Source organism: Bradyrhizobium sp. McL0615, assembly GCF_049993905.1.
Classification (GTDB): Bacteria; Pseudomonadota; Alphaproteobacteria; order Rhizobiales; family Xanthobacteraceae; genus Bradyrhizobium.
The window spans coordinates 5,462,754-5,571,376 of record NZ_CP188254.1; the positions used below are offsets into that span (position 1 = coordinate 5,462,754).

The 108,623-nt window shown below is 62.8% G+C and carries 115 protein-coding genes, 1 tRNA gene and 2 pseudogenes (2 of these 118 cut by a window edge); 42 read left to right on the forward strand and 76 right to left on the reverse strand.

Going from position 1 to position 108,623, the window contains the following annotated elements; all coding sequences use genetic code 11:
• The 4 genes from ACPPVP_RS26030 to ACPPVP_RS26045 all read right to left on the reverse strand — a co-directional run.
• Positions 1 to 396: the 5' end (the start) of a beta-ketoacyl-ACP synthase III gene (locus ACPPVP_RS26030; RefSeq protein WP_426525785.1), read on the reverse strand. Its footprint begins 582 nt before the window's first position; 396 of the gene's 978 nt are visible here — the first part of the coding sequence; its start codon is at positions 394 to 396; the stop codon falls past the left edge of the window.
• The gene (gene plsX / locus ACPPVP_RS26035; RefSeq protein ID WP_426525787.1) at positions 393 to 1,430 is read right to left on the reverse strand and encodes a phosphate acyltransferase PlsX; all 1,038 of its coding nucleotides are present in this window, start codon (positions 1,428 to 1,430) and stop codon (positions 393 to 395) included. Before plsX ends, ACPPVP_RS26030 begins: the two co-directional genes overlap by 4 nt.
• Positions 1,431 to 1,732: 302 nt before the next feature.
• Positions 1,733 to 2,335 (reverse strand): YceD family protein, encoded by a 603-nt coding sequence (locus tag ACPPVP_RS26040; RefSeq protein WP_426525789.1) that lies wholly within the window; start codon positions 2,333 to 2,335, stop codon positions 1,733 to 1,735.
• A complete protein-coding gene (locus ACPPVP_RS26045; RefSeq protein ID WP_426538056.1) occupies positions 2,332 to 2,883 on the reverse strand; it encodes a ubiquinol-cytochrome C chaperone family protein in 552 nt (183 codons plus the stop codon). The genes ACPPVP_RS26040 and ACPPVP_RS26045 overlap by 4 nt, the downstream gene beginning before the upstream one ends.
• Positions 2,884 to 3,013: 130 nt before the next feature.
• Between ACPPVP_RS26045 and ACPPVP_RS26050 the strand changes: the two genes are divergently transcribed.
• Positions 3,014 to 3,490, forward strand: coding sequence for an outer membrane protein assembly factor BamE (locus ACPPVP_RS26050; RefSeq protein WP_426525791.1), 477 nt, complete (start codon positions 3,014 to 3,016; stop codon positions 3,488 to 3,490).
• 79 nt (positions 3,491 to 3,569) lie between these two features.
• On the opposite strand, the gene ACPPVP_RS26055 is transcribed toward ACPPVP_RS26050, so the two are convergent.
• Positions 3,570 to 4,208 (reverse strand): Isoquinoline 1-oxidoreductase subunit, encoded by a 639-nt coding sequence (locus ACPPVP_RS26055; RefSeq protein ID WP_426525793.1) that lies wholly within the window; start codon positions 4,206 to 4,208, stop codon positions 3,570 to 3,572.
• Between the two features lie 360 nt (positions 4,209 to 4,568).
• On the opposite strand from ACPPVP_RS26055, the gene ACPPVP_RS26060 reads away from it, so the two are divergent.
• Positions 4,569 to 5,573: a Bug family tripartite tricarboxylate transporter substrate binding protein gene (locus tag ACPPVP_RS26060; RefSeq protein WP_426525795.1), complete on the forward strand. Its 1,005-nt coding sequence runs from the start codon at positions 4,569 to 4,571 to the stop codon at positions 5,571 to 5,573.
• A 133-nt stretch (positions 5,574 to 5,706) separates the two neighbouring features.
• Here ACPPVP_RS26060 and ACPPVP_RS26065 read toward each other — a convergent pair whose 3' ends face one another.
• Together ACPPVP_RS26065 and ACPPVP_RS26070 are read right to left on the reverse strand one after the other, a co-directional pair.
• A complete protein-coding gene (locus tag ACPPVP_RS26065) occupies positions 5,707 to 5,862 on the reverse strand; it encodes a hypothetical protein (protein ID WP_187399163.1) in 156 nt (51 codons plus the stop codon).
• 101 nt (positions 5,863 to 5,963) lie between these two features.
• Entirely contained in the window at positions 5,964 to 6,842 is an 879-nt protein-coding gene (locus tag ACPPVP_RS26070) for a LysR family transcriptional regulator (protein ID WP_426525797.1), read from the reverse strand.
• A gap of 263 nt (positions 6,843 to 7,105) precedes the next feature.
• On the opposite strand from ACPPVP_RS26070, the gene ACPPVP_RS26075 reads away from it, so the two are divergent.
• Positions 7,106 to 7,780, forward strand: coding sequence for a peroxiredoxin-like family protein (locus ACPPVP_RS26075; RefSeq protein WP_426525799.1), 675 nt, complete (start codon positions 7,106 to 7,108; stop codon positions 7,778 to 7,780).
• 206 nt (positions 7,781 to 7,986) lie between these two features.
• On the opposite strand, the gene ACPPVP_RS26080 is transcribed toward ACPPVP_RS26075, so the two are convergent.
• The 10 genes from ACPPVP_RS26080 to ACPPVP_RS26125 all read right to left on the reverse strand — a co-directional run bounded on the left by ACPPVP_RS26080 (position 7,987) and on the right by ACPPVP_RS26125 (position 17,492).
• Positions 7,987 to 10,107, reverse strand: coding sequence for a sodium-translocating pyrophosphatase (locus ACPPVP_RS26080; protein ID WP_426525801.1), 2,121 nt, complete (start codon positions 10,105 to 10,107; stop codon positions 7,987 to 7,989).
• A 322-nt stretch (positions 10,108 to 10,429) separates the two neighbouring features.
• The gene (locus ACPPVP_RS26085; RefSeq protein WP_028345703.1) at positions 10,430 to 10,639 is read right to left on the reverse strand and encodes a cold-shock protein; all 210 of its coding nucleotides are present in this window, start codon (positions 10,637 to 10,639) and stop codon (positions 10,430 to 10,432) included.
• A 210-nt stretch (positions 10,640 to 10,849) separates the two neighbouring features.
• Complete coding sequence (thiL, locus tag ACPPVP_RS26090) at positions 10,850 to 11,845, reverse strand: thiamine-phosphate kinase (protein ID WP_426525804.1); 996 nt, start codon at positions 11,843 to 11,845, stop codon at positions 10,850 to 10,852.
• The gene (gene nusB, locus ACPPVP_RS26095) at positions 11,838 to 12,332 is read right to left on the reverse strand and encodes a transcription antitermination factor NusB (protein WP_214492969.1); all 495 of its coding nucleotides are present in this window, start codon (positions 12,330 to 12,332) and stop codon (positions 11,838 to 11,840) included. The genes thiL and nusB overlap by 8 nt, the downstream gene beginning before the upstream one ends.
• 2 nt (positions 12,333 to 12,334) lie before the next feature.
• Positions 12,335 to 12,826 (reverse strand): 6,7-dimethyl-8-ribityllumazine synthase, encoded by a 492-nt coding sequence (gene ribH / locus ACPPVP_RS26100; RefSeq protein WP_426525806.1) that lies wholly within the window; start codon positions 12,824 to 12,826, stop codon positions 12,335 to 12,337.
• Positions 12,827 to 12,997: 171 nt separating this feature from the next.
• Complete coding sequence (locus ACPPVP_RS26105; RefSeq protein ID WP_426525808.1) at positions 12,998 to 13,606, reverse strand: riboflavin synthase; 609 nt, start codon at positions 13,604 to 13,606, stop codon at positions 12,998 to 13,000.
• Positions 13,606 to 14,757, reverse strand: a complete 1,152-nt coding sequence (gene ribD, locus ACPPVP_RS26110) for a bifunctional diaminohydroxyphosphoribosylaminopyrimidine deaminase/5-amino-6-(5-phosphoribosylamino)uracil reductase RibD (RefSeq protein WP_426525810.1) — start codon at positions 14,755 to 14,757, stop codon at positions 13,606 to 13,608. The genes ACPPVP_RS26105 and ribD overlap by 1 nt, the downstream gene beginning before the upstream one ends.
• The gene (gene nrdR / locus ACPPVP_RS26115) at positions 14,754 to 15,236 is read right to left on the reverse strand and encodes a transcriptional regulator NrdR (protein WP_108513565.1); all 483 of its coding nucleotides are present in this window, start codon (positions 15,234 to 15,236) and stop codon (positions 14,754 to 14,756) included. Before nrdR ends, ribD begins: the two co-directional genes overlap by 4 nt.
• 12 nt (positions 15,237 to 15,248) lie before the next feature.
• Entirely contained in the window at positions 15,249 to 16,559 is a 1,311-nt protein-coding gene (gene glyA / locus ACPPVP_RS26120) for a serine hydroxymethyltransferase (protein WP_426525812.1), read from the reverse strand.
• A 309-nt stretch (positions 16,560 to 16,868) separates the two neighbouring features.
• The gene (locus ACPPVP_RS26125) at positions 16,869 to 17,492 is read right to left on the reverse strand and encodes a glutathione S-transferase family protein (RefSeq protein WP_426525814.1); all 624 of its coding nucleotides are present in this window, start codon (positions 17,490 to 17,492) and stop codon (positions 16,869 to 16,871) included.
• Between the two features lie 913 nt (positions 17,493 to 18,405).
• Here ACPPVP_RS26125 and ACPPVP_RS26130 point away from each other — a divergent pair.
• Together ACPPVP_RS26130 and ACPPVP_RS26135 are read left to right on the forward strand one after the other, a co-directional pair.
• On the forward strand, positions 18,406 to 18,618 hold the full coding sequence (locus ACPPVP_RS26130; RefSeq protein ID WP_426525816.1) for a hypothetical protein: 213 nt from the start codon (positions 18,406 to 18,408) through the stop codon (positions 18,616 to 18,618).
• A gap of 119 nt (positions 18,619 to 18,737) precedes the next feature.
• Entirely contained in the window at positions 18,738 to 18,983 is a 246-nt protein-coding gene (locus ACPPVP_RS26135) for a hypothetical protein (RefSeq protein ID WP_426525818.1), read from the forward strand.
• 16 nt (positions 18,984 to 18,999) lie between these two features.
• On the opposite strand, the gene ACPPVP_RS26140 is transcribed toward ACPPVP_RS26135, so the two are convergent.
• The 9 genes from ACPPVP_RS26140 to ACPPVP_RS26180 all read right to left on the reverse strand — a co-directional run bounded on the left by ACPPVP_RS26140 (position 19,000) and on the right by ACPPVP_RS26180 (position 26,485).
• Positions 19,000 to 19,581 (reverse strand): histidine phosphatase family protein, encoded by a 582-nt coding sequence (locus ACPPVP_RS26140; RefSeq protein ID WP_426525820.1) that lies wholly within the window; start codon positions 19,579 to 19,581, stop codon positions 19,000 to 19,002.
• Positions 19,582 to 19,677: 96 nt separating this feature from the next.
• The gene (locus ACPPVP_RS26145) at positions 19,678 to 19,899 is read right to left on the reverse strand and encodes a hypothetical protein (RefSeq protein ID WP_426525822.1); all 222 of its coding nucleotides are present in this window, start codon (positions 19,897 to 19,899) and stop codon (positions 19,678 to 19,680) included.
• A 36-nt stretch (positions 19,900 to 19,935) separates the two neighbouring features.
• The gene (locus tag ACPPVP_RS26150) at positions 19,936 to 20,160 is read right to left on the reverse strand and encodes a hypothetical protein (RefSeq protein WP_426525824.1); all 225 of its coding nucleotides are present in this window, start codon (positions 20,158 to 20,160) and stop codon (positions 19,936 to 19,938) included.
• 119 nt (positions 20,161 to 20,279) lie between these two features.
• Entirely contained in the window at positions 20,280 to 21,377 is a 1,098-nt protein-coding gene (locus ACPPVP_RS26155; protein WP_426525826.1) for an ABC transporter ATP-binding protein, read from the reverse strand.
• A 79-nt stretch (positions 21,378 to 21,456) separates the two neighbouring features.
• The gene (locus ACPPVP_RS26160) at positions 21,457 to 22,743 is read right to left on the reverse strand and encodes an extracellular solute-binding protein (RefSeq protein ID WP_426525828.1); all 1,287 of its coding nucleotides are present in this window, start codon (positions 22,741 to 22,743) and stop codon (positions 21,457 to 21,459) included.
• A 54-nt stretch (positions 22,744 to 22,797) separates the two neighbouring features.
• Positions 22,798 to 23,634, reverse strand: coding sequence for a carbohydrate ABC transporter permease (locus ACPPVP_RS26165; RefSeq protein ID WP_426525829.1), 837 nt, complete (start codon positions 23,632 to 23,634; stop codon positions 22,798 to 22,800).
• A 4-nt stretch (positions 23,635 to 23,638) separates the two neighbouring features.
• Positions 23,639 to 24,532 (reverse strand): carbohydrate ABC transporter permease, encoded by an 894-nt coding sequence (locus ACPPVP_RS26170; RefSeq protein ID WP_426525831.1) that lies wholly within the window; start codon positions 24,530 to 24,532, stop codon positions 23,639 to 23,641.
• Positions 24,533 to 24,914: 382 nt separating this feature from the next.
• Positions 24,915 to 25,430 (reverse strand): transcriptional regulator LdtR, encoded by a 516-nt coding sequence (ldtR, locus tag ACPPVP_RS26175; protein WP_074276258.1) that lies wholly within the window; start codon positions 25,428 to 25,430, stop codon positions 24,915 to 24,917.
• Positions 25,431 to 26,014: 584 nt separating this feature from the next.
• On the reverse strand, positions 26,015 to 26,485 hold the full coding sequence (locus ACPPVP_RS26180) for a DUF6163 family protein (RefSeq protein WP_426525833.1): 471 nt from the start codon (positions 26,483 to 26,485) through the stop codon (positions 26,015 to 26,017).
• Positions 26,486 to 26,700: 215 nt separating this feature from the next.
• On the opposite strand from ACPPVP_RS26180, the gene hemB reads away from it, so the two are divergent.
• The 4 genes from hemB (at position 26,701) to ACPPVP_RS26200 (ending at position 32,253) form a co-directional block, all read left to right on the forward strand.
• A complete protein-coding gene (gene hemB / locus ACPPVP_RS26185; RefSeq protein WP_426525835.1) occupies positions 26,701 to 27,762 on the forward strand; it encodes a porphobilinogen synthase in 1,062 nt (353 codons plus the stop codon).
• Positions 27,763 to 28,003: 241 nt separating this feature from the next.
• The gene (locus ACPPVP_RS26190; RefSeq protein WP_426525837.1) at positions 28,004 to 28,576 is read left to right on the forward strand and encodes an RDD family protein; all 573 of its coding nucleotides are present in this window, start codon (positions 28,004 to 28,006) and stop codon (positions 28,574 to 28,576) included.
• 187 nt (positions 28,577 to 28,763) lie between these two features.
• Positions 28,764 to 29,540, forward strand: a complete 777-nt coding sequence (locus ACPPVP_RS26195; protein ID WP_426525839.1) for an arginyltransferase — start codon at positions 28,764 to 28,766, stop codon at positions 29,538 to 29,540.
• A gap of 184 nt (positions 29,541 to 29,724) precedes the next feature.
• On the forward strand, positions 29,725 to 32,253 hold the full coding sequence (locus ACPPVP_RS26200) for an ATP-binding protein (RefSeq protein WP_426525841.1): 2,529 nt from the start codon (positions 29,725 to 29,727) through the stop codon (positions 32,251 to 32,253).
• A gap of 12 nt (positions 32,254 to 32,265) precedes the next feature.
• On the opposite strand, the gene ACPPVP_RS26205 is transcribed toward ACPPVP_RS26200, so the two are convergent.
• Positions 32,266 to 33,660, reverse strand: coding sequence for an Nramp family divalent metal transporter (locus tag ACPPVP_RS26205; RefSeq protein ID WP_426525843.1), 1,395 nt, complete (start codon positions 33,658 to 33,660; stop codon positions 32,266 to 32,268).
• A gap of 119 nt (positions 33,661 to 33,779) precedes the next feature.
• Between ACPPVP_RS26205 and ACPPVP_RS26210 the strand changes: the two genes are divergently transcribed.
• The 6 genes from ACPPVP_RS26210 to ACPPVP_RS26235 all read left to right on the forward strand — a co-directional run bounded on the left by ACPPVP_RS26210 (position 33,780) and on the right by ACPPVP_RS26235 (position 40,375).
• Positions 33,780 to 34,910 (forward strand): PspA/IM30 family protein, encoded by a 1,131-nt coding sequence (locus tag ACPPVP_RS26210; RefSeq protein WP_426525845.1) that lies wholly within the window; start codon positions 33,780 to 33,782, stop codon positions 34,908 to 34,910.
• Complete coding sequence (locus ACPPVP_RS26215) at positions 34,907 to 35,569, forward strand: OB-fold-containig protein (protein ID WP_426525847.1); 663 nt, start codon at positions 34,907 to 34,909, stop codon at positions 35,567 to 35,569. The genes ACPPVP_RS26210 and ACPPVP_RS26215 overlap by 4 nt, the downstream gene beginning before the upstream one ends.
• A 2-nt stretch (positions 35,570 to 35,571) precedes the next feature.
• The gene (locus tag ACPPVP_RS26220) at positions 35,572 to 37,335 is read left to right on the forward strand and encodes a flotillin family protein (RefSeq protein WP_426525849.1); all 1,764 of its coding nucleotides are present in this window, start codon (positions 35,572 to 35,574) and stop codon (positions 37,333 to 37,335) included.
• Between the two features lie 164 nt (positions 37,336 to 37,499).
• Complete coding sequence (locus tag ACPPVP_RS26225) at positions 37,500 to 38,045, forward strand: hypothetical protein (protein ID WP_426525851.1); 546 nt, start codon at positions 37,500 to 37,502, stop codon at positions 38,043 to 38,045.
• Complete coding sequence (locus tag ACPPVP_RS26230) at positions 38,045 to 38,974, forward strand: PrsW family glutamic-type intramembrane protease (RefSeq protein ID WP_426525853.1); 930 nt, start codon at positions 38,045 to 38,047, stop codon at positions 38,972 to 38,974. Before ACPPVP_RS26225 ends, ACPPVP_RS26230 begins: the two co-directional genes overlap by 1 nt.
• 156 nt (positions 38,975 to 39,130) lie before the next feature.
• Entirely contained in the window at positions 39,131 to 40,375 is a 1,245-nt protein-coding gene (locus ACPPVP_RS26235) for an MFS transporter (protein WP_426525855.1), read from the forward strand.
• Between the two features lie 137 nt (positions 40,376 to 40,512).
• Here ACPPVP_RS26235 and ACPPVP_RS26240 read toward each other — a convergent pair whose 3' ends face one another.
• The 3 genes from ACPPVP_RS26240 to ACPPVP_RS26250 are packed head-to-tail and all read right to left on the reverse strand — an operon-like array spanning position 40,513 to position 42,696.
• A complete protein-coding gene (locus ACPPVP_RS26240; protein ID WP_426525857.1) occupies positions 40,513 to 41,145 on the reverse strand; it encodes a glutathione S-transferase family protein in 633 nt (210 codons plus the stop codon).
• A gap of 20 nt (positions 41,146 to 41,165) precedes the next feature.
• Positions 41,166 to 41,912, reverse strand: a complete 747-nt coding sequence (locus ACPPVP_RS26245; protein WP_426525859.1) for an SDR family NAD(P)-dependent oxidoreductase — start codon at positions 41,910 to 41,912, stop codon at positions 41,166 to 41,168.
• 37 nt (positions 41,913 to 41,949) lie between these two features.
• The gene (locus tag ACPPVP_RS26250; protein WP_426525861.1) at positions 41,950 to 42,696 is read right to left on the reverse strand and encodes an SDR family NAD(P)-dependent oxidoreductase; all 747 of its coding nucleotides are present in this window, start codon (positions 42,694 to 42,696) and stop codon (positions 41,950 to 41,952) included.
• Positions 42,697 to 42,874: 178 nt separating this feature from the next.
• Between ACPPVP_RS26250 and ACPPVP_RS26255 the strand changes: the two genes are divergently transcribed.
• Both ACPPVP_RS26255 and ACPPVP_RS26260 read left to right on the forward strand, forming a co-directional pair.
• The gene (locus tag ACPPVP_RS26255; protein ID WP_426525863.1) at positions 42,875 to 43,204 is read left to right on the forward strand and encodes a LysR family transcriptional regulator; all 330 of its coding nucleotides are present in this window, start codon (positions 42,875 to 42,877) and stop codon (positions 43,202 to 43,204) included.
• Complete coding sequence (locus ACPPVP_RS26260) at positions 43,183 to 43,782, forward strand: LysR substrate-binding domain-containing protein (protein WP_426525865.1); 600 nt, start codon at positions 43,183 to 43,185, stop codon at positions 43,780 to 43,782. Before ACPPVP_RS26255 ends, ACPPVP_RS26260 begins: the two co-directional genes overlap by 22 nt.
• A 169-nt stretch (positions 43,783 to 43,951) precedes the next feature.
• On the opposite strand, the gene ACPPVP_RS26265 is transcribed toward ACPPVP_RS26260, so the two are convergent.
• From ACPPVP_RS26265 to ACPPVP_RS26275, 3 genes are all read right to left on the reverse strand, one after another.
• Complete coding sequence (locus ACPPVP_RS26265; RefSeq protein ID WP_426525867.1) at positions 43,952 to 44,812, reverse strand: DMT family transporter; 861 nt, start codon at positions 44,810 to 44,812, stop codon at positions 43,952 to 43,954.
• 68 nt (positions 44,813 to 44,880) lie between these two features.
• Positions 44,881 to 45,441: a TetR/AcrR family transcriptional regulator gene (locus ACPPVP_RS26270; protein WP_426525869.1), complete on the reverse strand. Its 561-nt coding sequence runs from the start codon at positions 45,439 to 45,441 to the stop codon at positions 44,881 to 44,883.
• Between the two features lie 131 nt (positions 45,442 to 45,572).
• Complete coding sequence (locus ACPPVP_RS26275; protein WP_426525871.1) at positions 45,573 to 45,995, reverse strand: GFA family protein; 423 nt, start codon at positions 45,993 to 45,995, stop codon at positions 45,573 to 45,575.
• Between the two features lie 383 nt (positions 45,996 to 46,378).
• Between ACPPVP_RS26275 and ACPPVP_RS26280 the strand changes: the two genes are divergently transcribed.
• On the forward strand, positions 46,379 to 47,593 hold the full coding sequence (locus ACPPVP_RS26280) for a multidrug effflux MFS transporter (RefSeq protein ID WP_426525873.1): 1,215 nt from the start codon (positions 46,379 to 46,381) through the stop codon (positions 47,591 to 47,593).
• Here the strand turns inward: ACPPVP_RS26280 and ACPPVP_RS26285 are convergent.
• From ACPPVP_RS26285 to ACPPVP_RS26310, 6 genes are all read right to left on the reverse strand, one after another.
• A complete protein-coding gene (locus tag ACPPVP_RS26285; RefSeq protein ID WP_426525875.1) occupies positions 47,590 to 47,796 on the reverse strand; it encodes a hypothetical protein in 207 nt (68 codons plus the stop codon). The two genes, ACPPVP_RS26280 and ACPPVP_RS26285, sit on opposite strands and share 4 nt — an antisense overlap.
• Before the next feature lie 103 nt (positions 47,797 to 47,899).
• Positions 47,900 to 49,159: an adenylate/guanylate cyclase domain-containing protein gene (locus ACPPVP_RS26290; RefSeq protein WP_426525877.1), complete on the reverse strand. Its 1,260-nt coding sequence runs from the start codon at positions 49,157 to 49,159 to the stop codon at positions 47,900 to 47,902.
• A 46-nt stretch (positions 49,160 to 49,205) separates the two neighbouring features.
• The gene (arsC, locus tag ACPPVP_RS26295) at positions 49,206 to 49,613 is read right to left on the reverse strand and encodes an arsenate reductase (glutaredoxin) (protein WP_426525879.1); all 408 of its coding nucleotides are present in this window, start codon (positions 49,611 to 49,613) and stop codon (positions 49,206 to 49,208) included.
• A complete protein-coding gene (locus ACPPVP_RS26300) occupies positions 49,610 to 50,305 on the reverse strand; it encodes an aquaporin (protein ID WP_426525881.1) in 696 nt (231 codons plus the stop codon). The genes arsC and ACPPVP_RS26300 overlap by 4 nt, the downstream gene beginning before the upstream one ends.
• Positions 50,305 to 50,832 (reverse strand): arsenate reductase ArsC, encoded by a 528-nt coding sequence (locus ACPPVP_RS26305; RefSeq protein ID WP_426525883.1) that lies wholly within the window; start codon positions 50,830 to 50,832, stop codon positions 50,305 to 50,307. The genes ACPPVP_RS26300 and ACPPVP_RS26305 overlap by 1 nt, the downstream gene beginning before the upstream one ends.
• Entirely contained in the window at positions 50,825 to 51,187 is a 363-nt protein-coding gene (locus ACPPVP_RS26310; RefSeq protein WP_426525885.1) for an ArsR/SmtB family transcription factor, read from the reverse strand. The genes ACPPVP_RS26305 and ACPPVP_RS26310 overlap by 8 nt, the downstream gene beginning before the upstream one ends.
• A gap of 104 nt (positions 51,188 to 51,291) precedes the next feature.
• Here ACPPVP_RS26310 and ACPPVP_RS26315 point away from each other — a divergent pair, with 104 nt between their 5' ends.
• From ACPPVP_RS26315 to ACPPVP_RS26345, 7 genes are all read left to right on the forward strand, one after another.
• Complete coding sequence (locus ACPPVP_RS26315; RefSeq protein WP_426525887.1) at positions 51,292 to 51,501, forward strand: GDCCVxC domain-containing (seleno)protein; 210 nt, start codon at positions 51,292 to 51,294, stop codon at positions 51,499 to 51,501.
• Positions 51,502 to 51,668: 167 nt separating this feature from the next.
• Entirely contained in the window at positions 51,669 to 51,986 is a 318-nt protein-coding gene (locus ACPPVP_RS26320) for an ArsR/SmtB family transcription factor (protein WP_426525889.1), read from the forward strand.
• A 55-nt stretch (positions 51,987 to 52,041) separates the two neighbouring features.
• Complete coding sequence (locus tag ACPPVP_RS26325; protein WP_426525891.1) at positions 52,042 to 53,403, forward strand: NAD(P)-binding domain-containing protein; 1,362 nt, start codon at positions 52,042 to 52,044, stop codon at positions 53,401 to 53,403.
• Between the two features lie 52 nt (positions 53,404 to 53,455).
• Complete coding sequence (locus tag ACPPVP_RS26330; RefSeq protein WP_426538058.1) at positions 53,456 to 54,625, forward strand: MFS transporter; 1,170 nt, start codon at positions 53,456 to 53,458, stop codon at positions 54,623 to 54,625.
• Positions 54,622 to 55,785 (forward strand): MFS transporter, encoded by a 1,164-nt coding sequence (locus ACPPVP_RS26335; RefSeq protein WP_426525893.1) that lies wholly within the window; start codon positions 54,622 to 54,624, stop codon positions 55,783 to 55,785. The genes ACPPVP_RS26330 and ACPPVP_RS26335 overlap by 4 nt, the downstream gene beginning before the upstream one ends.
• Positions 55,786 to 55,840: 55 nt before the next feature.
• Entirely contained in the window at positions 55,841 to 56,032 is a 192-nt protein-coding gene (locus ACPPVP_RS26340) for a hypothetical protein (RefSeq protein ID WP_426525895.1), read from the forward strand.
• A 15-nt stretch (positions 56,033 to 56,047) separates the two neighbouring features.
• Entirely contained in the window at positions 56,048 to 56,317 is a 270-nt protein-coding gene (locus tag ACPPVP_RS26345) for a hypothetical protein (RefSeq protein ID WP_426525897.1), read from the forward strand.
• On the opposite strand, the gene ACPPVP_RS26350 is transcribed toward ACPPVP_RS26345, so the two are convergent.
• Together ACPPVP_RS26350 and ACPPVP_RS26355 are read right to left on the reverse strand one after the other, a co-directional pair.
• Positions 56,259 to 57,077, reverse strand: a complete 819-nt coding sequence (locus tag ACPPVP_RS26350; RefSeq protein WP_426538060.1) for an N-acyl homoserine lactonase family protein — start codon at positions 57,075 to 57,077, stop codon at positions 56,259 to 56,261. The two genes, ACPPVP_RS26345 and ACPPVP_RS26350, sit on opposite strands and share 59 nt — an antisense overlap.
• Positions 57,078 to 57,153: 76 nt before the next feature.
• Positions 57,154 to 58,032 (reverse strand): DMT family transporter, encoded by an 879-nt coding sequence (locus ACPPVP_RS26355; RefSeq protein ID WP_426525899.1) that lies wholly within the window; start codon positions 58,030 to 58,032, stop codon positions 57,154 to 57,156.
• A gap of 94 nt (positions 58,033 to 58,126) precedes the next feature.
• On the opposite strand from ACPPVP_RS26355, the gene ACPPVP_RS26360 reads away from it, so the two are divergent.
• The 3 genes from ACPPVP_RS26360 (at position 58,127) to ACPPVP_RS26370 (ending at position 60,315) form a co-directional block, all read left to right on the forward strand.
• Positions 58,127 to 58,954, forward strand: coding sequence for a helix-turn-helix domain-containing protein (locus tag ACPPVP_RS26360; RefSeq protein WP_426525901.1), 828 nt, complete (start codon positions 58,127 to 58,129; stop codon positions 58,952 to 58,954).
• Between the two features lie 174 nt (positions 58,955 to 59,128).
• A complete protein-coding gene (locus ACPPVP_RS26365) occupies positions 59,129 to 59,860 on the forward strand; it encodes a sulfite exporter TauE/SafE family protein (RefSeq protein WP_426525903.1) in 732 nt (243 codons plus the stop codon).
• A 200-nt stretch (positions 59,861 to 60,060) separates the two neighbouring features.
• A complete protein-coding gene (locus tag ACPPVP_RS26370; protein ID WP_426525905.1) occupies positions 60,061 to 60,315 on the forward strand; it encodes a hypothetical protein in 255 nt (84 codons plus the stop codon).
• 18 nt (positions 60,316 to 60,333) lie between these two features.
• Here ACPPVP_RS26370 and ACPPVP_RS26375 read toward each other — a convergent pair whose 3' ends face one another.
• Both ACPPVP_RS26375 and ACPPVP_RS26380 read right to left on the reverse strand, forming a co-directional pair.
• Positions 60,334 to 61,563 carry an MFS transporter gene (locus ACPPVP_RS26375; protein ID WP_426525907.1) on the reverse strand — a complete coding sequence of 410 codons (1,230 nt, stop codon included), beginning with the start codon at positions 61,561 to 61,563 and terminating at the stop codon, positions 60,334 to 60,336.
• Positions 61,564 to 61,576: 13 nt separating this feature from the next.
• On the reverse strand, positions 61,577 to 62,059 hold the full coding sequence (locus tag ACPPVP_RS26380; protein ID WP_426525909.1) for a hypothetical protein: 483 nt from the start codon (positions 62,057 to 62,059) through the stop codon (positions 61,577 to 61,579).
• Between the two features lie 467 nt (positions 62,060 to 62,526).
• Here ACPPVP_RS26380 and ACPPVP_RS26385 point away from each other — a divergent pair, with 467 nt between their 5' ends.
• Complete coding sequence (locus ACPPVP_RS26385; RefSeq protein WP_426525911.1) at positions 62,527 to 63,345, forward strand: chromate resistance protein ChrB domain-containing protein; 819 nt, start codon at positions 62,527 to 62,529, stop codon at positions 63,343 to 63,345.
• A gap of 8 nt (positions 63,346 to 63,353) precedes the next feature.
• Positions 63,354 to 64,748: a chromate efflux transporter gene (gene chrA / locus ACPPVP_RS26390; protein WP_426538062.1), complete on the forward strand. Its 1,395-nt coding sequence runs from the start codon at positions 63,354 to 63,356 to the stop codon at positions 64,746 to 64,748.
• A gap of 112 nt (positions 64,749 to 64,860) precedes the next feature.
• Here chrA and ACPPVP_RS26395 read toward each other — a convergent pair whose 3' ends face one another.
• The 7 genes from ACPPVP_RS26395 to lepB form a co-directional block, all read right to left on the reverse strand.
• On the reverse strand, positions 64,861 to 65,808 hold the full coding sequence (locus ACPPVP_RS26395; RefSeq protein WP_426525913.1) for a cation diffusion facilitator family transporter: 948 nt from the start codon (positions 65,806 to 65,808) through the stop codon (positions 64,861 to 64,863).
• A 182-nt stretch (positions 65,809 to 65,990) separates the two neighbouring features.
• Positions 65,991 to 68,246: a DNA topoisomerase IV subunit A gene (parC, locus tag ACPPVP_RS26400; protein ID WP_426525915.1), complete on the reverse strand. Its 2,256-nt coding sequence runs from the start codon at positions 68,244 to 68,246 to the stop codon at positions 65,991 to 65,993.
• Positions 68,247 to 68,450: 204 nt separating this feature from the next.
• The gene (gene recO / locus ACPPVP_RS26405; RefSeq protein ID WP_426525917.1) at positions 68,451 to 69,203 is read right to left on the reverse strand and encodes a DNA repair protein RecO; all 753 of its coding nucleotides are present in this window, start codon (positions 69,201 to 69,203) and stop codon (positions 68,451 to 68,453) included.
• Between the two features lie 125 nt (positions 69,204 to 69,328).
• The gene (locus ACPPVP_RS26410; RefSeq protein ID WP_426525919.1) at positions 69,329 to 69,709 is read right to left on the reverse strand and encodes a hypothetical protein; all 381 of its coding nucleotides are present in this window, start codon (positions 69,707 to 69,709) and stop codon (positions 69,329 to 69,331) included.
• Positions 69,710 to 69,850: 141 nt separating this feature from the next.
• On the reverse strand, positions 69,851 to 70,777 hold the full coding sequence (era, locus tag ACPPVP_RS26415; RefSeq protein WP_426525921.1) for a GTPase Era: 927 nt from the start codon (positions 70,775 to 70,777) through the stop codon (positions 69,851 to 69,853).
• On the reverse strand, positions 70,767 to 71,585 hold the full coding sequence (gene rnc, locus ACPPVP_RS26420) for a ribonuclease III (protein WP_426525923.1): 819 nt from the start codon (positions 71,583 to 71,585) through the stop codon (positions 70,767 to 70,769). Before rnc ends, era begins: the two co-directional genes overlap by 11 nt.
• Positions 71,582 to 72,340 (reverse strand): signal peptidase I, encoded by a 759-nt coding sequence (gene lepB, locus ACPPVP_RS26425; RefSeq protein ID WP_426525925.1) that lies wholly within the window; start codon positions 72,338 to 72,340, stop codon positions 71,582 to 71,584. The genes rnc and lepB overlap by 4 nt, the downstream gene beginning before the upstream one ends.
• Between lepB and ACPPVP_RS26430 the strand changes: the two genes are divergently transcribed.
• Positions 72,279 to 72,596, forward strand: a complete 318-nt coding sequence (locus tag ACPPVP_RS26430) for a hypothetical protein (RefSeq protein ID WP_426538429.1) — start codon at positions 72,279 to 72,281, stop codon at positions 72,594 to 72,596. The two genes, lepB and ACPPVP_RS26430, sit on opposite strands and share 62 nt — an antisense overlap.
• Before the next feature lie 26 nt (positions 72,597 to 72,622).
• Here ACPPVP_RS26430 and acpS read toward each other — a convergent pair whose 3' ends face one another.
• From acpS to rpoZ, 4 genes are all read right to left on the reverse strand, one after another.
• Positions 72,623 to 73,042, reverse strand: coding sequence for a holo-ACP synthase (acpS, locus tag ACPPVP_RS26435; RefSeq protein WP_426525927.1), 420 nt, complete (start codon positions 73,040 to 73,042; stop codon positions 72,623 to 72,625).
• A complete protein-coding gene (locus ACPPVP_RS26440) occupies positions 73,039 to 73,803 on the reverse strand; it encodes a pyridoxine 5'-phosphate synthase (RefSeq protein ID WP_426525929.1) in 765 nt (254 codons plus the stop codon). Before ACPPVP_RS26440 ends, acpS begins: the two co-directional genes overlap by 4 nt.
• Before the next feature lie 125 nt (positions 73,804 to 73,928).
• Positions 73,929 to 76,220: a RelA/SpoT family protein gene (locus ACPPVP_RS26445; protein ID WP_426525931.1), complete on the reverse strand. Its 2,292-nt coding sequence runs from the start codon at positions 76,218 to 76,220 to the stop codon at positions 73,929 to 73,931.
• Between the two features lie 294 nt (positions 76,221 to 76,514).
• Positions 76,515 to 76,907: a DNA-directed RNA polymerase subunit omega gene (rpoZ, locus tag ACPPVP_RS26450; protein ID WP_024512695.1), complete on the reverse strand. Its 393-nt coding sequence runs from the start codon at positions 76,905 to 76,907 to the stop codon at positions 76,515 to 76,517.
• Positions 76,908 to 77,262: 355 nt separating this feature from the next.
• Here rpoZ and ACPPVP_RS26455 point away from each other — a divergent pair, with 355 nt between their 5' ends.
• Together ACPPVP_RS26455 and ACPPVP_RS26460 are read left to right on the forward strand one after the other, a co-directional pair.
• The gene (locus ACPPVP_RS26455) at positions 77,263 to 77,901 is read left to right on the forward strand and encodes an NYN domain-containing protein (RefSeq protein ID WP_426525934.1); all 639 of its coding nucleotides are present in this window, start codon (positions 77,263 to 77,265) and stop codon (positions 77,899 to 77,901) included.
• Between the two features lie 144 nt (positions 77,902 to 78,045).
• Positions 78,046 to 78,699 carry a uracil-DNA glycosylase gene (locus ACPPVP_RS26460; RefSeq protein ID WP_426525936.1) on the forward strand — a complete coding sequence of 218 codons (654 nt, stop codon included), beginning with the start codon at positions 78,046 to 78,048 and terminating at the stop codon, positions 78,697 to 78,699.
• A 94-nt stretch (positions 78,700 to 78,793) separates the two neighbouring features.
• Here the strand turns inward: ACPPVP_RS26460 and ACPPVP_RS26465 are convergent, their stop codons facing one another.
• The 4 genes from ACPPVP_RS26465 to dapA all read right to left on the reverse strand — a co-directional run bounded on the left by ACPPVP_RS26465 (position 78,794) and on the right by dapA (position 81,300).
• Positions 78,794 to 79,369, reverse strand: coding sequence for a peroxiredoxin (locus tag ACPPVP_RS26465; RefSeq protein ID WP_426525938.1), 576 nt, complete (start codon positions 79,367 to 79,369; stop codon positions 78,794 to 78,796).
• 107 nt (positions 79,370 to 79,476) lie between these two features.
• Positions 79,477 to 79,950, reverse strand: a complete 474-nt coding sequence (smpB, locus tag ACPPVP_RS26470) for an SsrA-binding protein SmpB (RefSeq protein ID WP_426525939.1) — start codon at positions 79,948 to 79,950, stop codon at positions 79,477 to 79,479.
• 1 nt (position 79,951) lies between these two features.
• Entirely contained in the window at positions 79,952 to 80,368 is a 417-nt protein-coding gene (mscL, locus tag ACPPVP_RS26475; protein WP_426525941.1) for a large conductance mechanosensitive channel protein MscL, read from the reverse strand.
• Positions 80,369 to 80,409: 41 nt separating this feature from the next.
• Positions 80,410 to 81,300: a 4-hydroxy-tetrahydrodipicolinate synthase gene (gene dapA / locus ACPPVP_RS26480; protein WP_426525943.1), complete on the reverse strand. Its 891-nt coding sequence runs from the start codon at positions 81,298 to 81,300 to the stop codon at positions 80,410 to 80,412.
• A gap of 285 nt (positions 81,301 to 81,585) precedes the next feature.
• Between dapA and ACPPVP_RS26485 the strand changes: the two genes are divergently transcribed.
• Entirely contained in the window at positions 81,586 to 83,826 is a 2,241-nt protein-coding gene (locus tag ACPPVP_RS26485) for a lytic transglycosylase domain-containing protein (protein ID WP_426538064.1), read from the forward strand.
• Positions 83,827 to 83,875: 49 nt separating this feature from the next.
• Here the strand turns inward: ACPPVP_RS26485 and ACPPVP_RS26490 are convergent, their stop codons facing one another.
• From ACPPVP_RS26490 to ACPPVP_RS26525, 8 genes are all read right to left on the reverse strand, one after another.
• Positions 83,876 to 84,295, reverse strand: coding sequence for a hypothetical protein (locus ACPPVP_RS26490; RefSeq protein ID WP_426525945.1), 420 nt, complete (start codon positions 84,293 to 84,295; stop codon positions 83,876 to 83,878).
• A gap of 76 nt (positions 84,296 to 84,371) precedes the next feature.
• Positions 84,372 to 85,628, reverse strand: coding sequence for a cation:proton antiporter (locus tag ACPPVP_RS26495; RefSeq protein WP_426525947.1), 1,257 nt, complete (start codon positions 85,626 to 85,628; stop codon positions 84,372 to 84,374).
• Positions 85,629 to 85,675: 47 nt separating this feature from the next.
• Positions 85,676 to 86,152: a DUF992 domain-containing protein gene (locus ACPPVP_RS26500; RefSeq protein WP_426525949.1), complete on the reverse strand. Its 477-nt coding sequence runs from the start codon at positions 86,150 to 86,152 to the stop codon at positions 85,676 to 85,678.
• 91 nt (positions 86,153 to 86,243) lie between these two features.
• Positions 86,244 to 87,278: an HAD family hydrolase gene (locus ACPPVP_RS26505; protein ID WP_426525950.1), complete on the reverse strand. Its 1,035-nt coding sequence runs from the start codon at positions 87,276 to 87,278 to the stop codon at positions 86,244 to 86,246.
• 78 nt (positions 87,279 to 87,356) lie between these two features.
• Positions 87,357 to 89,006: an arylsulfatase gene (locus tag ACPPVP_RS26510; RefSeq protein WP_426538066.1), complete on the reverse strand. Its 1,650-nt coding sequence runs from the start codon at positions 89,004 to 89,006 to the stop codon at positions 87,357 to 87,359.
• A gap of 224 nt (positions 89,007 to 89,230) precedes the next feature.
• Entirely contained in the window at positions 89,231 to 90,877 is a 1,647-nt protein-coding gene (locus ACPPVP_RS26515) for an arylsulfatase (protein WP_426525952.1), read from the reverse strand.
• Positions 90,878 to 91,111: 234 nt separating this feature from the next.
• Positions 91,112 to 92,788: an arylsulfatase gene (locus ACPPVP_RS26520; protein WP_426538068.1), complete on the reverse strand. Its 1,677-nt coding sequence runs from the start codon at positions 92,786 to 92,788 to the stop codon at positions 91,112 to 91,114.
• A 116-nt stretch (positions 92,789 to 92,904) separates the two neighbouring features.
• Positions 92,905 to 93,831, reverse strand: coding sequence for a formylglycine-generating enzyme family protein (locus tag ACPPVP_RS26525; protein ID WP_426538070.1), 927 nt, complete (start codon positions 93,829 to 93,831; stop codon positions 92,905 to 92,907).
• 183 nt (positions 93,832 to 94,014) lie between these two features.
• On the opposite strand from ACPPVP_RS26525, the pseudogene ACPPVP_RS26530 reads away from it, so the two are divergent.
• Positions 94,015 to 94,546, forward strand: a pseudogene (locus ACPPVP_RS26530) (lytic transglycosylase domain-containing protein); the annotation flags it as partial.
• Positions 94,547 to 94,894: 348 nt separating this feature from the next.
• Here ACPPVP_RS26530 and ACPPVP_RS26535 read toward each other — a convergent pair.
• Positions 94,895 to 96,493: a porin gene (locus tag ACPPVP_RS26535; RefSeq protein ID WP_426525954.1), complete on the reverse strand. Its 1,599-nt coding sequence runs from the start codon at positions 96,491 to 96,493 to the stop codon at positions 94,895 to 94,897.
• 950 nt (positions 96,494 to 97,443) lie between these two features.
• Between ACPPVP_RS26535 and ACPPVP_RS26540 the strand changes: the two genes are divergently transcribed.
• The 3 genes from ACPPVP_RS26540 to ACPPVP_RS26550 all read left to right on the forward strand — a co-directional run bounded on the left by ACPPVP_RS26540 (position 97,444) and on the right by ACPPVP_RS26550 (position 98,449).
• Positions 97,444 to 97,537, forward strand: a tRNA-Ser gene (locus ACPPVP_RS26540).
• Positions 97,538 to 97,835: 298 nt separating this feature from the next.
• On the forward strand, positions 97,836 to 97,970 hold the full coding sequence (locus ACPPVP_RS26545) for a hypothetical protein (RefSeq protein ID WP_426525956.1): 135 nt from the start codon (positions 97,836 to 97,838) through the stop codon (positions 97,968 to 97,970).
• A gap of 107 nt (positions 97,971 to 98,077) precedes the next feature.
• Positions 98,078 to 98,449, forward strand: coding sequence for a ribbon-helix-helix domain-containing protein (locus tag ACPPVP_RS26550; RefSeq protein ID WP_426525958.1), 372 nt, complete (start codon positions 98,078 to 98,080; stop codon positions 98,447 to 98,449).
• Between the two features lie 39 nt (positions 98,450 to 98,488).
• Here the strand turns inward: ACPPVP_RS26550 and ACPPVP_RS26555 are convergent, their stop codons facing one another.
• Complete coding sequence (locus ACPPVP_RS26555) at positions 98,489 to 98,815, reverse strand: hypothetical protein (RefSeq protein WP_426525960.1); 327 nt, start codon at positions 98,813 to 98,815, stop codon at positions 98,489 to 98,491.
• A 729-nt stretch (positions 98,816 to 99,544) separates the two neighbouring features.
• Between ACPPVP_RS26555 and ACPPVP_RS26560 the strand changes: the two are divergent.
• Positions 99,545 to 99,658: pseudogene (locus ACPPVP_RS26560) on the forward strand (SEC-C metal-binding domain-containing protein); the annotation flags it as partial.
• Positions 99,659 to 99,676: 18 nt separating this feature from the next.
• Here the strand turns inward: ACPPVP_RS26560 and ACPPVP_RS26565 are convergent.
• The 8 genes from ACPPVP_RS26565 to gatC all read right to left on the reverse strand — a co-directional run bounded on the left by ACPPVP_RS26565 (position 99,677) and on the right by gatC (position 106,503).
• Positions 99,677 to 99,943, reverse strand: a complete 267-nt coding sequence (locus tag ACPPVP_RS26565) for a hypothetical protein (protein WP_247518575.1) — start codon at positions 99,941 to 99,943, stop codon at positions 99,677 to 99,679.
• A 308-nt stretch (positions 99,944 to 100,251) separates the two neighbouring features.
• Positions 100,252 to 100,893, reverse strand: a complete 642-nt coding sequence (locus ACPPVP_RS26570) for an HD domain-containing protein (RefSeq protein ID WP_426525962.1) — start codon at positions 100,891 to 100,893, stop codon at positions 100,252 to 100,254.
• A 59-nt stretch (positions 100,894 to 100,952) separates the two neighbouring features.
• Positions 100,953 to 101,531 carry a helix-turn-helix transcriptional regulator gene (locus tag ACPPVP_RS26575; RefSeq protein ID WP_426525964.1) on the reverse strand — a complete coding sequence of 193 codons (579 nt, stop codon included), beginning with the start codon at positions 101,529 to 101,531 and terminating at the stop codon, positions 100,953 to 100,955.
• 1,197 nt (positions 101,532 to 102,728) lie between these two features.
• The gene (gene gatB, locus ACPPVP_RS26580; RefSeq protein ID WP_426525966.1) at positions 102,729 to 104,213 is read right to left on the reverse strand and encodes an Asp-tRNA(Asn)/Glu-tRNA(Gln) amidotransferase subunit GatB; all 1,485 of its coding nucleotides are present in this window, start codon (positions 104,211 to 104,213) and stop codon (positions 102,729 to 102,731) included.
• Complete coding sequence (locus ACPPVP_RS26585) at positions 104,210 to 104,503, reverse strand: hypothetical protein (RefSeq protein ID WP_426525968.1); 294 nt, start codon at positions 104,501 to 104,503, stop codon at positions 104,210 to 104,212. Before ACPPVP_RS26585 ends, gatB begins: the two co-directional genes overlap by 4 nt.
• A gap of 1 nt (position 104,504) precedes the next feature.
• A complete protein-coding gene (gene gatA, locus ACPPVP_RS26590) occupies positions 104,505 to 105,977 on the reverse strand; it encodes an Asp-tRNA(Asn)/Glu-tRNA(Gln) amidotransferase subunit GatA (RefSeq protein WP_426525970.1) in 1,473 nt (490 codons plus the stop codon).
• Positions 105,974 to 106,186 carry a hypothetical protein gene (locus ACPPVP_RS26595; protein ID WP_247786042.1) on the reverse strand — a complete coding sequence of 71 codons (213 nt, stop codon included), beginning with the start codon at positions 106,184 to 106,186 and terminating at the stop codon, positions 105,974 to 105,976. Before ACPPVP_RS26595 ends, gatA begins: the two co-directional genes overlap by 4 nt.
• 29 nt (positions 106,187 to 106,215) lie before the next feature.
• Complete coding sequence (gatC, locus tag ACPPVP_RS26600; protein ID WP_426525972.1) at positions 106,216 to 106,503, reverse strand: Asp-tRNA(Asn)/Glu-tRNA(Gln) amidotransferase subunit GatC; 288 nt, start codon at positions 106,501 to 106,503, stop codon at positions 106,216 to 106,218.
• 397 nt (positions 106,504 to 106,900) lie between these two features.
• On the opposite strand from gatC, the gene ACPPVP_RS26605 reads away from it, so the two are divergent.
• The 3 genes from ACPPVP_RS26605 to ACPPVP_RS26615 form a co-directional block, all read left to right on the forward strand.
• The gene (locus ACPPVP_RS26605) at positions 106,901 to 107,065 is read left to right on the forward strand and encodes a hypothetical protein (RefSeq protein WP_426525974.1); all 165 of its coding nucleotides are present in this window, start codon (positions 106,901 to 106,903) and stop codon (positions 107,063 to 107,065) included.
• Positions 107,066 to 107,325: 260 nt separating this feature from the next.
• Positions 107,326 to 108,117 (forward strand): alpha/beta fold hydrolase, encoded by a 792-nt coding sequence (locus ACPPVP_RS26610; RefSeq protein ID WP_426525976.1) that lies wholly within the window; start codon positions 107,326 to 107,328, stop codon positions 108,115 to 108,117.
• Between the two features lie 28 nt (positions 108,118 to 108,145).
• Positions 108,146 to 108,623, forward strand: the 5' portion of a protein-coding gene (locus ACPPVP_RS26615) for an MBL fold metallo-hydrolase (RefSeq protein ID WP_426525978.1). The gene runs 398 nt beyond the window's last position; the window shows 478 of its 876 coding nt (coding positions 1-478); its start codon is at positions 108,146 to 108,148; the stop codon falls past the right edge of the window.

Here is a 108,623-nt window from a genome sequence, read left to right on the forward strand (position 1 = left end):
GCCGGCACGAAGGAAATTATCGGCGGTAGCCAGCGCAAACACGAAGCCGGAGCACACCGCCTGCAGGTCGAAGGCGGCGCCGTGATGGATGCCGAGTCCGTCCTGCACCGCAACCGCGGTGGCCGGAAAGGTGTTATCGGGCGTCGAGGTCGCCAGCACGATCAGGTCGATCGCTTGAGCGTCGAGCCTCGCATGATGCAGCGCCGCGCGCGCAGCCTTGATCGCCAGGTGCGAGGTGAACTCGCCCTCGGCGGCAACGTGGCGTTCGCGGATGCCGGTGCGCTGCACGATCCATTCGTCGGACGTATCGAGGCGGGTCGCCAACTCGGCATTGGTCAGAATCCGCTCCGGCAAATATGAGCCGCAGCCGAGCACGACCGAACGTATTGCAGTCACGACACAACCTCCTGCGCGATCTGCGCCTGTACCAGCGCACTGATCTTGGTGAGGAGATCGCAGCGGACCATCTCATAGCCAACATCAACCGCGTAGGCAAAGCCCTCGGCGTTGATTCCGCCGTGGCTTTTGACAACCACACCTTTCAATCCAAGCAATACCCCACCATTGGATTTGTTCGGATCGAGCTTGTCCCGGAGCGCCTTGAAGGCGCTGCGGGCGAACAGATAGCCGATCTTGGATTGCCAGCTGCTCGCCATCGCGTTGCGCAGAAAATCCGCCATCTGGCGCGCGGTGCCTTCGGCGGCCTTCAACGCGATGTTGCCGCTGAACCCTTCCGACACGATCACGTCGGCCGCGCCCGCGCCGATCCCGTCGCCCTCGACGAAGCCGAGATAATCGAGTTCGGGCAGGTTCATCGCACGGAGCTGTTCCGAGGCTTTACGAATCTCCTCGCCGCCCTTGACCTCCTCGACTCCGATATTGAGCAGGCCGACGGTCGGACGCTTCAGGCCGAACAGCACGCTCGCCATCGCGCTGCCCATGATCGCGAGCGACACCAGATGATGCGCATCGCCGCCGATGCTGGCGCCGAGATCGAGTACGACGGAATCGCCGCGCGCCGTCGGCCATACCCCGGCAATGGCGGGCCGGTCGATGCCGGGCATGGTGTGCAGATGGAAGCGCGCCATCGCCATCAGTGCGCCGGTATTGCCGGCGGAAACCACCACGTCGGCCTCACCTTTTTTCACCGCGTCGATCGCAAGCCACATCGACGAGTTCTTGCGGCCGCGGCGCAGCGCCTGGCTCGGCTTGTCGTGCATGCTGATGGTCACATCGGTATGGACCACATGCGAGGCCTTTTTCAGCGCCGGATATCTGGCGAGCTGTTCGTCGATCTGCTTGCTGTCGCCATAGAGCAGAAATTCACTGTCGGGATGCCGTTTCAAGGCGATGGCGGCGCCGGGAATGACGACCGATGCGCCGACATCGCCACCCATGGCGTCAAGCGCGATTCGAACCTTTTGCGGCATGGACGTCCCGGAAACCTGATCTCTTGCGGCCCTCGTAGAGCGCGGCCGCACACTGGAATGGCACCGCCAAAGCGATGCTCGACAAGACGCATCCCCGCGCCTCCGCCGGGCCGCGACAATAGCGTGTCCCCGTCCCGACACAACCTCTTGACCACGCTCTTGTGGCGAAAGGCAAGCGCTGTGGCCCAGAATCAAAGGCAGAAGGTATCCCTATATAATTCAACACGTTACGCAGGGCTCCGGGCGGAACATGGCGGCCACATCGAATCGATGGGAGCTTCGCCGGCCACTTTACCTCCCGGCTACTTGCCCTTGGGCTTCCTGCTACCCGATTTTTTCGGTTCCGCCTTCAATGCCTTGAGCGCGGCGAACGGGTGATCTTCGGGATCGGCGGCTTCGACCACCGGTTCAAATACGGCGCCGGGTTTGCGCGGATACGGATCGACCGCGAGATACAATGCATCGGTGGCGACCCGGCCGAGATCGATGATTCCATTCTCGATCGGCTCGGGCGGATCGGGTGTCTCCTCGTCGCTTTCCGCGGCCTCATCGACCAGCGCAGCCATCTGCGGGATCTGCTCGGGCGGCGCGAAGGTCAGATCGATCGGCTCGTCGATATCGGTCTCGATCTCCTCCAGCGTCACCACGCAGTTCTGTCCGATCCGCGCCCGTACGTGGCCGGCCACGTGGAAGCGGCCGCCGCTCTTCGGCATGACGTCGAACGAGGCCTGCACCGAAAGCACTTCACGCAAGTTTCCGACATCAGCGACCGCGTTGCGAATCGCCTGATCGGCCTCGAGGTCGCGGTGCAGGCCGGTCTCCGGTATCTGCGCCACCGCGACGGGGACGCGCCACGGGTCGGGCTTCTCTGTCGTGCCAATCTTGGTCGTACCAGTCTTGCTCATTGCTGCGCGCCTGCCTTCTCCGGCAAAGGGAACCTGGCCGAACCGCTCACCAGACCCGCCTCATCGAGGCCGTCGAGAGCAGCCATCGCCGCCTCGGCATAGGCCGCAAGCAGACGGGCCTTTTCGATGTTCTCGCCGTTCAGGATATTCTTGCACATCGCCCGCGCCAGTGCCTCGCGGCCTTCCGTCAGCGCAAAGTCATAGGCCGCCGTCCGGCCGTAGAAGGCTTCTCCGAAGGCCTGCATGCGCTTCGGCACCGTGAGGTCGCCAACCCCCATCTCGCGCAGATTATCGTCCATATCGTTGCAAAAACGGTCGAACAGCGCCTGCGACAGGGCTGTGCCGCCCTCCGCCGACTTCAGGCGGCGCAAGAACAGCCACAAATGCAGCAGGAGCAGGTCAAAACGGCCGTTAACCGTGTCCGGAACCCCAAAGTCCCGGTAAAACAACGGTTCTCGCGCCTGCGTCACGATCATGCCATAGATGGCCTCGATGGTGCCGCGCGACGGCGTCCGGGGTTTCCTGAAGTGATTGAACGGCCAAAGCATTATGGGTTCCGCAAGCGGGCCCTCCAGAATGTTTGCCCGGAGACCACGCGTGTTGCAATTTAGCGTTCTGCCCGGTACGTCAACGCACCGCGCGATGCAAGAGGACGGGCCAATTTCTGACATGACCGAGATGAGCCAGCTGAGCACTAGCGTGCCCTCGCCGCGCCGCTTGACCGTGCGCCGGCGCGGTTTTCGCGCGGCCGCAGCCGTGGCAATGATTTGCGCAGCGCTGGGCGGCTGCACCGGCGAGCAGTTTCAGAAGGGCTATATCCTGCCGCCCCACGCGCTGGAGCAGATCCCGATCGGCGCCAGCCAGGATCAGGTGCTGATCGTGATGGGAACGCCGTCGACGGTCGCGACCCTGAACGGCGAGGTATTTTACTACATCTCGCAGCGCTCCGAGCGCAAAGTCGCCTTCATGAATCAGCAGGTCGTCGACCAGCGCGTGATCGCGATCTATTTCGACAAGAATCGCCAGGTGCAGCGGCTCGCCAATTACGGACTGCAGGACGGCAAGATCTTCGACTTCATCAGCCGCACCACGCCGACATCAGGCCAGGAACTCAGCTACCTGACGCCGCTGTTCAAGCTCTTGAGCTTCAACTAGCAGCCATTATCGCCGACTGGCGGTACCAATACGGACGCTGTGACCGAGAGCTAACCGGCTTATCTGATTCCACATTGGTTCACTGAGGGCACTCTGCCCCGCTGTCGATCCAGGCTTGAACCAGTTTACCTGCGGCTTCCTGACTGCCTGGGGCGGGCTGGCGACCCTCGCCGGGATTCCAGCCCCAGCTGACGAGATCATCTTTGGCGATGTGCTCCTGCAAGGCAGCAAGATCGCGCCCGCCGTTGAGTTTTACATCCTTGAGCTGCCGGCAAATCTCACCCACGGACTTGTTCTGCCAAGCCATCGATAGCGGCGCAAAACCCCAGCGCGGATGGCCGGGTATACTTTTATAAGATGCGGCCTCGTGAAGCGTCGTGTTTTTCCCGGTATGGCAGCCAGAACAATTGGCTTCGAAGTGTCCAGTCTCGGCGCGCCATACCGGCGGCATATGATCGTGCTGATCGTCTCCTTGCAGAGGCTGGTCGCCGGCCGGATGGCAGTTCATGCAGCGCGGATGAGTGATTACTTTGGCGACTTCCGAGAAGATCGCGCGCGAACGATCCGCGGTATTTGCTATCGACTGAAACTCAGCGGGGGCTTTCAGCGTCTGGTTCGCAGAAAGTGGTTCCGAATAAGCCGCGGAATGAGCGCACGCCACAACCGCCAACGCGAGTGCGGAATACATCAGCAGTGACTTCGATGGCGTGAGCGTCATTGGAATATAATCCGCTCAACATATTCCAGTTCCGATGCGCTCGATTTGGACTGCAGCCTCTCTCCCCGCAGCCAGGCTCGCCAATATCATCACGGGTAACGTCGCCTACATCTCGAATACCACTGCAGCGCCGCCAGGACCGGCCACGCTGGTCCAGTTTGGCCAGCCTCATGGCGCGCAGACGACCGTCAGATCCACCTAATCTCCCACGATCCAGATGAACCCCGCGAGTGCAGGCCGGAGCACCGTCAGCAAGCTCAGTTCCGCCACACGGAAATCCTGCGCCAAGTCGCGCGCTTGCCGTCTGGGCGCGCGGTGCCTACGCTTCCTGCAAATAATGATTCAGCAGGGAGCGAACTTGTGAAGATTAGAGCTATTTCTCGACGTCGCGTTTTGACCGGAGCTGCAGCCGTTTCAGCGGCCGCGATCTTGCCGCGTTCAAGCTACGGCTCCGACTGGCGGCCGACCGAAAACGTCCGCATCATTGTGCCGGCTGCAGCCGGCGGCAGCACCGACGTGATGGGCCGATTGCTGGCGGCGCATCTGCAAACCGCCTGGGGCCAATCCGCGGTCGTTGAAAATCGCTCTGGCGGCGGCGGCACCATCGGCACCACTGAAGTCGTACGGGGGAAATCGGACGGCCACGTCATCCTGATCGGCAATCCGGGTCCGAATGCGATCGCCTACAGCATCTTTCGCAACCTGTCCTACAAGCCCGACCAGTTGCAGCCGGTCAGCAACATGATCCGGATTCCGAACATCGTGTCGGCGCATCCGTCGACCGGCATCAAGTCGATCCCGGATCTGATCGCCTACATCAAGGCCAATCCAGACAAGCTCAATTACGGTTCCTCCGGCGTAGGACAGAGCCCTCACCTCACCGGCGCCTGGTTCCTTCAGCTGACCGGTTTGAAGATGGTGCACGTGCCGTTCCGCGGCGCTGGCCCCGCGCTGCAGGCGGCGCTGGCCGGGGATATTCAAATCCTGTTCGACAACCTCTATCCGTCGCTGCCGCAGACCCAGGACGGCAAGCTTACCGCGCTCTGCGTCACTACGACTGATCGCAGCCCGGCGGCGCCGAACATCCCGACCATGCGCGAGGGCGTGGCCGAACTTTCGAAGTTCGACGTCTCCTCCTGGTTCGGTGTCTTCCTGCCGAAAGCAGCACCCGCGCCGGTCGTCGACGCGCTCAACAAGGAAATCAAAGCCATGCTGGAGCGCGAGGATATCAAGAAGACCATCGGCGGCATGGGCGCAACGGGCGACTGGGGCACGCCGCAGCAATTTTCCGATTTCGTGCAAAAGGAGACGACGAAATTCGCCGAAATCATCCAGCGCGAAGGCCTGCAGATGGACGTGAACTGAACTCCCGTAGCCCGCATGGAGCGCAGCGCAATCCGGGAGTCTTGAGTCCGCAGATTCTACGGCCCGGATTTCGCTGCGCTCCATGCGGGCTACGAGAAGTGGACAAGAACGGCAAGTGGTCAGCGCTGGCTGGCTAGGACGACTTGTTGATCTTCTTGACCTTGGCATCGGTGGCTTCAATCGACAAAGCCAGTTCGAGGATAGCCTTGGACAGCAGTTCGATAGCCTCCTTCTGGTCCTGCGACTTGGAGGCGCGGAGCGCATAATTCCGGGCAGATGAGAGCGACATAGATTGATCTCCGTATTGTCCGCGTCCAGCGAACGAGGTTCATTCGATACAAATGACCCCGCGGTTCGCACCGCGAGGTTTTCGTTTCAGTTGGTCGCCGCTCAGTGAGCGAGCGCCCCTTCAACAAACGCCGCGAAGGCGCGGGCCTTGGCGCTGGCAAGGCGCCCGGTAGGGAAAACGGCCCATAGATCAATGGTCGGCAAAGCCCATGCTTCCAGTACCCGGCGAACCGCACCGCTTTCAAGCTCGGGCGAGAACATCCAGTCCGAAGCGATGGTGAGCCCCATGTGGGCGAGCACCGCGGCCCGCAGGCCCTCGGCTGCACTGACGCGAACGCGGCCGTGAACCGAGACCGAGGTCTCGGCGCTGCCACGCTTGAAGGTCCATCCGCTCGAAGCCTGACTGTAGATCAATGCCTGATGCGACCCGAGTTCGGCCGGGCTCTGCGGGATGCCGCAGCGTTCCAGATAGGCGGGCGTGGCGATTACCGAACGCCGGCCGCTGGCAAGCTTGCGAGCGACCGCCGCGGAATCGGGAAGCTCACCCATGCGTAGCGCCATGTCGACACCCTCCGCCACGAGGTCGATCACCCGATCGTCCAGGATCACGTCGATCTCAAGATCGGGGTTCGCTTTGAGGAACGCCGGGAGGTGCGGCACAATATGGAGCCGTGCGAATGTGGTGGCCGCCGACACGCGCAGCCGCCCCGACAGCCCGGCGCCCGCCCCGCGAGCTTCCAGCTCGGCCTCGTTCGCTTCCTCGATCGCACGGCGCGCGCGTTCGTAAAAGCGCTGCCCCGCTTCGGTCGGCGTCAGGCCGTGCGTCGAGCGCAAGAGCAAGCGAACCTGCAGCCTGTCTTCAAGTTGCGCGATCGTCTTGGAAACTGCCGGTTGACCGACGTTCAGTTGCTTCGCCGCGCCGGAGAAGGAGCCATTCTCCACCGCCCGGACGAAGGTGGTCATTGCCTGTAACCGGTCCATCAGAGCTCCTTGCTTCCTGGCTGGAAATGTTGCCGGCAAGATCGCCGTACCACCGGCCACAGCAACGGCCAATCCCGAATTTACTCTCGATGCGATCCCATTCCTTCGGGGAATGAGGACTATTGCCGCGTGCCGTCATCCGTAGCGTCGGGCTTCAAGCTACTTGCTGATCAACGGCCCAAATGATGGGCCGCCGGCCCCCACTCGCTCGAAGGATCACAGTGATCCTTCAGCCAGCATCTCAGCAATCAAGGAGAGGAACTATGAGCCTGCAAGCCAAGCTCGACGCGTTCAAGGCCGATTTCGAAGCCGGCAAGCCACCCTATAGCGTGCCTTCCTCGGTGATCGAGACGATGCATCGCGCGACCGACGAACTGATCGCTTCGGGTGCCGCTACCCGCGCCCTCAAGGCCGGCGACAAGGCGCCAGCCTTCACGCTCAAGGACCCGGAGGGGCGCGCGGTCTCGTCCATCGACCTGCTGAACGAAGGCGTACTGGTTGTCAGCTTCTACCGCGGTGTCTGGTGTCCTTATTGCAATATGGAACTCGAGGCGCTTCAGGCAGCGTTGCCCGAATTCGAAGCCGCCGGAGCCAGGCTAATCGCGATCTCGCCCCAGACCGCGCCCAACAGCCGCAAGTCGCTACGCCAGAACGGCCTGAGTTTCCCGATCCTGTCAGACCCTCGCAACGAGGTCGCCGCCGCGTTCGGCTTGCGCTTCGAAATGCCCGATTATCTGGTCGAGCTTTACAAGGGACTGAAGAACGACTTGCCGGCCTTCAATGGCGACCCGGGTTGGACGTTGCCGATGCCGGCGCGCTATGTCATCGGACAGGATGGGACGATCCGCTATGGGGAGGTGAATCCGGACTATACCCGCCGCCCCGAGCCGGAAGATCTGTTGCCGGCGATCCGCCGCGCCGCCACCATCGCCGCTTGATACGGCCGGCGCCATGGACGGTTTCGTCGAAGGCCGTGCTGCGCTGGAGGCTTGATAGCCTCCGGGCGCGTCCGAGCGAGCGCGCGCGATGGACTGCGATGATTGTCGCATTCCGACCGGAGGATGCGTCTCTGCCCAATTGGTATCCAAACAAAAAACCCGCGGCTCGCACCGCGGGGTTTTCCGTTTGATCGGCTTCTCGCCGCTCAGTGCGCCAGGATCGCCAGCAGCAAGAGCGCCACGATGTTGGTGATCTTGATCATCGGGTTGACGGCGGGACCCGCCGTATCCTTGTAGGGATCGCCGACGGTGTCACCGGTCACAGCCGCCTTATGGGCGTCGGAGCCCTTGCCGCCGTAGTGACCGTCTTCGATGTACTTCTTGGCATTGTCCCAGGCGCCACCGCCCGAGGTCATCGAGATCGCGACGAACAAACCGGTCACAATCACGCCGAGCAGCATGGCGCCGACGGCGGAGAACGCCGCCGACTTGCCGGCCGCACCGCCGCCCGCGATCGCGTAGATCACGAAGTAGACGAAGATCGGCGACAGCACCGGCAGCAGCGACGGGATGATCATTTCCTTGATCGCCGCCTTAGTCAGCAGGTCGACTGCCTTGCCGTAGTCCGGCTTGTCGGTGCCCTGCATGATGCCGGGTTTTTCGCGGAACTGACGCCGCACTTCCTCGACGATCGCGCCGGCCGCACGGCCAACCGCGGTCATGCCCATCGCGCCGAACAGATACGGCAGCAGGCCGCCGAACAGCAGGCCGACCACGACGTAGGGGTTGTTGAGCGAGAAATCGGGCAGCACGCCCTGGAAGTACGGATGCTTGGCGGAGTTGGCGATGAAGAACTTGAGGTCTTCATTGTAGGCCGCAAACAGCACCAGCGCGCCGAGACCGGCGGAACCGATCGCGTAGCCCTTGGTGACGGCCTTGGTGGTGTTGCCGACCGCGTCGAGCGCGTCGGTCGACTTGCGGACTTCCTTCGGCAGGCCGGCCATTTCGGCAATGCCACCCGCGTTGTCCGTGACCGGACCGAAGGCGTCGAGCGCCACGATCATGCCGGCCAGCGCCAGCATCGTGGCGGTGGCAATCGCGATGCCGAACAGGCCGGCAAGGCTGTAGGTAACGAGGATGCCGGCAATGATCACGATGGCCGGACCGGCGGTCGATTCCATCGAGATCGCCAGACCCTGGATCACGTTGGTGCCGTGGCCGGTGACCGAGGACGCCGCAATCGACTTCACCGGGCGATATTCAGTACCGGTGTAGTATTCGGTGATCCAGATGATCAGGCCGGTGACGACGAGGCCGACGACGCCGCATTCGAACAGCGCCATGCCGGTATATTTCACGCCCTCCAGCGGACCGAAGCCGATCAGCCAGTTGATCACGACGGCAACACCCACGAGCGACAGCACGCCGGTCGCGATCAGGCCCTTGTACAGCGCGCCCATGATCGACTGGCTGGCGCCGAGTTTGACGAAGAAGGTGCCGATGATCGAGGTGACGATGCAGATGCCGCCGATGGCCAGCGGCAGGGTCATCATGTTCACCAGCAGCGGCGAGTTCGCGAAGAAGATCGCGGCGAGCACCATGGTGGCGACCGCGGTCACCGCATAGGTCTCGAACAGGTCGGCCGCCATGCCGGCGCAGTCACCGACGTTGTCGCCGACGTTGTCGGCGATGGTCGCCGGGTTGCGCGGATCGTCTTCAGGGATACCGGCCTCGACCTTGCCGACGAGATCGCCGCCGACGTCAGCACCCTTGGTGAAGATGCCGCCGCCGAGACGGGCGAAGATCGAGATCAGCGAGGCGCCGAAACCGAGCGCTACCAGCGCGTCGACGACGACGCGGTCGTTGGCCTTGAGGCCCATGAACTGCGTGAGATAGGCGAAGTAGATCGTGACGCCGAGCAGCGCGAGACCTGCAACCAGCATACCCGTGATCGCACCGGCCTTGAAGGCGAGTTCGAGGCCACCGGCAAGCGACGTCGTCGCGGCCTGGGCGGTACGCACGTTGGCGCGAACCGAGACGTTCATGCCGATGAAGCCGGCGGCGCCCGACAGCACCGCACCGATCAGGAAGCCGATCGCAACCAGCATGCCGAGGAAGTAGGCCAGAAGGGCGAAAATCACGACGCCGACCATGCCGATCGTCATGTACTGGCGCTTGAGATAAGCCTGCGCGCCCTCGGCCACCGCGGCCGCGATCTCCTGCATGCGTGCGTTGCCGGCGTCCGCTTTCAGGACGGAAGACGTCGCCCAGATGGCGTAAACGATCGAAAGCGCTCCGCAGAGCACAATCACCCATAATGCTGTCATAGAAGTTGCCTCAGATGCTGGTTTTCCGCCCCACGCCATCCCGCGAGCGCGGCCGGCGCATGTTATGGAAGCCTTCCCTGCCCAGAAGGGTGGCCTCAAATCGGCGGGACCATGCCAAAATCGTCTCCCCGGCGCAACGCCGCGGAGGCCAGAATCCGTCGATTTTTGAAAGGATTCACCGCTAACCGGGGCCGGCCAATCGCCGCCCGCGGCGGCGGGTGTTGGCGCTGGGCCCAAAATACAAGAACCCGCCCAATCCCATCAGGATCGAGCGGGCTCACTAGCCATTCCAGTACATCCGTGAAACGACCGTTTCGAGGCCTTAGACGAGCGACAGGTTTTCCGCGCTCACCTTGCCCCGCATCTTGTCGGTCTTGAGTTCGAACTGAACCTTCTGACCTTCGGCAAGTCCGCCGAGGCCCGCACGCTCGACGGCCGAGATGTGCACGAACACATCCTTGCTGCCATCGCTCGGCTCAATGAAACCGAAACCCTTTTGACCGTTGAACCACTTCACAGTTCCCGTAGCCATTTTCTCTTCTCCAAAGCACGTTGGCTTTTAATTCCGCGCGGCGATCGCACGGATTCAAATCCGTTCACGACGATGTCTCTGGAAGAAGCCCCTTAGGGAGCGCGTTCGAAAAGGCACGACGGTAATCGAATGGCTTTACACCTATAGGTTTTCGGCGAAATAGCAATGGCTGGCGGGAAATAAAGGCCGACGGCGTTAACGAGCCCGCCATCAAAAATGGCTGTAGGACAGCTGTTCCAGCGCGATTTCGGCGCCCTGCCGGTCGATGAACTTCGGAACCGCGCTGCCCGCGACGACCGTTCCGATGGAACTCACGGCGATGCCGGCATCCTTTGCGGCTTGCGCGAACGCCTCGACGCGATCCTCCGGCAGCGTGCACAGGATCTCGTAATCGTCACCACCCGCTATCAGTGTTTCCAGTCCAACAACGCCGCGCGACACCAGATCCTGCGCCGCGCCGGACAGCGGGACCGACACCAGATCGATCACCGCGGATACGCCAGACACACCGCACAGTTTTGTCAAATCGCCAGCGAGGCCATCCGACACATCCATCGCCGCGCTGGCATAGCCGCGAACGATTTCCGCCATGGCCACGCGCGGCTGCGGCACGCGGTAGCGCCCGACCAAGGCGTCGCGCGCGGCGATATCGCTTGCCGCGGCGTGGACCTTTCCGCCCTTGAGAACGGCAAGCCCCAGCGCGGCGTCGCCGATCGTGCCCGTTACCATCACGCGCTCGCCGGGTTTGGCTCCGCTGCGATGAACCATCTTGCCCGGTGGCACGCGGCCGAAGGCGGTGACCGAGACCATCAGCGGCCCGGGCGTTGAGACGGTGTCCCCACCCAGCAGCGGACAGCCGAACTGCGCGGCATCCTCGCCCAGCGCCGCCGCGAACGGTTTTAGCCAGGCCTCGTCAGCATGCCGCAACGCCAGCGTCAGCACGAAGCCGGCCGGAATTGCCCCTTTTGCCGCGAGATCGGAAAGGTTCACCCGCAGCGCTTTGCGCGCGACCGTATCGGGCGGATCGTCGGGCAGAAAATGCACGCCTTCGACGATGGCGTCCGTTGTCACCACGATGTCGTTGCCGTCAGGCCGCAACGCCGCGGCGTCGTCGTCGAGACCGAAGGCGCCTGGGTGTGTTGCAAGCGGCCGGAAATAACGCGCGATCAACGAGTCCTCGCCGGACGCGGGTTTCCCGCTAGCCACGCGCGAACTCTTCGGCGCGGAACTGGCGCGCGATCTGGTCGAGCACGGCATTCACCATGCCGGTCTCTTCCTTTTCGACGAAGGCGTGCGCGACGTCGACATATTCCGACACGACCACACGGCCCGGCACATCCTTGCGGTGCTCCAGCTCATAGGAGCCTGCCCGCAATACCGCGCGCAAAATCGCGTCGATCCGCTTGAGCGGCCAACCCTTCTGCAGCGCATCGTCGATCAGGGGATCGAGCTTGGCCTGGTCGCGCACCACGCCGGCCACCACGTCCTTGAAGAACGCAGCCTCCGCCGGCAGATATTTGTCGCCTTCAACCTCGTTGCCGAGCCAGTGGCTTTCGAACTCGGCGAAGATATCGTTGATCCCGGCACCGGCGATGTCCATCTGGTAGAGCGCCTGCACGGCGGCAAGCCGCGCCGCGCCACGGCGGTTGGCTTTCTTGTCGGGACTTTTCGCTGGCTTCTTGCTGTCTGCCATCGTCAGGCCTTTGTCAGCCGCCGCTTGATCCGCAACATCGCCAGCGCCGCGCGCGCGGCGTCGCCGCCCTTGTTGAGTTCGCTGGCGCGCGCCCTCGCCCAGGCCTGCGCGTCGGTATTGACCGTTATGATGCCGTTGCCGAGCGGGAAACCTCTGGCGACCGCGAGATCCATCAGCGCGCGCGAGGATTCGATCGACACGATTTCGAAATGGATGGTGTCGCCGCGCACCACGCAGCCGAGCGCGATTGCCGCATCATAAGGCTTGCCGTTCTTTTCGGCAGCATCGAGCGCGATCGCGATCGCTGCCGGAATCTCCAGCGCGCCGGGCACCGTAATGAGATCGTGCGTCACGCCGGCCGACTTGAGCTCGGCAACGGCGCCTTCCAGCAGCGCGTCCTGGATGTCGTCATAAAACCGCGCCTCGACAATCAGCGCGCGCGCGCCTGAAATGTCGGTCTGGTCTTTCAGAGGGGCGCGCCGTGCGTCTGCCATCTTTCAATCCGTTTCACTCAGGTACTGGTGGGCTATGTAATCGCCACGGGTGACTAAGCCAAGCACGAACTCGATACATCGTCATTCCGGGATGGTCCGAAGGACCAGGCCCGGAATCTCGAGATTCCGGGTTCGATGCTAACGCATCGCCCCGGAATGACGGCTGCGCCGTCACTTCATTTCCGACAGCCGCGCCGCATAACGGGCCATCAGATCGACCTCGATATTGACCTCGCTGCCGACGCGCCAGCCGCTGAGCGTGGTGACGCTGAGCGTGTGCGGGATGATCAGCACCGAAAACGTGACATCCTCGACCGTATTCACCGTCAACGACACGCCGTCCAGCGTCACCGAGCCCTTGGCGGCGATGAAACGCGCCAGCTCCCGCGTGGTGCGAAGTTCGAACCGCGCCATGTCAGGCAGATCGTCACGCTTGACGATGGTCGCAATGCCATCCGCATGCCCCGCGACAATATGGCCGCCGAGTTCGTCGCCGATCTTCAGCGCGCGCTCAAGGTTGAGTTTGGTACCTTTGGCCCAATGCTTCGCCGTGGTCATGCCGAGCGTTTCGGCGGCGGCGTCGACGTCGAACCAGGTCTTGCCGCCTTCGACGCCGGAAGCGACCACGGTCAGGCAGACGCCATTGCAGGCGATCGATGCGCCGTCGGCAATCGTCGTCTGGTCGTAGCGGCAGGCGATCCGCATGCGGTGCAACTGGCCCTGCGCCGTTGGCGTGAGGCTCGCTATCTCGCCGATGTCGGTGACAATTCCGGTAAACATTAGGCGCGCTCGTAAATGGTAAGGGTGTCTTTGCCGAGGCTTTCGCTACCACGTGTCTTGAAGGCAGGCGACCCGGTGAGAGCCGACAGCGGCAATGCGTCCAGCGCGGGAATGCCGTCCGTGCCGATAGTCTCAGGGCCGCGCAGCAGCCAGATTTCATCGACAAGGCCCGCGGCGACGAAGGACGACGCTACCCGCGAACCGCCTTCCACCATCAGCCTCGTAATGCCCTTGTCGGACAGCGCGCGCAGCACCGCCGGCAGATCGAGCCCGGGCGGCTGCGCGATAGCCGCAACGCGCATCACCTGCGCGCCGGCCGCGCCGAGTTTCATGGCCGCAGGCGCTTCGGCGAAATCCGAAGTCATGACCCAGAGCGGCGTCTGGCGTGCGGAATGGACCAGTCTGCTGGTGCCAGGCAGCCGCAGCGCGCGATCCAGCACCACCCGCACCGGCGATCGCGCGTCCATCCCAGGCAGGCGGCAGGTGAGAGCCGGATCGTCCGCCAGCACGGTGCCGATGCCGACCAGGATGGCGTCGCATTGCGCGCGCAGCAGATGCACGCGCGTCTTCGCCGCCTCGCCCGTGATCGCGACCGGCTTGTGGCCGGCGGCGCCGATCTTGTCGTCGGCGGAGACGGCGAGTTTCAGGATCACATGGGGGCGCCTGTCGCGGATGCGGCGGAAATGCCCGGCGTGATCGTAGGCGGCTTCCGCGGCGCCCAGGCCAACATCGACCGTGATCCCGGCCGCGCGAAGCTTGGTATGCCCCTGGCCGGCCACTTCAGGATTGGGGTCTTCGGTCGCCGACACTACCCGCGCAATGCCGGAGGCGATCACCGCATCGACACATGGCGGCGATTTGCCAAAATGCGAGCAGGGCTCCAACGTTACATAGAGCGTAGCGCCCCGCGCGGCCTCGCCGGCGCGTTGCAGCGCCTCGGGCTCGGCATGGGGCCGTCCGCCGGGCTGGGTCCAGCCACGGCCGACGATTACGCCGTCCTTGACGACGACCGCGCCGACCGCCGGGTTCGGCCAGGTGCGCCCCAGCCCGCGCCGGCCGAGCGACAGCGCAAGCTGCATGAAGCGCTGGTCCGCCGCTTTGGCCTCTCTGGATTTCTGCGCGTACTGGTCTTCCAGAATGCGGAAGATCATTTGCGCAACGTGGCAACCCGCGCGTCGTCTTCCGCGGAGAGTTCGCCGAGCACGGCCTCGAAGTCTTTGGCCTCGCGGAAATTGCGATACACGGAGGCAAAGCGAACATAAGCGACGTCGTCGAGCTGGCGCAGATGCTCCATCACGATCTCGCCGATCGCCTCGGAGGATACTTCCGCCTCGCCGCCGCTTTCGAGCTCGCGCACGATCGCGGAAACCATCTTCTCGACCCTTTCAGGATCGACCGGCCGCTTGCGTAAACTGATCTGCAGTGAGCGGACCAGCTTGTCGCGGTCGAACGGCACCCGGCGGCCGTTGCGCTTGATCACGGTGAGTTCGCGCAACTGCACCCGCTCGAAGGTCGTGAAACGGAAGTTGCAGGCGATGCACACCCGCCGCCGCCGGATCACGGCCGAATCCTCGGTCGGACGCGAGTCCTTCACCTGCGTATCGAGACTGTTGCAGCTGGGACAACGCATCCAATGAAGCCTTTACTGATAAATCGGGAAGCGGTCGGTGAGTGCCTTGACGCGTTCCTTGATCGCGGCTTCGACCAGCGGCGCCTTGCCGTCCTCCGACTGCGCCAGCGCATTCAGCACTTCGGCGATCATGCCGCCGACCTGCTTGAATTCGGCGACGCCGAAACCGCGCGTGGTCGCCGCGGGCGTGCCGAGACGCAGGCCGGAGGTGACGAACGGCTTTTCGGGATCGAACGGGATACCGTTCTTGTTGCAGGTGATCGCGGCGCGCACCAGCGCCTTCTCCGAGACGTTGCCCTTCAGGCCCTTGGGCCGCAGATCGACCAGCATCAGATGGTTGTCGGTGCCGCCGGAGACGATGTCGAGGCCGTGGCCGCGCAGCGTTTCCGCCAGCGCCTTGGCGTTCTCGACCACGTTCTTGGCATAGACCTTGAAGTCGGGCCGCAGCGCCTCGGCGAAGGCGACGGCCTTGGCGGCGATCACATGCATCAGCGGACCGCCCTGCAGGCCGGGGAAGATCGCCGAATTCAGCTTCTTGGCGATCGCCTCGTCGTTGCAGAGGATCAGGCCGCCGCGCGGGCCGCGCAGCGATTTATGCGTGGTGGTGGTGGTGACGTGGGCATGCGGCACCGGCGAGGCATGGACGCCGCCCGCAACGAGGCCGGCGAAATGCGCCATGTCGACCAGCAGGTAGGCGCCGACAGAGTCGGCGATCTCGCGGAAGCGCTTGAAGTCCCAGGCACGCGAATAGGCCGAACCGCCGGCGATGATCAGCTTCGGCTTCACCTGCGCGGCCTGCTTGGCAACCTCATCCATGTCGATGATCTGGTCCTCACGCCGCACCGTGTAGTGCGAAGCCTTGAACCACTTGCCGGACATGTTGACGGGCGAACCATGGGTGAGATGGCCGCCGGCGGCGAGGTCGAGGCCCATAAACGTGTCGCCGGGCTGCAGCAGCGCCAGAAACACCGCCTGGTTCATCTGGCTGCCGGAATTCGGCTGCACGTTGGCGAACTGCGCGCCGAACAGCTTTTTGGCGCGCTCGATCGCCAGCGTCTCGGCGACGTCGACCCATTCGCAGCCGCCATAGTACCGCGCACCCGGATACCCTTCCGCATACTTGTTCGTCATCACCGAACCCTGCGCTTCCAGCACCGCCCGGCTGACGATGTTTTCGGACGCGATCAGCTCGATCTCATGCCGCTGACGGCCGAGTTCGCCCTTGATCGCGGCTGCGATTTCCGGGTCGGCCTCGGCGAGTGTCGCCGTGAAGAACGAGTCGGGCGCGGAGGCGGTCTTGGAGCTGGAGGACGAGGAGGTCATTGGGCGAAATATCTCCACCGCCGCAGGCCCTTAGGGGCAAGGCGGTCGGCTATGTGTGGCGGTCGAAAGAAGTGTCTGCGGGATACCACATCGCCCGGAATTGGCCAAGCACTTGCGGTATGCGGCTGATATTTATGCAAGATATGGTGGGGTGGAAGGGGTTCCCCACCCTCCACTGTCGCCCCGGCCTTGAGCCGGGGCCCATAACCACCGGCGGTAATTGAAGGAGGAAGGCGTCCGCCAAGGTGCCCCCTTCCGTTGGCCGCAGCGTATGGGTCCCGGCGTTCGCCGGGACGACACCGAGATTGACTACGCGAACCGGTAGGCCCCGCCCTTCTCGATGCTCCGCTGGAACGCCGGGCGGGCGTGCATCCTTCCCAGCCAGGCCGCGAGGTTCGGGTATGGCTCCAGCTTGCCGAACACCTTTGCCATCTCGCCGACAAAGCTCATCTGGATGTCGGCGCCTGATAGCGACGCCGCGACAAAGAACTCCCGCCCCTTCAGCGCGCCGTCGACATAGCCGAGATGGTTGGCGAGTTCGCTGTCAATGCGCGGATGCAGCGGCGCGCCCGCCTCCTTCAGCCGGGACACGTAGAGGTTCAGCATCAGCGGCAACATCGCCGAGCCTTCCGAGTAGTGCATCCACTCATTGTAGGCTTCGTAATCGGCGCTTGCCGGCGCCGGCATCATCGCTCCCTTGCCGTAGCGGCGAATGATGTAGTCGACGACGGCGCCGGACTCCGCGATCGTCGTATCGCCGTCGGTGATGACGGGCGACTTGCCGAGCGGATGGATCTTCGTGAGTTCCGGCGGCGCCAGCCGGGTCTCTGCGTTGCGCTGGTAGCGCTTCATCTCATACGGCGTACCCAGTTCCTCCAGCAGCCACAGAATGCGCTGCGAGCGGGAGTCGTTGAGGTGATGAAGCGTCAGCATGGGGGTTTCCTCCGGTTGTCGTTGGCTGGGCACGGTTGGCCTGACAGTGTCATTGCGGGCGAAGCGAGGCAATCCAGCTTGTCGCTTGTAGCCCGGATGAGCGAAGCGATATCCGGGGCGGTAATAGCGTGGTCCCGGATGTCGCGTCGCTCATCCGGGCTACGAACTGAATATGCGTTCGCATTCTCGCGGCGCATTCGCCCGAGGTTTGCATCTTTGATGTCCCTCCGGAAATCAGAGGGTGCAGGGAAGACCGGGTGCTTGCTGCACCCGCGATCTCGCGTGCGATTTGCGCAAACAAAACGGCACACGAGCATACAGGGCAGCTGGAGCATTCCGGCCTTCCCTGCGCAATGGCTTTACGGCTTACTTCGTGCTCTTCCCGGAGAACGGCTCTTTTGCCTCCGTCGCCTGCGCTTCTTATCGCACGCTTAACGCCAGCACCGCGGCGCCCGAACCACACGACTTCACCGTACGCTCGAGCCACACACGTCAGTCGCGGCTCTCGCGTCCATCGCACCTCACCGCGCGTTCGTGACGATGGCCAACGCCCCTCATCCGCCGTGAGACAGGCGGAGTTGTGCGACTGATTTGGGTGAGAACGGAAGCGGAATATTTTCGATTTGCGGGCTTGACACGATTTCTGAAAATCCGAAGTGATTTGACTGTCTGCCAACGCGTTCGATATCCGCCCGACCAATCAGCTTTTGCAGGCCGAGACACACGGCTCCCGACTGGTCCTGCCTGCCGTAGAGTGTGACATGCTTACCCGCATCACGCGCGGCCGGCTCCCGTCAGGAAGCCCCCAATTTCCGTCGTGGGTCCCGCGCTTCATTTAATTGGGTCTGACGTTGAACCACGCCGCCGTTCCCTTGACGTACAGTCATGGGCTGGGGAAACGACGGAGTTTCTCATGACGAAGCATCGAACGATCACCGGCTTCGTAGCCCTCGCTCTGCTTACGGGCGCTGCAACGGCCGCCACCTTGCGACCGCTGCCATCAAAGCACCATCCAGACGCATCCGCCGGCATCATGTCGCTCAGTGAATTGAAGGTCGACGTGAACAAGCTTGCGACGGACGACTACGACGATCAGTCCTTTGTTTATTCGGCGAAGCGCTATTAGCCACATGCCCCGCAGCCTGCGTGGCCGGCCTCATCGAAATGCGCCCGACGTGATCCAGTTCACAATGCGATGCTTTGGCTGGGTCCATAAACGCTTGGGGCTGACAGATGGATTCGCAAATGCCTGAATCACGCCCACCCGGTGAATACAAGGCTAAGTCGGGACACTGGCTGAGAACGGCCTTCCTGATCTACGGGATGATGGTCGTCGGCCTGCTCGGAATCTTTATCGTCTTTCCGGATACGAGGACCCAGCAAGACGAAGGCGCGCCCGTGCAAACTGCCGCGAAGGCGGCCAGATATGAGGCCGTGATCGCCAACTGGAACCGCTATCGAACAAAGGACGCGAGGGCGGAAGCGCGATAACACAAACGGGTCCGGCTCAATCGAGCAGCAAACGACCGACAGGCTCAGCGCGGTCGCTCCCACCTTTGACCACGACGATCTCGCCGCTGGCCAGCCAGACACCGGTCAGTGCCTGAATGTTCGCACCATGGCTTACGACAAGCAGATTTCCGCCTGCCGTCCATTGCGCAATGAGCGCGCGGGCGCCGGCGGTCAAGGTCTGCCTTTGATCCTTCAGCACCACGACATTGCCGAATGTCACTTCAGTCTCGATCGTCCCCAGATCCATCAGCCTGACCGTATCGATACATCGGCACCACGGCGAACTCAGGATTTTTTCGAACGCGATCCCTTCCCCTTTGAGCCGCGATCCGATTTTCTCTGCGTCCCCCCTTCCCTTTTCACTGAGGTTGCGCTGGGTAGCACAATCATCGACGCGAAATCCCGGCGGATCCCCAACACCACCCGGCGCATCGGCATGGCGCATCAGGGCGACGTGGCCGCCCGCCCGCAACGCCTTCCAGGCATCAGCCGCGTCGTCGGCGCCGGCGACCTGTGCCGTGCCGCAGAGGCCGAGCAGAAGCAGAACTGTGAAGATGACAAGGCGCATGCGGCGCATGGCGGCGGTTCTCGAAGAAGCGGGCGCTAGGCACCGGCTCGGAAAGCATTCCTTCCGGCACTTCCTCGGTCAAGACGCGGCAAAAGCTGCCGCTGCCTACAGCCCGGTAAAACCCGCCTTCACCGGATCGCTGCTGCCGTCGAGCTGGCGCAGATAGGTCAGCCCGCACACGGTGAGCCGGTGCGGATCCTTCTCGCCCGCCTCCATCAGCGTGGTGAGATATTCCGTCACCTTGGTACGTGCCTCGGCGTTGGCCGCGGCGGTTTGGTTCACAAGCAGGTCGTAGGTCTGCATGATGCGGTCGATCGCGGCTTCCATGGAGTTCTCCTGAAGTGCGTGATGCGGGTGATGCGGTCAGGCCAGTGATTGCGCTTCGAATTCGGCGATCGCCTTGTTGGCGAGCCGGATCCGGTTGAATTCGCCGTGCTGAACCAGCTTCACGATGATCTCGAGCAGCCGCTCGTCGGTGGCGAAGCTATCGGCAATGGCGCCGCTCCTGCACAGGTAGTTCGACGCGATGGCGTAGGCATCCCCCACCACCTCGAAGTTCATCACCTGAATTCCGCGTTCGACCAGCATGTCTCACCTGTTCCGTGACAGGCTCAATAATGCACGAGGGCCCGGATGGTTCCATCCTGTGAAACCCGCCTGGGAAATCCGGTCGTTCTGGCAGCAAAACCAAGCGCTTCGGCCCTATTTCACACCGAAACCGGCAACTCGGTCTCGGGATCGAAGAAATGCAGCCGGCCCACCTGCGCCGACAGGCGAACCTGATCGCCGCGCACGATGACGGTTTCGGCAGGCACGCGGGCGGCGGTGACGCTGGCCCCGCCCACCCTCGTCTCCAGCAATATCTCGGAGCCGAGCTGTTCGACCACCTCGACGCGGGCATCGAAACCAAGGCCCGGGGGGCCGTTGCCGAGCACAAGGTGCTCGGGCCGCATGCCCAGGATCACGCGACGGCCATTTAAGGCCGCGAGCGCCGACGCGTCCGCCGGCCCGACCGTGAGCCGCAAGCCTTCGGCCTCGACTGACGTCACACCCGCTGCGCTGCGCACGGTGACGTCGATAAAGTTCATCGCAGGCGCGCCGATGAAGCCCGCGACGAACTTGTTGGCCGGCTTGCCGTAGACCTGCAGCGGGGTACCGATCTGCTGAACCCTGCCGTCGCGCATGATGACGACGCGGTCGCCGAGCGTCATGGCCTCGACCTGGTCGTGGGTCACGAACACCGACGTCGTCGGGATCGCCGCATGCAGGCGCTTGATCTCGATGCGCATCTGCGCGCGCAGCTTGGCATCCAGGTTCGACAGCGGCTCGTCGAACAGGAACACTTGAGGATTGCGCACGATGCAGCGGCCGAGCGCGACGCGCTGCTGCTGCCCGCCGGATAATTGCTTGGGCTTGCGCTGAAGCAATTCATGAAGCCCGAGCATGCCGGCGGCGCGGTCGATCGCGGCCTTGATCTCGGCCTCCGCGGTTTTCTTGTTGCGTAAGCCGAAGGCCAGATTGTCGTAGACGCTCATGTGCTGGTAGAGCGCGTAGTTCTGGAACACCATCGCGATGTCGCGATCGCGCGGCGGCAGATTGTTCACCAGCCGGTCGCCGATGCGGATGTCGCCGCTGCTGATGTCCTCCAGGCCTGCGATCATGCGCAGCGTCGTCGACTTGCCGCAGCCGGACGGTCCGACCAGCGCCACGAACTCCTTGTCGGCAATCTCGAGATCGACGTCCTTCACGGCGTGAAACAGCGAGCCATAATGCTTGTTGAGCTTGCTGAGTGAAATTGCTGCCATTGCCCCGCCGCTACCCGAACCTGAAGCCTGTTTCAAAAAAGCCCGCCGCGCGCTGACGCGGCGGGCTTCACGTTCTTGATTATTGCGCGGCCTTGCTGACCAGCGGCGCGCCCTCGGCCAGCACCTTTGCGATGTCCTCGCGCTTGCCGGTGACGGCCTTGGTGACGGTGTCGTTGAACGCCTTGTGCACGGCGGGCCATTGCGGGAAGTAATAGGCGCCGCGCACCTTGTCCGGCGAATCCAGCACCGATTCCTTCAGCAGCTTCATGAACGAATCTTCCGCCGCGATTTCCGCCCAGAACTCGGTGTTGGGTGGCGGCGCGCCGGTCGCCTTGAACAGCTTCTTCTGGCCTTCCTTGTCGAGCATCATTGCGTCCAGCATCTCCTTGGCGAGTTTCTTGCGCTCCGGCGCGATCGACTTCGGGATCGCCCAGCCCCAGATGTCGTCCCAGGCGAACGGTTTGGCCCGGTTGGGACCGAGCGGGAAGCGCGTGGCGGCCACCTTGCCGGCGATTTTCGACTTGGCCGGATCGTTGAAGGTGCCCCACCACAGCGAGTCCGCCACGGTGAAGGCGGCATCGCCCGACATGAACACGGCGTTGGCTTCGTTGCGGTCGTAGGCCGGCATGCCGCGCGGCACGATCTTGTGGGTGTTGATCGCATCCCACCAATATTCGACGGTCTCCTGCATGCACGGCTCGGTCATGCCGGATTTCCAGCCGGCCGCGGCGAGTTTTGCATTGTCGCGCTCATAGGGCGGCATCAGCACGTCGCAATTGTTGCCCCACATCGACCAGAGCCAGCTGAACCAGCTGTTGTTCATCGACATGCCGCCGACATAGCCAAACTTGACCTTGCCGTCCGCCTGCAGCTTCTTGCTCACGGTGACGAGTTCTGCCAGCGTCTTCGGCACTTCCTCCGGCTTGACGAGGTCGGAGCGGTAGAAGAACACGCTGAACGTCTGGCCCATCGGCACGACGGTGTTCTGGCCCTGAGCGTTGCCGAACACGATCTTGTCCATGCCCCACTTCTCGGCAAACTTGTTGGCCGCGATATCGTCGGTCGGCTCTAGCAGATGCGCCCAGGTCTGCCCCCAATCGTCATTGTGCCAGATCACGTCGTACTGATCCGAGTTCGAGGTCAGCGATGCCGTCATCTTCTCGACATAGACGCCGTAGGAATTCGGCACCTTGACGATCTTGACGCCGTTCTTGGCGCCCCAGGTCTCGAACATCGCAATCGAGGCGTCCTGAATCGGGCTCGGCTGGTAGCCGATCCGAAGCTCCTTCACCTGTGCGGCGGCACTACCGGTTGCAGCCGCCAGGGCCACGGTCGCTGCGGTGAACCATTTCGCCAGTCCCTGCATAGCCTCTCCTCCTGTTTTTTGTCGTTGTGTCGTGTCTCGGTCTTTCTTGTTCGCCTAAATCCTCAACCCCCGGATCACATATTTCTGACCGAACAGCGCGATCAGGAAGGCCGGCACCAGCGCCATCACGGCGGTCGCCGCCATCAGATTCCAGCGCAGCCCCATCTCGGTGACGAATTGCGCCATCACCACCGTAATCATCGGCACACGGTTGCCGGTCAGGATCAGCGCGAACAGAAATTCGTTCCAGGTGAACAACCAGCACAGCACGGCGAGCGCCGAGATCGCCGGTAGCGCCGACGGTACCGCGACGCGGATGAAGGCGCCCCATCGCGTGCAGCCGTCGATCATCGCGGCGTATTCCATCGACGGGTCGATGCCGTCGAAAAAGCCCTTCATCAGCCACGAGAAGAAGCAGATATGCACCGCGACATGCGGCAGCAGCAGCCCGGTATAGGTGTCGTAGATGCCCCAGCTTTGCGTCACGAAATACAGCGGCAGCACCCAGGAAATATAGGGCACGCAACGGAACACATAGATCGTTCCGAACCAGATCCGCGAGGCCGGCCCGGTGAAGCGCGACAGCATGTAGCCGCTCGAGACCGTCACCAGCAGCGAGAACACGGTCGCCAGTGTCGAGATCAGCGCGCTGTTGAGGAAGGCTCCGACGATCCGCTCGTCGCTCAGCACCTCGGCGAAGCTGGCGAGTGTGAATTCAGTGCCGCGATGGACGTAATAGACGCCGGATTCCGGCCGCAGCGAGGTCAGGATCAGCCACAGCACCGGAAAGGCGAACGCGAAGCAGACGAAAGCGAGCGCCAGCGCGAACAGCGTCTTGCGGCCGATCGGCGGCAGCCAGGGCAGGAATTCGGAGCGGCTTACCATCGCCATCGGGTCAGGCCTTTGCGATGCGGTCGACGAGGCGGTAGAGCACCACGCCGATCACGAGGATGATGAGCCCGCCGATGATCGCGGCTGCCGAACCGCGGCCGAGATCGAGGTTGAGGAAGGCGTGGACGTAAGCATAGAGGCTGAACAACTCGGTCGAGCGGCCGGGCCCGCCGCCGGTCAGCGTCCACACGATGTCAAACGTGCGGAAGGCGTCGATGGCGCGGATCACCACGCACACCACGATCACCGGGCGCAGCATCGGCAGCGTCAGGAAGCGAAACACGCGCCAGGTGGTGGTGCCGTCGATCGCGGCGGCCTCGAACGGCTCCTTCGGCAGGCTCTGCAAGCCCGCCAGCAGCAGCAGCGTGAACCACGGCGTCCACAGCCAGATGTCGGTCAGAAGGATGATGCCGAACGCGCTCCAGCGCTGCACCAGCCAGGGCTGCCCTTCGAAGCCGATGGCCTCAAGCACCACATTCACAATGCCGAACTGGTCGTTGAAGATCCAGCGGATCATGATCGCGGCGACGACCGGGGCCACCATCAGCGGTACCAGCAGGATCGTCTGCACCAGCTTTTGTCCGCGAAACGGGCGGTTGAGCAGCAGCGCGAGCGCCAGCCCCGCCACCAGCGCCCCGGCGACGCTGAGCACCATGAACAGGAAGGTGTTCGGCAGCACCACGTAAAGGAACGCCGGATCCGTGATCACGGCGACATAGTGGTCGAAGCCGATCCAGGTCTTTTTGGGATTATAGAGCGCCCAGTTGCGAAAGCTGGCGTTGGCGCCGATCACGATCGGCACGACCTGAAACAGCAGCATCAACAGCGCAGCCGGCGCGATCAGAAGCAGCACAAAGCGCTGTTGCTCGCCGAACATAGGACGCCGCGATGCCGACAAGCCGGTTTTCCCCATTTGGGCGTCAAACCGTCACGACTTTTGCGGCCGGTACGTGCGTGAAGCCTGTATTTTCAGGGAGTATGGGCGGGGCGTCGAAGGCTAGTCAATCCGGATTGTGCAAAGGCACAACCGGATTGTGCAGCAGCAAATTCGGATTGTGAAACAGGCGAGCGATTGGGCAGGCGCTCACGCAAAACTTCAACTTGAGGTACTTCAAAAAACAAAACGCACCGGACCCGGAAAAGCCGGGCGCGATGCGCTTTCAGCAGGGCTCACTGCCCTGCCAGTTCATTGTCCGCAGTTGGCCGCCGGTCTTCTCGATCATGATCCGATACTTCGGATCATGATCAGGCCGGCTTGACCGCTTGCGGAAAAGAAAATCTCAGAGCCGATACAGGATCTGGTCGGTCCAGAACCGCTCGAGCCGGTGCAGCGACTTGTTCAGCGTCGCGAACTCTTCGTTCGAGATGCCGCCGACCTGCTCCACCGTCTTGACGTGCTTCTGGTAGAGCGCGTCGACGATCTTGCGGATTTCCTGGCCCTGCGCGGTCAGGCGGATGCGGACCGAGCGGCGATCGACGCGCGAGCGCTGATGATCGAGGAAGCCGAGCTCGACGAGCTTCTTCAGGTTATAGGAGACGTTGGAGCCGAGGTAGTAACCGCGCGTGCGCAGTTCGCCCGCGGTCAGCTCCTTGTCGCCGATGTTATAGAGCAGCAACGCCTGCACCGAATTGATGTCGGCGCGGCCGCGGCGATCGAATTCGTCCTTGATGACGTCGAGCAGCCGGCGGTGAAGCCGCTCCACCAAAGTCAACGCTTCCAGATAGAGCGGCTGCACCGGAGCTTGACCGGCAGAGCGTTCAGCGGTTTCCACCGCCGTTGCAACGGCTTTGATCATGACACTTCCCCTGTCGTCGTTTTTCGACTTATTTCGACGAAACTTCTGTCCCGCCTGATAGCCTCAACTTAAGGGGGCGGTTTGAAGATCCGCTTAAATAAGAGAATAAAGAGATCATGAATTTAACAGAGTGAATTGTCGATTAAGCCCCGTGGATCAAGGCTTTTTGCAACTTTTCATTGACGGTGAACGCGCCCTGTTCACGCTTCGTCTGCAAGCCCTGTCGCATTCCAAAACAGGTGCGTCTGAAATCGAAACGCTCGCGTAAGGTGTGTGGTGGAACCCTTTACGGCCCTTAACGGTGACTGAAACGTTACCGGAAAAATTTTTGAAAATTGTGCGGGATTGCATCGCAGTTTCTGCACGCGGATGAATTATGGCGGGAAACTGACACGCTTCTCTTCCCCTTCTCCCCGCGCGCGGGGAGAAGGGGAAGAGGGGCTCTATCGACGCATTCGGACTCGCGGTGAGACCCCTCACCCCAACCCTCTAAGAGCAAGCTTCGCTTGTCTCGACCCCGCAAAAGAGCGGGGCGAGGGAGCAGATCGCCGCTTCCATCTCGATTCTCTCGCTTGCGAAAGCCCCTACGGCGGGCGTTCGCGCGCGGCCATCCAGGCGAGCGCCAGATACGCCGCCAGCATCACGGCTTCCAATCCCACCACCGTCAGGCTGCCGCCATAGATGCCGGGAAACATCAGTTCGATCACCGCCATCGACACCACGGTGGTGAGCCAGACCACCGCGCCCCAGGGCGTCGCAAGCCACAGGCCGACAGCGGCGACGAGCTCGATCACAGCGAAATAGACGGTCGCGGTCTGCCAGGCCATCGACTGGTTTTCGAACGCCTCTTCCTCGCCGCCGATGAATCCCGTGACCTGCGCCCAGTGGTACAGGCCCTTCAGGATAGAGAGAACAGCCATGATCCGCAGGAACAGCACCAGGCGGCGCGTCCACACGTTCTCGTCGGGCTCGATCCGCTCCGACGACATCGCCGCCATCGACATCGCGTCCCGGCCCTTGTCCCGCCCTTGATCGCGCGCCGACGCATCAGACATGCCAGCTGACCTGGAAGCCGACCTCGAAATCGGGGCTCACCGCGGGCTGGAATGGACTCGTGACCCCAAATGCTCTCATAGCCCTGTCTTGGCCCGCCGGAACGGCAAAATCAATCGCCCATGAGGCAGATCAAGGTGCGGTGACGGGGAAGTCGCAAGGTGCTAGAATTGGAACAAATCAAAACTGACCCGCCGCCTTCAGGAGTACCCATCATATGGCGATCAAATTCGGGCGTCCGATCGAAATGCGTGACGCCCCGCGGCGGCAGACCGCCCTCGCCTCCACCTCGCTGGACCTCGCGATCCGTCCCCGGCGCAACCGCAAGGCGGAATGGGCGCGGCGGCTGGTGCGCGAAAACGTGCTGACGACGAACGACCTGATCTGGCCGATGTTCGTGGTCGACGGAAACAACACGCGCACGCCTGTTGCCTCGATGCCCGGCGTCGACCGCCTCACCGTCGATCAGGCGGTGCGCGATGCCGAGCGCGCGATGAAGCTCGAGATCCCCTGCATCGCACTGTTCCCCTATACCGAGGCGTCCCTGCGCGACGAGACCGGCTCCGAGGCGCTGAACCCGAACAACCTGGTCTGCCAGTCGGTGCGCGCGATCAAGAAGGAATTCCCTGACATCGGCGTGCTCTGCGACGTCGCGCTGGATCCTTTTACCAGCCACGGCCATGACGGGCTGATCGAGGACGGCAAGATCCTCAACGACGAGACGGTGGCGGTGCTGGTGCGACAGGCGCTGGTGCAGGCGGAAGCCGGCTGCGACGTCATCGCGCCGTCGGACATGATGGATGGCCGCGTCGGCGCGATCCGGGATGCGCTGGACGAGGCGGGTTTCCTCGACGTGCAGATCATGTCCTATGCGGCGAAATATGCGTCCGCCTTCTACGGCCCGTTCCGCGACGCCATCGGCTCGGCAAAGACGCTGACAGGCGACAAGCGTACCTACCAGATGGACAGCGCCAATACCGACGAGGCGCTGCGCGAAGTCGAACTCGACATCGCGGAAGGCGCCGACATGGTGATGGTGAAGCCCGGCATGCCCTATCTCGACGTGGTACGGCGGGTGAAGGACACGTTTTCGATGCCGACCTTCGTCTACCAGGTGTCCGGCGAATACGCGATGATCGCAGCCGCCGCCAACAATGGCTGGATCGACGGCGACCGCGCGATGATGGAAAGCCTGCTCGGCTTCAAGCGCGCCGGGGCGGATGGAATCTTGACGTACTTTGCACCGAAGGCGGCGGAGAGGTTGAAGGCGGGCGGGTAAGTCTCCCCTGTCGTCCCTGCGAACGCAGGGACCCATACGCGGCGGCCTATCGATAGAACGATGGGGCCGGTTGCCTTTGCTGCAATGTGCAGCGGTGGTTATGGATCCCTGCGTTCGCAGGGACGACGAAACATTGGGCCCACCCCCGAATATTGCACGCTGTTAATGGTCGCAGGCCCTTGGCGGCGGCGCGGACGGCTCCCATGTTTCGGTCGGGAATATCTGGCCTGGAGGACAGACCATGTCTTATAGCGGCTCTGGCAATACCAACGGCGGCGCTTCAAATGCCGGCGGCGCCTGGCGGAACGACGGCGGAGTGCCGCCCCATGCGTTTGATCCCGATTTGCAGCCGGAACTGTTTCGCGGCGTGCTGACGCGGCGGGTGTTTGCGTTCCTGATCGATCTCGTCGTGCTGTCGGTTCCTGTCATCCTCGGCTACATCTTCATTGCCGTGTTCGGTGTGATCACGCTCGGGCTCGGCTGGATGCTGTTCTGGCTGGCGTGGCCGGCTACCATCGTGTGGGCGATCGTCTACTACGGCGCCTCGATCGGCGGGCCGCATTCGGCTACTATGGGCATGCGCGCGATGGATCTGGAAGTGCGCACCTGGTACGGCGCACCGGGCTATTTCGTGCTCGGCGCCTGCCATGCCGTGCTGTATTGGGTCTCGGTCTCGTTCCTGACGCCGCTGGTGCTGCTGGTTGGGCTGTTCAACGGCCGCCGCCGGTTGCTGCACGACATCATCCTGGGAACCGTAGTCATCAACAGCTCGGTTCGTACCCAGGTAGTGCCTTCGGCCCGCAGCAGCTACTGAGCGAGCCGCAAACTGTAATTGACGGTCGGCCCTGCCGGCGCGATGCTAGAGTTTCTCCGGTCCCGGAAATGTGTCGGGACCGGAGCGGCTCTTTTTTCGTTTTGATGCGTTTTCTTAACGGGAACCGGTGTCTACTTCGCGCGAAAGCGTATGGTTGTGATCTGTTTCGGAGGCCTGACGACCCCTCGTGACCCAGCATTCGCGTGACACCCCGCAATTCTATCTCACGGCGCCCTCGCCCTGCCCCTATCTGCCGGGCCGGCACGAGCGCAAGGTCTTCACGCATCTGGTCGGCGACAAGGCCGGCGACCTCAACGACCTCCTGACCCATGGCGGCTTCCGCCGCAGCCAGTCGATCGCCTACCGCCCGGCCTGCGACCAGTGCCGGGCCTGCGTCTCCGTGCGCGTGGTCGCCAACGAATTCCGCCCCTCGCGCAATTTCAAGAAGGTTTTGGCGCGCAATGCCGACATCGTCGGCGAACAGCGCAGCGCCGTGCCGACGTCGGAGCAGTATTCGGTGTTCCGCGCCTACCTCGACAAGCGTCACCGCCATGGCGGCATGGCCGACATGACCGTGCTCGACTACGCGATGATGGTGGAGGACAGCCATGTCGAGACCCGCATCATCGAATACCGCAAGCGCGGCATCGATACCGGCATCACCGGCCGCGGCGAGGAGCTGATCGCGGTGGCGCTGACCGACGTGCTCAGCGACGGGCTGTCGATGGTGTATTCGTTCTTCGAGCCGTCGCAGCAGAGCCGCTCGCTCGGCACCTTCATGATCCTTGATCACATCACCCGCGCCCGCAGGCTAGGCCTGCCTTACGTCTATCTCGGCTACTGGATCGAGGGCTCCAAGAAGATGGACTACAAGGGCCGCTTCCTGCCGCAGCAGCGGCTGGCGCCGTCAGGCTGGCTGCGGATCGACGCATCGGGCGAAATGCTGTCCGAGCCGCAGGACTGAGCGGCGAATCCACCGCTGAGTTTCATGCCGCGCCAAATCCCCGTCATCAGCGAAACCACATCCCGACACCTTCAAGCCCGTCATCGGCATCCTGGACCGAATACCTTCAGCTTGTAGTAGCGTGTCGTGATAACGGTCGATGAGTGATTCACACGCGGGACGGTCGCTGGAGCAGTCAGCCCTCATGAACGAACCGGGCCCTTCGGCCGTCACGATGCCAGCTCAAGCATCTTACGACTGGCTGCAGCGACGGATCGTCTTCGCAGCGGTCACGTTCGCGCTGGCGCTTCTCGCCGTGCAGGCCTTCCAGGCCTGGAATGGCTATCGCACGGCCCGCACCAAGGCCGAACGGCGGGCGACCAACCTGGTCTACATTCTGAGCGCCCACATGCAGGAGGCGGTGGCCGCGCTCGATGCCTCACTGGTGCAGATCGGAGCAGCCAGCGCGCGGCTGGGCGGTCCGTCCGGCGACGCGGGCGACTGGAGCGCCGTGCTGACGGGCGCGATCGCCGGCTTGCCAAACACGGGATCGCTCAGCGTTACCGACAGCCAAGGCGTCATCCGGCATTCGACGGTCGCGAACGTCCTGGGTCAGTCGCGGCAGGATCTCTATTTGTTTCAGACCCTCCGCCGCCAGGCGAATGCCGGAATGGTGGCGGACAGACCCTTCAAGGGCGTGACCGGCGAGATGCTGATACCTCTCGGGCGACGGCTGGAAGGCCCGGCTGACACGTTCCAAGGCATAGCTGTGGCCACGATGCGCTTGCCGCAGCTGCGCGAATTCTACCACTCGATCGATGTCGGTCCCGGTGGACTGATCCGCATCCTGCATCCTGACGGGCAGGTTCTGTTCCGCGAGCCGTCGTCGCAGGACCCAATCGGCGAACCCGCGCTGGATGACCCGGTCTACCGGGCTTTCCGGGCCGGCAAGGCCGATGGCCTGTTGGACGAGGAATCCGGCCCCAACGGGCGTCCCCTCATCACTGCCTTCCATGCCCTGCCATCGCCCGGACTGCTGCTTGCGGTCTCTCTCGATCGCAAGGCGACGTCCGCGGAATGGCGCAACAATCTCGCCGTCGATGGCGGCCTCCTCGCTGCGGAGCTTCTGGTTCTCGCGATCGCGACCGCGACAATCCTGCAATTGCTGCGGGCGCGTCACACCGCGACATTGCGGCTGGCAAGCCGGGAGCGGCAGTTGCTGCTGGCCGAGTCGATCGCTCACATGGGCGCCGTCACCTTCGACGTCGCGACCGCTACGGTGCGGCCATCGCCGCAGATCGCCGCCATTTTCGGCTGGCCGGAGCCCGTCGAGGAAATTCCGCTGCCGGCGTTCCTTGCGGCCGTGCATGAAGCCGACCGGCAGCCGCTCAGCCAAGCGATCGCGCGCTGCGCCGAAGGCGGCGGGCCGTATCGCCAGGAATTTCGCATCGCGCGCCCGGACGGCAGCGTGCGCATCATCTGGTCCGAAGGGTTTCAGGACAAGGGCACGCGCGCCTCAGCGGCCGGAGTCGTCGCCATCTGCCAGGATGTAACCGATCGCCGGATGGCGGAACGCCAACTGGCGCAGGCGCTCAAGATGGAAGGCGTCGGCCAGCTCACCGGTGGCGTCGCCCACGACTTCAACAACCTCCTGACCGTGATCATCGGTAATCTGGACATGCTGGCCGAATGGCCCGGTGCGGACGCGCGCGCCCGCGAGACGGCCGAGATCGCGCTGAAGGCTGCCGATCGCGGCGCTGATCTCGTGCGCAGTCTACTGGCCTTCTCGCGAAAGCAGCCGCTGCAGCCGCGCGTGGTCAATCTGAACGAGATCGTCCTGGAAACCGACCATCTGCTGCGGCGAACCCTCGGCGAACAGGTGGAGCTGGAGACCAGCCCGGAACAGAAGATCTGGCTGACCATGGTCGATCCCGCGCAGTTGCAGGCTGCGCTGATCAACCTGGCGGTGAACGCGCGCGATGCCATGACGCAAGGCGGCAAGTTGACGATCGAGACCGGCAACGTCGTGCTGGATGAGCACTACGCGCGGCTGAACGCGGATGCCAGGCCCGGCCCCTATGTCCTGCTGGCCGTCAGCGATACCGGCTCCGGCATTCCTGCCGCCATCCTCGATCGCGTGTTCGAACCGTTTTTCACGACCAAGGAAACCGGCAAAGGAACCGGGCTCGGATTAAGCATGGTCTACGGCTTCATCAAGCAGTCGAATGGTCACATCAAGATCTACAGCGAAGTCGGGCACGGTACGACCGTAAAACTCTATCTTCCGCGAAGCGAGACCACGGCGCTGGTGGAAGCTCCCGCCACCGCGGCCGAACTGGACCAGACCGGCAACGAGACCGTGCTGGTGGTCGAGGACGATGCAATGGTGCGCGATTTCGTCGTGCAGCAGTTGCGGCAGCTTGGCTACCGGACGCGACTGGCCGGCAATGGCAGGGAAGCCCTGGCGGCTCTCGACGACGGCGCCGGGATCGACCTGCTGCTGACTGACGTGATCCTGCCGGGTGCGCTGACGGGTAAGCAGGTCGCCGACACAGCCCAGCGGCGGCGGCCGGACCTCAAGGTGCTGTTCATGTCCGGCTATACCGAGAATGCCATCGTGCATCACGGCCGGCTCGACCCGGGCGTCCTGTTGCTATCGAAGCCGTTCCGCGCCAGCGACCTCGCACAGATGGTTCGCAGGGCGATTGCAGGCAACCAGCCCAGCGACGCGTGAGGCGGCAGCGTCTCAGCCGAAGAACGTCTCGAACAAGAGTTTTACGTTCAGCGCGACGATGATCGCGGCGACGATCCACGCCACCGCGGCGACCGAGCGGGAGATCGCGAACTGGCCCATCTTGCGGCGGTCGGAAACGAACCTCACCAGCGGGATCACCGCGAACGGCAGTTGCATCGACAGGATGACCTGGCTGAAAACCAGAAGCTGGCTGGTGCCGCGCTCGCCGTAGAGGGCCGTGACGATCACGACCGGAACGATGGCGATGCCGCGGGTCAATAGCCGCCGCGCCCAGCTCGGCAGGCGCAGATGTAAAAAGCCTTCCATCACGATCTGGCCGGCCAGCGTTGCGGTCACCGTCGAGTTCAGGCCGGAAGCGAGCAGCGCTACCGCAAACAGGGTCGAGGCCATGCCGAGGCCGAGCAGCGGCGACAGCAGTTCATACGCCTGGCCGATTTCGGCGACCTCGGTGCGGCCGGTCGCATGGAACGTCGCGGCCGCGACGATCAGGATTGCGGCGTTGATGAACAGCGCCAGCATCAAGGCGATCGTCGAATCCGTCGTCGCCCATTTGATCGCCTCGCGGCGGCCTTCATCGTTACGTTCATAGGCGCGGGTCTGCACGATCGATGAGTGCAGATAGAGATTATGCGGCATCACGGTGGCGCCGATGATGCCGATGGCGATGTAGAGCATCTCGGGATTGGTGACGATCTCGGTCGAGGGCATAAAACCCTTCAGGACCCCGGCAACCGACGGAGCGGCGGCCACGATCTGGATCCCAAAACAGATCGCAATCACGATCAACAGCGAGATGACGAAGGCTTCGAGGAAGCGAAAGCCCTTGTTCATCAGCAACAGCAGCAGGAAGGCGTCGAGCGCGGTGATCAGCGCGCCGCCGATCAAGGGAATGCCGAACAGCAATTTGAGGGCGATCGCGGTGCCTATGACCTCGGCGAGATCGCAGGCGATGATGGCGGCCTCGCAGGCCAGCCAGAGCAGGAAGTTGACGGGGCGCGAAAAGCTAGCGCGGCAGGCTTGCGCGAGGTCGCGGTCGGTGACGATGCCAAGCCGCGCGGCGAGCGCCTGCAACAGGATCGCCATCAGGTTCGAGAGCAGGATTACCGACAGCAGCGTGTAACCGAACTTCGACCCACCCGCGAGATCGGTCGCCCAGTTGCCCGGGTCCATGTAACCGACGGAGACCAGATAGCCGGGACCGACGAAGGCCAGCAGCCGGCGCGACCAATGCCCGCCAAAGGGTACCGAAATGGTCGAATTGACCTCGGGCAGGCTCCGCTGGGTGCCAGCGGCGGCGTCCGCGCGCCAGCCGGCGGCAGTCGTGTCGGTCATCGGTACACTCTCAATCGGGGGCTTCGAGCCAAGTGCAGGCGTGCGGGCGTCCATTTCGCCAAGATGACCGATATCCCCCCTTATTGCAACTCATTTGCAACTGCATCTAGCAATCACGAAAATGATACCGGCGCGATATGGAAAGTACTGAGGAAGTGCTTTATGATGAAAGCATGATCAAGATCCCGGTCGAGACGCCCACGGCCACGCTGCGATACGCACTCGCCCCCGACGAGGCCGGCATCGCCGCCATCGAGGCGACCTTTACCGCCTACGACCGGATGATGGCGATCCTCGCCGAGGTTGCGCCAGTTGGCGCCAACCTCGTCGCGCTTCACGCCCAAGCTTACGAAAAAATCCGCGTCGAAACCGGCCTGCCGGCGCGGCTGGTGACGCTGGGCCTGCGCGACCGCGCCTTCTATGTAGCTGCGAGGGCCGTGCGCCGGATTCCGCTCGACGACAAGTTGTTTGCGATCAAGGGTCCAACTTCACTGACCATTAGCACTGTGCAGGGACGCGTCTTGGTCCCGTTCGATGTCCCGGGCTACGTTGCCGGCTGGGAAGGTCCCTTCCCGGCTCACTTGGTCTCAGACGGCCACGCCTACGAAATCCAGATCGCCGTCAAATCGAAATCAATTCAACCGGAGGAGAAGACCATGCTTCACGAAGGCATCCTTGCACGTATGGGCCGGCTTCTCGCCGCCATCGCCAGCCAGACCATCGACAATGCCGAGAACAGCAACAAGCTCGCGCTGGTCAAACAGGCGATCCGCGAGATCGACGCCGGCGCCGACGAAGCGCGCTATGCACTCGGCAAATCGCGTGCCGAGGAATTCCGACTGAATCGCCGACAGCAGGAGCTCGACGCCGAGGTCACAGGGTTAACAGAAAAAATCCGTCTCGCACTTGCGGAAAACCGCGAAGATCTCGCGCGCGCCGGCGTCGCACGGCAAATTGATCTGGAGTCGCAGAAGATTGCGCTCGAACGCGCGATGGATTTCGTCGAACTCGAAATCGATGAGCAGACCAAGGCCTTGCAGGCGATGCTTGGCGCGCGACGTGAAGCCGAAACCCGTCTCGCCGATCTCGAAGCGAGCCTGATGCAGCCGGCGCCACTTGAAACCGGACGGGCAGTTGCCACGACTAAAACAATGAGTGCCGACCGAGCCATGGCGGCGATCGCACGCGTCACCGGCGTGCCCGCTTCCAGCGTGCTCGGCGACAAGGAGCTTGACGAACTCGACCGCCTGCATCGCGAAAAGGAAATCGCAGCAAGGCTTGAAAGGATCAAATCGCAGCAATGAGTGCAGTGACCGATATCCTGCTGGCGCCCGACGTACGTCCCTTTGCGATATCAGCCGCTATCATGCTTACCCTGGGTGGCATCGAATTGCTGACGATGATCATCGGTTTCTCGATCAGCGAACTCATCGGCAAGGATTTCTCGCTCGAAACCGAGAGCCATAGCGCCATCGGCGGCTTGTTCCTCTGGATCAATGCGGGGCGGCTGCCGCTATTGATCCTGATGATCCTGGCACTCGGGGTGTTCGCGATCGCGGGCTTCCTGCTGCAAGGAATTGCACACAGCGCCGGCATGGCCGTGCCGGTCACACTTGCGGCGCTTGCCGCCGCAGCGCTCAGCCTGCCGGCGATCCGGGTGAGTAGCCGCGGTATCGCCCGCATCATGCCGCGCGACGAGACCTATGCGGTAGACGAGGCCGATTTCGTCGGCCATGTCGCCGAGGTTTCGATCGGGCCGCTCGACCAGGGATTGCCCGGCAAGGTCCGTCTCAAGGATGTCTTCGGCAACTGGCACTCTCTGGTGGCGCGCGCCAGTCCCGAATCCACCCCGCTTCCGGTCGGCGCCAGCGTGTTGCTCGTCGACCGCGACGCCAAAAGCTTCATCGCCATTTCCGCACCAGCCGACCTCATTAGCCAACAGCAAACATCACACAGGGCATAAATATGTGGGAACTTGCAGTACCCGTCGTTATCAGCGTTCTCGTTGTTCTTATTATCGGCATCTTCCTCGCAAAACTCTACCGCCGTTCGACGCGTGACGAAGCCTATGTCCGCACCGGCCTCGGCGGCCAGAAAGTCGTGCTCGACGGCGGCTCGCTCGTTCTTCCCGTTTTCCACTCCACGGCGGCGGTCAATTTGAAGACGCTGCGGCTCGAGGTCGCCCGCGGCGGACCGGACTCGCTGATCACCAAGGACCGCATGCGCGTCGACATCGGCGCCGAATTCTATTTGCGCGTCAAGCCCGATGCGTCGTCGATCGCGCTGGCCGCGCAGACGCTCGGCAGCCGCACCAATGATGCCGCCGAATTGCGCGAGCTGGTCGAAGCAAAATTCGTCGACGGCCTGCGGTCGGTGGCGGCCACCATGAACCTCGAAGAGCTGCAAGAGCAGCGCGCTACCTTCGTCAAGGCGGTGCAGGATGCTGTCGGCGCTGACATCCAGAACAACGGCCTCGAACTCGAATCGGTATCGCTGACGCGGCTCGACCAGAGCGACATCAAGCATTTCAACCCGAGCAATTTCTTCGATGCTCACGGCCTGACGACGCTGACCAAGGTCACAAGGGAGCGCGAACAGGAACGTAACCAGATCGTCCGCACCACCGAAGTGAACATCGCCCAGCAGGACCTCGTCGCCCGCCAGACCACGCTGACGATCGAATCCACCAAGCGCGAGGCGGAGCTGGCGCAGCAGCGCGACATCGCCAACAAGACCGCCGCCATGCGCGCGCAAACCGCGCAGGTCGAGCAGACCGCCGTGCAGAACGAGGCGGAATATCGCATCCAGCAGGAACTCGCGGTCGCCAACAAGCAGACCGAAGCCAATCAGCTGCGCGACACCAGGAAGATCGAGGCCGATCTCGCGGTGAAGCGCCGCAATACCGAAATGGATCGCGACCTGCAGATCGTCGCACAGGAGAGCGCGATCGCGGTGGCGGTCAAGAGCAAGGAGCAATCCGAGGCCCAGACCATCGCCGAAACCGCGCGTGCGCTCGCCATTGCGGCTGAAGAAAAGGTCACGACCGCCCGCGCCACCGAAATCGCCGAGCGCGACAAGATCATCAACGTGATCGCGGCCCGCAAGGCTGCTGAAACCGATGCGATGCCGATCACCGTGATGGCGGAAGCCGAAAACCAGGCCGCCACCAACAAGGCGGAAGCGATCACCATGCTGGCCAGGGCCGACGCCGATGCGGCGACCACCCGCGCGGCCGGCGTCAAATCGCTCGGCCAGGCCGAGGCCGAGGTAGCCGCGTTGAAGGCGGAAGCCCGCAACAAGCTCTCCCAGGCGATCGTCGATTACGATCTCACACTGGCGCGCATCAACATCATCCCGAATGCGCTGGCCGAAGCGGTCAAGCCGATCGAGAAGATTTCCGACATCCGGATCTTCGACACCGGTGGCCTGCTCGGCCGCGGCGGCGGCAATGGCGCCATGAACGGCCATGGCAACGGCCTTGGCCTCGGCGACGGACTTGCGGCGCAGTTGCTGTCGGTCTCGGCGTTCAAGCCGATCATCGACAAGATCCTCGTCGAGGGCGGTTTCGCCGCCGGTCCGGACGCTTTGACCAGCCTGACCAACGCGCTGGCGGCACAACAGCTGGCAGGTCCCGCCGAGCCGCCGCCTGCGGTGGATGCCGATGACGTGATAACGCCGCCCGCGACCATCTCGGGAACGGCCAAGGCGACGCTCGGACCCAAATCGTAATCAAACCGGAACGCCGAGCGTCGCGATTTCAAGATCTGTCAACGATGATCCCTGCTCGTCGTTGACGGGGTCGAGGCTTCACGCCAACTTAAAGGTGCACCCCGATTCCCGCCTTGTCGGCTTGAGCATATTTTGTGCGCCCGCCACAGCATCCCAGGTGATCGATGACCGACATCGCCGACAATACCGAGTCCAAGCCACGCGCCAAAAAAGCGGCCGAGTTGCTTGACGAGGTCGACCAGCATCGGGTTTATGCGGACCTGACGACGTTCTTCGGGCCGCGCGCCGAGGTGTTTCTCGATACTTACGAGAAAATGCGATCGGGAACCGGTGCACGCCGAACCGCGCCGAAATCGTGGAGCTGGCCGGTCTTCCTCGGATCGTTCACGTGGTTCTTCTATCGGAAGATGTACGCCTATGGCGCGATGATCATCATCTTGCCGATCATCCTGGGCTATCTGTTCGGCTCGGCCGGCAGCGCACTGCCTATCCTGTTCGCAGTATGGGCCAAGGGCTGGTATGTCACCTACGCCCTCAACCGGATCATCAAAGCCGACACGCTGGGGCTCATCGGCGCCGAGCGCAGCGATTATCTGCAACGCGCCGGCGGCGTGTCGTTACCCGCCGGCATCTTCGCCGGATTGCTCTACGCCGCCCTGCTGGCCCTCGTCATCCTGGCCGCGACCATGGGCCCCAAAGCCGGCCACTGATGAAATTCATCGTCCTGCTGGCCGCGATTACCCCGCCGTTGGTCATCCTGGCCTACGGGATCGCCAAGGCGCGCGACAGCTGGAAGTCTGAAGCGACCTGGAATGCGTTTCTGATCGGCGCGGTGAGCGCGCTGGCGGCGGTCGTCATTGAACTGGCGCTCAGCTATGTCCTGCCGCTGGAGCGGACCGGCACGCTCGCGGAAGCGGCCATCACAGCGGTCCTGGTCGCAGCGATCCCGGAAGAATCGATCAAATTCTTTGTTCTCGTCAGCCTCGCCGAAAAGCACGTCGACGTACGCCGCCTGCAGGATCTCCTCGTGCTGGCGCTTGCCGTCTCGCTCGGCTTTGCCACCCTCGAGAACTTCTTCTTCGTCATCTCGGCCGGCGGCTGGAAAATGACTGCAGCGCTGCGGGCGATCACCGCCGTCCCCGGCCACGGCATCGACGGACTTGCGATGGGCGCGCTGTTGATCAGAGCGCGCCTGAGCGAGCGTGCCGAGGACGTGAGGCTGGCGCTGATCGTGCCGGTCCTGCTGCACGCGGCGTATGATTTTCCGTTGCTCGCATTGCATAAGGACATCGCGATAACATGGTTTGGAGTGTCGTGGCTTTTGGTCATCGTCGCCTCCTCGATCTTCGTCATCAAGCTGTGCAACCGGGTGCTCGCGAAGGCGGTCGCAGCCGACCGCGCCGCAGGACGCGACGACCGGTCAATCGAATCTGCTGGCTGGCTGATCGCCGGCGGAGCGATGGTGCTGACCGCCGGGCCCTCGCTTGCGGCATGGGCGTTCCATGCCAAGGGAGTCGAAGTTGCCTCGGTCGCGATCGCACTGAGCATTTTCCCGATCGCCTTCGGAATCGATTCGGTCCTCACCGGCTTGAAGCGTCGCAATAGCCGGCCCGCCGCGGCCGCACAGGCACTTGATTAGGCGCCCTGACGCCGGAGACCGACCAACTGGCGTCTCCGGAACCCGATCTTTCCTGAAATTCGATCTGAGCCGCGCCTGGCCTTGTCGGGAAACGGGTGGGTTTGATCGTCCCCGGACCAGACAATGAGGACAGATCGAATTTCAGGGAATTTCACCATGTCCGTCGCCGACACACCTCGTCTGCCCGCAACGTTCAACCGACTGGCCTGGTCCAACCTCGCTGCACAGTCCGCCGAACAGATCGCGCTCGCCGCAGCGCCGATCGTCGCCGTGCTGCTGCTCGGCGTCGGCGAAGGCCAGACCGGCCTGCTGCAGACGGCGCTGACGCTGCCCTTCATCCTGTTTGCGATTCCGGCAGGTCTCCTCGCCGACCGCATCTCGCGGCGCTGGGTGATGGCGGGCTCCGAAGCGCTGCGTGCCGCGGCGCTCGCCGGCATCCTGCTGCTGATCTGGCTCGGCCAGATGACGCTGCCGTTGCTTTCGCTGCTCGGCTTCATCGCGGTGTGCGGAACGGTCGCCTACAGCGTCGCCGCGCCCGCTCTGGTGCCGTCACTGGTGACCTCGCAACAACTGCCCGCAGCCAATGCGCGGATCGAACTGGCGCGCACGATCGCGTTCGCCAGCGGGCCGGCGCTCGGCGGCGTGCTGGTTGGGTGGGTTGGTGCGGCGCCCGCGTTCGGATTTGCCGCGGCGCTCTCCGTGATCGCGGTCGAGCTGCTGTCCGGCATCTATGAACCGGCACGCGCCCCCGCGCCGCGCCGCCATCCGCTGCAGGACATCAAGGAAGGCGCCGCGTTCGTGCTGCATCACCCGCTGCTGCGGCCGGTGTTCATCACGCAGTTCATCTTCAACACGGCCTCGTTCCTGCTGCTGGCCGTATTCGTGCCCTACGCCGTGCACCGCCTCGGCCTGTCGGCCGCAGGCGTCGGCGTGACGCTTGGGATGTATGGCGTCGGCATGGTGGTCGGTGCGCTCGCGGCGACGCGGGTGATGCAGCGGCTGGCCTTCGGCACCGTGATCGGGCTCGGACCGGTAACCGGTTTTATCGCCGCCGCCGTGATGGCACTCACCACCATCGTGCCGACGCCGCTGCTGGCGGGCTTGAGCTTCTTCCTGCTTGGCGTAGGTCCGATCCTGTGGGTGATCTCGACCACCACCTTGCGGCAATCGGTGACGCCGCCGTCGCTGCTCGGACGGGTTTCTGCCATCAACATCATGAGCTATGGCGCCCGTCCACTCGGCTCCGCGCTCGGCGCCATCGTCGGCGGGCTCTATGGCGCGGAAGCCTGCCTCTATCTGGCAGCCGCGATCTTCGGCGCGCAGGCGCTGGTGATCTGGGTCTCGCCGGCCGTCGCGCTGGCGCGGCAGCCGGACATGGTGGGCGAGCCGGCGCGGTGTTGAGGCGAATGCGCGACCATGTCCGCCAAGGTCCAAACCCGGAAGTCGCCGCGACGCGACTTTCCGAAAAGTGCCGAATGCGGACAAGTCATGAGGCTGCGCGCATCGATGTCGGATCGGCTTCCTGTGCGCTCAGAGCCCTAGAAGCTCATGCTTGGACGCGAAGTCACAGAGTCGTACCAACGCTTCGATGCCACGTTTTCTGCCGGTATCGATAGACTCAAGGCGTTTGTCGCGAAGTCGATTGCGACAACTGCCGTGATATCAGCAACGCTGAACTGATACCCAGCTATGAAAGGGGCTTCCGCTAAACGGGTCTCTAGATCGCCGTAGAAATTGGCGATGCGACGCCGGCCGCGCTCGACCAATTCCGGAATCTGGTCGTAGCCATGCGGTCCTGCGATGGCGCGCCCCTTGAGACCGGAGGCACCATTGCGAACCGTCTCCATGACTGCGGCAAAGCCTTCCTGCTCCATTCGACGCTCCCACATGGCAATCACCGCTTTTTCCTTCGGTGTATCTCCGAGCAGCGGCAGGTTGGGATGCGTTTCTTCAAGATAGCGGATGATGGCCGGTACTTCGCCTATGGTCGATCCGTCGTCGAGAACAAGGGCAGGAACGACGCGGCGCGGATTGATCGCCGCATAGGCTTCGGAGAATTGTTCGCCTCCGCCGAGATCGACCGGCACCACCGACATCGTGATGCCCTTCTCCGCCAGATAGATCCTGACGCGGCGCGAATTAGGTGAGCCGCTGGACTGATATAGTTTCATGTCGCTTTCCTGTCCCGGCGTCAGAGTTTCGAACCGCCGCCCACCTGGACGGTGTCGCCGGTCACCCAGCGCGCCGAATCCGACGCCAGGAAAGTCACGACATCGGCGACGTCATCCGCATGACCGATACGTTGAAGCGCTTGCATGCCGAGAGCGTAGTTGCGCCCCTCCTCGGTCCTGGAAAACTCCGACATGTCGGTGTCGATGATCCCCGGCGCGACGGCGTTGACGCGGATGCCGCGTGATCCCAGCAGCGAGGCAAAATGCTTCACGAGCGTATCGATGGCGCCCTTGGTGGCGGAATACGCGGGTAGTTGGCCCACTGCAGCCCGCGCTGCCAGCGATGACGTCATCACGATGCTGGAGCCTTTCGTCATCAAGGGCAACAATTGTTGCACCAGGAAGAACGGTGCGCGGACGTTGACAGCGAACATGCGGTCAAAGTCTTCGACGGTCTGCGCCTCGATGCTGGCGGGTACCGCAATGCCGGCATTGGCCACAACAATGTCGAGCTTGCCGCCAACAAGTTTGCCGACTTCCGCCGCAAGCTTGTGCGCGCCATCGGGCGCCAACAGGTCGGCACCGACGGCGTCGGCCTGCCCGCCAGCTTCACGAATTTCGGCGACCAGCGAGTCCGCATCCTTGGCAGAATTGCCGTAGTGGACGATGACGCGGGCGCCGGCGTGAGCCAGTGCACGGGCGGTGGCGCGGCCTATGCCACGTGAGGCACCGGTGACCAGCGCGGTTCGGCTGATGAGGTCGGTCATCACTAATCTCCTGATGTCGATGGTTGTCGTGAATGGATTACGCGGCGGTCTTGCCGCCATTGACGCTGATGATCTGGCCGGTGATGAACGACGCCTTGTCCGAGGCCACGAACAGGATTGCGTCGGCGAGTTCCTCGGGCTTGCCCGCGCGCTTGAGCGGGATGCCGGCCAACATTCCAGCCTTGCGGTCGGCCGAGCCGGTGAAGCGGTTGAGCATCGCGGTCTCCACCGGGCCGGGCGCAACCGCGTTGACGCGAACGCCGAAGGCGGCGGCCTCCAGCGCGGCAGATTTGGTCAGGCCTTCGACGGCGTGCTTGCTCGCGGTGTAGAGCGATGCATTCGGCGCGCCCCGGCTGCCCATGGTCGAGGAAATATTGACGATGCTGCCCGAGCCCTGTGGCTGCATCACCCGGAGCTCGTGCTTCATCGAAAGAAGAACGCCGAGCACATTGGTATCGAAGGTCGCCGCATAACTCTCTGCGGTCTGTTCGGTCACCGGGCCGGGCGATCCCTCGGTGCCGGCATTGTTGACGGCGACGTCGAGGCGGCCGAACCGCTTGACCGTTTGCCCGACCAACGCCTCCACGTCGCTCTCGCGTCGCACGTCGGCGCGAATGAATTCCGCTTCAGCGCCAAGCGCGCGCAGCTCGGCTGCAACCGCCATGCCGGCATCGTCGCGGCGACCTGAGATGACCACCCGGGCGCCTACGCGGGCGAAGGCCAGCGCCGTGGCACGGCCGATGCCGGTGATACCCCCGGTTATCAGGACGACGGGATTGTTCATAATAATTCTCCTTAGTGGTTCGGCCGATATACCCATCCGGCCTATCTGGCGCGATCAACTCAAGCGCGCCTGTGCGGGACTTGAGTAGTTTCATCTTCTGCTGCAGGAGATTTAGGAAAGACTGGCGTCCCGGAGAAAGACTTTGTAAGGTCAGGGCCATACTTTTCAGGACTAGCTCATGGAGCTCCGACACCTCCGCTATTTCGTCGCCGTGGCCGAAGAAGGCAGCCTCACGGTGGCTGCCCAGAAACGCCTCCACACCGCGCAGCCGTCGCTAAGCCGTCAGATCCATGATCTTGAGCTGGAGCTCGGCGTGCAGTTGCTCATCCGCGGACCGCGCGGCATCGAACTAACGCCATCAGGGCGAGTATTCCTCGATCACGCGCGAGTGGCGCTGTTGCAGGTCAGGCCGCAAGCGAAGCCGCGCGGCGTGCCGCTCAGTCGGCAAAATCATCCTTCTCGATCGGATTTCTCACCGGCTACGAAATGGATTGGCTTCCGGCGGTGATGGGTATCCTGCGCAGCAAACTACCGAGCACCGAAATCACGATCCATAGCGAGGACTCGCCGGACCTCGCCGCTGGACTGGTGCGCGGCAAGATCGACCTGGCATTCATGCGTCCTGAGAAGCACTCACCGGGGGTGCAATTCAAACTGCTAAGGCATGATCCGGTGCTGGTCTTTATGCCGCGCGACCATCCGCTCGCTGCACGCAGCGCGATTCGGCCGGAGGATCTGGCGGGTCAGCCCTATATCGGCGTGTCCCCGGTGCGGGCGCCGACCTTGCGAACCGCAATCGAGGATTTCTTCAAGCGCAACGGACTGACGATCAAGCCTGCGCATCAGGCAGAGAATTTGGCGATGGCGATCTCGCTGATAGCCTCAACGGGTGGCATCAGCCTGCTTCCGCTCTATGCGCAAAATCTGCTGCCTAAAACCATCGCCAGCCGTCCAATCCAGGGCGCAGCACCGATGGTCGATCTTGTGATCGGTTACAACGAAGCTAACAGCTCTCCGTTGCTGAAGTTTTTGCTCTCGAAGCTGGAAGCGATCAAGTTTCAGGCCTCGAGTCGCGATGGCAGGTGATCGCGGTGCTCAGATCAATTGATGACCCGACCCGGTTTGTTCGTCAGGAAATAGCGTAGCGGAGTATGTGTTCGTGCCGTTGAATGCTCCGTGCTCGGGAGCGATGAAAGCGGCGCAGCATGGCGAATGCCAAACCCCGAAGTCGCCACGACGCGACTTCTTCCGGGGTTCAAACTGGTCGAGCGCTCGGTCTTATCTGTGTAATGGCGACGCCAGAGATCGCGAGCAGCCCACCGACAATCAACTTTGGAGTCATGCGGTCGCCAAGGAACAACACGCTCGAAATCAAGGCGAACACCGGAAGCAGTAGACCGAAGGGGGCGACACGGGTCATGGAGCAACGGCCGATCAGCCAGAACCAAAGCCCGAACCCGACAATTCCTCCGATGAAAATGGTGTAGGCGAGCGCCAGCCAGCCACGTTCATCCGCCGTGACAAGGCTCGCCAGTTGGCCATGCTCGAACAGCAACGACATCACCATGACCTGAGGCACCGTGAGCAGCGACGACCACCCCATCAACATCAGGGGATCAAAAGGGCCGTAGCGTTTCGTCAGGACGTTGGACACCGCGAATGCGAAGGCTGCCCCGATCACAAGCAACAGCGGAAGCGCGTTTGCCGACAGGCCAGGCCCGGCTGCCAATACGACCACGCCGACGAATGCGATCACCACTCCGGTGGACGTGGTGAGAGACGGCCTCTCCGCAAGCAGCGGCCAGGCCAACAGGACGGTGAAGGGCGTAGCGAGTTGATATGCGACGGCTGACATGCTTCCCGAGCCGAGCCCAAGGCCAACATAGAACAGCCCGAAGTTCAGTCCGCCGAGGAAAATAGAAATGGCTGCGATCGGGCCGAACTGTTGACGCGCGGGCCTTTTGACGAACGGAACAAGCAGCAGCGCGATGGCCAGGAAGCGCAGTGCGAGGAAGAAGAGAGGCGGAAACTCCGTTACGCCCACCTTGATGGCCACGAACTGATAACCCCAGAGCAAGGGAACAGCCACCGCGAAGAGGATCTGGATCGCAGACATGGCATTCTTCCTTTCAAGACCGATCAGTCTAGATATCGGCGTGCCAAAAGAGGGGGGCCCCAGGGCTGTTACTTCATGAAGCGGTCGAGAAGAGCGTCAGCGGTGGATTGCGATGTGGTCCGCGCCGGCGCCGTTTTGCCAACCACGCGCAGCCCCTCAACGAAGCAGACGAGAATTCGAGCAGCGCTTGAAGGCTCAACGCCATCAGCCAGCTTGCCCGCCGTCTTCGCACGGGAAAGTGCATCCGCCACCCTGGCCTCCATGGCTTTGAAAAAGCCCGCGACGCGACGACCGACTTCAGCATCCTGGCCGGCCAGTTCCATGGCTGTGGCCACCAGCAGGCATCCGCGCCGGCCCTTGGCGCCGGTCGTGCGGTCGACGTAGCCGGCAAGGTAGGCCCGCAGGCCGTCGACCGGGTCCCAGCGTGGATCGAGTTCGACGTCCATCCGGGTCAGGGCATCGGCAATGTAGCGATCGAGCGCACGCAGGAAGAGCGAGTGCTTGTCACCGAAAGCAGCGTAAAGGCTGCCACGCGAGAGTTTTGTCGCGCGAAGAAGGTCCGGGAGCGCCGTGGCGTGATAGCCGCGCGACCAGAACACGCCCATCGCGCGTTCGACAGCGGCCTCCATGTCGAAACTTCGGGGGCGGCCACGGAGCAACGGCACTGGGGTCTGGCGGCTCATTGCCGATATATAGACCAATTGGTCTTTAAATCACAAGTGGCCGTTTCGTCTACTTTGCAAAAGCCGCCCCTTGAGCTTCATTTGCCAACCGCCGGCGGGAATTGCTCGAACTGCGGCAGCGCGTCTCCGATCACGTGCCACGGAGCCTTCGAACGCACGAAGATATGCGCGCTTGGCGTCCTGGCCGGAGGTTCAATCAGGGTTCCGAGTGTCACATGGACATATTTGCCGCCGCGCACAACGGAGTACAGCAGCGAACCGCACTTCCTGCAGAATGCGTTGTGGTTCGCTTCGTCGCCAAATTTTTCGATCTCCTCCCGCCCGGATGTCAGACACAGATGGTGCGCGGCAATCCCGGCGAATGGCTTGAACGCCGAGCCTGTCGTGCGCTGACAATCCGAACAATGGCAGATGAAGGCATATTCGAATGCATCGGCAACCGTGTATGTGACAGCACGGCAGTAGCAGGCGCCGGTCAGGGATGTGTGAGGATCAGTCATGGAACCAAGCCAGGATGAGTTGGAACGAATACCTCGGCGGCGTGATCTTCATTCAGCTGGAAGCCATATCTCGCGACGCTTCGAGACCACCGGCATAATTGTCACGGGCTGATTACGCAAGCAGGCTCCGCCTGGCATCCGCATCAGGCCGAATCCGTCCGCGCCGTGCGAAGCCCATCGTGGTTCGACCCGATCACACAACATCCCGGTCCAGCGAGACAATCCATTCTCTCCGTGGTCAAATGGATTGCTTCGCCTCGCTCGCAATGATGGGGTGAGCGCGTATTTTCTTCCAAAGTCCCGATACGCGGTCGATTGTTGCTTTCCCGCCCCACTTTATATGATACATATCATTTAAACCATACAGACCAGGGAACCCCTCCATGACCGACCAGAGCGCCGCGATCGACGTCCCGCCCCGCGCCGAGGCCTCCTCGACCGTCCTGCAGATCGCTGTGCTGGCCGGCCTTGCCGCGACCGGAACGCTCGCTACCAACATCCTGCTACCGTCGCTGCCGCAAATGGCGGCGTCGCTGAAGGTATCGAGTGCTGCGGTCACCTCCGCCATCACCATCTTCCTGGCGGTATTCGCGGTAGGCCAGCTCGTGGTTGGGCCGATCTCGGACCGCTACGGCCGCCGCTGGCCGGTGCTAATCGGCTTCGCGGTATTCTTCGCCGGTAGCATCTGGTGCGCCCTCGCCACCGATCTGCCAGGCCTGCTGGCCGGCCGTGTGATCCAGGCGGCCGGAGCGTGCGCCACCTCGGTGCTGTCCCGGGCAATCGCCCGCGACCTGTTCTCCGGCGCGGCGCTGGCGCGCGCGATGGCGCTGATCATGATTGCAATGGCGGCGGCACCCGGCTTCTCGCCGTTGCTCGGCGGCGCGCTCGATCACTATTTTGGCTGGCGTTCCGAGTTCGTGCTGGTCGCGGCCTTCGCCGCGCTCGGCGCCCTCGCCTACGGCACCGTGCTCGGCGAGACCCACCATGCGACGCGGACGCCGCTCGATCCGCTCGCTATCGCCAAAAACTATTTTGACCTGATCGTTGATCGCCGCTTCGTGGTGCCGGCCGCAACCGTGAGCCTGATCATGGGCGGCCTGTTCTCGATCTTCTCGGCCGCGCCACGCATCTTGATCGAGGCGATGCATTTCACGCCGATTCAACTGGGCCTGTTCTTCGCGGGAACCGTGTTGATCGTGTTCGCCGCCGGCATGCTCGCGACAAAGCTGGCGCCGCGCTACGGGCTCGACCGCTCGATCCGGGGCGGATTGTTCGCGGCAGCCACCGGCAGCATCGCGATGCTGCTGGTCGCGCTGTACAGCCCGTCTTTCCTGCCGTTCCTCGCGGCGATGAGCGTATTCCTGCTCGGCATGGGCATCGTCAATCCGTTGGGGACGGCGCAGGCACTTTCCCCGTTCGGCGAAAAGGCGGGCGCGGCCTCCGCCCTCGTCGGCTTCTGGCAGATGATGACGGCCGCGATCGGCGTCTGGCTTGCCGCCACGATCTCGCATGAGGCGCTGTTCGCGCTCGGCGTGGTGCTGACGGTGTTCTCGCTTTCTGCGGTCGGGCTCTACACGCTGCGGGCCAAAGCCCGCTAGGGCCGCATGAACATGAAGTCGGTGTCAGGATCGCAATTGTCGGCGACAAAGCGAAGTTCCGACTGAACGTCGGCGAGCTGCCGGCTCTCGAGATATTTTGCGACAACAAGACTGAGCAGCGCCCGGCAAACGGCGTCATGGCCTGCTCCGGCCTCGACCATGGCAGCAGAAAAGTGACGCTCGGCGATTTCCGTTGCTGACATTCCGGCTCCCGATTTTCCAGTTTGGAGCCTTGTGCCTGGAAATGCCCGCGAAGCTCTTGATCCTGGTCAAGATGCCGTCAAATCGGCACGGCTCGGAAGCGCCTCAAGACGCCAGATACCGCTCATACTTCCCGGCCACGACTTCGTCCGCGGCAATGTCCGGATCCAGCGTATAGAGGTCCTGGGCGCGGCCGATGCCGCGCAGCGCATAGCGGCCGGTGGACACCAGGTAGTTTCGCCCCGCCGCATCGAGGCCGGCGCGGAACGCCGAGGACATCAATAGCTCCCGGTCGACCGAGCGGCACATCGAGGCGATGCGGCTGACCTCGTTGACGGCCGGTCCCACTACGGTGAAATCGAGCCGGTCATCGCTGCCGATATTGCCGTAAAACACCTCGCCGACATGCAGGCCGACATGAGCCGTCGTCACCGAGCGGCTTTCGGCCACGCGGCGGGCGGTGAGCGCCTTCATGTTGCGGCGGAAGCGGTGCTCGGCGCGCAGCGCGGCGCGCTTGGCCGCCGCCAGGTTCTCGTGGGTAAACATCGCCAGCACGCCGTCGCCGATCAGCTTCAGCACCTCGCCGCCGGCGTCGTGAATCGCATCGATCGAGGCCTGCGCATAATCGTTGAGGAACGGGATGATCTCATCCGGCTCGATGCTCTCGCTGATCGCGGTCGAGCCGCGCAGGTCGGAGAACCACAGCACCGTGTTGATGCGCTCGGTGACGCCGCGCGCGATCCGGCCGCGCAGCACCTGTTCGGCCGCGTCGCGCCCGAGATAGACCCGGGCCAGCGTCTTGGCGATATCGGCCTGCGCCGCGGTCTTGATCGCAAGCCCCAGCACCGGCACCAGGTCGCGCAATGCCGCCAGTCCCTGCGCGCCAAAGCCGTCGTCGTGCCGGGTCACCCAATAGGAATAGACGCAATCCATCTGCCCCATGGTGCCGGCCTCGCCGAACCGATGCACATAGGCCACTACATGCTTGTGACCTTTCTCGGCGAGATCGCCCATGAATTTGAAATTGGGGCCCACGCCGTTGGCGAGCTCGACCGGCAGTTCCTCGTGGCCGTTTTCGAGCATGTAATAGAAGACCGAACTGCGCCACGCCTCCGCGGCCTCGCCCTCGTTGGTCGAGCCATATTCGAAGACATCGCTTTCGTTGGTGTCGGCGTCGTTCCAGCGAAAGCCGCGGCCCTCGAAGATCGGGTGCAGCGTATCGATGAAGACCATCCCGCGCGACACGGGGAGGCCTTCAGCGCAGCAGCGTTCGCAGAAACCGCGGATCAGGTCATTTTCGGGCAGGCCTGTGAGACCCTGGCTGACCAGCCAGTTCATCAGGCGCAGACGGGGCGTGAGTTCCATACGCCATTATGCCGCGCAATCGTGACGAGTAAAAGCCTTGCGCCCTTTAACCCTTCGCGCGCGTGACCGCCTCGCCGTCCTCCTTGACGAAGGACTGGACGGGGTTATCGAGCAGGTCTAGCACCAGCTCCGAGGGACGGCACAGCCGGACGCCCTTTGGCGTCACCACGATGGGCCGGTTGATCAGGATCGGATGAGCCAGCATGAAGTCGATCAGCTCGTCATCGCTCCATTTGGGATCGGCAAGGCCCAGTTCGGCATAGGGCGTGCCCTTCTCGCGCAGCAGCTCGCGTGCCGAGATGCCGAGTGCGCCGATCAACTCCACCAGCCGGGCGCGGCTCGGCGGCGTCTTCAGATACTCGATCACCTCGGGTTCCTCACCACTCTGCCTGATCATCGCCAGCGTGTTGCGCGAGGTGCCGCAGGCGGGGTTGTGATAGATGGTCACGCTCATGGCCGGGCCTCCGTGGTCTTTGCCGCCTCGCCTGCCCCGCGCAGCAGCCAGTTCATGAAAATCAGCGCCACGACGGCGCCGCAGAGTTCGGCCGCGATGAAACCGGGAAGATCGGCGGGGCGAATGCCGGAAAACGTATTGGTCATCGAGCGTGCGATGGCAACCGCGGGATTGGCAAATGAGGTCGAGGCGGTGAACCAGTAGGCCGCGGTGATGTAGAGGCCGACCAGCCACGGCACCGCGGCGCGGTTGAACCTGATACCGGCGAGGATGGTCGCCACCAGGCCGAACGCGGCGACGCCCTCCGCGAACCATTGCGCGCCGCCGGTTCGCGTTTTCAGCGAGGCGTCGATCAGCGGCAGCGCGAACATCGCATGCGCGATCATGGTTCCGGCGATCCCCCCGGCTACTTGCGCGACGACGTAACCCAGCGCGTCGCGCGGCGTCAGTTCGCCCTTCAAGGCAAAGACCAGCGATACCGCAGGATTGAAATGCGCGCCCGAGATCGGTCCGAGAATGCTGATGAGGACCACCAGGATCGCTCCGGTCGGCAGCGTATTGCCAAGCAGCGCCAGCGCGACATCCTTCGTCAGGGTTTCGGCCATGATGCCGGAGCCGACGACAGTCGCGACAAGAAGCGCAGTGCCAAGCGCTTCGGCGGAGAGCCGGCGCGGCAGATCAAATTCGGACATCAGCTGGCCTTCTCCCGGCCCGAGGTCGAACCGTCGCCGCGGCCGATATCGCGCAATCTGGCCCCAAGCGACAGTTGGTCAATGCTTTCCAACGGCAAGCTTGTGAAGGCGGCGATGCGATTCTTGAGATAGCGGAAGGCCGCGACGAAGGCCGCTTCCTTCTCGATGTCCGTCCCCTTTATGCCCGCCGGGTCTTCGATCCCCCAATGCGCCGTCATCGGCTGTCCCGGCCAAATCGGACAGGATTCGCCCGCCGCGTTGTCGCAAACCGTGAAAACGAAATCCATCACGGGCGCGTCGCTTCGCGCGAATTCTTCCCAACTCTTCGAGCGCAGCCCGTCGGTGGGATAATCGAGACGGTCGAGAACCTTGATCGCGAATGGATTGACCGTTCCCTTCGGTTGACTGCCGGCGGAGAAAGCGCGGAAGTTGCGATGACCATCCTTGCGCAGGATCGATTCCGCCAGGATCGAACGGGCGGTATTTCCGGTGCACAGGAAGAGAACGTTGTAGATGCGATCAGACATGCGCTTTCCTCCTTGTCTTCGGTGGACAGCAAGGCGTGAGGTCTTCGATCAGCGGCCCGCAGATCTCGGGCCGCCCGTCGCAACAATCCCGCAGCATGAACAGCACCACCGCCTGGAAGGCCTTGAGATCGGCACGATAGACAATCGAGCGGCTGATACGCCGCGCCGTCACCAGCCCCGCGCGGGACAGGATGGCGAGATGCGAAGACATCGTGTTTTGCGGGACTGCCAGCATTTTGGCGATGTCACCAGCGGCAAGCCCCTCTGGCTCGTGCTTCGCCAGCAGGCGAAACACATCGAGACGGGTGGATTGGGCGAGCGCGGCCAGCGCGAGAATGGCTTGCTCTGATTCCATATATCCAGACTTATCGATATATAACCCCATGTCAACCCGAGACACTTCCGTATTTGACCACGAGTTGATTTGGGAAACTGCCCCATCTCCATTTAGGATGGGTGATGCAGTTGCAATCGACCTTGACCTGTCCCGCTTGCGGACACCGAGCGACCGAGACCATGCCTACCGATGCGTGTCAGTTTTACTACGACTGCGCGGAATGCAGTCAGCGGTTGAAGCCACTTCCCGGCGACTGTTGCGTGTTCTGTTCCTACGGCACCGTGCCATGTCCGCCCGTTCAAGAGGACGGCAAAGGCGCGTGCTGTCGCTAGTTCGTTGGCAGCCTCCATCTCGATTTCCCCTCTTTGCCAAAGGCAACTTAAAATCCCATCACGCGCCTCTTTCCCTTCGAGGAATCTAAAGCGATACCCGGACACCTTATTTCTATTATTCTAGAAATACGGTTGACGAATCCGAATGAACGTGGGAAGATACCCTCATGAAAATCGATGACGCCGCCGCCCATCTCGAAGCACTGGGTAATCCCACCCGGCTCAAGATCTACCGGATGCTGATCCGCGCCGGCGGAGCCGGACTTGCCGTTGGGCGCCTGCAGGAGAAACTGAAGATCGCACCCTCTACCCTCTCCCACCACATTAAGGCGCTGGTGGTGGTCGGCCTTGTGACCCAGGTGCGCGATGCGACCACGCTGATCTGCCACGCCAACTACGAAGTGATGCGGGAGCTGTTGGGATTTTTGGCCGCCGAATGCTGCACGGAAAGCGCCGAAACCACGGATGCCAAGACCGCGGCATAGCGCGCCGCGTTTTTCGACCTTTATTTCGATATTTCTGGTTTTACGGGAGGACGATATGAGCGGAGCCAAAACCGTCGCCATCATCGGAGCCGGGCCGGTCGGCCTTGCCGCCGCCGCCCATGTGCTGGAGCGTGGCCTTGAGCCGATCGTGCTGGAAGCCGGTGAGCATATCGGCCACGCCATGCGCCAATGGGGCCATGTTCAACTGTTCTCGCCGTGGGAATACAACATCGACAAGGCGGCGGCGCGTTTGCTGGCGACGGCGGGCTGGAATTCGCCTGCGCCAGACCAGTATCCGACCGGCGCGGAGATGATTGAACGCTATCTCGAACCGCTCGCAGCCCACGCCGCGCTCCAGTCTCACATCCGCACCTCGAGCCGCGTTACCGGAATCAGCCGTGCCGGCTTCGACAAGCTGAAAACAAAAGGCCGCGAGGCCGCGCCGTTCGAAATCCGTTACCAGAATGGGAAAGGCCCTGAGACCGTCAAGGCCGATGCGATCATCGATGCATCCGGCACCTGGCTTTCACCGAACCCGGCAGGCGCCAATGGCCTTCCCGCCATCGGTGAGACGGAGGCCATGGGCCGGATTGCCTACGGCATGCCCGATGTGCTCGGTAAAGACCGCGCCCGCTATGCCGGTAAGACTGTCGCGGTGCTCGGATCAGGGCATTCTGCGATCGGCACGCTGACCGATCTGGCGAAGCTTGCGGCAGAAGTGCCGGAGACCCAACCGATCTGGCTGTTGCGGGGCAGCGATCCCGCCAAGGCCTTTGGCGGCGCCAATGACAAGCTGGTCGCCCGCGGCGAACTTGGTGCCGCCTTTGCCGTCTTGGTAACGGCAGGCCGGATCAAGGTCGAAAGCGAGTTCCGCGTTTCGCATCTTGTCGCCCACGGCGCTCGCCTCGTCGTCGGTGCTATATCGGGCTGCAGTGCTCGTCGGGTCGCCGTCGACGAACTCATCGTCGCGACAGGTTTCCGCCCGGACCTCGACTTTGCGCGCGAGTTGCGCATCCGGCTCGATCCGGCGATCGAATGCCCGGTCGCGCTGGCGCCGCTGATCGACCCCAACGAGCATAGCTGTGGCACCGTGCGGCCGCATGGCGCGCGCGAACTGGCGCAGGATGAACCCGGCTTCTATTTCGCCGGCATCAAATCATATGGCCGCGCGCCGACCTTCCTGATGCTCACCGGATACGAACAGGTGCGTTCGATCGCAGCCGACATCGCCGGCGACCGCGCAGCCGCGGAGCGGGTCGAACTGGTGCTGCCCGAGACCGGCGTCTGCAGCCGCTCGCCCGCGCCAGATGCCAGCAATTGCTGCGGTGGCCCCGCACTATCGGATGTTGACGCGTGTTGCGTCGCGGATGAGAAAGCAAAGCAGCAGGGCAAGACAGGATGCGGCTGCGCGTCCTGATCAATAGGGAGTGAGTGGAATTTTTCTGGAGGGACGCTCCGTCATTGTGGCGATGTGCATGGGGCAGCTTGGCAGCCTGCTGCCGCACGTCGTCGTGCCTTCCATTCTGGCAGCATTCCTGATTCCGGAATGGCATCTGAGCGGCGCACAGGCAGGCCTGCTGGCGGGCTCGGGCGCCGCCGGCTACATGCTGACCGTGCCGGTGCTGGCGACGCTGACCGACCGCATCGACGCACGCAAAATCCTGATCGCAGGCTCGGCGGTCAGCGCGCTCGGCACGCTGCTGTTCGGCCTGTTCGCCACCAGCCTGTGGTCGGGCGCCCTCTTCAACGCAATCGCCGGCGTGGGTTTTGCCGGCGCCTATATGCCGGGCCTCAAAGCGCTGACGGATCGTCTCGATCCCGGTGACTCATCCCGCGCCATCACGCTCTACACTTCAAGCTTCTCGCTCGGCGTCGGCGTGTCGTTTCTGGTTTCCCAACTCGTTGCGGAAGCCTGGGGCTGGCGCAGCGCATTTTTTGTCACGGCCGCCGGGCCGCTCGTCATGCTCATCGTCTGCTTCATGCTGCGGCCGATCGAGCCGAAGCCGGCGACGGGACGCCTGCTGGATTTCGCGCCGGTGTTCCAGAACCGGAAAGCCATGGGATTTATCCTCGGCTATGGCGCGCATTGTTTCGAGCTGTACGCCATCCGGACCTGGATCGTGGCGTTCTGGACTTTCGTGTCGCTGAGAAATCCGGACGCCTCGATCCTGACGCCTATCCTCGTGAGCGTCGTGTTCTCGCTGCTCGCGATGCCCGCAAGCATTCTCGGCAATGAATTCGCGCTCCGGTTCGGCCGCCACCGCGCCATCACGGCGGTGATGTTCGCCTCCGCCGTGGTGGCGCTTCTGATCGGCCTATTTGCCGACAAGTCGCCCTGGGTGCTGCTGCCTTTGATGCTGATCTACGCCATCACGGTTCCCGCCGATTCCGGCGCATTGACCTCGGGCATGTCGATGGCCGCAAAACCGAACTATCGCGGCGCGACCATGGCAATGCATTCGACAGTCGGCTTCAGCCTGTCCGCGCTTGGTGCATGGGCGCTGGGCATGGCGCTCGATGCAACGGGCGGCCCGCAGAGTTCATCGGCCTGGATGGCCGCATTTTCAGTGCTGGCGGCGGGGATCCTGCTTGGACCGCTGGCGCTCTACTGGTCGAGAAGAGAGACACCACAGCCGTGAACCGCAGCCAGCTTTCCATCATTGTCGCTCTCGGCACGACGCAGACGCTGGCCTGGGCTTCCAGCTATTACCTGCCGGCGATCCTCGCCGATCCGATCGCGCGCGATCTCGGCGTTTCCTCGAACTGGATATTTGCTGCCTTCTCGGCATCGCTGGTCATCTCGGCCATGCTGGGCCCGCGCATCGGCCGGCAGATCGATCTGGTCGGCGGCCGTTCCGTGCTCTCGCTTTCCAACCTCGTGCTGGCCGCGGGGCTCGCCCTGCTCGGCCTCACCTATTCGATACCGGTACTGCTCGCCGCCTGGCTCCTGCTCGGCATCGGCATGGGCGCGGGTCTTTACGACGCCGCCTTCGGCGCCCTCGGCCGCATCTACGGCGACGCGGCGCGGCGTTCGATCACCGGCATCACCCTGTTCGCAGGCTTCGCCTCCACCGTCGGATGGCCGCTGACCGCGTGGGGGCTGGAAACGATCGGCTGGCGCAACACCTGCTTTGCCTGGGCGGCAGCGCACATCCTGATCGGGCTGCCGATCAACTGGCTGATGCTGCCCCCCGTTGCTGGCGCCAAAGCGGCCGTTGCCGCAGCCGTCAAGCCGCACATTCCGCTCGACCGCACCATGATCCTGCTGGCGTTCGCCTTTGCCGCCGCCTGGAGCGTCACCGGGGCGATGGCCGCGCATCTGCCGCGCATTCTCGAAGCCGCAGGTGCGACCTCGTTGCAGGCGGTGGCGGCCGGCGCGCTGATCGGACCATCGCAGGTGGCGGCGCGTATCTTCGAGGCGAGCTTTCTGTCGCGGTATCACCCGCTGGTTTCGGGGCGGCTCGCCTGCCTGACGCATCCGATCGGTGCCGCCATTATCGGATTGGTCGGGGGCGGCGCGGCGAGCGTGTTCGCCGTCTTCCACGGCACCGGCAACGGCATCCTGACGATTGCGCGCGGCACGATGCCGCTTGCGATCTTCGGGCCGCAAAATTACGCCTATCGCCTCGGGATCGTCGGCGCACCAGCGCGTATCGCGCAGGCCGGCGCACCACTGGCGTTCAGTCTCTTGATCGACGTCATGGGCAGCGGCGTTCTGATTGTCTCGTCGGCACTGTCGCTGTCCGCGCTGTTTGCGCTGTTGCTGCTCCGCGCGAGCCCGCGCCAACCGGAGGCGTGAACGCGGGAGAAAATTTGTCCTTCCTTTCGCCCGAGCTTTCGCGCACAAACACCGAATGGAAAACGACCGCGGCCCTGCAACATCGATCCGCAACCTCGTCCGATGGACGATCACGCCGCCGCAATCCTATGCGGTCTATCTGATCGGCCTGTTCCTGGTTGCCGGGATGTCGTTCTACGCCGGCACCCTGAAGCCGAAGCATTCCGTAGGCCTGGCGCCGCCGGCCGTCTCCGTTCCGCGCGACTGAGGGGAAACGATCGGCATGACGCGCGAGACCATGCCTTCGATCATCCGCATCGATCCACCCGGACTCGGTGCACCGCCCGGTTACTCGCAGATCGTCGAGGAGACGCCGGGCCGCATCGTCTTCATCGCCGGTCAGACGGCGCTCGACCGCGACGGCAATGTGGTGGGCCGGAACGATTTCGCCGTCCAGGCCGAGCGAGATCGAAGCCATCGCGGCGGCGTGAGTGTCATTCGTAGAACTCCGGTGACATCTTCAAGCTGTCCCGCTGCGCCTTGTCGTGGTTGATCCAGAGCTGCGCCTTCTCTTTCGCGAGCGTATCGGCAATTTTCAGCATCGAGGCCTGCGTCTGCTCCTTGTTGGAGTTCATGGACGGGACCGCGCGAATTTCCCAATTGCTTGTAAAATGAACGGCGTCGCCCGACAGCACGATCGCGCCCGATTTCGGCAGCTTCACCAATAGCGATTGATGACCGGGCGTATGCCCCGGCGTCGAGAGGATGGTCACGCTGCCATCACCAAATATGTCCCGGTCTCCTTCCAGTTTGGTGACCGGGTGCTCGGCCTTGAAGCGCGGCGCGTTGTTGGCCCCGGGCCATTCATATTCGGCCTTCTGCACATACAGCATGGTGGTCGGAAACAACTCGACATTGCCGACGTGGTCGGGATGGGTGTGCGAAACTGCCATTCCCTTGATGTCCGCGGGTTTCACCCCGAGCCTGTCAAGCTCCCCTGCCAAGGTCTTTGGCCGGCGCCACAACACGGCCTTGGGATCGGCCGGCGCAAGACCATCCGGCATCGCCGCAACGGCGTCCGCGACTCCGGTGTCCCACAGGAACCAGCCCTGCGCGTGCTTGATCAGATAGCAGCTATCGACGAAGTTCATCGACTTGCCTTCGTTAATTCCCGGCGACCAGCGCGAGATGTCGCCCGCAACGCCCTCGCCGCAGTTGAGAATGTAGAGTTTTTCGACGCCTGGCTTGGCTGGTTGGGCATGACCGGAATTGCCGGTAAGCGCGGCGGCCACCAGCAGCACCGCAAGAGTGATCGTGCGTTTCACGTTGTTCCTCCCGAGAGCTCACTGTCAGCCATCCTACCTCATCTCCGGGCGCCTTGATTGGTGGTTACGCACTTTTTACCTCCGACGTTGCGATCCAGATCCCGGCGAACACCGCGATCAGCCCGAGCATAAGATTGGGCGTGATCGGCTCGCCGACGAGTTGCGTGGCGAGCAGCGCCGCCGCGAGCGGATTGACGGTCATGGTATTGGCGACGCGCGTCGGCGTCGCCCGTTCCAGCGCGAGCACCCACAGGATGAACGCCAGCGCGCCGCCGGCAACACCGAGATAAATGCCGGCGATCCATTGCGGCGTGCTGAACTGGCTCAATGCCGCGACGCTTCCCGTCAGCGCGCCGACCAGGACCAGGGCTACGGCGCCGGTCCCCATGCCGACGGTGAGGAAGCCAAGCGCGCTCGATCGCTGGATGAAGGGGCGAGACCAGACATTGTAGAACGCCATGCACAATACAGCCGCGGTCATGATCAGCTCGCCGCGCCAGGCGCCCGGCGGCGCGGCCGACAATCCCGTCGCAAGCGCGGCGACGACGCCGAGCACCGCGATGCAGACCCCGATCGATTTCCGTCTCGTCAGCGGCTCGATGCCGAGCAGTGCACCGACTACCATCGTGTGCAGCGGCAATGTCGCCAGCGCGAGCGAGGCGCGCGCCGCGGTCGTGTAGGACATCGCGATGTTGTAGAGAACGAAGAACACGCCGAAGAAGCAAAAACCCAGCGCGGCGACGGCCGGCAAGTCCCGCTGTTGCGGCCATCGCGCCCTCAGCAGCAGCGCCGCCGGCAGCACGCAACAAAAGCCGATCGCCCAGCGCAGGATCGCAAGCGTGATCGGATCGGTGTTGCCGGCGAGATAGCGCGTGATCGCAGCGGCAGTGCCGCCGAGGCAACTCGAGACCAGCGCGATCGTGACCCCAACCCATTCACCCACGCGGTCCCTCCAGGTCTTGTTACCGTGTCTTGCCCAGTCCGGTTGTGGCATCTTGCCGGTCAGCACAGCTTCCGCAACTACCTGGCAGGTACTCATGGCGCATCCGCACGATTTCGCAGCAAGCCTCCGGTTGTGGCGGCGCAAAAGGGGCCTGTCGCAGCTTGAACTCGCCGGTCGGACGAACATCTCGCAACGACACCTGAGTTTTCTCGAGCTCGGCCGCGCATCGCCAAGCCGCGACATGGTGATACGGCTCGCCATCGCCCTCGACGTGCCGCTGCGCCAGCACAATTCGATGCTGATGGCGGCCGGCTTCGCGCCGGTGTGGCGGCAGACCAACCTCGCCGCCCCCGAATTCGCTCAAATTCGTATCGCGCTCGATTTCATGCTGGCCCAGCAAGAACCGTTTCCTGCCGTTGCGGTCGATCGGCACTGGAATCTGCTGCAAAGCAATTCCGGCGCCGTCCGCCTGGTCGAATTCCTGGTCGGACCGTTGGCGCCGGACGCCGCGATCAATCTGGCCGACGCGCTGGTCGCCCCGGACGTGCTGCGGCCGTACCTTTTAAATTGGGTCGAGGTGGTCGGCTATTTCATCCGGAGCGTGGAAGCCGACGCTGCCGCCGACGGATCGGCGGAGACCGCGGCCCTTCTGACACGATTGCTGGCTTATGAAGGCGTCCAGGCGGCGGTCAATGCGCCGCCGGCCGAACCGGCGATCGCGCCAGTGCTGCCAATGCATTTTCGCAAGGGCACGACCGACCTGCGGCTATTCACGACCATCGCGACACTGGGCATCCCGCAGGACATTACGCTGCAGGAGCTTCGCATTGAGAGCTTCTTTCCAATCGATGACGCGACCGCTCGCGTACTGCGCGGATGGATCGAACAAGGTGCAGCTGGGGCGCTAGCAGTCCCCGGGTAAGAGTTTGTCCATCCGATGGCGGCAAGTGTCAGCAGCAGGATCAGGGCGAATGTATGACGTTGCATCTTGCCGCCACGGCTCTGCCGGGAATAACGTGACCGCGGGGATATCGCAGCCTCCCCGTCAAATGGCGATCCCATTCAAGCGCTGCTCGCTTTTTTGTGGAGCGGGCACATGGATGGATCGACACTCGAACTGACGCTATTTCTTCTCGCGACCTTTGCCGGCGCGCTGGTCGCCGGCCTCACCGGTTTCGCCTTCGGCCTCGTCGTCTCCGCGATCTGGCTCTACATCCTCACCCCGCTGCAAACCGCGACGCTGATCATCGCATTCGGGTTGCTCGTGCAGGGTTATTCGGTCTGGAAGCTGCGCGGCACGCTGGACTGGCGACGACTCTGGCCGTTCATGGCCGGCGCCGCGCTCGGCGTTCCCGTCGGCGCCGGCGTCCTGACCTGGGCGAACCCCGCCCATGTCCGCATGGGCGTCGGCGCGTTCCTGGTGCTCTACAGTCTCTACGCGCTGCTGCGGCCGGCCATCCCCGCGATGAAAGCGGGCGGCGCCGCGGCCGACGCGGGTGTCGGCTTCCTCAACGGCGTGCTCGGCGGCATCACCGGGCTTGCCGGAATTCTCGTGATCATCTGGTGCGGCCTGCGCGGCTGGTCCAAAGACGTGCAGCGCGCGGTGTTTCAGCCGGTGGCGGTGGCGATCTTCATCATGAGCGCCGTGTGGATCGGCGCCAGGGGCGCGATCACGCCTGAGGTGATCAAGCTATTCCTGATCGGATTACCGGCCCTGTTCGCCGGGACCTGGCTCGGGCTGAAACTGTTCGGGCGGCTCGACGAGGCCACGTTCCGGACAATCGTGCTGGGGCTGCTTCTGGTGTCGGGCGCCTTGCTGATAGTCTAGGCCGGCATTTACAGGAAATATCGTAACGGATTGGCGCTGCACGCAAATTTTCGCATCAATCCATTGGTAAATTTCAATCAATTGCATCGATCCGGCATAGCATGCCGTCAAGAAGTTTTTGTCATGACAGGTTACCGGGCCCCGGGTTCGGTGGTTTCGAAGCTCCGGCAGGCCGGGGCTTCCAGGCTCTGGAATTGGCAATGCAAGAAGCGATCCGTTTACGTGAATTGGAAGCCGAGTGCCGGCAACGCGCACTGAGCGAGCCGGACAAGAAATGGTACTGGCTGGCGCAGGCCGCCAAATACCAGGTGCGGGCAAACCAGAAACTCGCCTTTCACTCGGAAGAGGCCAACGCCCCCGACTCTCCGGAGATCAAGCTGGCGCAATGGTCGCACGTTCGAGATGAGCGACGCGTGATGGAGCCCCTCCCCGACGGACGGCGAAGCCCCTGGTAGGCGCGCGCCTGAAAAGCTCTAACGTCCCTGCTCCTCCGGCGGCTTGATGTGGCGGAACGAGAACAGCAGCGCGAGATCGTAGGCGATCTTCAGCGTGCCGCAGACCACCAGCGGAAGCCCCGTAAAAGACGTCATCAAGAGCGCGCCCGAGATTGCCGGGCTGATCGCGGATGCGAGGCTGCGCGGCACAGCGGTGACGCTGGCGGCAGCGGGCCGTTCCGCCGGCGTCACCACGGCCATGACGTAGGAGGTACGGGTCGGCACGTCCATCTGCGACAGCGCCGAACGCAACAGCAGCAACCCAAGCGCCAGATAGAGGTTAGGCGAGAACGCCGCCAGGATCAGGAAGATGCTGGAAGGAATATGCGTGAACACCATGGTGTTGACGAGACCGATGCGCCTGGCGATCCAGGCCGCGACCGGATAGGAAAAGGCGCTCAGCGTGCTCGACCAGAAGAAAAACAATCCGGCCGCGGACAATGACAGATCAAAGCGCTCGAACAGCCAGAGCACCAGCAGCGACTGCGCAACGAAACCGCCGGCAAAGGCATCGATGCTGAACAGCGCCGCCAGCTTGTAGACGGTGCCGCGCGATGGCCCGAGCGGCGCTTGCTGTGCCCGCTCCTCGCCGCGCGTATGCGGGACGTAACGATAGAGCGCGGCGCTCAGTATCCCGAGCGCGGCATATGCATAAAACATCACACGGAACGCGCCGAGCGTGGTGCCGCCGCGCGAAACCAGAAAATCAGGCAAGGTTGCCGCAAGCGAGCCCGCGGCGGTGCAGAGCGCCCCGATCAGGCTGTAGCGCGCAAACACCTCGGTCCGGCGGTCGTCGGTGGCGCTCTTCGCCAGCACCGCGTGTTCGAGCGGAACCAATACGCCAAGATCGCCGCCCGAGGGATTTATGGTACCGATGAACGCCACAAGCACGATTGGAACGAAATGCTCCGCGCCCGGAAATGCAAGGCCGGTCGCCGCCATCAGACCTGCGCCAAAGATCAGGAGCGCGCGCAGGTCGTGACGCGGCGCGATCCAGCCTGTTATCAGTGTGAGCAGCGCCGTGCCGAGCAGCGATGCGGTCGCGACGATGCCGACCGCGATGGCGTCGTATCCCAGCGCCGTCATGTAGGCCGGCAGAATGATGATGGCGAAACCGTCCCCGAAGCCACGCAAGGCGCGCGCGGCATAGAGCAGCGAGATCAGCGCGTTTCCGGCAGAAGCCTTTGGTTCGGTCGCGAAATCGGCCATTCCTGCGTTCCCGTTACGGCAAGACGGTAATCTTGAACTGATCAAAGCGCGTCACGCTGTCGGACTTGGTCCACAGCGCCACGCCGCCGGCCTCGGCAAAAGTCCTGTCCGTCGCGCTGAATAATTTCTTGCCATCGAAGGAGACCGTGAAGCGCTGACCCTCCGCGCGCAAGCCGAGCGTATGCCATTCATTGGGGCTGACCTTCAAATTGGCGCCTTCGAGTTGCTCGCGCCGGCCGGCGACGACGCGATAGAAGCGCACGTTGTCCTCCAGCGCATTGGCGCGGGCGACATAGTAATTGTCGGCGTCCGCCAGCCGCACGGCGATGCCGCCGGCCTGATCCGTCTTGCCGGCAACCGCCTTGAATCTGACCTCGACGTCGACATTGGCGGCCGAGAGGCTTTCGTGGATCGCGAGCGGAAACCGGTAATCGGTGCGGTCGGTGCTGGTCTGCTCGATCACCTTGCCCGCCGCGGCGGTCTGATCGGCAGTCACGGTCCATTCGCTCCCGCTGCCCTGGCCGGTTCGTGCAAACGAAAATCCCGCCGGAGGTGATCCGGCTGTCATACGATCGATGGCAATCATGGCGGCTCCCGTTTGCGCGGATGCGAACAGCGTCGCGTCCGCGAGGAAACACGCGGCGAGAAAAGCGGTCAGAACTGATCTGCGGGGATAAAAAAATATCGGCCCGGTTCCGTCCATGCGCAATCCTCGACACGTCGAGTGTGCGCAGAGCTTGGACGGAAGGGCCGTCTGACGGGGAGCCTGCTTTATCCCCGATGCCGACCAAGCTAGGACCGAACGCGGGATTCCGCAAGCCTCCCTCCCGTCGGGAACCGACGCGACGCCAGTTGACAGTCGAAGCCGCAGGCGGTTAATTCGGCCCATGGGGGTTTTGCGATCCCCCCACGAGGCGACATGCCCAAGTATCGCGTCCCGTTTTCTTTTACGAGGGCGCAGCCATGTCATCCTACACCACAATATCTCCAGACAAGCTTTCACGACTGATCGGCACGGCGCATATGCCGGCGTTGATCGACGTTCGTACCGACGAGGATTTCGCCGCCGACCAGCGGCTGATTCCCGGCGCGGTCAGACGCAGCCACAAGGATGCCGGCGACTGGACCGGCAAATTTTCCGGAAACTCAGCCATCGTCGTCTGCATGCGCGGGGCAAAGCTCGCGCAGGGCACGGCGGCCTGGCTGCGGCATGCCAATGTTGCCGCGGAGACGCTTGAAGGCGGCTTTGAAGGCTGGAAGGAAGCAAAGCTTCCGCTGGTGGACGCATCGAAATTGCCGCCGCGCGATGCGCAGGGCCGCACCGTCTGGGTGACCAGGGCGCGGCCGAAGATCGATCGCATCGCCTGCCCGTGGCTGATCCGCCGCTTTGTCGATCCGACCGCGGTGTTCCTGTTCGTGGCGCCGTCCGAGGTTGTCGCCGTCGGCGAGCGCTTCGGCGCGGCCCCCTTCGACATCGAAAACGTGTTCTGGAGCCACCGCGGCGAGCTCTGCACCTTCGACGTCATGATCGAGGAATTCGGCCTGGCGACACCGCCTCTGCTGCGGCTGGCGGCGATGGTGCGCGGCGCCGACACCGGGCGGCTTGATCTGTCACCGGAAGCGCCTGGCCTGCTCGCCGCCTCGCTTGGCCTGTCGCGCATGTTCGACGACGATCTCGAGCAGCTCGAGGCCGGCATGTTGCTGTACGACGCGTTCTATCGCTGGTGCCGCGACGCCTCGGGCGAGACGCATAATTGGCCCACCAACAAGGCGAAGCCGTAATGGATGCCATGATGGACAAGACGACCGAGGCCGGCGCAAGCCGCGACCTCGGTCACGGCATCAGTTTTGGTGAAGCCTTCCGGGTCTGGCTGCGGGTCGCCGTCTTGAGTTTCGGCGGCCCGGCCGGGCAGATCGCGGTGATGCACCGTATCCTGGTCGAGGAAAAGAACTGGATCTCGGAGAGCCGGTTTTTGCATGCGCTGAATTACTGCATGCTGCTGCCGGGCCCGGAGGCGCAGCAGCTGGCAACCTATATCGGCTGGCTGTTGCACCGGACCGCCGGCGGCATCATGGCCGGCGGCCTGTTCATCCTGCCCGGAATCATCGCCATCATGGGCCTGAGCTACGTCTACGCGGCCTATGGCAATGTCGGCTTCGTCGAGGCGGTGTTTTTTGGCCTGAAGGCCGCGGTGCTCGCGATCGTGGTCCACGCCGTGGTCCGCGTGGGAAAACGCGCGTTGCGCAACCGGGTGATGATTGCGCTGGCGGCGATCGCCTTTGTCGCGATCTTCTTTTTCAACGTCCCCTTCCCGATCATCATCATCGCGGCGGGCGTGATCGGTTACCTGGGCGCGCGCGGCGGGCGGCCGGAATTCGCCGCTATCGAACACGGCGGCGGCAACAAGAAGACGGCGGCGATCGACAGCCTGTTCGACGAACAACTGCCCGATCACGTTCGTCCCACGGTGGCACGCGCACTCAAAGTAAGCTCGGTGTGGCTGGTGCTGTGGGTGGTGCCGGTCGCAGCGCTGCCGATCGGGCTTGGACAGGCAAACGTGTTCAGTCAGATCGCGCTGTTCTTCTCCAAGATGGCGATGGTGACGTTCGGCGGCGCCTATGCGGTGCTGGCCTACGTCGCCCAGCAGGCGGTCGAGCATTATCAGTGGCTGCAGCCGCGCGAGATGCTGGATGGACTCGGCATGGCCGAGACCACGCCGGGCCCGCTGATCATGGTGCTGCAATTCGTGGGCTTCATGGCCGCCTATCGCGATCCCGGCGCGTTGTCGCCCATGGTTGCGGCGACGCTGGGCGGATTGCTGGCGACCTGGGTCACCTTCATCCCCTGCTTCCTCTGGATCTTCCTCGGCGCGCCCTACATCGAGACGCTGCGCGGCAACAAGGGGCTGGCGGGCGCACTGTCGGCGATCACCGCCGCGGTCGTCGGCGTGATCCTGAACCTCTCGATCTGGTTTGGATTGCACACGCTGTTCCGGCAGACCATTCCGGTTCGCTCGTTCGGGCTGTCGTTCGACATGCCGGTGTGGTCAAGCCTCGACATCGCAGCCTTCGTGCTGGCGGCTGCCGCGGCGACCGCGATTTTCCGTTTCAACATCGGGATGCTGTGGGTGCTGGTAGGGTCGTGCGCAGCGGGCGTGGCGCTCAGGTTTGCGGGGATGGTTTGAACGTGGCCGTGATCTCGTAGGATGGGTAGAGCGCAGCGAAACCCATCCTACGTGATTTGCCGTTCCAAGGTGATGGGTTTCGCTGCGCTCTACCCATCCTACAAATCGGGCATTACACCCGTTCGGCCGGCGCCAGCTTGCACACATCGGCGGCGGCTTCGACCTGCAGCGTGGCGTGGTGGATGTTGAAACGGTGCGAGAGTTCCTCGCAAACCCCGTGCAAGAAGGCGTCGTCGTTGCCGCCGGGCCGCACCAGATGCGCGGTCAGTGCGGTCTCATTGGTGCTCATCGCCCAGATGTGCAGGTCATGCACTTCAATGACACCCTGCAGCCCGGCGAGATAATCCCTCACCTGCGCCAGCTCGATGCCGCGCGGCACGCCGTCGAGCGCGAGGTTGACGCTGTCCCGCGCCAGCCCCCAGCCGCTCCAGAACACCACGGCGGCGATGACGAGACTGATCGCGGGATCGAGCCACAGCCACCCCGTCAGCATGATTACGCTGGCGGCAATCACTACGCCGAGCGAGACACCGGCGTCCGCCACCATATGCAGGTAGGCGCCGCGAATATTGAGGTCGCCGTGACGACCCCGCATGAACAACAGCGCAGTGCCGCCATTGATGACGACGCCGAGCGCTGCGACCAGAATGACGGTTAACCCCGCGACCGGCGCAGGTTCCACCAGGCGATTGACCGCCTCGACGACGATACCGCCGACTGCGACCAGCAACAGCCCGGCGTTGAACAGGGCCGCCAGGATCGAAGCACGGCGATAGCCATAGGTATGCCGTTGCGTCGGCTGCTTCTGCGACAGCCACGCCGCGCCCCATGCCAAAAGCAGCGCGATCACGTCGGAGAGATTGTGGATCGCATCCGAAATCAGCGCCAGCGAGTTGGCGGCATAGCCGAAGATCAGCTCCGCAATGACGAACGCCGTATTGAGCGCGGCGCCGATGGCGAATGTCCAGCCGAAATTGTCCGGCGCATGGCTATGGCCGGCGTGATCATGGGAATGATCATGGGCGTGGGAATGATCGGGGTGAGCGTGATCGTGCGCCATTCCGCCTCGGTGAGTCGCGATGGCGAGTTATATAGCGCGGCGAATGTCGAATACTATTACAGGCGGGAATCGTAGGGTGGGCAAAGCGAAGCGTGCCCACCATGCTCGATGAACATGCGGATAGGTGGTGGGCACGGCGCTGGCGCGCCTTTGCCCACCCTACGTTTATTCTACATTCTCGCCTATTCCACCCCGCGCAAGAACTTGTTCGACTTCGGCAGGCCGCCCGCGAGGCGGCCGGCGTCGGCGCGGTTGCCGCGCCAGTCGGACAATTCCTTGGCGCTCATACTCTGCTCGCGGCCGGCGGAATCCTTCCAGGTCAGCCCCGCCTTGAGTTCGAACACAGCGACATCAGACAGCTTGGCGCTGGAATATTTTTGCAAGCGCACGCCGCGGCCACGCGCCATCTCAGGCACCTGGTCAAGCGGGAACAGCACCATCTTGTGGTTGGTGCCGATCGCGGCCACGGTATCACCCTGCACGGTCGCGATCGCGCAGGCTTCGTTCGGCATGGTGACGTTGAGCACTTGCTTGCCCTTGCGGGTGTTGCCGACGCAGTCCTCTTCCTTGACGACGAAGCCCTGCCCTTCGCTGCTCGCGATCAGGAACTTGCGTTCGCCCTTGTTGACGAACAGCGAGACGATCGCGGCATCCTGCTCCATGTCGATGAACATGCGGATCGGCTCGCCATGGCCGCGACCGCCCGGCAGTTTTGCGACATCGAGCGAATAGAATTTGCCGTTGGTGGCGAACAGCAGCAGTTTTGACGTGGTCTCGGCGAAGAAGGCGTGATCGAGCTTGTCGTCGGTCTTGAAGGCCAGCCCCGAAATATCCTCGACATGGCCCTTCAGCGTACGGACCCAGCCCTTCTCGGAGATCACAACCGTACACGGCTCGCGCTCGACAAAGGCTTCCTCGATCGCGGCGAGATCGTGCTCGGGCGCGTCGGCGAACATCGTGCGGCGCTTGCCGAGCGGCGTCTTCGGTCCAAAAAGGTCCCTGACCTTGCGGACCTGCTCGCCGACCTTGGACCATTGCTGGGTCTCGGAGCCAAGCAGCGATATGAGGCCTTTCAACTCGCCACGAAGGTTCTTGTCCTCGGTGCGGATTTCGAATTCCTCGAGCTTGCGCAGGGAGCGCAGGCGCATGTTGAGGATGGCGTCGGCCTGGACTTCCGTCAGCTTGAACGCCTTGATCAGCGCCGGCTTCGGCTCGTCCTCGGTGCGGATGATCTTGATCACCTTGTCGATGTTCAGATAGGCGATCAGGTAACCGCCGAGAATTTCGAGCCGGTTCTCGATCTGGGTCTTGCGATAGTTCGAGCGGCGCACCAGCACGTCACGCAGATGGTCGAGCCATTCGCGCAAACATTCCGCAAGCCCCACCACCTTGGGAATCTTGCCCTTGATCAGCACGTTGAGGTTCAGCGAAATCTTGCTCTCGAGCTCGGTGAGCCGGAACAGCGATTCCATCATCAGCGCAGGATCGACCGCGCGGGATTTCGGCTCGATCACGAGACGGACGTCTTCGGCCGATTCGTCGCGGACGTCGCCGACCAGCGGCAGCTTCTTCTCGTTCAAGAGCTCGGCGATCTTCTCGACCAGCCGGGATTTCTGCACCAGCCACGGGATCTCGGTAATGACGACCACCCAGGTGCCGCGGGCGCCCTCTTCCTGGGTCCACTTGGCGCGGGTGCGGAACGAGCCGCGCCCGGTCATGTAGGCTTCGGCGATGCTTTCCTTGGAATCGACGATGATGCCGCCGGTCGGGAAGTCAGGACCCTTGACCCATTTCAGCAGCGATTTCGACTTGGCGTCGGGCTTGTCGATCAGGTGCAGCGCGGCGTCGCAGAGTTCGGCAGCGTTGTGCGGCGGGATCGAGGTGGCCATGCCGACCGCGATGCCCTGCGAACCGTTGGCGAGCAGATTCGGGAAGCCGCCGGGCAGAACCACCGGCTCCTTGCTCTGGCCGTCGTAATTGGGGCGGAACTCGACGCCGTCCTCGTCGATGCCCTCCAGCAGCAGCCGCGCGACCTCGGTCATGCGCGCTTCGGTGTAACGGTAGGCGGCAGGATTATCGCCGTCGATATTGCCAAAGTTGCCCTGGCCGTCGACCAGCGGGTAGCGTGAGGAGAAGTCCTGCGCCAGACGCACCATGGCGTCGTAGATCGCCTGGTCGCCATGGGGATGGAACGAGCCCATCACGTCGCCGACGATCTTGGCGGACTTCTTGAACGGCGTACCGGGGTCGAGGCGCAACAGCCGCATGCCGTAGAGAATGCGCCGGTGCACCGGCTTCAACCCGTCGCGGGCGTCCGGCAAGGCGCGATGCATGATGGTCGAGAGCGCATAGGCGAGATAGCGCTCTTCCAGCGCATCGCGCAGCATCACCTCGTGGATTTCGGCCGGCTCTTCCGGCGGTAGCTGTCGTTTTCCCATGGGGAGGCGTTAAACTTTTCGGCTGAATCGGGCAAGACGCCAGTGAGGCGACCCCCCCCCCAACTGTCGTCCCTGCGAACGCAGGGACCCATAACCACCGGTGTTTGTGGCAAAAAGTGGCTTAGGCCACGGGGGCGAATTGATGGGCCGCGGAGTATGGGTCCCTGCGTTCGCAGGGACGACCCTCTGAGAGACCGCGGAAAGCTACGAAACCGAACTGATTCGCGCCCGATTCCGCGTCACCGCGTTGATGAACCCGTCTCGGGCGTCGGAATGGCCCTGCCCGCGCGGCTCCAGCACGTGGCGGAGCAGGAAGAGCCCTGTGAGGCGAAAACCGTCCTGCAGGTCCTGGTCCGACCAGCCATTCGCCCCGCCCTCGCCTTCGCGCAGGAAGGCCGGCAGCCGCAGCAGGCGGTCCCGGTAGGGCTCGCCGGCAGCTCGCGACACCGCGCCGCCGGACTTTGGCGAGACGTAGATCAGGTCCGCGGTCCCGCCCGTGGCGGCGCAGTTTTCCAGATCGAGGCCGAAGCCGAGTTCGGCCAGCATCGCAAGCTCGAACCGGATGAGGTGGGCGGCCGCACCGCCGGCATCGTCAAAGTCATCCAGTGTGCGGTCGAGCATCTCGTAGATGTCCTCGTGCGGATCGCGCTCCGGCAGCAGCCGCACCAGCGAAGCCAGATGGGTGATGCCATAGGTCGCGTGCGCCGACGCCAGCAGGGTGGCCGCGCGCAGACGCGTGCCCTCAACGGCGTAATATCCGAGATGCTCGTCGAGCCGCGCCCGCCACACCGTGGTGACGCTATTGCCCGGCTGCAGCAACGGCCGCATCCGCTTGCCCGCGCCGCCGCGCACCAGGCCGAGATGACGGCCATGCTCGCGCGTCAGAAGTTCGACAATAGCGGAAGATTCGCCATGCCGCCGCACACCCAGCACGATGCCTTCGTCGGTCCATTCCATGGGGAGAGTTTATAGGAAATTGCGGCATGTAGGGTGGGTAAAGCGTAGCGTGCCCACCAACGATCAACAAACTGCGTCGTGGTGGTGGGCACGCTACGCTTTGCCCACCCTACGCAATCCGGCGATCACGCGTCGAACCATCCCACCGCGTCGCCGGTGAAGGAGAAATACAACCCCGCCGCGGTCAGCGCGCAGGAGATCACCTCAATGCCGCTGTCGAACGCCAGACCCTTCTCGCCGATCAGCTGCACGAGGGAAATCACCGAGAGCACCAGCGCTGCCGCCAGCGCCCAGCGCGGCCAGTTCTTGCGGCGTTCAGCGGCGAGCCAGACGAAAAAAGCCAAAAGCAGGATCAGGCCGGCCGCCATCACGGTCCCGACATTGATCATCTGCTCCGTCATGCTGGCGTCCGGCGTGCGGTCCTGAAACGCTACCGACACCGAATCCAGCGTCAGCGACAGATACAGCAGAACCTCAAACCACAGCACGTTTCGGGGTACGCTCATCGGGCCTACTCCGTCATTGCCTGCGACAAACGCAAAGCGTTTGCGCAAGGGAGCAAAGCGACGAAGCAATCCATGCTTCCGCATTCGCTGATACATGGATTGCTTCGCTTCGCTCGCAATGACGATCGCAACATTCCTCGATCATTCCTTGGGGAATTCCAGCCCCATTTCCCGGTAACGGTCGGGATCGTCGCCCCAGTTCTCGCGAACCTTGACGAACAGGAACAGGTGCACGGGCACGCCCAGAATCTCGGCGATCTCCTTGCGCGAATCCGCGCCGATCGACTTGATGGTGGCGCCGCCCTTTCCGAGCACGATCTTGCGCTGGCTCTCGCGTTCGACAAAGATGGTCTGCTCGATCCGCACCGACTTGTTGTTGCGCTCGGTCCAGCTGTCGGTCTCGACCGTCGATTGATACGGCAGTTCCTGGTGCAGGTGGCGGTAAATCTTTTCACGGGTGATTTCGGCCGCCAGATGCCGCAGCGGCGCATCCGACATCTGGTCCTCGGGGTAATGAAACGGCCCCGGCGGCACCATCTTCGCAAGCGTCTTGCGCAGATCGTCGACGCCATCGCCCGACAGCGCCGAGATCATGAAGGTGTGCTCGAACTTCATGCGCTCGTTGGCGGCCTGCGCCAGCGCCAAAAGCTTCTCGCGCGGAATCAGGTCGATCTTGTTCAGCACCAGGATTTTCGGGTGCTGGACGGTGGCAAGCTTGTTCAGGATCGCGTCGGCTTCCTCGTCGATGCCGGCTTTCGCATCGAGCAGCACGCAGACGAGGTCGGCGTCATGGGCCCCGCTCCAGGCGGTGGAGACCATGGCGCGGTCGAGCCTTCGTTTGGGCGAGAAGATCCCGGGCGTGTCGACCAGGATGATCTGGGCGTTGTCCTCGATCACGATGCCGCGGATCAGGGCGCGCGTCGTCTGCACCTTGCGCGAGACGATGGTGACCTTGGAGCCGACGAGAGCGTTGACCAGCGTGGACTTGCCGACATTGGGGGCGCCGATCAGGGCTACGAAGCCGCAGCGGGTCTCACTGGCCGCGCCGGGTGTGGGTTCAACTGTCATTGCTGCCGCCGCCGACGCCTTCGCGTTCGATCATTACGGAGGCCGCGACCTTCTCGGCGGCGCGCTTGGAGCCGCCCACGCCTTCGGCTGGCGTCAGTCCCGGCAAATCGACGGCGACCCGGAACTGCGGGTCGTGATGCGGCCCGGTGCGCTCGATCTCGCGATAGACCGGCGTCGGCAATCCCTTGCTCTGGGCCCATTCCTGCAACACCGTCTTGGGATCGCGCAGCGGCCGGCGCGGCTTGCGCATCCGCTCCAGCCAGTTGCGCTCGACGAATTGCGACGCCGCCGCATAGCCGCCGTCGAGATAGATCGCCCCGATCACCGCCTCGCAGATGTCGCCGAGCACGGATTTGCGCAGCCGCGCGCCGGCGCCAGCGCCGACCGCACCGAGCTTGATATCGTCGAGCAGCCCGAGCGATTTTGCGACGTCCGCGCAGCTTTCCTTGCGCACGAGATCGGCGAGCCGCTTCGACAATTCGCCCTCGTCGGCCCGCGGATAGGCGCGATACAGCATGTCGGAGATGATCAGCCCGAGCACGTGATCGCCGAGGAATTCCAGCCGCTGATAGCTGTCCGCGCGATGGCGGGTGGCGGGCTTCAAGGCCGAAACATGGGTGAAGGCGGTCGTCAGCAGTGCGGGATCGGAAAACTTGTAGCCGATTCGTCCCTCGATCGCGGCGGCGGCCGCCTTGGCCCCGGCCTTGCCGCGCTTCTTTTTCGGCGCGGCGACGCCGGCGGCTTCGGCCTGCGGGCCCGGCTCGCCCGAGGTCGATGTGTCAGGAATGGTCGCTGTTTCGTCGATCATCGCACGATTGTGAAGAGGCGATTCCAGCGCACAGCCGTCGGCCAGCGCCAGAACATCCAGGCGTGTTCACCCTCGGCGATGGAGAAGAAAATCATTTGCGCGCGGCCGACGATGTTCTCGAACGGTACATAGCCGACCGCCGACAGCACGCGGCTGTCGGTCGAGTTGTCGCGGTTGTCGCCCATCATGAAGAAGTGGCCGGCGGGAACGGTGTAGACGTTGGTGTTGTCGTAGAAGCCGTTGTCGACGCAATCGAGCGATTCATAGCTGACACCGTTCGGCAGCGTTTCCTTCCAGCGCTTGACCCGCGCGGTGGCATCCGAACCGCAAGGGTCCTCGCCGATGAAATCGGAAAGCCGCTCGCGCTTGACCGGCTTCTCGTTGATGTAGAGCAGGCCTTCCCGCATCTGGATGCGGTCGCCCGGCAGGCCGATCACGCGCTTGATGTAATCGGTGGAGTCGTCCTTCGGCAGGCGAAATACCACGATGTCGCCCCGGTTCGGCTCCGAGCCGAAGATGCGGCCCGAGAACAGCGGCGGCGACAGCGGAATCGAATAGTGGCTGTAGCCGTAGGAATATTTCGAGACGAACAGGTAATCGCCGACCAGAAGCGTTGCCTTCATCGACCCCGAGGGGATGTTGAACGGCTGGAACAGGAAAGTGCGGATCACAAGCGCGATCAGGAGAGCGTGGATGACGACGCGGATGGTTTCACCCAAACCGCTTTCAGATTTTGTGCTGGAGGTCACGCTCATCGCTTTCCCAATTCCCGCAGGCCTTTGCCCGCACGGTGGCAGAACGTTTTCCGCACGCGAATCGCTGATCCGTTCGCGTCAGGAAAATGGTCTCATTACTGATGTTGAAGGCCCATTCCGGCGTTACCCTGAATCGGCCCTGGCTCGAACACGTCGTTCGCGGCGTTTTAGACGGTTGTTCGTGGGCGCGCAATCAAGCGCCTCGTCAAAACTTCATAATCCATTGATAAATCAACGATTTTTAGTTTTGTATTGAACCCCCGGCGCAAACGCCAGCGCGGCTCAAGGTTTGGCGGGAACGACCGCCGAAATTATGACGAAGGCCTGCGCCAGCGGCCAGTCATCGGTGATCGACAGGTCGATCCGCGCCTCGAACCCCTCCGGGGTCAGCGCCTCCAGCCGGGCCAGCGCGCCGCCGGTGAGTTTCATGGTCGGACGGCCGCCCGGCAGGTTCACCACCCCCATGTCCCGCCACCAGACGCCGCGCCGGATCCCGGTGCCGAGCGCCTTGGAACAGGCCTCCTTGGCAGCGAATCGCTTGGCGTAGGTCGCGACCACCATCTTTTCGCTGTTGGCGCGGCGCGCCGCCCTGGCACGTTCGGCGTCGGTGAAGATGCGGTCGAGGAAGCGGTCGCCATGGCGCTCGATCACCTTGGCAACCCTCGTGATGTCGATCAGGTCGGAGCCGATGCCGATGATCATTGCCCGCCCGCGATGTTCCGGCGGCCGCGATCCATCGCGGCCCGCATCTGCCGCACGGTCTCGCCAAGACCTACGAACAGCGCCTCCCCCATCATGAAGTAGCCGATGTTGAGTTCGGCGATCTCGGGCAGCGCGGAAATCGTCTCGGCCGTCTGGTAGTCGAGGCCGTGGCCGGCATGGACCTCCAGCCCGGCCGCGCGTGCAAGGACGGCCCCCTCCACGATTCGCTGCCATTCCGCCTCGGCCTTCGCGGTGTGGCCGTCGACGACGGCATCGCACCAGCCGCCGGTATGGATCTCGATCACGGGGGCGCGCAACCTTGCCGCCATCTCGATCTGTTGCGGGTCGGCCGAGATGAACAGCGACACCCGGATGCCGGCATCGCTGAGCCGGGCGATGAAGGGCGCCAGCGCATTGTGCTGGCCGACCACGTCCAGCCCGCCCTCGGTGGTGAGTTCTTCCCGCCGTTCCGGCACCAGGCACACCGCGTGGGGTTTGGTGGCGAGCGAGATCCGCAGCATGTCTTCGGTCGCCGCCATCTCGAAATTCAGCGGCTTCGAGATTTCGGCCTTCAGCCGGGCCATGTCGCTGTCGCGGATGTGGCGACGGTCCTCGCGCAGATGCGCGGTGATGCCGTCGGCGCCCGCCTCGATCGCGGCCAGCGCCGCGCGCACCGGGTCCGGCCGCTCGCCGCCCCGGGCATTGCGAAGGGTTGCGACGTGATCGACATTTACGCCGAGGCGCAGCGGGGGGACGGGCATTGCGGATCTCTCAGGCAATCTGACGCGACATCGTTAGCACAAAGTGCCACGCGCGGGCGTGACCCGCGCTCCCATCTAATTGAGAAGGATGGATTGCGGGGTCAAGCCCGACACGAAGATACCGCCTATCCGTTGACGCGCTCAACCTTGGCGACGACGGCTTTGGCGCGCAATTGTGCGATAATTGCACTGAGATGCTTGAGGTCATAGACCTCCAGATCGATCGTCAGCTCGGTGAAATCAGGCGAGCGGCGCGACATGCTGATATTGTCGATATTGCCGTCATGCTCGGCGATCACGGTGGCAACCTGGGCAAGGCTGCCGGGCTCGTTGACGTTATGGACCAGGATCCGCGCCGGGAAACGCTGCGGCATGGTCTCATCGATATCCCAGCGCACGTCGAGCCAGCGCTCCGGCTCCTCCTCGAAATCCTTCAGCGCCGGCGACTGGATCGGATAGATCGTGATCCCCTCGCCCGGCGTGACGATGCCGACGATGCGGTCGCCCGGCACCGCGCCGCCGTTCGGCGCGAACTTGACCGGCAGATCGGAATTGATGCCGCGCACCGGGATGACGGAGGCGCTGCGCGCCGGATGCGGCGGTTCCGATTTCAGCTTGAGTTTGACCGCGAGGCTCTTTTTGGCCCCGTAACGCACCATGCGCTCTTCCTTATAGTCCGGATACATGGCGCGGGCGACGTCGGAGGCCTTCAGCTCGCCGCGACCCACGGAGGCCATCACGTCCTCGATCGAGGCGCGCGCCAGCCGGGGAAGCGCGCCCTTCAGCTTGTCGTCGGCGTATTCGATCTTGGCGCGGGCAAACAGGCGATCGATGATGCGCCGGCCGAGGCCGGCATATTGATCGCGGACGGCGGTGCGGGTCGCGCGGCGGATCGCGGCGCGGGCCTTGCCCGTGACCGCCAGCGATTCCCAGGCCGAGGGCGGCGCCGACTGCGCCGCCGAGGTCAAAACCTCGACCTCGTCGCCGTTCTGCAGCTCGGACGACAACGGCGCGAATTTGCCGTTGATCTTGCAGCCGACCGCCGAGTTGCCGACATCGGTATGCACGGCATAAGCGAAGTCGATCACATTGGCCTGACGCGGCAGTGCAATCAGCTTACCCTTCGGCGTGAAGCAGAACACCTGGTCGTGGAACAGCTCGAGCTTGGTGTGCTCCAGAAACTCTTCCGGATTGGCGCTTTCGGACAGGATGCCGACGGTGTGGCGGAGCCAGGCAAAGGCGTTGGATTCGTGCTCGAGCCGCTCGGTCGGCGAGCCCATGCCTTCCTTGTAGAAGGCGTGGGCGGCGATGCCGAATTCGGCGATCTGGTTCATTTCCTCGGTGCGGATCTGCAGCTCGACGCGCTGATTGCCGGGGCCGATCACGGTGGTGTGGAGCGAACGGTAGTCGTTCTGCTTCGGCGTCGAGATGTAGTCCTTGAAGCGGCCCGGCACCACCGGCCAGGTGGTGTGCACGACGCCGAGCGCGCGGTAGCAGGCTTCGACATCCGGCATCACGACGCGGAATCCGAAGATGTCGGACAACTGCTCGAAGCCGACCGATTTGCGCTCCATCTTGGTCCAGATCGAAAACGGCTGCTTGCGGCGGCCATAGACCCGCGCGGTGATGCCGTTCTTCTGCAAATTCTTGGAGAGCTGGCTTTCGATCTCGCCGATCAGATTGCGGTTGCGGTCAGCCAGCGCATCGAGCCGCTGCATCACCACCGCATAGGCTTCCGGATCGAGCGTGTGGAACGAGAGATCCTCGAGCTCTTCACGCATCTCCTGCATGCCCATGCGGCCGGCGAGCGGCGCATAGATGTCCAGCGTCTCCTCGGCGATGCGGCGGCGCGAGGCGTGCGGCACGAATTCCAGCGTGCGCATGTTGTGCAGGCGATCGGCGAGCTTGATCAGCAGCACGCGAACATCGTCGGCGATTGCGAGCAGAAGCTTGCGCAGGTTCTCGGCCTGCTTGGCTTCACGCGAGACCAGCTCGAGCCGCTTCAGCTTGGTGAGCCCTTCGACCAGCGCGCCGATCTCGTGGCCGAAAATGTTGTCGATCTCGGCCCGCGTCGCCTCGGTATCCTCGATGGTGTCGTGCAGCAGGGCAGCAACGATGGTGGCGTCATCGAGCTTGAGGTTGGTCAGGATCGCCGCGACCTCGAGCGGATGGGAAAAATAGGGATCGCCGGACGCACGCGTCTGGGTGCCGTGCGCCTTCATGGCGTAGACATAGGCGCGGTTGAGCAGGTCTTCGTTGGTATCGGGATTATACGAGCGGACGCGCTCGACCAGATCGTATTGCCGCATCATGCGCGAGCGCGATTTGGGCTTCTCCGTCACAGGCGAAGTCGGCGCGACCGCGACCTGGCCGGTCGCGGCCTGCATTTGCCGGGAGCTGCGGCGCCAATACGCCATCCAATCACTACCTTCTTCCACCAGACCCGGACGGGTCCCGCCGTCTACATATCTAATGCGTTTTCGAACGGCGATGCACGCCGCTCGGGCCGCAAAACGGTTCAATTTCGCTTGGGGCCAGCGGCCATCCAACGCCCACCCCGGTGACCAGCCGGCCAGGCGAGTCATCCGATTTCGGCCGCATCGACCAAGGACGCATTGTAACCGCCAAAATGTCAACAAAAGCAAAGGCCCGGACGGATGTCCGGGCCTTTGGCAGATCGGGGAGTTTGGGACGGCCCGGAATGTTCCGGATTACTCGTCCTCTTCGGGCTGTTCTTCCGGCGGCGCTAGGCCTTCCAGACCCTTGAGGAGCTCTTCCTCGGTCATGCGCTCGACCGCGACCTCGGTGTCGTCGGCATCGACGCTGGCGCCGGCCGAGCCGATCAAAGGCACGGTATCGGGCTCTGGCTCGTCGACCTCGACGAATTTCTGCAGGGAATGAACCAGTTCCTCGCGGAGGTCTTCCGGGGAAATAGTCGAATCGGCGATTTCCCGCAGTGAAACGACCGGGTTCTTGTCGTTATCACGATCAACCGTGAGTTGTGAGCCGGATGAAATCATACGGGCGCGATGCGCCGCCAGCAGCACCAGGTCGAACCGGTTGTCGACCTTGTCAATGCAATCTTCCACGGTGACGCGCGCCATAGACTGTCGCTCCGTTATTTGGGGCCAAATATGTCGGTATTGGGGGCTAGTTATAGCGGCAGGGGCGATTTCGCAAGACTAAATTTGTGATTTGCCTTCCTAATGGGCTCTGCTAACCCCAGCTTCGGGGCCAGAATGGCCGGAGCGTCCAGACGCGGCGAGGTTGCCGTACAGGACAAGTAAATCTCTTCATTGCACAGTCAAAAGTATAGGTTTTTCGCCCTCGCCGCACCATAATTGCAGTGGTGACTGTCGTGGGGCTCGATTCACCGAACTTTAGGCAACCGAACTGGAAAGTGCGCGCGGCCAATGGCTGCTGCGCTAGAAAAGCTAACCACAACGTGAGAACCATTTGATGTCACCCGCTTCCAACAAGATCGCGCTATTCATTGACGGCGCCAACCTCTACGCAACGGCCAAGACGCTCGGCTTCGACATCGACTACAAGCGCCTTCTCAAAGAATTCCAGAGCCGCGGGACGCTGTTGCGTGCGTTCTACTACACGGCGATCATCGAGGATCAGGAATACTCCTCGATCCGTCCGCTGATCGATTGGCTCGACTACAACGGCTACACCGTCGTCACCAAGGCGACCAAGGAATTCATCGACGCCTCCGGCCGGCGCAAGGTGAAGGGCAACATGGACATCGAACTCGCCGTCGATGCCATGGAACTCGCCGAGCATGTCGACCAGATCGTGCTGTTCTCGGGCGACGGCGATTTCCGCTCGCTGGTCGAAGCGGTGCAGCGTCGCGGTGTTCGCGTCACGGTGGTTTCGACCATTTCGAGCCAGCCGCCGATGATCGCCGACGAGTTGCGGCGCCAGGCCGACGTCTTTACCGACCTCGTCGAGCTGCAATCCAAACTGGGCCGCGATCCCTCCGAGCGCCCTGCCCCGCGCGAACCGCGCCATCACGCGCCGCAATTCCTGCAGCGCGCGACCACCATGGCGCCGCGGACCGCCGGCGCGGGCGACGACGAATTCGACGATTGAGAATGCGCCAATACGCTGCTAGAGCCTCGGTTCTGATTGAAACAGAACCGGGGCTTTTTGTTTGGCGCGCGTGGTCGACGCGACCCGGCCTCGATCCCGGATTTAGGTCCGTGGCCGGCTTTCGCTCGAAAACGCTTTGGAAACATGGCTAGCCTCCCCGCCCGTGACCCTTTCGAACCCGGCCGCGATTGCCCGCTTTGCCCGAGGCTCGCCGAATTTCGCGCCGAAGCAAGCGCGAAACATCCGGATTGGTACAATGCGCCGGTCGACTCATTCGGCGATCCCAACGCGCAGCTCCTGATCGTCGGGCTCGCGCCCGGCATGCAGGGCGCCAACCGCACCGGTCGCCCGTTCACCGGCGACTACGCCGGCGACCTGCTGTATGCGACCCTGCTCGAATACGGCTTTGCCAAAGGTGTCTATCAGGCCCGTCCAGACGACGGACTGAAGCTGGTCAACTGCCGGATCAGCAACGCGGTGCGGTGTGTGCCGCCGCAGAACAAGCCATTGCCGGCCGAGATCAACACCTGCCGGCAATTCCTGGTGAAGACGATTGCGACGATGCCAAAACTTCGCGCGATCGTGGCGCTCGGGCGGATCGCCCATGACTCGACATTGAAGGCGCTCGGGCTTCGCAATGCCGCCGCCCCGTTCGGACACGGCGCCGTGCACAAGGCCGACACCGTCAAGCTCTACGACAGCTATCACTGCTCGCGCTACAACACGAATACGCGGGTGCTGACGCCTGAGATGTTTCGCAACGTGTTTGCGAAGGTGCGGAAGGACCTGGAATCGTAGCTTCGCGGTTCGTAGGGTGGGCAAAGCGCAGCGTGCCCACCATTCAGATCACCGCGGATATTGGTGGGCACGCTTCGCTTTGCCCACCCTACAATCAAGCCGGATTTGCCTTCAGCCATTCCAGCACGTCGGCGGCGTTTCGGTCCGGCGGAAACACCGGATAGAAGACGTGCGTGATACGGCCGCCATCGACGATCAGCGCCAAACGCTTGATCAGCGTCAGGCCCGCCACCTCCATGGTCGGCAGCTTCAGGGCGCGGGTGAGCGCCAGCTTCTCGTCCGACAGCACCGGAAACGGCAGATGCAGCCGTGACGCCATCTCGGTCTGGTAGACATTGTCCTGCGTCGAGAGGCCGAACACGTGTTTGGCGCCGGCGGCCTTCAGCTCCGCAAACAGATCGCGGAACGAGCAGGTCTGCGGCGTGCAGCCGCGTGCGCCGGGGATCATGTCCCAGTCATCGACCAAACTGATCTTGCCGGGCTCGCCGGTGCGGGGATAGGCGAATACGACGGTGCGGCCGGCAAGCGCGGACAGCGTCACCGAACTGTCGTCGGTGGCAAGCAGCGTGACCGGCGGGATCGTCATGCCCACGAGATGCGCCGCCGCGCCGTCGTCTGTCGGCGCCGGGATCTTGCTCCAGTCGACTTCGAGCAGGTTTTTCTGGTTCATGGACACCATTCTCCATCAGCCGTCATTGCGATCGAAGCGAAGCAATCCACGCTTCCTTGCAGCACAATGGATTGCTTCGCTTCGCTCGCAATGACGGATAGACCTTTCTATCCCCTTGCCCGCATCAGACGGCCTTTTTCCCGGCCCCAGTCGCGTTTCTTTTCGGTCTCGCGCTTGTCGTGCAGCTTCTTGCCCTTGGCAATCGCCAGCAACAGCTTGGCCCGGCCGCGCTCGTTGAAATAGAGCTTGAGCGGAATCAGCGTCATGCCTTCGCGATCGACCGCGCCCATCAGCTTGTTGATCTGCTTTCGGTGCAGCAGCAGCTTGCGGGGCCGTTTCGGCTCATGGTTGAAGCGGTTGGCCTGCAGATATTCCGGAATGTTGGCGTTGATCAGCCAGATCTCGCCGTCCTTGGTATCGGCATAGGATTCCGCAATCGTGGTCTTGCCATTGCGGATCGACTTCACCTCGGTGCCGGTCAGCGCAATGCCGGTTTCGATGGTGTCCTCGATCGCGTAGTTGAACCGGGCCTTGCGGTTTTCGGCGACGATCTTGATCGGGCGTTCGTTCTTCTCGGCCACATCAAGCCTTCTTGAGCAGATCGCGGATCTCGGTCAGCAGCGCCACCTCGGCCGACGGCTTCGGCGGCTCGGCAGGTTTCGCTTCATCCTTCCGCTTCAACGTGTTCATGGCGCGAATGACCATGAACAGCACGAAGGCGATGATCGCGAAATTGATCGTCAGCGTGAGAAAGCTGCCCCAGGCCAGTACGGCGCCCTGCTTTTTGGCGTCGGCCAGATTGGTGGCCGTAACCTTGCCGGAAAGCCCCGTGAAGTAGTTCGAGAAATCGAGGCCGCCGGTGATCGCGCCGATGATCGGCATGATGATGTCGCCGACCAGCGAGGTCACGATGGCGCCGAAGGCCGCACCGATGATGACGCCGACGGCGAGATCGACGACGTTGCCCTTCATCGCGAATTCGCGGAATTCCTTCAGCATATTGAGGCCCCTTCTCGCGGTTCCGACGAAACCCTGCCGGCTTAATTGATCAGGCCCGCATGCACCATGGCATCGCGTATCACGTTGCCGGTTGGCGGCGTCACGTTCATCAACGGAAGGCGCACTTCTTCTTCGAGCCGCCCCAGCAGTTTGAGACCATGTTTGGCTCCCGCGAGGCCGGGCTCCTTGAAGACAGCATCATGCAGCGGCGTCAGGCGGTCCTGAATCCTCAGTCCGGCAGCGTAATCACCCTGCATAACAGCTGACATCAGGTCGGCACACAGCTTCGGCGCCACGTTGGCGACCACCGAAATGCAACCATGTCCTCCCGCCGCCATATAGGCCAGTGCGGTCATGTCCTCGCCGGACAGCTGGATGAAATCCGGCCCCATCGCATGGCGTTGCTGCGACACCCGCGCAAGATTGGCGGTGGCGTCCTTGACGCCGGCGATGTTCTTCAATTCGAACAGCCTGGTCATGGTCTCGACCGACATATCGACGACGGAGCGTGGCGGGATGTTATAAATGATGATCGGGATCCCGATCGCGTCATTCACCGCCTTGAAATGCTGATACATCCCTTCCTGGGTCGGCTTGTTGTAGTACGGCGTCACCACCAGCACGGCATCGGCACCGGCCTTCTCGGCGTGAACAGCAAGGTCGACAGCTTCGCGCGTTGAGTTCGAGCCCGCGCCGGCGATGACAGGTACGCGTCCATTCGCCTCATCGATGCACATCTCGACTACCCGATGATGCTCGGCATGGCTCAAGGTCGGGCTTTCGCCGGTGGTACCCACGGGAACGAGACCGTGTGACCCCTGTTCGATCTGCCAGCTCACGAGCCCGCGGAAGGCCGCCTCGTCGAGCGAGCCGTTCTTGAATGGCGTTACCAAGGCGGTGAGCGATCCCCGGAACTTTGTCTTGGCTGCCATGGACATCCTCCAACGAAACGGCACCACCGAAAAATTGACTTCAACTCATATCGGGTCTGACGGTCAGGCGAAAGGGCTGTGCCGTATGGCGCTAGCGCTTTGTTTCGACGCTCTTTCTCAGGCTTGGCCGGGCCGCGTCCGCGACACGGCGACAGCCGCGATTTTGCCGCGGTGATGGCGCAAACAGGTCGGGCCGCGACGTTTTAGCATTTTGTCCACAAATTCAGTCAAATAGACCTAAGGCTGGACCGATTGAATGATTCGCCGCCGCAGAGGAATACCGTGATCCCTTCCGCCCGCGCCACAGCCTTGCGATCGACCGCACTGGCCACGAGCTTGGCGCTGGCCGTCGGACTTGCGGCGTTCCCGCTAGATGTCTGGGCCAACCCGAAAGTTCCGCTGCCGAAGCCGCGGCCGATCGCCCGCAACGTCGTTCCAAAGCCCGCGACGCAGACCGGCGCACCAGCCGCTGCCCGGGCCCCGACCACGGCGGCCCCTGCGGCATTCGCCGCCCCCGCTCCTGCGCCGCCGGTTCTCGCGCCTGCAACCCGCCAGCACGCCGCCTTGCCGCCCCCGCGCAAGCAGGTGGCGCCGGCAGCGGTAGCCGCGACGTCCTCGACGTCGCAGGCCGACAAGGACGCCCTGGAAAGCGTCATCGATCTGGTGCGCAAGCAGAAGCCCGGGGACGCCAGCCAGGCGCAGGCCGCGATATCGGACCCGGTCGCCCGCAAGCTCGCGGAATGGCTGATCCTGCGCAGCGACAACAATGGCGCCTCCGTGGAGCGCTATCGTGCCTTTGTCGCGGCCAATCCGAGCTGGCCGTCGCAGACCTTCCTGCGCCGGCGCATCGAGGCCGCCATTTGGGACGACCGTCGCGACGACGCCTCGGTGTGGTCGTGGTTTGAAAACGAATCGCCGATTTCGGCGAAAGGCAAATTCGCGCTGGCGAAGGCGATGCTCGCGCGCGGCGATCGCACCAATGCCGAACGGCTGGTCCGCGAGGCCTGGCGCAATGACGGCATGTCGGAAGACACCGAGACTGCGGCGCTCGATATGTTCGGCGCCTTGCTGACGGCCGGCGACCACAAGACGCGGATGGACACACTGCTCTACGGCACCGAGCAGGAAGCCGGCGGCATGCGCGCCGCCAAGCGGCTCGGTTCAGGCCACGTCGCGCTGGCCAGGGCGCGGATTGCGGCCAACAAGAAATCCTCCAACCTCAAGGCACTGCTCGATGCGGTGCCGCAGGAACTGCACAGCGACCCCGGCTACATGTTCGCCCGGATCCAGTGGCTGCGCCGCGAAGAGAAATTCCACGAGGCCGCGCAGCTCATGCTGGCGGTGCCGAAAGATCCGAACCGCCTGCACAACCTCAACGAATGGTGGATCGAACGGCGCCTGTTGTCGCGCAAGATGCTCGACGTAGGCGAACACCGCACCGCCTATCTGATCGCCCGCGACGCAGCGCTTCCCTCCCGCGACATCTACAAGACCGAGCAGGAATTCACCGCGGGCTGGATTGCGCTGCGCTTCCTGAAAGATCCGGCGGTCGCCGCCCAGCACTTCGCACGCATCGGTGTCGGCAGCGCGAACCCGACCGCGCTGGCACGCGCCGGCTACTGGCAGGGCCGCGCGGCGGAAGCGGCCGGGCGGCAGCAGGAGGCCCGCGCCGCCTACGGCCGCGCCGCCGAACAGTCGACCAGCTATTACGGCCAGCTCGCGCGCGCCAAGCTCGGCATGCCGCAGCTCGAATTGAACGGCGTCCCGGGCGGCCGCGGCCGCGGGATCGAACGGCTGGAGATCGTCCGCGCGGTGCAACTGCTCTACGAACTCGACGAGCGCGAGATTGCGATCCCGATTTTCGCCGACATGGGCGAGAATGGCGATCCCGATGCATTGGTCGGCCTCGGCGAACTCACCTCGCGCCACAGCGATGCCCGCGGCATGCTGCTGCTCGGCAAGGCTGCGCTCAACCGCGGCCTGCCGTTCGATCATTACGCCTATCCCGTCAACGGCATCCCCTCGTTCAAGCAGATCGGGCCCGAGGTCGAGCCCAGCGTCGTCTATTCGATCGCGCGGCAGGAAAGCGCCTTCAACCCGGCCGTGGTCTCGCCGGCGCAGGCCTACGGGCTGATGCAGGTAACGCCGGACGCCGGACGCTATGTCTGCAAGCGGGCCGGCGTCAGCTTCGACCTCAACCGGATGAAGACCGACTCGGTCTACAACGCCACGCTTGGCGCCGCCGAGCTCGGCGGCCTGCTCGAAGACTATCGCGGCTCCTACATCCTGACCTTTGCCGGCTACAATGCCGGTCGCGGCAGCGTCAAGAAATGGATCGAGCGTTACGGCGATCCGCGCGATCCCAAGGTCGACGCAGTCGACTGGGTCGAGCTGATCCCGTTCTCCGAGACGCGGAACTACGTGCAGCGGATCATGGAGAACCTGCAGGTCTATCGCGCGCGGTTCGGCGGCGGGACCAGGCTCCAGATCGAAGCCGACCTGCATCGCGGCGCCAGCGTCGAATAAAACTTTCGCGTTGGCTCGTTCAAATGCGGGTACGCGCAGATGTAACCCATCACTTCGTACGCCTGAAAACGACGTCGAACTTCTGCTTTACGACAACTTGATCGTAGACGCCTCTCAGACTGTCGCTGGCAGCATCGTAGTTGAGTGTATAGGTTGACCCGCCGTAACCCGCAGCGCGCAATTCGAAGACAAGTTTAAGCCCGTTGCCGTCGCGGACCACCTCTGCGGTGTGAAAAGGCAGCGGCCTCGGATTAGCGTAGCTGGCATCAAGTTTGCCATTCACGTCAACGCTATTGATGTTGATTACGTAGGGTCCCTCGGTCCGCGCCCATTGGCCGACTACTACGCCAAATGACAATGAGGCCGGCGCTGGCGCGACCGGTGGCGACTGGGCGGATGCAACACTGCAAAGCAGCGCAACCGAGGCAGCAAGAACGATGAGGCCATTTCCAATGGCAACGTTTTTCATCCGAGTACCTCCGCAAGGCTGTCAACTCCTGCACCGCCTACCCACGACAAAACAGCCGCTCATGCTCACCGGTAGTTCAGCTTGGAACCGATCGACGATCGAATTCAGGTCGGGGGGTGCCAGTCGTCAGACGAGACGCAAACCGCTCAGTCAACACCGGACCAAGGATTGATGTTGCGAACACGAGCACAAGCACGACATTGAGCATTCGATCGTCGAGCAGCCGTTGACCGGCCGCACCGAGCGTGTCATGCGCGACCAGTGTCGCGGCAAGCGTGGCGGCAACTTGTGGCAGCGTCAGCGACCAGATCGTGAGCTGTTCACTCCGGCTGTAGCCAAATGCGCGACCCACTCCCCAGGCGGCAATCCATTTGCCGACGAGCAGAGCACCGATGATGCTGACAACGAGCAGGAAGTTGTCGAATATCCCGTAAACAAAGGTGATCGGGTTGATCAGGAATCCGGTAACGACAAAGAAGATCGGAATGAACAGCGATTTACCCATAAACTGAAGCTTGACACTAGCTGGCGCGTGTTGTGCCGAGGCGTTGATGGCCAGACCCGCAAGGAACGCACCCACGATGCCCGGCAGCTGAATCGCATCCGCAAGCACTCCCGCGATGGCCATGATGCTTAGCATCAACACAAAGTAAGCGTCCTCCTCATCCTCTACCCGCTTGAGTACATAGGCGCCAAGGCGGCTTAGGCCGAACAGGACCAGCGCGATATAGCCTGCGATCTCGGCCAGCAGGATCGCCAGACCCGACGGAGAAAAACCCGTCGTGTAAATCGAGACGCAAATGGCGAACACCACGAGCGACAGCGTGTCGGACATAACAGTGGCACCAACTGCTACCGTCACCGGCTCCAGGCCGCCCAGGCCGAGCCTGCTCACTATGCTCAGCCCCAGCAATGTATGCGAGGCCAGCAGCGATCCGATCACGATCGCCGGAATTGCGGCGTAGCCGAATGCAAGCCCAACGATGGTGCCGAGCAGCAAAGGCATTGCGGTCGTGGCGATGCCGAGTGCAATCGAGCGGTGACGGGCGCGCCGGAACAACGCGAGATCGATCTCCAAGCCCGCAAAAAACATCAACAGCAGTTTGCCCAATTCCGCCAGGAAATCTGCGACCGGTCGGACCGTGCCAAAGATGTCCAGCACATACGGCCCAACGATAACGCCGCTGAGCAGCAAACCTACCGGTACAGGAACATTCACTCGGCGGGAAAGCCGGGGGATGGTAACAAGCAGCACCATCAATACCGAGAACCTCGCGAGCACCGGCATGGTGAAGAGGTAATCCCGGAGGAAGCTGATTGCGTTAGACAGCATATCACGTTCACCGAGCTCCGACGTCAATCGAAGGCAAAGGTACGGGTTCAGCGCGCGGCACGTAATTGAAGATGCGACAGGCCGAGCGTGACATTCAGCGCCACCGATCCTTCGACGGAGACCGGCTGCAAAGCGAAACTTCTTCCAGAGCCCCCGACCAAAACGTTGACGCCGGCTCCGAGACCCATGCCAACCTCCCCCGTGGCACCGATGTATTCGCCAGCAAGGGCTCCCGGTGGGGGGCCGGCGGTAGGCGCGAGCACGGCCCAGCCCAGTTCGCCGCCTGCCGAAATGCCGATATCGACACCTACGGTATTAAGCGCGCCCTCATAGAATTGTACCGGGAATGGCGGGTTTTGAACGAAACGGCATTCCATGGATTGATGGCCGAAGATGACGAAGCCAATGCTTGGGTTGAGCTTGCACGTCAGCATTCCTACCTGCGTCCACGTCTTGGGTGTCTGGGCCATTGCCGCCTGAACGCTTGTCAAGAGGGCCGCTGCGAAGATCAAGGATCGAAGCATTTCCGTTCTCCGTTGGCGTGCTTATTGAATGGACGCCGCCTGTCGTCGGCCGTCTCAGTAGCAAGGCGGCCGCTTCTCGAGGGCACGTAGCCTAGTCGAACGCAAAGATACGCTTCCAGTCGTTCTTCATGTTAACCACGGTCCACCTGTTCACCGCTGCGGCGTCCAGCGCCACGTCGAGCTTCCCGAAATGCGACTGACGGTCGTAGGCGTATTCGCGTTCCGCGTCGGTGTGGTGCACAATCAGGCCGAACCGCACGCCACTGGCGCCGAGCGTCGTCCATTGCAGCATTTCGAGATCGCCGTCGGAATTGCCGAACGCCGCGATCGGACGGCGGCCGATGTGCTCGTTGATGCCGATCGGCTTTCCCGCCTTGTCGTCGATGAAGTTGATGTCGGGCAGCCGGAAGAGCGTTGGCGCACCGTCCTTGATCTCAAATCGGGTCTTGATCGACGACCCGATGACCTGCTCCGGCGGTATTCCGTAGATCCGCTCGGTCCACGGCCGCATGAACTCGATGCCGCCGCCTGACGCGATGAAGGTCTTGAAGCCGCTGGCCCGGAGGTAGGCGAGCAATTCCAGCATCGGCTGGTAGACCAGTTCGGTATAGGGCCGCTTGAAGCGATGATCGCGCGCGGCCGCGAGCCACTCGGAGGTGATCTTCTCGAACTCTGCCGTGGTCATGCCGGCATGTGTCACCGCGATCAGTTCGACCAATCCCTTTTCCCCGGACTCCATCATCGCCTTCAGATCGCCGTCCAGCACCCCCGCGAACGGCTGCTTGGTCTTCCATTCCGGATGCATGGGCGCCATGGACTTCACGCGGTCGAGTGCGAAGGCCAGTTGCACATACATGGGCTGCTCGACCCATAGCGTGCCGTCATTGTCGAAGGTCGCGATGCGCTGATCGACCGGTACGAAGAATGGCGCGCCTTGCGTCGTGACGCGCGCGACAAAATCGAGGATCGAGGCCTTGGTCGCGCCCTCGTTCCAGGAGGGCAGCGGATCGCCTGCCTGTGCCAGCGCGGAGGTGGAGCGGAGTGCGACTGACAGTACCGGAAGCATCGCCAGGGACGAGAGAAGGACGCGGCGATCGATAGCTGGAAAACGGATGATCGGCTTCATGGTCGATTCCTTTCCGTTGCCAAGCGGGCGCACAGGAACTCGGCGCACCCGCCATGAAACCAGTCGATGCCCTGGCGGCTACTTACTCACTGCCGCCCGCGCCGCCTCGATTTTCGCCTTCACGGCATCGAGGTTGAAGCTCGCGCCCTTTTGCATCGGCGGAAACTCGATCGCCGTCATCGCCAGCTTTTCCACCTGCTGCTGAACAAACACAAAGCGCCAGAATTCGTATTTGAACCAGTCGAAGTATTGCTGCGCGCCCTCTTTCGTCCCGTTATCGGGCCAGCCCGTGCGCTCGAACGGATCAAGGCGAAGGTTGGTCAGGTAGGGCACGTCAGCCTTGGTTTTTTCACCGAGCCAGCCTCTGGGCTGGTCGATGAAACGGTACTTGAAGTCGTCGATGCGAACGGCACCTAGTTCGCTCTCGCCGAAGTAAAAGATTTCGTGCCGGTTCGATGGGCCTTTGCCGGTGATCATGTCCATCTGGTTATAGCCGTCCAGATAGCACTTATAGGTCGTGTCACCGATCTGTTTGCCCTTCTTCAGCTCCTCTGCGATGTTCGGGTTGCCGGCCGCCGCCAGGAAGGTGGGAAACCAGTCCAGACCGGAAATGATGCCGTTCTCGACCTTGCCGGCCGGCACCTTGCCCGGCCAACGGATCATGCAGGGTACGCGGAAGCCACCTTCCATGACGGTGCCTTTGCTCTGCGCAAAAGGGGTCTGTCCGCCATCAGGCCAAGTAAAGACCTCGGTGCCGTTGTCGGTGGTGAAGACCACGATGGTGTTGTCGTCGACGCCCATCTCCTTGAGCTTGTTCATCACGATGCCGACGTCGTCATCGAGCTGCGCCATGCCGGCTTCATGTATCGACCAGCCGTTCTTGGAGTTTCGCAGGCCCTGGTATTTGGGCGAGAGGTGGGTGACGATGTGCATCCGGGTTGGGTTGAGCCACAGGAAGAACGGCTTGTTGTCGGCCTTGGCCTTCTCGATGAACTTCAGGGCAAGATCGCGAATTTCGTCATCTACGGTTTCCATCCTCTTGGGATAAAGCGTTCCGGCATCCTCGATCCTCTGTTTGCCGACCTTGCCCCAGCGTGGATCCACGGTGGGGTCGTCCACGGCGGTCGCGTACGTATGGAGCATGTTGCGCGGACCGACGACGTTCAGCAGCTCCTGCGGGTAGTTTGGGTGCGCAGGGTCTTCCATTGCGTCCAGGTGATAGAGGTAACCGAAGAACTCGTCGAAGCCGTGCACCGTCGGCAAGAATTCATTCTTGTCGCCAAGGTGATTTTTGCCAAACTGGCCGGTGGCGTAGCCCATTCCTTTCAACGCCGTGGCGATGGTCACGGCCTGCGCGGGTATCCCGATGGCTGCGCCCGCCTGGCCGACCGTGGTCATGCCTGTGCGGATTGGCAGCTCACCGGTGATGAAGTTCGCGCGACCTGCCGTGCAGCTCGCCTCGGCATAATAGTCGGTAAACAGCATGCCTTCAGCGGCGAGCTTGTCGAGATTGGGCGTCCGGCCGGCCATCAGACCGCGGTGATAAGCGCCGATATTCCACATGCCGATGTCGTCACCCATGATGACGATGATGTTCGGCCGCTGCCCCGCTGGCGCGGGTGACGGTGTTGATTGCTGCGCCTGCGCAGAACTTGTTAACCCGACAGCGGAGAACGCCGAAGCGGCGACAAGAGAACTCCCGCTCAGCAAGAGATCGCGGCGTTTCATTCCGCTGCCCGATTGTGGAGTAGCATCGTGGGATTCTCCAGGCGGACGCTTGTTACTCATAACGTGCTCCTCCCGCTGTTACGCAATTGGCTCTGTTCGCTTGACGCATCGGAAGCCGGCGTGGCTTTTGGAGGTGGCGACCGGCCCGGTGCGGCCTCTTTGATCACTTGCTCGCTATTCCGTTGGCGGGCGCCCCAAGGCGGTGCGCCCGCTCACCGCACATTCTACTTGCCAGCATGCGACTGCATGGCCTTCTCGATCTGCTCCTTGACGGCTTCGAGATTGAAGCTCGCGCCCTTCTGCATCGGCGGAAACTCGATCGCCGTCTGGGCGAGCTTGCCGACTTCCTGCTGCACGAACTGGAATCGCCAGAACTCGAAAGCAAACCAGTTATAGAATGCCAACGACCCCTGCGCGCCGTTGGGCAAGTTCGTGCGTTCGAAGGGATCAAGGCGGAGATTGGTGAGGATCGGCCAATCAACCTTGACCGTTCCGCCCAACCAGCCGCCCGGCTGATCGGTGAAGCGATATTTGAAGTCGTCGAGGCGCACCGCGCTCAGTGTGCTCTCAGTGAAATAGAAGATCGAGTGGCGGGCAGACGGGCCTTTTCCGGTAATCAGGTCCATCTGGTTGTACCCGTCGAGATAGACCTTATAGGTCTTGTCGCCGAGCTGCTTTCCCTTCTTCAACTCGTCGGCGATATTCGGATTGCCGGCGGCGGCGACGAAGGTCGGGAACCAGTCGAGTCCTGACATAATGCCGTTCTCGACCTTTCCCGCCGGCACTTTGCCCGGCCAGCGGATCATGCAGGGTACGCGGAAGCCGCCTTCCAGCGCCGTTCCCTTGCCGCCCGCAAACGGCGTCTGTCCGCCATCCGGCCAGGTGAAGTTCTCCGCGCCGTTGTCGGTTGTGAATGCGACGATCGTGTTGTCGTCGAAGCCCTCGTCCTTGAGCTTCTTCATGACAGCGCCGACGATATCGTCCAGTTGGGCGAATCCGCCCTCGGAAACCGACCAGCCGTTGTCAGAGTTGCGCATGTTCTCGTATTTCTCCGAGAGGTGGGTGACCACGTGCATGCGCGTCGGGTTGAGCCAAACGAAAAACGGCTTGTTGTCCCGTTTGGCCTTGTCGATGAAATCGAACGTGATTTTCAGGATTTCGTCATCCACCGTCTCCATCCGCCTCGGATAAAGCGGTCCGGCGTCCTCGATCTTTTGCTTGCCGATCTTGCCCCAGCGCGTCTGCACCGTCGGATCGTCGACATTGGTCGCCCAGGAATGAACCATGTTGCGGGGGCCGACGGTGGCCAATAGCGCCTGCGGATAATTGCGGTGGGCCGGGTCTTCCATCGCGTCGAGGTGATACAGATAGCCGAAGAACTCGTCGAAGCCGTGCACGGTCGGCAGGAATTCGTTGAGGTCGCCGAGGTGGTTCTTGCCGAACTGTCCGGTGGTGTACCCCATGGATTTCAGCGCGGCCGCAATGGTCGGCGCTTGCGCCGGCATGCCGATCGGAGAGCCAGCCTGGCCGACCGTGGTAAGCCCGGTGCGGATCGGCAGTTCGCCGGTGATGAAGTTGGCGCGGCCCGCGGTGCAGCTCGCTTCGGCGTAGTAGTCGGTGAAGCGCATGCCTTCCGCGGCGAGCTTGTCGAGGTTCGGTGTCCGGCTTGCCATGATGCCCTGGTGGTAGGCGCCGATGTTGAACCAGCCGATGTCGTCACCCATGATGAAGACGATGTTCGGCCGCTGGCCGGCCGCTGCGGGCGCTGCTGCCGGCTGCTGCGCTTGTGCCGGGGTTATCAGCCCGACAGCCGAGAGCGCCGAAGCGGCCACAAGCGAACTTCCGCTCAGCAGCAGATCGCGGCGTTTCATTCCGCCCCCCGATTGCGGCGCAATGTCGTGGAATTCTTCTGGTGGATGCTCGTTACTCATGGACGTGCTCCTCCTGTTGTTATGCAATTGGCGCTGTTCGCTTGATGCATCGGAAGCGGACGTGGCTTGTGGAAGTGGCGACCGGCCCGGGCGCGGCCCCTTATCACGTTGCTCGCTATTCCGTTGACGGGCGCCCCGTCCGTGGGGCGCCCGCATCACCCGCAAGCATCCGAACTACTGGCTCGCGTGCCCCTGACCCTTCTTGAGCTGTTCCATGACCTGATCCAGGTTGTAGCTCGCCGGATCCTGAAGGGGGGGAAACTCCTTGTAGGTTTCCAGTTCCTTGAGCCACAGGATCTGTCCGATGGGCAGCAGGTTCCAGTCGTATATGTAACCTGTGACCGGCCCGGCGAGCGCGCCGCTGAACCAGAAAGCCGCCTTTTTCTCATCGCCCCACGACATCTCGAATGGATCGCGCTTGAGGTTTACCATGCCGGCCACGAACTGGGTCTGGACTCCCGGGTTCACGAAGCCCGTCGCGTTTTCGGGCGCGATCGCGAAATACATCTTCCAATTCTTGTAGCGCACCGCCGACGGGTGGCTGCTGGAATAGTAGAAGAAGGTATCGCGCGCCGACTTCTCCGAACGTCCCGAGAGGTACTCGGTCTGGTCGACGCCATCGAGCCTGGTCTTGAGGATGCCCGGATAGGCACCGGCCATGATCCGCTTGTTCAGCGCATCGCCCTTGGCTCCGCCGGCAATGTTGACAAGCGTGGGCAGCCAGTCGAGCGACGCGAAGATGTCGTTCTTGACCGTCCCGGGCTTGATGACGCCCGGCCAGCGAATGACACACGGAGCGCGCATGCCGCCTTCCCAGGTGGTCATCTTCGAGCCCTTGAACGGCGTGACGCCGCCGTCCGGGAAGGTGAACGTCTCGGCGCCGTTGTCGGTGGTGAACACGACGATCGTGTTGTCGAGCTGGCCCATGTCCTGGAGCTTCTTCAGCACATAGCCAATGTTGTCATCCATCTGCTTCATGCCGGCTTCGTTGACGCCCCAATCCTTGCCGCCCGGCTCGCCGACCATGGCCATGTACTTGTCGTTCAGCACGGTGGTGACGTGCATGCGCGCCGGATTGTACCAGACGAAGAAAGGCTTGCCCGTCGTCTTCGGATCGTTGCGATCCATGAAGTCGATGACCTTGGCCGAGATTTCCTCGTCGACACCCTTCGATCGCTCGAGTGTCAGCGGGCCCTGATCGACGCACTGCTGAGTCCTGGCTGTACCGTCCGACTTGCACGCCAGCACGTTGCGCGGAGGCGTCAGGCAAACCGTCGTTTGCGGATCGACCGCGCCCGGTACTTCCGGGATGCCGGGGATCGGCGTATTCTTGCAGGGCGGGGCAACCGTCTGCTGGGTGGGGGACTTGTTGATATCAGGGAAGCTCACGCCCTGCATGGCGTCGAGGTGATACAGGTAGCCCCAGAATTCCTGGAAGCCGTGCGCGGTCGGCAGTGCGTCGGTGTGGTCGCCGAGATGGTTCTTGCCGAACTCGCCGGTGTTGTAGCCGAGATCGAGCAGGAATTTGGCGAGCGCCGGAGTGCCGGGACGCAGATAGGACGGGCTGCCGGGCAGTTGCGGGGGGATCATGCCGGTGCGCAGCGGATTCATGCCGGTGAAGAAGGCATTCCGCCCGGCCGTGCAACTCTGCTCGGCGTAGTAAGTCATGAAGATCGCGCCCTCGTTGCCGATGCGATCAATGTTGGGCGTCTCGCCGACCATCAGGCCGCGGTGGTAGATACCTGGCTGCATCCAGCCGATGTCATCGCCCATGATGAAGAGGATGTTGGGCTTCTGGGCCGGCTGTGCGGTTGCCGGCGTGCTGGCTGGCACGGACAGCGACATCAACATCGTTGCCCCGAGCAGCGAGGCCCAGGACCGCAAACCAGGCGTCTTGCGTGGCGGCGTTGCAATAAATGGCGGCTTGGCAGCGAATACGGTACTCAACATGGCTTCGCTCTCCCTTTTTATGATGCGTCAGTGGCTCCTCGCCTGATGCATCGAAAGCCGAGGTGACTGGTGGAAGTATCGACCGGCTCCGCGTGTCGCGCTGCCGGCCGGTAGCGTCGGCAGTAGTTCGGCGCGCACAAATGCGAGCCGCCTTTAATGACCTTTCGTGGAATTTTCACATTGGTGGTTCTGGGGTCGTAGCTGTCGGCCTCGCTGCCGCCGCGCGGGTTCTCCGGAATGCAGCAAGCCTTCGGAGCATCCGCCTGATGCTTTGGGGAATACCAGTCGGCAGTCCATTCCCAGACATTGCCGATCATGTCGTGCAACCCGTAGCCGTTCGGCGGGAATGCGCTGACCGGCGAAGTGCGCTCGAAGCCGTCAGCATTGACGTTCTGCCGTGGAAACTCACCCTGCCAGGTATTGGCCATGTGACGGCCGGCCGGCGTGAATTCATCGCCCCACGCGAATTCGGCGTCCTCGAGCCCGCCGCGCGCCGCGAATTCCCATTCCGCTTCGGTTGGCAAATCCTTGCCGGCCCATTTCGCGTAGGCGATTGCATCGTTGAAGGCCACATGTACGACCGGATGATCGTCCAGACCACGAATGTTGCTTCCGGGTCCGTAGGGATGCCGCCATTGCGCGCCCTTGGCAAAGGTCCACCACTGGCTGAAGTCCCGGAGACTGACAGGGTGCTCAGGCGGGGAGAACACCAGCGAGCCCGCATAGATCATATGCGGGAGCATTCCTGGATAATCCTTCGGGTCGGGTATGATTTCGGCGATGGTGACGTGTTTAGTAGCTCGTACGAATTCCTTGAATTGCCGGTTCGTCACGGGATAGCGGTCCATCCAAAAACCGTCCACCGTGACGCGGTGCGCGGGGCCTTCCTCAGGATAATGCCTGTCCGAGCCCATGCGGAATGTGCCGCCGGGTATCCAGATCATCCCGTCCGGCTGCGAGGAGCAGCCATCAACCGCGACATCAGCCTCGGCAAAGGCAGAGAAGAGCGCCGCCATGTCACGTGCCCCCCGGGTGATCGCTGGATGCGCAGGGCCGCTCCCGCAAGCACAGCGCGATTTCACCTGTGGGCAAAATGGCGATCTTGATCTAGATCAATGAGCCTAATTGCGACCAGAGGCCTGCCGTTCGACCATTACGCCTATCCCGTCAACGGCATTCCGTCGTTCAAGCCGATCGGCCCCGAGGTCAAGCCGAGCGTCGTCTATTCGATCGCGCGGCAGGAAAGCGCCTTCAACCCGGCCGTGGTCTCATTGGCGCAGGCCTACGGGCTGATGCAGGTGACGCCGGATGCCGGACGCTACGTCTGCAAACGGGCTGGCGTCAGCTTCGACCTCAATCGGATGAAGACCGACACGGTCCACAATGCCACGCTCGGCGCCTGCTCGAGGACTACCGCGGCTCCTACATCCTGACCTTTGCCGGCTACAATGCCGGCCGCGGCAGCGTCAAGAAATGGATCGAGCGTTACGGCGATCCGCGCGATCCCAAGGTCGACGCGGTGGACTGATCCCGTTCTCCGAGACGCGGAACTACGTGCAGCGGATCATGGAGAACCTGCAGGTCTATCGTGCGCGGTTCGGCGGCGGGACCAGGCTCCAGATCGAAGCTGACCTGTATCGCGGCGCCAGCGTCGAATAGCGGGGTTGCGCGTCAACGCTGCGCGTACGGCCGCTTCGCGCCGTTTACGGCCACACCTCCATGCATCGGCTCGACGTTGCCGGCCAACACCATCCAACCTTGTTTGCGTTGACGCCGTTAGAACGGGAGAACCTGGAGCCGGATCGATACGCGGTTAGCCGCGAAGCACTAACGATCCAATGCCCGGACGCAGTGCAGATACTGTTCGGCGGTACACGGCAGGGCCCAGACACAAAATCGCGAAAACAACCCCATGCAAAGTACAATGGGCCCCGGCTTGCAGCACCAAAGAAAAACCCCCGGCAGTTGCCTGCCGGGGGTTCTCCGAGTGTTTCAAGTCTTTCGGGATCAGAAGTTACGCTGAGCGCGAACGTTCAGGAACACAGTGCTCTGGTCCTTGAACTCGTACACGGCGGTCGGCTTCGGAGCCGCTGGCGACAGAGTGGCGGCGCCAGTGAACTTCTGGTCGAGGAAGAACGCGCCGACTTCAGCCGAGAACGTCAGGTTCTTGACGGGAGTCCAGCGGGTGACCACACCAACCTGGGCAATGTTGTAGTCCGGGTTGCAGCTATAGTCTGCAGAAACAGCCTTGGCGAAGTTGAAGCTCGCGCAGAACTGACCCTTGGCGGTGAGGATGTCGGTTGAATTACCACCATAGCGCACCGAGGCGTAGCTGCCCCAGAGGCTGGACGACCAGTAAGGATCCCAGTTGTGGTTGAACGCACCACGGACACCCCATGCATCCACCAGCTTGAGGTCGCCGGTAGCACCGCCGGTAAGGAACCCGGGCAGGAACACCGCATCAGCCGTTTGGCCAAATCCAATGCTCTGGTAGGCGCCCGCACGACCGGTCGAACCGAACATGCCGAAGCTCGGCGAACCACCGCTCGTGGAGATCACAGCCTTGGTATCACCCTTGGAGTACGAGACGTCGATCTTGAAATCGTCGCCGGCACCGGTCGGGAGGTTCTTGATCTGCAACGCGGCCATCACCGCACCGCCCCACTTGTCGTCGGGGTGACCGGAGATTTCCGACAGAGCGGTCGCAGCGCCACCGGCGCCGACGATGTTGTAGGAAGCGTTCACGAGGTGCGCCATACCTGAAATCTGGAACAGACCCCAAGCCTGGTCGACGCGGATGTTGCCGACGATGTCGGGAGCATGCGTGCCGCCGTAAGTGTTGGCACCAGCGGCCGTGGCTTGGCTGGAACCCGCTGCAAACCCTGCGGGTGTAGCGGCCACGCCCAAGTTTAGCACGGCGGTGCGGTTGAACACGGTCGGATCATCGAGGCCGATGGTGCCCGACACGCCGTTACCGAACTGCGCGGTGTACTGGATGTTGTTGACGCCGGTGACGTAGTCAGCACCGCCCATCAAGAACGAGTTGTTGTTGCCCGGATAGCCGTTCCAGGGCGTCGCGTAGGCCGAAGCCGACTTACCGAAGGTGAAACCAGCGAACTGGATGAACACCATTTCAACCGCGACGTAACCACCGCCTGCCGTGGAAAGCAGAGCGTTGTTGAGCGGCGCGCCGGTGAAGTTGGTCGTCGATCCGATGTTCGACGTGCCGAAGTTCTGGAACTGGAAGTCACCCTGACCGAAGGTGCGGACCACGCCGTATTCGGTAGCGGTACGGGTATCAACCGTGATCGCCATACGGGAACGGGAGTTGAAGTAATCGCGGAAGCGATTGCCCTGGCCGGGATCGCCCGAATAGAAGGGCTGGCCGTAGACGCCACCGTTGAACGTGGTGTCAACGCGCAGATAACCACCCAGCTTGATGCAGGTGTCGGTGCCCGGGATGTAGAAGAAACCCGCGCCATACAGGGAGCAAATCCTCACGTACTCGACCGCTTTGGCCTTGACGGGAAGATCGGCCGCCTGAGCTCCGCTCATGGCGACCAGACCCGCCGCTGAGCCGAGAATAAGGCTCTTAACCATCTTCATGTTAAACCTCCAAGTTGCTCTGTAGGGAAGGTTCCGGATCCGCCGGGTGCTGACACCCTAAGGTTGGTTCCCTTAATCCCCTGAAACCCGCTTAGTCGCTTCGCGCCTTCGGACACTCCCGCATGAACGCGAGGGACTTAAGCGAACCACCTAACGGGACGACCTCGGGATGCCCCCCTCCGTCGCCCGATCACAATTACCGAGGACTTCTGCACACGCAACAAAGGAACCGCGTCGAGCGACCTCAGTCCTCCCCTTTTCCCAAGGGTGTTGCACAAATAACACGCGTTTGTGATCAAACTTTCTCTGCAAGGCATTGTTTCTATTCGGTATTTTCGAATAGCTCTCGTTGACTCCGCAACTGTCGGCGTGCGCACCGCAACAAGCGACCGATGCCCGCCTGGACACCCCTCTCGCGCCGAATCGCAGGCGAGGTCGCCGAATCCGCAACGGGCGATTACACACCTATTATAGAGACAACGGACGAGGTTCATCGCCTATGGGCGCAGGCCGCGACGGGCCTCTCTCCACCGACGGACGCCCCAACCAGGGCAAAAGCCGGCGAAAGATGATGGAAGTCCGAGATTCCAGCGATCCATCTGTGGAGCGCAGCAGCCCTTGCGCTTGCGCGCAACCGCCTGGAACCGCGATGCGCGTGGAATCGAATCGACTCGCCGGCGAAATCGAATCAATTTCACGCGACTTCGACCTCGCGCGTGAGGCAACTCCCCCGGAAACCGGATCCCGCTTCGCGCATGTTATGCCGATCGCTGAGCCGTTTGCGCGTCCTGAAGACCGCGGGGCCGGGAAAGATGTGCCCAAACGTGCGATACGGGATATCGGCCGTTCGTGAGGAATGCACGCGAAGCGCCGGCGTCTCTCAATAGCCTCGGCGTAATCTGAATCTGCCGCTTGCGGCTGGCCCCCGCGTCAGGCATATCCGCGCTCATGGAGCTGTGGCCGAGTGGCTGAAGGCGGCGGTTTGCTAAACCGTTATAGGGTTGTAAAGCCCTATCGAGGGTTCGAATCCCTCCGGCTCCGCCAAAACTGCAAAATTACCGCAATTTTTGGCCAATTCATTTTTTTACCCACACATCTGCCCACCCAGCTGCGTAGCTTCTGCAAACCGGTTGCGGCGACGGGGTGAGCCTCCGGAATTCGACTTTGGCCGATGGCTCAAGCAAGCTGCGGCGTTGCTTGCCGTGATTGCCGCCGTCGTCGCGCTCGTCGAGTCCTTTCATCAGGTGAGAGAAAGTCAGACCGAGGCTCAGCGGCGCGCTGTTCTCGAATTCCTATGCAGCGGCCAGACCTTACGCCCGAGCTCAGATGTGGAGGGATGCCAATGAGCATCGGCCGCATCTGCCTCTGCGTTATCCTGGCGGTATTGCTCGTCCTGTTCTTGTGGTTCTGCACGCCGGCGCCGCCGAATTGTTTAAAAATCGGCTCGATGCCCATTGGCGGTGACTGCCGGCGCTAGGAATTCGGGAACAAATGGCAAGTTTGTTCCAGCCACTTCACCCGCCCGAGGCAATGATGACCGAGTTAGCGCTTCCCCTCGGCTTGCAATTTTGGTAAACCTTTATTATGGCGAAGTCAATTAAGGTAAACCAGAAAAAGCGGGGCCGCCCAGCCACGGGGCGAGACCCTGTCAGCGCCGTGCGCTTACCGGTGGAGCTGACCGCGGAAGTGGACAAATGGGCCGAGGGTCACAAAGCCAACCGCTCTGAAGCTATCCGCCGGCTGGTCGAGCTAGGGCTTACCGTGCAGCAGAAGGGACGGAAATTCAGCGAAGGTCAGCAGCTGCGCGCCCGCGAAATGGCGAACGAAGCGATCGACGATATGAGCGATAGTTCCGCCCACCCAAGTGATCAGGACAGCCGTAAGCGCCGTCTGCTCAAAGGACCGGAAGAATTTCGCGATGTGAGGGTGGACAGGTCAACGGCCAAGCGGAAGTGAGAGCCCAAATTGTTTACTCGCTATTTGAGCCGGAGGAGTTTAAATAGACCAATCGCCGCCCGCCCCTAGGCTGTTATCGGTGACTGAGAGCGCCAGCGCTCCCGCCCAATCATAGGCGGTCAAATGTCGAAACCTTCTTCGTTCAATTTTCGTGAGTGGCTGGTACCGCCAGTGTTGCTGCCGATCTTTCTTGTTCTGCTCATCGTCGCGGCGATGTTGTACAACACCAGCCCGGCGTAACGGGCCGAAGAAGAAGCGATGAGCAGCGGCGTTCTGTGGTCGGATGACGAAGATCAGCGCCTCCGCAGTCTTGCGCAGTCGGGTTTGGCAATAAGGCAAATCGCCCTTCGAATGAATCGATCCCACAACGTAATTCGTAGACACGCTGCAAAGCTGAAAATCGGGATCGCCAGCGGGCGAAATGTGATGGCGACGGTCGACCGGCTAGTAGAGCTGGGGCTGAAGGTCAAAGGGAAATGAAGGATTGGAAGTGGACCCAAGATCCCAAGATCCTCGTCTGGATTATTGGTGCCCTGGTTTTCCTGATCTGGGTCGTTTTGCAGAGGCCGTAAGGCCACCACTGTTCCGCAGGTCTGCCAATCAGGCCGCATGAAGGGTTCGATATGACACCAAAGATCAAAGAGCACACATGCCCGGCCTGCAGTGGAACGGGCTACCCAGTCGTGATGCAGCCAGTGCAACCAGATCGTAAAATCTACCCCGTCAAGTGCACGTCCTGCGACGGTAAGGGCAAGGTCACGGACGCCACCTGAGGCCACCCGAAGCCATCCGACGGCTTGTCGAACCTCGGCTGAAGGAAAAAAGCAAGTGATCAAGCCGAAGCGGTCTGCCGAGCAACAGGTTGCGGACGAGCTCGAGCGACGGGCTCTCCACCCGCTTTCGTCGAGGCAGACGATATCGGACAGCCAAGCCGAGCCCGAATTCCATGCAAACCACAAGCGCCTGAGAGCAGAAAGGCTGGCGCGAGAGGCAGTCGAGCCAAGGCTGAAGGCGAAGAAATGAGTAGCAAAAATTCGCCAAGACGTCTTCGATGACGACGACGAGGAAGTTCCGTGGAGCGATTTGGCGTACCCGAACGAGCCTGTCAGGAATCCCTGGCGCGACGTCGGACGTAACGATCCCTGCCCTTGCGGGAGCGGCAAGAAAGCGAAGAAATGCTGCCTTGCCCGTCGCGAGCCGCCGACCTAACGCCGGCCGCCTGGAATCTCAATGCGCCGTCATCCACGCACGGGCTTCGCGCTGCGCGGTGGCGATCTCCGCATCCGACATCATCGCGGCGACCTCGCGGCGCATCGAGATGGCATCCGCGCGTCCCTTCAGCGCGGCGAGATTGAACCATTTGTGGGCCGCGACGAGGTTCACCACGCCGGAACGGCCGCTCGCCCAGTAGAGGCCGCGCTCGAACAGCACGTCCGGGATCGCCGTCGCCTCCACCGCAATGGCCGCGTCGAGATCAATCTGCCCCTGAAACATCCGTAGCTCCCCTTTTTATCGTTGCCGCCCTCCCCCGAGTGCGGCCCCTGTCCACTGTCAAACTTCCCGTTATCCAACGCCGTTTCCCGGTCTGTTGTTGGGATGATCATGGCCGATCAAATTTGAAGGGCAGTTTAAGGTTCGCGATGAACGGGATGTAAATGCGCGCATTGCGCCACCGAGCGCGAAATCGCAAAAATGCCTGCGGCACAGGGATAAGTTACCAATCGGGAAATTCGATTTACCCTGCGGTTTCGTGGAACGATAACCATTCGCGGCATCACACACCTTGCAGGAGGCCTGACCGCTCAGCTTCCCGGAGCAGGCTTGAGCCATCCCCGACATACCGCGTCCCTGATGACCGTCTCCGCCGCTCTCCAAAGCGCAGGCGACCCTTCGGCAATACGGCAGGTCAGCGCGCGCTCACGCGCCTCGTCCACGTCATAATCGGTCCAGGTGCCACCGCCGACCGCGTGGTTGAGCAAGATGGGCTGCAGGCGGTCGACCGACTTTGCGAACCGCGCATCCGCCGTCACGGCGGCCTCGAACTCCTGCCAGAGCGCGAGAAATTCGGCGGCCTGCTCCGCCGGCAGCAAGCTGAACAGCCGGCGGGCGGCGACCGCCTCACGCGCAGCCTGCGTGGCGGCTGCGGCTTCGTCGAACAGAGGCGTGTCGCCACAGTCGATTTCGACCAGATCGTGAATCAGGAGCATCGATACGACGCGAAGCACGTCAGCGCGCTCCGCCGCGTGTCGCGCCAGCACCAGCGCGAAGAGCGCGATATGCCAACTATGCTCGGCGCTATTCTCGCGTCGCGAGCCGTCGGCAATGCGGCTGCCGCGGACAACGGATTTGAGCCGGTCGGCCTCGAGCAGGAAGCGAAGCTGCGAGGCGAGCGGTTCAGCAAGCTGTGGCAAATCGAAGGGCCAGACGCCCTGTTCCCGAGTCATGCCGCCAGCATGAAGGAGCCCGCAGGTGGCCGCCACGCATAAGATATGCGCGCATGAAGCTAGACGGGAGCAGTTTCAGCCGGGCTTGTGACGAGCCGCGCAGGCGAGCCATCGGACAGCAGGGTGCGCTCCCAGATCAGCACGCCTTGCACGATGGGCAGTTCGTCCGAACCATTGGCCTCTGTGACGAAGCTGAGCGCGTGCGTCCCGTCGCGCTCGCCCCAGCCGAGGTCCGGTAATCGCGCCTCGGCCGATCGGATCGCCTCGCTCGCATACCGCCAGAGCGGCTGGCCCTGCAACTCGCTCGCAGCACGCCGCCATTCGCGCTCGCGGGGACCGGAGGCGGCCAGTAATCGATGGGTGAGATCGCAGACCAGATGGACTGGACCGGCCGAGCTTTCCACGAGACGACGAAGCGCGGCATCGCGCGCCGGATGGATGCGGGCAAAGACGAGATCGAGCAGCCGGCTTCGCAACGCGCCCGCGGGATTCAGCTCACCGCGCTCGATGCGGCTTACGGTCGACTGGGTGACCCCGAGCAGCTCGGCGGCGTGTGCCTGCTTGATGCCGCGGAGCCGGCGGACCAGCCGTAGCGTCAAGGCGAGTGAGCAAGGGTCTTCCCGACGGACATCCAACATGGGGCAAGCATACGCGTTACCCGGCCACGTCTTCAACGAGCCGCTGCTCGTGGAGCGGGCCGCCGCGGCCTCGAAGCCGTCAAAGACAGGCACAAGTCCGCGCTGCGGGCGTCGAAGTCATAGAGATTGAAAGGATTACGGGGCCAGGGCCGGGAGGCGTCGCCATCGAAACGATGCGCTTCGGGAAAAGTTACGTTCCGGGAACGATGCGTTCCGGGTAGAAGTACGCCCCGAGGGAACGAGGGCGTCGGCGAACACGTCAGGACCAGATTTCATTCCGGGCTTTTGGCGCCGGTAGAAACTGCGGATAGTTAAGGATACCCGCACCGAACGAAGAAAAGCTTGTTTCTTCTGCCGGACCGGTTTTGAAGGAGCGGGCCTCTTTTGAAAGAACGCTCTTCCGAAATACGATCCAGCCGTTTGACCTGATGTCTCGCCGACACCCTCTTTCGTCGACCAGAGCCTTCAGACTTTCATCCAGGGCTCGTGTGACGTGCCGGCATCAAGCCGCCGGCAATTCTTGAAAGAAGCGAAGTTACTTCTTCTTCTTCGCGACCTTGCGGGTCTTCTTCGCAGTCTTCTTCACTGCGCTCTTCGCCTTCTTTGCCTTCTTAGCTTTCTTGGCCATGTTGCCCTCCTAATGTTAAGTGAGATGGCTTTAGTCGCTGCGTGCACTCGGGAATCGAGATGCACTACATCCCGAATACACCAACGCACTCAAAAAAACAGCTTCCCGCTTAAAGAAGTGTTGACGCAGCAATGTGGGTGCGCGCAGTGCGACGATATCGGCGACATCGCAACATGCTCTCGCGTCGATGCGAAAAATGCCGAAGCGACGCATGCTCTCACTGCCAAGCATTGCAGGAATCGCCTGTACAGTTGCGCATTTTTGAATTTGCGACGATGACGATCGATCAACGATCATGCTCGCATCGACTCATCAACTGCGTCAAAATGACGTGCGCGCGGACTCTGAGTCGCACGGTTTGGCAACAAAAAAATTTTCGTGGTCACAGCGCTCAGGTCTCGCCAACGCGCACCAAAACGAACTTTTCGGACGAATCGCGATCGGCGATTCGGAAGCGCGCTTGCCATCGCGACGGTCGGGTTTCGGATCGCGACAGACGATCGATGCATCCACGCACGCCGCGATCGCGACATCAAGAGCGTCGTGGCGTGTCCCGTTACGGGACGCTTTCAGATGCCGAGCTTCGCTTTCAGGAGATCGTTGACGGCTTGCGGGTTGGCCTTGCCGCCGGATTGCTTCATCACTTGGCCGACGAACCAGCCGGCGAGCTGCGGCTTGGCTTTCGCCTGCGCGACCTTGTCCGGATTGGCCGCGATGATGTCGTCGACGACCTTCTCGATCGCGCCCAAGTCCGTGACCTGCTTCATGCCGCGGCTTTCGACCAGCTCGCGCGGGTCGCCGCCTTCCGTCCAGACGATCTCGAACAGGTCCTTTGCGATCTTGCCTGATATGGTGCCCTCGCCGATCAAGTCTACGATCGCGGCCAGCTGCGCCGCCGACACTGGCGATGCCGTAATATCGTGGCCTTCCTTGTTGAGACGCCCGAACAGCTCGTTGATCACCCAATTGGCCGCGAGCTTGCCGTCGCGCACCTTGTCGGCAAAGCCCGCGAGCACGGTTTCATAAAATACCGCGCTGTCGCGCTCGGCCACCAGCACGCCGGCATCATAGGGCGACAGGCCGAGGCTCTCGATGAAGCGCGCCCTCTTCTGGTCCGGTAGTTCCGGCAGCTTCGATCTGAGCTCATCGACATAGCTCTGCGTGAACTCGAGCGGCAGCAGGTCGGGATCCGGGAAATAGCGATAGTCATGCGCTTCTTCCTTGGAGCGCATCGAGCGCGTCTCGCCCTTGTTGGGGTCGAACAGCCGCGTCTCCTGGTCGATCGCGCCGCCATCCTCGATGATCTCGATCTGGCGCCGCGCCTCGTACTCGATCGCCTGGCCGATGAAGGTGATCGAGTTCATGTTTTTGATTTCGCAGCGGGTGCCGAGCGGCCCGCCCGGCTTGCGCACGGAAACGTTCACATCGGCGCGCAATGAGCCCTTCTCCATGTCGCCGTCGCAGGTGCCGAGATAGCGCAGGATCGAGCGCAGCTTGGTCACATAGGCCTTGGCCTGCTCGGCATCGCGGATATCGGGTTTTGACACGATCTCCATCAGCGCCACGCCGCACCGGTTGAGGTCGACATAGGACATGGTCGGAGATTGGTCGTGCAACAACTTGCCGGCATCCTGCTCCAGATGCAGCCGCTCGATCCCGATCGTCGCGGTCTTGCCGCCGTCCAGCTCGACCACGACCTCGCCCTCGCCGACGATCGGCGACTTGTACTGGCTGATCTGGTAGCCCTGCGGCGAATCCGCATAAAAATAGTTCTTGCGGTCGAACACCGAGCGCAGGTTGATCTGCGCATTGAGGCCGAGCCCGGTGCGCACCGCCTGACGGACGCACTCCTCATTGATCACGGGCAGCATGCCCGGCATAGCGGCATCGACCAGGGAGACATGGCTGTTCGGCTCGCCGCCGAATTCGGTCGAGGCGCCCGAGAACAGTTTTGACTTTGAGGTGACCTGGGCGTGCACTTCCAACCCGATCACGACTTCCCAGTCGCCGGTCTGGCCCTTGATGAGTTTTCCCGGTTTGACTGTCTCGTTCATGCTTTCCCACTCCCGAGCAGCGCGGACACGATCCGCTCCCATTCGGCTTCCAGAGAATCCTTCGCCACCGGCTGGCCGGCCTGGCGGTACCAGTAGCCGGCATTGCCGAGATCTCCCTCGACGCGGTGCAGATAGGCGTGCACCCAGGCCGAATTCGCGTCGCTCTCGTCCTGCACGATCTTGTGCGCCTGGTCCCAGCCGCCCTTGGCGGCCCACCACAGCGCAGCCAGCGGCGGTTCCAGACCCGGAGCCGGGGCTGCGTCCGTCAGGCTGGCGCGGAAATCCGCCATGTCACCACCAGCGCGGCGGCGTGAAGCGGCCGGCCGCCTGTTCCACCACTTCGCCGAGCGAGAACAGCGTCTCTTCGTCGAACGGACGGCCGATCAGTTGCAGGCCGAGGGGCAAACCTTGCACGTCCTTTCCGGCGGGCACGGCGATGCCCGGGAGTCCGGCCATGTTCACCGTCACCGTAAAGATGTCGTTGAGATACATCTCGACCGGATCGGCGCCCTTTTCGCCGACGCCGAAGGCCGCCGACGGCGTCGCAGGCGTCAGGATCGCGTTGATGCCTTTTGCAAAACAGTCCTCGAAATCCTTCTTGATCAGGGTACGGACTTTTTGCGCGCGCAAATAATAAGCGTCGTAATAGCCGGCCGAGAGCACGTAGGTGCCGATCATGACGCGGCGGCGGACTTCGTCGCCAAAACCGTCAGCGCGGGTGTTCTCGTACAACTCGCCAATGTTGCGGCCGGGGACGCGCAGGCCGTAGCGCACGCCGTCGTAACGCGCGAGGTTGGACGAGGCCTCCGCCGGAGCCACGATGTAATAGGCGGGCAGCGCGTATTTGGTGTGCGGCAGCGACACGTCGACCAGTTCGGCGCCGGCCGCCTTCAGCCACGCCGCGCCTTCGCTCCAGAGTTTTTCGATTTCGGCCGGCATGCCGTCGAGACGGTATTCCTTCGGAATACCGATCTTCATGCCTTTCACCGACTTGCCGATCGCGGCCTCGTAGTCCGGCACCGGACGATCGACCGAGGTCGTGTCCTTCGGATCATGCCCCGCCATCGAGCGCATCAGGATTGCAGCATCGCGCGTGGTCCGCGCAATCGGTCCGGCCTGGTCGAGCGAAGACGCGAACGCGACGATGCCCCAGCGCGAGCAGCGGCCGTAAGTCGGCTTGACGCCGACGGTGGCGGTGAAGGCGGCGGGCTGGCGGATCGAGCCGCCGGTATCGGTCGCGGTCGCGCCCATGCAGAGCAGCGCCGCTACCGCAGACGCCGATCCGCCGGACGAACCGCCCGGAACCAGCGTGGTGTTGGAACCCTCGCGCCGCCACGGGTTGACCACCGGGCCGAAGCACGAGGTCTCGTTCGACGAGCCCATCGCGAATTCGTCGTTGTTGAGCTTGCCGAGCATGACAGCGCCGTCGCGCCAAAGCTGCGACGTGATGGTGGACTCATAAGGCGGCACGAAATTGCCGAGGATTTTTGAGCACGCGGTGGTGCGCACATCCTTGGTCGCGAACAGGTCCTTGATCCCGAGCGGAATGCCGGCCAGCGGCCCGCCCTCGCCCTTGGCGATCCTGGCGTCGATCGCACGCGCCATGTCGCGCGCCTTCTCCGGCGTCTCCAGGATGAAGGCATTGAGCGAACGCGCCGCTTCGATGGCGGCGAGATGCGCATCCGTCAGTTCAAGCGAGGTGAAAGACTTGCTCGCGAGGCCGGCCTTGGCCTCGGCGATCGTCATCGAAGTTAAATCGGTCATTTATTGATCGGGCTGCAGAAGAACGGAGAAAGCGTCTTGTCGTTGGCGGGATCGTTCGGCTTGGGCCGCGTCCGCTCATTGGCCTCGAGCTGATCGAGCACAGCATCCATCGCCTTGTCGGGATCGGCGGCCTTGCCCTGCCGCTCCATCGCGTCGAGGTAGTTCATATAGGCCTGATAGGCCTTTTCATCGTCGCATAGCAGACACATCGGACTTCCGATCTCATAACGAATAGAGGCTATTCAACAACCTTCGGCACCAGGAAGAAATGGTTTTGCGTTTCCGGCGCATTCCTGACGATGTCGTCGGGAATCCCGCCGTCATTGACCACGTCGGCACGCTTCTTCATTTCCATCGGGGTCACCGAGGTCATCGGTTCGACGCCGTCGACGTTCACTTCCGAAAGCTGCTCCACAAAAGCCAGCATGGCGTTCAGCTCGCCCTGCAGATGGGGAACCTCGGCCTCGGTAACCGCAATTCGCGCCAGCTGCGCGATGCGGCGAACGGTGGCGGCATCAACGGACATAAATATAGGCCTCGAATGGAGAATTCGCATCCGCCGTATAGCAGAGGCGGCTTTTGCGCCGCAACCGCGGGGAACATGCCGCCGGAGCCGGCAAACGCCGGTCCGTCCCCTGTGGACGGACCGAAACACGGCCAGCGCACGCGATCGTGCGTAAAGCGCCCATTTCCTGCGCAAAAGCGCCCCGACGAAACCATTTTTACCCCCTCACGTAGTCGTCCTGAAACAGACGGGGAATCGAATCGGCGGCCAAGCAATTGGAGGCCGCGTCATGTCGACCCTCGAAAACGGCAGCGCCGGATCGGAAAGCTGGGATCCCGCCCTTTGGTCAATCGGGACCGTCCTCGGCGCCGCGATCGTCTACCTCGCCTGTCTAACCTGACGAACGGGAGGGAGAGCCATGTCCCAGGCTAAAGTCCTGCAGGAAAAGGCCGAAATGTTCGAACGCCGCGCGGAGAGCGCGCCCGATCCGATTTCCAGACAGCATTACAAGGAGATGGCCGCGCACTACCGGTCGCTCGCCGTCGAGCATCTGGACGTCAAGCGCGACGAACCGGCGCACTAGTCCGCAAAGGCGCCGCATTCGGCCAGCGGCCCGGTTGGCCGGGAACGCGGGCCGGCTGATCGGCGCGGCCGAAGCTGTGGCCGTCGATCGTCCCCCGCGCCGCCGACAGGCGCCAGAAATCAGCATGGCTTCCTGCTCCCCCACTTCAAGAATTTGAGATTTATACCGTCTCCGGTATCGTGGAGTTCGGATATCGAGGCTGACTGGCCAGTCGCTCGCCGTGACAACAAGAAGATCAAAACAACCGGGGGGCGCTTGGGATGGATTTCATTGAAGCCAATGGCGCAGGCCTGCGCTGCGAGTTGAGCGGCGAAGGCGACCGCACGCTGGTGCTGGTTCACGAAATGGGCGGCTCGCTCGAAAGCTGGGACGACGTCGCGCCAAAATTCGCGAAATCGCGCCGCGTGCTGCGCTATGACACCCGCGGCGCCGGACTGTCGCAGAAGGTGCGTGGCGAACTCGCTCTCGACACGATGGCCGACGACATCGCGGCCCTGCTCGATCACTTTGGAATCGCCGGCAAGGTCGCGCTTGCGGGGATCGCGGTCGGCGGTGCCATCGCCCTGCAGTTTGCGGCCCGCTACCCGGCGCGCACCAGCGCCGTCGTCGTCGGCAGCCCGGCGACCGGGATTGCCGCGGAACGCCGCGTGCCGGCAATGGAGCGGCTGGCGCGGATCGAAGCCGCCGGCATGGGGTTCGCGGTCGAGGAATCCATGCTGAACGGCTATGCGCCCGAGCTGCGCGGCGACAGCAAGCGCTTCGAGCGCTTTCGGACCCGATGGCTCGGCAACGATCCCTCCAGCTATGCCACGATCTGGCGCATGCTGGCGGCCGCCGAGATGCAGGACGATCTGGCAAGGCTCACCTGTCCGGTCCTCGTGATCGGCGGGAGCCTCGATCGGGTGCGACAGCCGGCGCTGGCGGAAGGCACCGCCAAGACCATTCCCGGCGCCCGCTACGTCGAAATCCGCACCGGGCATTACATGTCGGTGCAGACCCCTGACCTGCTCTCCGACACCATCGAAGAATTCCTGAAATCGGTCGGCGCCTGAGCCGGCTACAGCCTCGAGGTCACTCCGCATGAACCAACCGGCAGCGCAAATTCCCGGCGTCTATCACCGCAAGATCGGCGACATCGTCGTCACCACCATCAGCGACGGCTATCTCGACGGCACCCTCGACGTGATGCGCAATGTCGATCTCGACAAGGCGAAGCAGATCTTGACGGATGCGTTCCGGCCGGCGCGGCGGACCAGCGTCAACACCTTCCTGATCCATTCGAAGGGGCGCACAGCCCTCGTCGACACCGGATCAGGCAATTACATGGCGCCCACAGCCGGCTTCGTTCAGCGCAACCTCGTTGCGTCCGGAATCGATCCGAAATCGATCGACACGGTGTTGCTGACCCATATGCACCCGGACCACTCGGCCGGCCTCACCGACATGACCAACGGACAGTTGCTGTTTCCGAATGCCGAACTGGTCATGCACGAGAACGAGCTGCCGCACTGGTTTGACGACGGCGCGATGGCCAAAGCCGACGAGCGGTCGGCCAAGC

What these genes read in the sequence shown, in the direction of transcription:
- ACPPVP_RS26050 (WP_426525791.1), top strand. Translation starts at nt 3,014, where the DNA reads ATGAGCCAGCTGAGCACTAGCGTGCCCTCGCCGCGCCGCTTGACCGTG.
- ACPPVP_RS26500 (WP_426525949.1), bottom strand. Translation starts at nt 86,152, where the DNA reads ATGCTTCGATCCTTGATCTTCGCAGCGGCCCTCTTGACAAGCGTTCAG.
- ACPPVP_RS26235 (WP_426525855.1), top strand. Translation starts at nt 39,131, where the DNA reads ATGTCCGTCGCCGACACACCTCGTCTGCCCGCAACGTTCAACCGACTG.
- ACPPVP_RS26305 (WP_426525883.1), bottom strand. Translation starts at nt 50,832, where the DNA reads ATGTCTGATCGCATCTACAACGTTCTCTTCCTGTGCACCGGAAATACC.
- ACPPVP_RS26190 (WP_426525837.1), top strand. Translation starts at nt 28,004, where the DNA reads ATGTCTTATAGCGGCTCTGGCAATACCAACGGCGGCGCTTCAAATGCC.
- ACPPVP_RS26150 (WP_426525824.1), bottom strand. Translation starts at nt 20,160, where the DNA reads ATGCTGGTCGAACGCGGAATTCAGGTGATGAACTTCGAGGTGGTGGGG.
- ACPPVP_RS26385 (WP_426525911.1), top strand. Translation starts at nt 62,527, where the DNA reads ATGTCATCCTACACCACAATATCTCCAGACAAGCTTTCACGACTGATC.
- ACPPVP_RS26565 (WP_247518575.1), bottom strand. Translation starts at nt 99,943, where the DNA reads ATGTTTCAGGGGCAGATTGATCTCGACGCGGCCATTGCGGTGGAGGCG.
- ldtR (WP_074276258.1), bottom strand. Translation starts at nt 25,430, where the DNA reads ATGATCAAAGCCGTTGCAACGGCGGTGGAAACCGCTGAACGCTCTGCC.
- ACPPVP_RS26140 (WP_426525820.1), bottom strand. Translation starts at nt 19,581, where the DNA reads ATGCGCCGCATGCGCCTTGTCATCTTCACAGTTCTGCTTCTGCTCGGC.
- ACPPVP_RS26445 (WP_426525931.1), bottom strand. Translation starts at nt 76,220, where the DNA reads ATGGCGTATTGGCGCCGCAGCTCCCGGCAAATGCAGGCCGCGACCGGC.
- ACPPVP_RS26250 (WP_426525861.1), bottom strand. Translation starts at nt 42,696, where the DNA reads ATGAACAATCCCGTCGTCCTGATAACCGGGGGTATCACCGGCATCGGC.
- ACPPVP_RS26570 (WP_426525962.1), bottom strand. Translation starts at nt 100,893, where the DNA reads ATGACTCGGGAACAGGGCGTCTGGCCCTTCGATTTGCCACAGCTTGCT.
- ACPPVP_RS26200 (WP_426525841.1), top strand. Translation starts at nt 29,725, where the DNA reads ATGAACGAACCGGGCCCTTCGGCCGTCACGATGCCAGCTCAAGCATCT.
- ACPPVP_RS26310 (WP_426525885.1), bottom strand. Translation starts at nt 51,187, where the DNA reads ATGGAATCAGAGCAAGCCATTCTCGCGCTGGCCGCGCTCGCCCAATCC.
- acpS (WP_426525927.1), bottom strand. Translation starts at nt 73,042, where the DNA reads ATGATCATCGGCATCGGCTCCGACCTGATCGACATCACGAGGGTTGCC.
- ACPPVP_RS26375 (WP_426525907.1), bottom strand. Translation starts at nt 61,563, where the DNA reads ATGGCCGATTTCGCGACCGAACCAAAGGCTTCTGCCGGAAACGCGCTG.
- ACPPVP_RS26430 (WP_426538429.1), top strand. Translation starts at nt 72,279, where the DNA reads ATGACGACGCGGATGGTTTCACCCAAACCGCTTTCAGATTTTGTGCTG.
- ACPPVP_RS26340 (WP_426525895.1), top strand. Translation starts at nt 55,841, where the DNA reads ATGGAAAACGACCGCGGCCCTGCAACATCGATCCGCAACCTCGTCCGA.
- ACPPVP_RS26320 (WP_426525889.1), top strand. Translation starts at nt 51,669, where the DNA reads ATGAAAATCGATGACGCCGCCGCCCATCTCGAAGCACTGGGTAATCCC.
- gatB (WP_426525966.1), bottom strand. Translation starts at nt 104,213, where the DNA reads ATGAACGAGACAGTCAAACCGGGAAAACTCATCAAGGGCCAGACCGGC.
- ACPPVP_RS26205 (WP_426525843.1), bottom strand. Translation starts at nt 33,660, where the DNA reads ATGGACGCCCGCACGCCTGCACTTGGCTCGAAGCCCCCGATTGAGAGT.
- ACPPVP_RS26610 (WP_426525976.1), top strand. Translation starts at nt 107,326, where the DNA reads ATGGATTTCATTGAAGCCAATGGCGCAGGCCTGCGCTGCGAGTTGAGC.
- mscL (WP_426525941.1), bottom strand. Translation starts at nt 80,368, where the DNA reads ATGCTGAAGGAATTCCGCGAATTCGCGATGAAGGGCAACGTCGTCGAT.
- ACPPVP_RS26240 (WP_426525857.1), bottom strand. Translation starts at nt 41,145, where the DNA reads ATGAAACTATATCAGTCCAGCGGCTCACCTAATTCGCGCCGCGTCAGG.
- ACPPVP_RS26455 (WP_426525934.1), top strand. Translation starts at nt 77,263, where the DNA reads ATGTCACCCGCTTCCAACAAGATCGCGCTATTCATTGACGGCGCCAAC.
- ACPPVP_RS26585 (WP_426525968.1), bottom strand. Translation starts at nt 104,503, where the DNA reads ATGGCGGATTTCCGCGCCAGCCTGACGGACGCAGCCCCGGCTCCGGGT.
- ACPPVP_RS26440 (WP_426525929.1), bottom strand. Translation starts at nt 73,803, where the DNA reads ATGCCCGTCCCCCCGCTGCGCCTCGGCGTAAATGTCGATCACGTCGCA.
- era (WP_426525921.1), bottom strand. Translation starts at nt 70,777, where the DNA reads ATGACAGTTGAACCCACACCCGGCGCGGCCAGTGAGACCCGCTGCGGC.
- ACPPVP_RS26210 (WP_426525845.1), top strand. Translation starts at nt 33,780, where the DNA reads ATGATCAAGATCCCGGTCGAGACGCCCACGGCCACGCTGCGATACGCA.
- ACPPVP_RS26495 (WP_426525947.1), bottom strand. Translation starts at nt 85,628, where the DNA reads ATGCTGTCTAACGCAATCAGCTTCCTCCGGGATTACCTCTTCACCATG.
- ACPPVP_RS26135 (WP_426525818.1), top strand. Translation starts at nt 18,738, where the DNA reads ATGCCTGAATCACGCCCACCCGGTGAATACAAGGCTAAGTCGGGACAC.
- ACPPVP_RS26155 (WP_426525826.1), bottom strand. Translation starts at nt 21,377, where the DNA reads ATGGCAGCAATTTCACTCAGCAAGCTCAACAAGCATTATGGCTCGCTG.
- plsX (WP_426525787.1), bottom strand. Translation starts at nt 1,430, where the DNA reads ATGCCGCAAAAGGTTCGAATCGCGCTTGACGCCATGGGTGGCGATGTC.
- ribH (WP_426525806.1), bottom strand. Translation starts at nt 12,826, where the DNA reads ATGGCAGACGCACGGCGCGCCCCTCTGAAAGACCAGACCGACATTTCA.
- ACPPVP_RS26085 (WP_028345703.1), bottom strand. Translation starts at nt 10,639, where the DNA reads ATGGCTACGGGAACTGTGAAGTGGTTCAACGGTCAAAAGGGTTTCGGT.
- nusB (WP_214492969.1), bottom strand. Translation starts at nt 12,332, where the DNA reads ATGGCAGACAGCAAGAAGCCAGCGAAAAGTCCCGACAAGAAAGCCAAC.
- ACPPVP_RS26225 (WP_426525851.1), top strand. Translation starts at nt 37,500, where the DNA reads ATGACCGACATCGCCGACAATACCGAGTCCAAGCCACGCGCCAAAAAA.
- ACPPVP_RS26505 (WP_426525950.1), bottom strand. Translation starts at nt 87,278, where the DNA reads ATGAAGCCGATCATCCGTTTTCCAGCTATCGATCGCCGCGTCCTTCTC.
- ACPPVP_RS26535 (WP_426525954.1), bottom strand. Translation starts at nt 96,493, where the DNA reads ATGAAGATGGTTAAGAGCCTTATTCTCGGCTCAGCGGCGGGTCTGGTC.
- ACPPVP_RS26490 (WP_426525945.1), bottom strand. Translation starts at nt 84,295, where the DNA reads ATGAAAAACGTTGCCATTGGAAATGGCCTCATCGTTCTTGCTGCCTCG.
- ACPPVP_RS26230 (WP_426525853.1), top strand. Translation starts at nt 38,045, where the DNA reads ATGAAATTCATCGTCCTGCTGGCCGCGATTACCCCGCCGTTGGTCATC.
- ACPPVP_RS26545 (WP_426525956.1), top strand. Translation starts at nt 97,836, where the DNA reads ATGAGCATCGGCCGCATCTGCCTCTGCGTTATCCTGGCGGTATTGCTC.
- rnc (WP_426525923.1), bottom strand. Translation starts at nt 71,585, where the DNA reads ATGATCGACGAAACAGCGACCATTCCTGACACATCGACCTCGGGCGAG.
- ACPPVP_RS26080 (WP_426525801.1), bottom strand. Translation starts at nt 10,107, where the DNA reads ATGACAGCATTATGGGTGATTGTGCTCTGCGGAGCGCTTTCGATCGTT.
- ACPPVP_RS26220 (WP_426525849.1), top strand. Translation starts at nt 35,572, where the DNA reads ATGTGGGAACTTGCAGTACCCGTCGTTATCAGCGTTCTCGTTGTTCTT.
- ACPPVP_RS26130 (WP_426525816.1), top strand. Translation starts at nt 18,406, where the DNA reads ATGACGAAGCATCGAACGATCACCGGCTTCGTAGCCCTCGCTCTGCTT.
- ACPPVP_RS26245 (WP_426525859.1), bottom strand. Translation starts at nt 41,912, where the DNA reads ATGACCGACCTCATCAGCCGAACCGCGCTGGTCACCGGTGCCTCACGT.
- ACPPVP_RS26145 (WP_426525822.1), bottom strand. Translation starts at nt 19,899, where the DNA reads ATGGAAGCCGCGATCGACCGCATCATGCAGACCTACGACCTGCTTGTG.
- ribD (WP_426525810.1), bottom strand. Translation starts at nt 14,757, where the DNA reads ATGATCTTCCGCATTCTGGAAGACCAGTACGCGCAGAAATCCAGAGAG.
- ACPPVP_RS26410 (WP_426525919.1), bottom strand. Translation starts at nt 69,709, where the DNA reads ATGAGCGTACCCCGAAACGTGCTGTGGTTTGAGGTTCTGCTGTATCTG.
- ACPPVP_RS26255 (WP_426525863.1), top strand. Translation starts at nt 42,875, where the DNA reads ATGGAGCTCCGACACCTCCGCTATTTCGTCGCCGTGGCCGAAGAAGGC.
- arsC (WP_426525879.1), bottom strand. Translation starts at nt 49,613, where the DNA reads ATGAGCGTGACCATCTATCACAACCCCGCCTGCGGCACCTCGCGCAAC.
- parC (WP_426525915.1), bottom strand. Translation starts at nt 68,246, where the DNA reads ATGGGAAAACGACAGCTACCGCCGGAAGAGCCGGCCGAAATCCACGAG.
- ACPPVP_RS26300 (WP_426525881.1), bottom strand. Translation starts at nt 50,305, where the DNA reads ATGTCCGAATTTGATCTGCCGCGCCGGCTCTCCGCCGAAGCGCTTGGC.
- ACPPVP_RS26365 (WP_426525903.1), top strand. Translation starts at nt 59,129, where the DNA reads ATGGATGGATCGACACTCGAACTGACGCTATTTCTTCTCGCGACCTTT.
- nrdR (WP_108513565.1), bottom strand. Translation starts at nt 15,236, where the DNA reads ATGCGTTGTCCCAGCTGCAACAGTCTCGATACGCAGGTGAAGGACTCG.
- ACPPVP_RS26290 (WP_426525877.1), bottom strand. Translation starts at nt 49,159, where the DNA reads ATGGAACTCACGCCCCGTCTGCGCCTGATGAACTGGCTGGTCAGCCAG.
- dapA (WP_426525943.1), bottom strand. Translation starts at nt 81,300, where the DNA reads ATGGCAGCCAAGACAAAGTTCCGGGGATCGCTCACCGCCTTGGTAACG.
- ACPPVP_RS26465 (WP_426525938.1), bottom strand. Translation starts at nt 79,369, where the DNA reads ATGAACCAGAAAAACCTGCTCGAAGTCGACTGGAGCAAGATCCCGGCG.
- gatA (WP_426525970.1), bottom strand. Translation starts at nt 105,977, where the DNA reads ATGACCGATTTAACTTCGATGACGATCGCCGAGGCCAAGGCCGGCCTC.
- ACPPVP_RS26325 (WP_426525891.1), top strand. Translation starts at nt 52,042, where the DNA reads ATGAGCGGAGCCAAAACCGTCGCCATCATCGGAGCCGGGCCGGTCGGC.
- ACPPVP_RS26075 (WP_426525799.1), top strand. Translation starts at nt 7,106, where the DNA reads ATGAGCCTGCAAGCCAAGCTCGACGCGTTCAAGGCCGATTTCGAAGCC.
- hemB (WP_426525835.1), top strand. Translation starts at nt 26,701, where the DNA reads ATGGCGATCAAATTCGGGCGTCCGATCGAAATGCGTGACGCCCCGCGG.
- ACPPVP_RS26520 (WP_426538068.1), bottom strand. Translation starts at nt 92,788, where the DNA reads ATGTTGATGTCGCTGTCCGTGCCAGCCAGCACGCCGGCAACCGCACAG.
- ACPPVP_RS26275 (WP_426525871.1), bottom strand. Translation starts at nt 45,995, where the DNA reads ATGACTGATCCTCACACATCCCTGACCGGCGCCTGCTACTGCCGTGCT.
- glyA (WP_426525812.1), bottom strand. Translation starts at nt 16,559, where the DNA reads ATGACCTCCTCGTCCTCCAGCTCCAAGACCGCCTCCGCGCCCGACTCG.
- ACPPVP_RS26330 (WP_426538058.1), top strand. Translation starts at nt 53,456, where the DNA reads ATGTGCATGGGGCAGCTTGGCAGCCTGCTGCCGCACGTCGTCGTGCCT.
- ACPPVP_RS26270 (WP_426525869.1), bottom strand. Translation starts at nt 45,441, where the DNA reads ATGGAGGCCGCTGTCGAACGCGCGATGGGCGTGTTCTGGTCGCGCGGC.
- ACPPVP_RS26550 (WP_426525958.1), top strand. Translation starts at nt 98,078, where the DNA reads ATGGCGAAGTCAATTAAGGTAAACCAGAAAAAGCGGGGCCGCCCAGCC.
- ACPPVP_RS26595 (WP_247786042.1), bottom strand. Translation starts at nt 106,186, where the DNA reads ATGTGTCTGCTATGCGACGATGAAAAGGCCTATCAGGCCTATATGAAC.
- ACPPVP_RS26370 (WP_426525905.1), top strand. Translation starts at nt 60,061, where the DNA reads ATGCAAGAAGCGATCCGTTTACGTGAATTGGAAGCCGAGTGCCGGCAA.
- recO (WP_426525917.1), bottom strand. Translation starts at nt 69,203, where the DNA reads ATGGAATGGACCGACGAAGGCATCGTGCTGGGTGTGCGGCGGCATGGC.
- rpoZ (WP_024512695.1), bottom strand. Translation starts at nt 76,907, where the DNA reads ATGGCGCGCGTCACCGTGGAAGATTGCATTGACAAGGTCGACAACCGG.
- ACPPVP_RS26040 (WP_426525789.1), bottom strand. Translation starts at nt 2,335, where the DNA reads ATGAGCAAGACTGGTACGACCAAGATTGGCACGACAGAGAAGCCCGAC.
- ACPPVP_RS26105 (WP_426525808.1), bottom strand. Translation starts at nt 13,606, where the DNA reads ATGTTTACCGGAATTGTCACCGACATCGGCGAGATAGCGAGCCTCACG.
- ACPPVP_RS26395 (WP_426525913.1), bottom strand. Translation starts at nt 65,808, where the DNA reads ATGGCGCACGATCACGCTCACCCCGATCATTCCCACGCCCATGATCAT.
- ACPPVP_RS26315 (WP_426525887.1), top strand. Translation starts at nt 51,292, where the DNA reads ATGCAGTTGCAATCGACCTTGACCTGTCCCGCTTGCGGACACCGAGCG.
- ACPPVP_RS26525 (WP_426538070.1), bottom strand. Translation starts at nt 93,831, where the DNA reads ATGATCTGGATACCCGGCGGCACATTCCGCATGGGCTCGGACAGGCAT.
- ACPPVP_RS26265 (WP_426525867.1), bottom strand. Translation starts at nt 44,812, where the DNA reads ATGTCTGCGATCCAGATCCTCTTCGCGGTGGCTGTTCCCTTGCTCTGG.
- ACPPVP_RS26575 (WP_426525964.1), bottom strand. Translation starts at nt 101,531, where the DNA reads ATGTTGGATGTCCGTCGGGAAGACCCTTGCTCACTCGCCTTGACGCTA.
- gatC (WP_426525972.1), bottom strand. Translation starts at nt 106,503, where the DNA reads ATGTCCGTTGATGCCGCCACCGTTCGCCGCATCGCGCAGCTGGCGCGA.
- ACPPVP_RS26180 (WP_426525833.1), bottom strand. Translation starts at nt 26,485, where the DNA reads ATGTCTGATGCGTCGGCGCGCGATCAAGGGCGGGACAAGGGCCGGGAC.
- ACPPVP_RS26285 (WP_426525875.1), bottom strand. Translation starts at nt 47,796, where the DNA reads ATGTCAGCAACGGAAATCGCCGAGCGTCACTTTTCTGCTGCCATGGTC.
- ACPPVP_RS26360 (WP_426525901.1), top strand. Translation starts at nt 58,127, where the DNA reads ATGGCGCATCCGCACGATTTCGCAGCAAGCCTCCGGTTGTGGCGGCGC.
- ACPPVP_RS26065 (WP_187399163.1), bottom strand. Translation starts at nt 5,862, where the DNA reads ATGTCGCTCTCATCTGCCCGGAATTATGCGCTCCGCGCCTCCAAGTCG.
- ACPPVP_RS26460 (WP_426525936.1), top strand. Translation starts at nt 78,046, where the DNA reads ATGGCTAGCCTCCCCGCCCGTGACCCTTTCGAACCCGGCCGCGATTGC.
- ACPPVP_RS26345 (WP_426525897.1), top strand. Translation starts at nt 56,048, where the DNA reads ATGACGCGCGAGACCATGCCTTCGATCATCCGCATCGATCCACCCGGA.
- ACPPVP_RS26280 (WP_426525873.1), top strand. Translation starts at nt 46,379, where the DNA reads ATGACCGACCAGAGCGCCGCGATCGACGTCCCGCCCCGCGCCGAGGCC.
- ACPPVP_RS26605 (WP_426525974.1), top strand. Translation starts at nt 106,901, where the DNA reads ATGTCCCAGGCTAAAGTCCTGCAGGAAAAGGCCGAAATGTTCGAACGC.
- ACPPVP_RS26125 (WP_426525814.1), bottom strand. Translation starts at nt 17,492, where the DNA reads ATGCTGACGCTTCATCACCTCAACGACTCCCGCTCGCAGCGCATTCTG.
- chrA (WP_426538062.1), top strand. Translation starts at nt 63,354, where the DNA reads ATGATGGACAAGACGACCGAGGCCGGCGCAAGCCGCGACCTCGGTCAC.
- ACPPVP_RS26160 (WP_426525828.1), bottom strand. Translation starts at nt 22,743, where the DNA reads ATGCAGGGACTGGCGAAATGGTTCACCGCAGCGACCGTGGCCCTGGCG.
- ACPPVP_RS26260 (WP_426525865.1), top strand. Translation starts at nt 43,183, where the DNA reads ATGGATTGGCTTCCGGCGGTGATGGGTATCCTGCGCAGCAAACTACCG.
- ACPPVP_RS26515 (WP_426525952.1), bottom strand. Translation starts at nt 90,877, where the DNA reads ATGAAACGCCGCGATCTGCTGCTGAGCGGAAGTTCGCTTGTGGCCGCT.
- ACPPVP_RS26045 (WP_426538056.1), bottom strand. Translation starts at nt 2,883, where the DNA reads ATGCTTTGGCCGTTCAATCACTTCAGGAAACCCCGGACGCCGTCGCGC.
- ACPPVP_RS26215 (WP_426525847.1), top strand. Translation starts at nt 34,907, where the DNA reads ATGAGTGCAGTGACCGATATCCTGCTGGCGCCCGACGTACGTCCCTTT.
- ACPPVP_RS26055 (WP_426525793.1), bottom strand. Translation starts at nt 4,208, where the DNA reads ATGACGCTCACGCCATCGAAGTCACTGCTGATGTATTCCGCACTCGCG.
- ACPPVP_RS26070 (WP_426525797.1), bottom strand. Translation starts at nt 6,842, where the DNA reads ATGGACCGGTTACAGGCAATGACCACCTTCGTCCGGGCGGTGGAGAAT.
- ACPPVP_RS26510 (WP_426538066.1), bottom strand. Translation starts at nt 89,006, where the DNA reads ATGAAACGCCGCGATCTCTTGCTGAGCGGGAGTTCTCTTGTCGCCGCT.
- ACPPVP_RS26165 (WP_426525829.1), bottom strand. Translation starts at nt 23,634, where the DNA reads ATGGCGATGGTAAGCCGCTCCGAATTCCTGCCCTGGCTGCCGCCGATC.
- lepB (WP_426525925.1), bottom strand. Translation starts at nt 72,340, where the DNA reads ATGAGCGTGACCTCCAGCACAAAATCTGAAAGCGGTTTGGGTGAAACC.